Origin of the sequence: Sivoneniella epilithica UHCC 1019 (genome assembly GCF_040830845.1) — a bacterium.
GTDB lineage: Bacteria > Cyanobacteriota > Cyanobacteriia > Leptolyngbyales > Leptolyngbyaceae > ULC077BIN1.
Genome location: NZ_JBFPDP010000019.1, coordinates 1 through 90765 on the forward strand (window position 1 = coordinate 1; position 90765 = coordinate 90765).

The 90765-nt window shown below is 48.7% G+C and carries 87 protein-coding genes, 1 tRNA gene and 1 pseudogene; 49 read left to right on the top strand and 40 right to left on the bottom strand.

The genetic code is table 11. From position 1 onward, the window contains the following. Positions 1-151: 151 nt before the first annotated feature. From AB3R30_RS13185 to AB3R30_RS13240, 12 genes are all read right to left on the bottom strand, one after another. On the bottom strand, positions 152-901 hold the full coding sequence (locus tag AB3R30_RS13185) for a DevA family ABC transporter ATP-binding protein (protein ID WP_458649655.1): 750 nt from the start codon (positions 899-901) through the stop codon (positions 152-154). A gap of 58 nt (positions 902-959) precedes the next feature. Further along, positions 960-2126, bottom strand: coding sequence for an ABC transporter permease DevC (gene devC, locus AB3R30_RS13190; RefSeq protein WP_458649656.1), 1167 nt, complete (start codon positions 2124-2126; stop codon positions 960-962). Positions 2127-2161: 35 nt separating this feature from the next. Then, entirely contained in the window at positions 2162-2797 is a 636-nt protein-coding gene (locus tag AB3R30_RS13195) for a CatB-related O-acetyltransferase (RefSeq protein ID WP_458649657.1), read from the bottom strand. Between the two features lie 10 nt (positions 2798-2807). Further along, positions 2808-3152, bottom strand: coding sequence for a DUF2834 domain-containing protein (locus AB3R30_RS13200; RefSeq protein WP_458649658.1), 345 nt, complete (start codon positions 3150-3152; stop codon positions 2808-2810). A gap of 30 nt (positions 3153-3182) precedes the next feature. Further along, the gene (locus AB3R30_RS13205) at positions 3183-3806 is read right to left on the bottom strand and encodes a GNAT family N-acetyltransferase (protein ID WP_458649659.1); all 624 of its coding nucleotides are present in this window, start codon (positions 3804-3806) and stop codon (positions 3183-3185) included. A gap of 26 nt (positions 3807-3832) precedes the next feature. Then, the gene (locus AB3R30_RS13210; protein ID WP_458649660.1) at positions 3833-5008 is read right to left on the bottom strand and encodes an ABC exporter membrane fusion protein; all 1176 of its coding nucleotides are present in this window, start codon (positions 5006-5008) and stop codon (positions 3833-3835) included. Between the two features lie 200 nt (positions 5009-5208). Then, positions 5209-5805 (bottom strand): TetR/AcrR family transcriptional regulator, encoded by a 597-nt coding sequence (locus AB3R30_RS13215; protein WP_458649661.1) that lies wholly within the window; start codon positions 5803-5805, stop codon positions 5209-5211. A 132-nt stretch (positions 5806-5937) separates the two neighbouring features. After that, on the bottom strand, positions 5938-8004 hold the full coding sequence (locus AB3R30_RS13220) for an FAD-dependent oxidoreductase (RefSeq protein WP_458649662.1): 2067 nt from the start codon (positions 8002-8004) through the stop codon (positions 5938-5940). A 45-nt stretch (positions 8005-8049) separates the two neighbouring features. Further along, a complete protein-coding gene (locus AB3R30_RS13225; RefSeq protein ID WP_458649663.1) occupies positions 8050-9150 on the bottom strand; it encodes a phosphotransacetylase family protein in 1101 nt (366 codons plus the stop codon). Positions 9151-9374: 224 nt separating this feature from the next. Beyond that, a complete protein-coding gene (locus AB3R30_RS13230; RefSeq protein WP_458649664.1) occupies positions 9375-10364 on the bottom strand; it encodes a glycosyltransferase family 2 protein in 990 nt (329 codons plus the stop codon). Between the two features lie 188 nt (positions 10365-10552). After that, a complete protein-coding gene (locus tag AB3R30_RS13235) occupies positions 10553-11875 on the bottom strand; it encodes a pentapeptide repeat-containing protein (RefSeq protein ID WP_458649665.1) in 1323 nt (440 codons plus the stop codon). A 69-nt stretch (positions 11876-11944) separates the two neighbouring features. Beyond that, complete coding sequence (locus AB3R30_RS13240; RefSeq protein WP_458649666.1) at positions 11945-12937, bottom strand: ribose-phosphate pyrophosphokinase; 993 nt, start codon at positions 12935-12937, stop codon at positions 11945-11947. 316 nt (positions 12938-13253) lie between these two features. Between AB3R30_RS13240 and AB3R30_RS13245 the strand changes: the two genes are divergently transcribed. From AB3R30_RS13245 to bioD, 3 genes are all read left to right on the top strand, one after another. Beyond that, the gene (locus AB3R30_RS13245; RefSeq protein WP_458649667.1) at positions 13254-13715 is read left to right on the top strand and encodes a GatB/YqeY domain-containing protein; all 462 of its coding nucleotides are present in this window, start codon (positions 13254-13256) and stop codon (positions 13713-13715) included. A gap of 138 nt (positions 13716-13853) precedes the next feature. Next, entirely contained in the window at positions 13854-15851 is a 1998-nt protein-coding gene (locus AB3R30_RS13250; protein WP_458649668.1) for a protein kinase domain-containing protein, read from the top strand. An 11-nt stretch (positions 15852-15862) separates the two neighbouring features. Then, on the top strand, positions 15863-16570 hold the full coding sequence (gene bioD, locus AB3R30_RS13255) for a dethiobiotin synthase (RefSeq protein ID WP_458649669.1): 708 nt from the start codon (positions 15863-15865) through the stop codon (positions 16568-16570). Positions 16571-16589: 19 nt separating this feature from the next. On the opposite strand, the gene AB3R30_RS13260 is transcribed toward bioD, so the two are convergent. Then, positions 16590-17141 carry a phycobiliprotein lyase gene (locus AB3R30_RS13260; RefSeq protein ID WP_458649670.1) on the bottom strand — a complete coding sequence of 184 codons (552 nt, stop codon included), beginning with the start codon at positions 17139-17141 and terminating at the stop codon, positions 16590-16592. 333 nt (positions 17142-17474) lie between these two features. On the opposite strand from AB3R30_RS13260, the gene AB3R30_RS13265 reads away from it, so the two are divergent. From AB3R30_RS13265 to ruvC, 3 genes are all read left to right on the top strand, one after another. Then, positions 17475-19301 (top strand): PAS domain-containing sensor histidine kinase, encoded by a 1827-nt coding sequence (locus tag AB3R30_RS13265; RefSeq protein ID WP_458649671.1) that lies wholly within the window; start codon positions 17475-17477, stop codon positions 19299-19301. A gap of 194 nt (positions 19302-19495) precedes the next feature. Then, on the top strand, positions 19496-20095 hold the full coding sequence (locus AB3R30_RS13270) for a retropepsin-like aspartic protease family protein (protein WP_458649672.1): 600 nt from the start codon (positions 19496-19498) through the stop codon (positions 20093-20095). Position 20096: 1 nt separating this feature from the next. Continuing rightward, positions 20097-20594 (top strand): crossover junction endodeoxyribonuclease RuvC, encoded by a 498-nt coding sequence (ruvC, locus tag AB3R30_RS13275; protein WP_458649673.1) that lies wholly within the window; start codon positions 20097-20099, stop codon positions 20592-20594. Positions 20595-20620: 26 nt separating this feature from the next. Here ruvC and AB3R30_RS13280 read toward each other — a convergent pair whose 3' ends face one another. Further along, entirely contained in the window at positions 20621-21568 is a 948-nt protein-coding gene (locus tag AB3R30_RS13280) for a response regulator (RefSeq protein WP_458649674.1), read from the bottom strand. A 236-nt stretch (positions 21569-21804) separates the two neighbouring features. Continuing rightward, positions 21805-22071, bottom strand: coding sequence for a hypothetical protein (locus AB3R30_RS13285; RefSeq protein WP_458649675.1), 267 nt, complete (start codon positions 22069-22071; stop codon positions 21805-21807). Positions 22072-22621: 550 nt separating this feature from the next. On the opposite strand from AB3R30_RS13285, the gene AB3R30_RS13290 reads away from it, so the two are divergent. From AB3R30_RS13290 to AB3R30_RS13305, 4 genes are all read left to right on the top strand, one after another. Further along, a complete protein-coding gene (locus AB3R30_RS13290) occupies positions 22622-24421 on the top strand; it encodes an RNA polymerase sigma factor (protein WP_458649676.1) in 1800 nt (599 codons plus the stop codon). A 10-nt stretch (positions 24422-24431) separates the two neighbouring features. Beyond that, positions 24432-25643, top strand: a complete 1212-nt coding sequence (locus AB3R30_RS13295; RefSeq protein ID WP_458649677.1) for a DUF1822 family protein — start codon at positions 24432-24434, stop codon at positions 25641-25643. 187 nt (positions 25644-25830) lie between these two features. After that, positions 25831-28884: a caspase family protein gene (locus AB3R30_RS13300; RefSeq protein ID WP_458649678.1), complete on the top strand. Its 3054-nt coding sequence runs from the start codon at positions 25831-25833 to the stop codon at positions 28882-28884. Next, entirely contained in the window at positions 28853-29836 is a 984-nt protein-coding gene (locus AB3R30_RS13305) for a hypothetical protein (protein ID WP_458649679.1), read from the top strand. Before AB3R30_RS13300 ends, AB3R30_RS13305 begins: the two co-directional genes overlap by 32 nt. Before the next feature lie 28 nt (positions 29837-29864). On the opposite strand, the gene AB3R30_RS13310 is transcribed toward AB3R30_RS13305, so the two are convergent. Further along, positions 29865-31112, bottom strand: a complete 1248-nt coding sequence (locus AB3R30_RS13310) for a WD40 repeat domain-containing protein (protein WP_458649680.1) — start codon at positions 31110-31112, stop codon at positions 29865-29867. A gap of 268 nt (positions 31113-31380) precedes the next feature. Between AB3R30_RS13310 and AB3R30_RS13315 the strand changes: the two genes are divergently transcribed. Continuing rightward, positions 31381-31962 (top strand): glycine-rich domain-containing protein, encoded by a 582-nt coding sequence (locus AB3R30_RS13315; protein WP_458649681.1) that lies wholly within the window; start codon positions 31381-31383, stop codon positions 31960-31962. A 155-nt stretch (positions 31963-32117) separates the two neighbouring features. Here the strand turns inward: AB3R30_RS13315 and AB3R30_RS13320 are convergent, their stop codons facing one another. Further along, positions 32118-34562 (bottom strand): NB-ARC domain-containing protein, encoded by a 2445-nt coding sequence (locus tag AB3R30_RS13320; protein WP_458649682.1) that lies wholly within the window; start codon positions 34560-34562, stop codon positions 32118-32120. A 150-nt stretch (positions 34563-34712) separates the two neighbouring features. Here AB3R30_RS13320 and AB3R30_RS13325 point away from each other — a divergent pair, with 150 nt between their 5' ends. The 5 genes from AB3R30_RS13325 (at position 34713) to AB3R30_RS13345 (ending at position 37710) form a co-directional block, all read left to right on the top strand. Next, entirely contained in the window at positions 34713-34940 is a 228-nt protein-coding gene (locus AB3R30_RS13325; protein ID WP_458649683.1) for a hypothetical protein, read from the top strand. A 248-nt stretch (positions 34941-35188) separates the two neighbouring features. Further along, positions 35189-35353: a hypothetical protein gene (locus AB3R30_RS13330; protein ID WP_458649684.1), complete on the top strand. Its 165-nt coding sequence runs from the start codon at positions 35189-35191 to the stop codon at positions 35351-35353. 252 nt (positions 35354-35605) lie between these two features. Beyond that, on the top strand, positions 35606-35773 hold the full coding sequence (locus AB3R30_RS13335; protein ID WP_458649685.1) for a hypothetical protein: 168 nt from the start codon (positions 35606-35608) through the stop codon (positions 35771-35773). 50 nt (positions 35774-35823) lie between these two features. Further along, positions 35824-36123 carry a hypothetical protein gene (locus AB3R30_RS13340; protein ID WP_458649686.1) on the top strand — a complete coding sequence of 100 codons (300 nt, stop codon included), beginning with the start codon at positions 35824-35826 and terminating at the stop codon, positions 36121-36123. A 129-nt stretch (positions 36124-36252) separates the two neighbouring features. Then, complete coding sequence (locus AB3R30_RS13345) at positions 36253-37710, top strand: DUF3370 domain-containing protein (protein ID WP_458649687.1); 1458 nt, start codon at positions 36253-36255, stop codon at positions 37708-37710. Between the two features lie 379 nt (positions 37711-38089). On the opposite strand, the gene moeB is transcribed toward AB3R30_RS13345, so the two are convergent. The 8 genes from moeB to AB3R30_RS13385 all read right to left on the bottom strand — a co-directional run bounded on the left by moeB (position 38090) and on the right by AB3R30_RS13385 (position 44773). Further along, positions 38090-39262, bottom strand: coding sequence for a molybdopterin-synthase adenylyltransferase MoeB (moeB, locus tag AB3R30_RS13350; protein WP_458649688.1), 1173 nt, complete (start codon positions 39260-39262; stop codon positions 38090-38092). Between the two features lie 60 nt (positions 39263-39322). Beyond that, positions 39323-39808 (bottom strand): M67 family metallopeptidase, encoded by a 486-nt coding sequence (locus tag AB3R30_RS13355; RefSeq protein ID WP_458649689.1) that lies wholly within the window; start codon positions 39806-39808, stop codon positions 39323-39325. Beyond that, positions 39805-40533 carry an ABC transporter ATP-binding protein gene (locus tag AB3R30_RS13360; protein ID WP_458649690.1) on the bottom strand — a complete coding sequence of 243 codons (729 nt, stop codon included), beginning with the start codon at positions 40531-40533 and terminating at the stop codon, positions 39805-39807. The genes AB3R30_RS13355 and AB3R30_RS13360 overlap by 4 nt, the downstream gene beginning before the upstream one ends. A gap of 249 nt (positions 40534-40782) precedes the next feature. Beyond that, positions 40783-41010 (bottom strand): indolepyruvate ferredoxin oxidoreductase subunit alpha, encoded by a 228-nt coding sequence (locus tag AB3R30_RS13365; RefSeq protein WP_458649738.1) that lies wholly within the window; start codon positions 41008-41010, stop codon positions 40783-40785. Between the two features lie 264 nt (positions 41011-41274). Further along, on the bottom strand, positions 41275-42507 hold the full coding sequence (locus tag AB3R30_RS13370; RefSeq protein ID WP_458649691.1) for an ATP phosphoribosyltransferase regulatory subunit: 1233 nt from the start codon (positions 42505-42507) through the stop codon (positions 41275-41277). After that, positions 42508-43464, bottom strand: coding sequence for a J domain-containing protein (locus AB3R30_RS13375; protein ID WP_458649692.1), 957 nt, complete (start codon positions 43462-43464; stop codon positions 42508-42510). Positions 43465-43525: 61 nt separating this feature from the next. Beyond that, entirely contained in the window at positions 43526-44374 is an 849-nt protein-coding gene (locus tag AB3R30_RS13380) for an inositol monophosphatase family protein (protein WP_458649693.1), read from the bottom strand. 33 nt (positions 44375-44407) lie between these two features. Beyond that, positions 44408-44773 carry a 2Fe-2S iron-sulfur cluster-binding protein gene (locus tag AB3R30_RS13385; protein WP_458649694.1) on the bottom strand — a complete coding sequence of 122 codons (366 nt, stop codon included), beginning with the start codon at positions 44771-44773 and terminating at the stop codon, positions 44408-44410. A gap of 80 nt (positions 44774-44853) precedes the next feature. On the opposite strand from AB3R30_RS13385, the gene AB3R30_RS13390 reads away from it, so the two are divergent. After that, a tRNA-Ser gene (locus AB3R30_RS13390) sits at positions 44854-44940 on the top strand. A 93-nt stretch (positions 44941-45033) separates the two neighbouring features. Here AB3R30_RS13390 and AB3R30_RS13395 read toward each other — a convergent pair. After that, a complete protein-coding gene (locus AB3R30_RS13395) occupies positions 45034-45207 on the bottom strand; it encodes a hypothetical protein (RefSeq protein ID WP_458649695.1) in 174 nt (57 codons plus the stop codon). Between AB3R30_RS13395 and AB3R30_RS13400 the strand changes: the two genes are divergently transcribed. The 3 genes from AB3R30_RS13400 to AB3R30_RS13410 are packed head-to-tail and all read left to right on the top strand — an operon-like array spanning position 45194 to position 45813. Continuing rightward, positions 45194-45529, top strand: a complete 336-nt coding sequence (locus tag AB3R30_RS13400; protein WP_458649696.1) for a DUF433 domain-containing protein — start codon at positions 45194-45196, stop codon at positions 45527-45529. The genes AB3R30_RS13395 and AB3R30_RS13400 overlap by 14 nt on opposite strands. Then, on the top strand, positions 45498-45659 hold the full coding sequence (locus AB3R30_RS13405; RefSeq protein ID WP_458649697.1) for a DUF5615 family PIN-like protein: 162 nt from the start codon (positions 45498-45500) through the stop codon (positions 45657-45659). The genes AB3R30_RS13400 and AB3R30_RS13405 overlap by 32 nt, the downstream gene beginning before the upstream one ends. Further along, on the top strand, positions 45637-45813 hold the full coding sequence (locus AB3R30_RS13410) for a hypothetical protein (RefSeq protein ID WP_458649698.1): 177 nt from the start codon (positions 45637-45639) through the stop codon (positions 45811-45813). The genes AB3R30_RS13405 and AB3R30_RS13410 overlap by 23 nt, the downstream gene beginning before the upstream one ends. 16 nt (positions 45814-45829) lie before the next feature. Here the strand turns inward: AB3R30_RS13410 and AB3R30_RS13415 are convergent, their stop codons facing one another. Next, positions 45830-45997: a hypothetical protein gene (locus AB3R30_RS13415; RefSeq protein ID WP_458649699.1), complete on the bottom strand. Its 168-nt coding sequence runs from the start codon at positions 45995-45997 to the stop codon at positions 45830-45832. Positions 45998-46065: 68 nt separating this feature from the next. Between AB3R30_RS13415 and AB3R30_RS13420 the strand changes: the two genes are divergently transcribed. The 3 genes from AB3R30_RS13420 (at position 46066) to AB3R30_RS13430 (ending at position 47184) form a co-directional block, all read left to right on the top strand. Continuing rightward, positions 46066-46383: a DUF6883 domain-containing protein gene (locus AB3R30_RS13420; RefSeq protein ID WP_458649700.1), complete on the top strand. Its 318-nt coding sequence runs from the start codon at positions 46066-46068 to the stop codon at positions 46381-46383. A 9-nt stretch (positions 46384-46392) separates the two neighbouring features. After that, positions 46393-46617 (top strand): DUF4926 domain-containing protein, encoded by a 225-nt coding sequence (locus AB3R30_RS13425; protein ID WP_458649701.1) that lies wholly within the window; start codon positions 46393-46395, stop codon positions 46615-46617. A gap of 174 nt (positions 46618-46791) precedes the next feature. Then, entirely contained in the window at positions 46792-47184 is a 393-nt protein-coding gene (locus tag AB3R30_RS13430) for a hypothetical protein (protein ID WP_458649702.1), read from the top strand. 66 nt (positions 47185-47250) lie between these two features. On the opposite strand, the gene AB3R30_RS13435 is transcribed toward AB3R30_RS13430, so the two are convergent. Continuing rightward, positions 47251-47625, bottom strand: coding sequence for a hypothetical protein (locus tag AB3R30_RS13435; protein ID WP_458649703.1), 375 nt, complete (start codon positions 47623-47625; stop codon positions 47251-47253). A 291-nt stretch (positions 47626-47916) separates the two neighbouring features. On the opposite strand from AB3R30_RS13435, the gene acnB reads away from it, so the two are divergent. Continuing rightward, positions 47917-50508 carry a bifunctional aconitate hydratase 2/2-methylisocitrate dehydratase gene (gene acnB / locus AB3R30_RS13440; protein WP_458649704.1) on the top strand — a complete coding sequence of 864 codons (2592 nt, stop codon included), beginning with the start codon at positions 47917-47919 and terminating at the stop codon, positions 50506-50508. A 95-nt stretch (positions 50509-50603) separates the two neighbouring features. Here acnB and AB3R30_RS13445 read toward each other — a convergent pair whose 3' ends face one another. Then, positions 50604-53099, bottom strand: a complete 2496-nt coding sequence (locus AB3R30_RS13445; protein WP_458649705.1) for an HAD-IC family P-type ATPase — start codon at positions 53097-53099, stop codon at positions 50604-50606. 257 nt (positions 53100-53356) lie between these two features. On the opposite strand from AB3R30_RS13445, the gene AB3R30_RS13450 reads away from it, so the two are divergent. The 3 genes from AB3R30_RS13450 (at position 53357) to AB3R30_RS13460 (ending at position 54900) form a co-directional block, all read left to right on the top strand. Next, positions 53357-53527, top strand: a complete 171-nt coding sequence (locus AB3R30_RS13450) for a hypothetical protein (protein WP_458649706.1) — start codon at positions 53357-53359, stop codon at positions 53525-53527. 3 nt (positions 53528-53530) lie between these two features. Further along, positions 53531-53686, top strand: coding sequence for an IS110 family transposase (locus AB3R30_RS13455; RefSeq protein ID WP_458649707.1), 156 nt, complete (start codon positions 53531-53533; stop codon positions 53684-53686). A gap of 182 nt (positions 53687-53868) precedes the next feature. Then, positions 53869-54900 (top strand): YihY/virulence factor BrkB family protein, encoded by a 1032-nt coding sequence (locus AB3R30_RS13460; protein WP_458649708.1) that lies wholly within the window; start codon positions 53869-53871, stop codon positions 54898-54900. 112 nt (positions 54901-55012) lie between these two features. On the opposite strand, the gene AB3R30_RS13465 is transcribed toward AB3R30_RS13460, so the two are convergent. Continuing rightward, the gene (locus AB3R30_RS13465) at positions 55013-55207 is read right to left on the bottom strand and encodes a hypothetical protein (protein WP_458649709.1); all 195 of its coding nucleotides are present in this window, start codon (positions 55205-55207) and stop codon (positions 55013-55015) included. A 224-nt stretch (positions 55208-55431) separates the two neighbouring features. Between AB3R30_RS13465 and AB3R30_RS13470 the strand changes: the two genes are divergently transcribed. After that, the gene (locus tag AB3R30_RS13470) at positions 55432-56022 is read left to right on the top strand and encodes an SRPBCC family protein (RefSeq protein WP_458649710.1); all 591 of its coding nucleotides are present in this window, start codon (positions 55432-55434) and stop codon (positions 56020-56022) included. Positions 56023-56044: 22 nt separating this feature from the next. Here the strand turns inward: AB3R30_RS13470 and AB3R30_RS13475 are convergent, their stop codons facing one another. Continuing rightward, positions 56045-59779 carry a PAS domain S-box protein gene (locus tag AB3R30_RS13475; RefSeq protein WP_458649711.1) on the bottom strand — a complete coding sequence of 1245 codons (3735 nt, stop codon included), beginning with the start codon at positions 59777-59779 and terminating at the stop codon, positions 56045-56047. A gap of 307 nt (positions 59780-60086) precedes the next feature. Next, positions 60087-62708, bottom strand: coding sequence for a CHAT domain-containing protein (locus tag AB3R30_RS13480; RefSeq protein WP_458649712.1), 2622 nt, complete (start codon positions 62706-62708; stop codon positions 60087-60089). A gap of 96 nt (positions 62709-62804) precedes the next feature. Here AB3R30_RS13480 and AB3R30_RS13485 point away from each other — a divergent pair, with 96 nt between their 5' ends. Beyond that, entirely contained in the window at positions 62805-63725 is a 921-nt protein-coding gene (locus AB3R30_RS13485; protein ID WP_458649713.1) for an Rpn family recombination-promoting nuclease/putative transposase, read from the top strand. 65 nt (positions 63726-63790) lie between these two features. On the opposite strand, the gene gor is transcribed toward AB3R30_RS13485, so the two are convergent. The 6 genes from gor to AB3R30_RS13515 all read right to left on the bottom strand — a co-directional run bounded on the left by gor (position 63791) and on the right by AB3R30_RS13515 (position 71065). Next, positions 63791-65140: a glutathione-disulfide reductase gene (gene gor, locus AB3R30_RS13490; RefSeq protein ID WP_458649714.1), complete on the bottom strand. Its 1350-nt coding sequence runs from the start codon at positions 65138-65140 to the stop codon at positions 63791-63793. A 297-nt stretch (positions 65141-65437) separates the two neighbouring features. Next, positions 65438-65980 carry a redoxin family protein gene (locus AB3R30_RS13495; protein WP_458649715.1) on the bottom strand — a complete coding sequence of 181 codons (543 nt, stop codon included), beginning with the start codon at positions 65978-65980 and terminating at the stop codon, positions 65438-65440. A gap of 74 nt (positions 65981-66054) precedes the next feature. Continuing rightward, the gene (locus tag AB3R30_RS13500) at positions 66055-66939 is read right to left on the bottom strand and encodes a DUF928 domain-containing protein (protein ID WP_458649716.1); all 885 of its coding nucleotides are present in this window, start codon (positions 66937-66939) and stop codon (positions 66055-66057) included. Positions 66940-66981: 42 nt separating this feature from the next. Further along, positions 66982-69456: a CHASE2 domain-containing protein gene (locus AB3R30_RS13505; protein WP_458649717.1), complete on the bottom strand. Its 2475-nt coding sequence runs from the start codon at positions 69454-69456 to the stop codon at positions 66982-66984. 46 nt (positions 69457-69502) lie between these two features. Then, positions 69503-70414, bottom strand: a complete 912-nt coding sequence (locus AB3R30_RS13510) for a DUF1822 family protein (RefSeq protein ID WP_458649718.1) — start codon at positions 70412-70414, stop codon at positions 69503-69505. Positions 70415-70438: 24 nt separating this feature from the next. Further along, positions 70439-71065 carry a sigma-70 family RNA polymerase sigma factor gene (locus AB3R30_RS13515; RefSeq protein ID WP_458649719.1) on the bottom strand — a complete coding sequence of 209 codons (627 nt, stop codon included), beginning with the start codon at positions 71063-71065 and terminating at the stop codon, positions 70439-70441. A gap of 289 nt (positions 71066-71354) precedes the next feature. Here AB3R30_RS13515 and aspS point away from each other — a divergent pair, with 289 nt between their 5' ends. The 6 genes from aspS to AB3R30_RS13545 all read left to right on the top strand — a co-directional run bounded on the left by aspS (position 71355) and on the right by AB3R30_RS13545 (position 75430). After that, on the top strand, positions 71355-73145 hold the full coding sequence (aspS, locus tag AB3R30_RS13520; RefSeq protein WP_458649720.1) for an aspartate--tRNA ligase: 1791 nt from the start codon (positions 71355-71357) through the stop codon (positions 73143-73145). A 57-nt stretch (positions 73146-73202) separates the two neighbouring features. Beyond that, complete coding sequence (locus AB3R30_RS13525) at positions 73203-73415, top strand: ribbon-helix-helix domain-containing protein (protein ID WP_458649721.1); 213 nt, start codon at positions 73203-73205, stop codon at positions 73413-73415. Further along, positions 73412-73678, top strand: a complete 267-nt coding sequence (locus AB3R30_RS13530) for a PIN domain-containing protein (protein WP_458649722.1) — start codon at positions 73412-73414, stop codon at positions 73676-73678. The genes AB3R30_RS13525 and AB3R30_RS13530 overlap by 4 nt, the downstream gene beginning before the upstream one ends. Then, the gene (locus AB3R30_RS13535) at positions 73654-73800 is read left to right on the top strand and encodes a PIN domain-containing protein (protein WP_458649740.1); all 147 of its coding nucleotides are present in this window, start codon (positions 73654-73656) and stop codon (positions 73798-73800) included. Before AB3R30_RS13530 ends, AB3R30_RS13535 begins: the two co-directional genes overlap by 25 nt. Before the next feature lie 203 nt (positions 73801-74003). After that, complete coding sequence (locus AB3R30_RS13540) at positions 74004-74309, top strand: hypothetical protein (RefSeq protein ID WP_458649723.1); 306 nt, start codon at positions 74004-74006, stop codon at positions 74307-74309. Positions 74310-74368: 59 nt separating this feature from the next. After that, entirely contained in the window at positions 74369-75430 is a 1062-nt protein-coding gene (locus tag AB3R30_RS13545) for a transaldolase family protein (protein ID WP_458649724.1), read from the top strand. Positions 75431-75437: 7 nt separating this feature from the next. On the opposite strand, the gene AB3R30_RS13550 is transcribed toward AB3R30_RS13545, so the two are convergent. Next, positions 75438-79070 carry a WD40 domain-containing protein gene (locus AB3R30_RS13550; protein WP_458649725.1) on the bottom strand — a complete coding sequence of 1211 codons (3633 nt, stop codon included), beginning with the start codon at positions 79068-79070 and terminating at the stop codon, positions 75438-75440. A 297-nt stretch (positions 79071-79367) separates the two neighbouring features. Between AB3R30_RS13550 and AB3R30_RS13555 the strand changes: the two genes are divergently transcribed. The 9 genes from AB3R30_RS13555 to AB3R30_RS13595 all read left to right on the top strand — a co-directional run bounded on the left by AB3R30_RS13555 (position 79368) and on the right by AB3R30_RS13595 (position 85367). Beyond that, a complete protein-coding gene (locus AB3R30_RS13555) occupies positions 79368-79877 on the top strand; it encodes a cupin domain-containing protein (RefSeq protein WP_458649726.1) in 510 nt (169 codons plus the stop codon). Between the two features lie 107 nt (positions 79878-79984). Then, positions 79985-80437 carry a VOC family protein gene (locus AB3R30_RS13560; RefSeq protein ID WP_458649727.1) on the top strand — a complete coding sequence of 151 codons (453 nt, stop codon included), beginning with the start codon at positions 79985-79987 and terminating at the stop codon, positions 80435-80437. An 81-nt stretch (positions 80438-80518) separates the two neighbouring features. Further along, positions 80519-81232 (top strand): SDR family oxidoreductase, encoded by a 714-nt coding sequence (locus AB3R30_RS13565; RefSeq protein ID WP_458649728.1) that lies wholly within the window; start codon positions 80519-80521, stop codon positions 81230-81232. A 117-nt stretch (positions 81233-81349) separates the two neighbouring features. Continuing rightward, entirely contained in the window at positions 81350-82273 is a 924-nt protein-coding gene (locus AB3R30_RS13570; protein WP_458649729.1) for an alpha/beta fold hydrolase, read from the top strand. Positions 82274-82304: 31 nt separating this feature from the next. Beyond that, on the top strand, positions 82305-83159 hold the full coding sequence (locus AB3R30_RS13575) for an oxidoreductase (RefSeq protein WP_458649730.1): 855 nt from the start codon (positions 82305-82307) through the stop codon (positions 83157-83159). A 48-nt stretch (positions 83160-83207) separates the two neighbouring features. Next, positions 83208-83918 (top strand): SDR family NAD(P)-dependent oxidoreductase, encoded by a 711-nt coding sequence (locus AB3R30_RS13580; protein ID WP_458649731.1) that lies wholly within the window; start codon positions 83208-83210, stop codon positions 83916-83918. A gap of 33 nt (positions 83919-83951) precedes the next feature. After that, a complete protein-coding gene (locus AB3R30_RS13585; RefSeq protein WP_458649732.1) occupies positions 83952-84278 on the top strand; it encodes an NIPSNAP family protein in 327 nt (108 codons plus the stop codon). A 138-nt stretch (positions 84279-84416) separates the two neighbouring features. Beyond that, entirely contained in the window at positions 84417-85097 is a 681-nt protein-coding gene (locus AB3R30_RS13590; protein WP_458649733.1) for a VOC family protein, read from the top strand. A 93-nt stretch (positions 85098-85190) separates the two neighbouring features. After that, the gene (locus tag AB3R30_RS13595; RefSeq protein ID WP_458649734.1) at positions 85191-85367 is read left to right on the top strand and encodes a hypothetical protein; all 177 of its coding nucleotides are present in this window, start codon (positions 85191-85193) and stop codon (positions 85365-85367) included. On the opposite strand, the gene AB3R30_RS13600 is transcribed toward AB3R30_RS13595, so the two are convergent. Next, entirely contained in the window at positions 85357-85551 is a 195-nt protein-coding gene (locus AB3R30_RS13600; RefSeq protein ID WP_458649741.1) for a hypothetical protein, read from the bottom strand. The two genes, AB3R30_RS13595 and AB3R30_RS13600, sit on opposite strands and share 11 nt — an antisense overlap. Here AB3R30_RS13600 and AB3R30_RS13605 point away from each other — a divergent pair. From AB3R30_RS13605 to AB3R30_RS13625, 5 genes and pseudogenes are all read left to right on the top strand, one after another. Next, a pseudogene (locus AB3R30_RS13605) lies at positions 85550-85789 on the top strand (thioredoxin domain-containing protein); the annotation flags it as partial. The gene AB3R30_RS13600 and the pseudogene AB3R30_RS13605 overlap by 2 nt on opposite strands. An 18-nt stretch (positions 85790-85807) precedes the next feature. Next, positions 85808-86419 (top strand): hypothetical protein, encoded by a 612-nt coding sequence (locus AB3R30_RS13610; protein WP_458649739.1) that lies wholly within the window; start codon positions 85808-85810, stop codon positions 86417-86419. Positions 86420-86614: 195 nt separating this feature from the next. Beyond that, entirely contained in the window at positions 86615-87667 is a 1053-nt protein-coding gene (locus tag AB3R30_RS13615; RefSeq protein WP_458649735.1) for an alpha/beta fold hydrolase, read from the top strand. 53 nt (positions 87668-87720) lie between these two features. After that, a complete protein-coding gene (locus tag AB3R30_RS13620) occupies positions 87721-89100 on the top strand; it encodes an epoxide hydrolase family protein (RefSeq protein ID WP_458649736.1) in 1380 nt (459 codons plus the stop codon). A gap of 200 nt (positions 89101-89300) precedes the next feature. Next, complete coding sequence (locus tag AB3R30_RS13625; RefSeq protein ID WP_458649737.1) at positions 89301-90677, top strand: dihydrolipoyl dehydrogenase family protein; 1377 nt, start codon at positions 89301-89303, stop codon at positions 90675-90677. The last annotated feature ends 88 nt before the right edge of the window (positions 90678-90765 follow it).

The window sequence follows — 90765 nt, forward strand, 5'->3', positions numbered from 1 at the left end:
GGCAATTTACGACTCAAGATGCCCGCATCAAACTCAAGCGTCTCTATCCATCAATTCTTTCTTGACAGACTACTAGCACTAACTTATACTGTTATCAGCCATAAATGTAAAGTAGCTACGCGATCGCGCCCATCACAATACTTCACCAACATCAATGCATTTTTGCAATGTCAACGCCATTGTTAACTAGGCGACCATCTTCCATGTATACAATGCGATCGGCAACATCTAGAATTCGGTTGTCGTGGGTGACGATTAAGATGGTGCAGTGTTGTTCTTTTGCGAGTGTCTGCATCATTTCTACGACATCGCGACCTGATTTTTTATCGAGTGCCGCAGTGGGTTCGTCGGCAAGCACAATTTTGGGGCGACTAACCAGGGCACGGGCGATCGCGACTCGTTGTTTTTGTCCACCTGATAGATTTTCTGAATAGTAATTTAAGCGATCACCTAAACCAACGTGTTCTAAAATCTCAGTCGATTGTTTATCTAAATCTTGAGTTGAAATTTCGTCGTGTAATTCTAATGACATTCGTACATTCTGCTTTGCAGTCAAAAAAGTCATTAAGTTGTGTGCCTGAAAAATATAGCCAATGTTGCGACGAATCTTCAGCAGTTTTTGCTTCCCTGCTCCCACAATTTCTTGATCCAAAATCTTAAGGCTGCCTTCTTGTGCAGATCGCAATCCGCCCATCAGTGTTAAAAGGGTTGTTTTACCGGAGCCAGAGGGACCCGTCATGATCACAATTTCGCCCGGTGCAATCTCTAAATTTACATCAAACAACACCTGTTTATGCAAATTATTTTCACCAAAGTAGTGGTTCAGATTGGTCACTGAGATCACAGATTGGGAGCCAGTCTGTGGGTTGTTGGACGTAGAATCTAGCGAGAGTGTTTGCATGATGATCACAAAAAGCTCAAGGATGAATAACCCAAAACTCAAAACTCAAAACTCAAAACTAAAAGATGTCCGCTGGGTCGGCTGATTGCAGCTTTCGCATGGCGATGACTCCAGAGCCGACGCACATGACGACGGTGAGAATGAATACGTTGGTGGCACGTTCAATAGTCATGGCGATCGGTAGCATGGTGGCACCTTGAGCGAGAGCATATAGCCCGGTGGAAAGAATTGCGCCAGGGAAAAAGCCCAGAACCGCCAGTAGTAATGCTTCCTGAATTAAGATGCCAACAAAGTAGAAGTTGCCATAGCCCATTGCTTTTAGCGTCGCGTATTCTGGCAGATGATCAGACACGTCGGAATAGAGAATTTGATAGACAATCACCACGCCAACGATGAAGCCCACAATGGTTCCCAATCCAAAAATGAAGCCGATCGGGGTGGCATTTGCCCAGTAGTCTTTTTCGCGAGTGGCAAATTCTGGCAGCGTCATCACCAAAACATCATTAGGCAAACTGGCTTTGAGAGCGGCTTGCACCTGTTTGATATCGGCGGTCGGCTTGAGCTTGATCAAGCCCACATCAATGTCTTCAGGTTGGCGATCGCGGAAAATTCGTAAAAATGTAGAATCGCTAGTGATGACGTTGCCATCGGCTGAAAAGGATGCCCCTAGGGTGAATACGCCTGTCACGCGCACGAGATTGTCGTTCACCTCAGTTTGTAGGGGTGAGGTGGTTTTGAGTAGGGTGGCGATGTCGCCAAATTCGGGTCGTCCAGCTTGATCAAACAACACTTGATTGAGTTGTTGCAGGTCACTGAGATGTTGATTAACTTCTGGTAGCTTGAACGCTTGGGAAGCAGGATCGGTGCCAAAAACGAGAATGGGGCGGGATGTGCGGGTGGTTGGGTTGCGCCACTGGGCGATCGCAATATACAGCCAACTAATAGAATCCACACCGTCCACTGCCGCCGCTTGTAGCAATCGTTCCCGTGAAAACGTTTTGGTAGAAAACAAGGTTTCAAACTGAGGATTGACGATGAATAGGTCTGATTGCAAAGTTTGATAGGGCACCGCAGCCGAATCAAACAAGGCATCTTTAAAGCCGAGTTGCACAAACATGAGAATGTCGGCAAAGGCGATTCCGGCGATCGCCACCAGCAGCCGCGTTTTCTCACGGGTCACCTGAAACCAGGCAAGCGGCGTTTTACGAAAGAGTTTAGGCAGCATAAGAGTCATGAAGTGATAAGAAATTCAAGGCATTTTCACGTTGCATGGCAGAGCGCCTGCACATTGCCACCCATAATGAGCGAGAGATTGCGCGTGATTTTTCCGATCTCCCAATTCCACCACTGAAGCGCTAGCAGTTGGGCGATTTCTGCCTCCGTAAAACGTTGCTTAATGGGCTGAGCCGGATTGCCACCCGCGATCGCATAGGCAGGAATATCTTTCACAACCACCGATCGCGCCGCAATCACGGCACCATCGCCAATCGTGACTCCCGGCATAATCAAGGAATCATAGCCCAGCCACACATCATTGCCGATGATTGTATCGCCGCGACTTGGCAGATTCATCAGGGTTGCCATTTCGCCTTCCCAGCCTTGCCCAAAAATAGGAAACGGATAAGTCGAAATGCCATCTAGTTTATGGTTAGCACCGCCCATGATGAACTGAACGCGGGTCGCGATCGCACAAAACTTACCAATAATCAGGCGATCGTTGCCATAGTTGTACAGCACATTGCGCTCAAACCCTTCTGGGTCAATTGGATCGTCATAGTAAGAGTAGTCACCAACGATGATGTTGGGCGACTTGATGAACGGTTTGATAAAGCAAACCCGACGTTGATCTGCCATCGGATAAGGACGGTTGGGATCGGGTCCATAAGGGTTTGTCATATAGCTACTTTTAGCTCTCCATAGAAAATTTTTGATCCGCCACTTGTTCAAGTTTGCGTTGACGCATTAACAGAAATAATGGAAAGCCTAAAGAAAGACCCACGGCTAGGTTGCAAACCACATAGACCCATAAATTTGTCATTTTGAGACGTGAGCCTTCCCAATACAGAAACACCCAAAAAACAATGGATGAAATCAGTAAATCCATTGCAAAAAAAGCAGAAATTCGGTTCGCAAATAGTTGCTCAAAAAACAACTGTAAATTCAAACTATGCTCAGTCAGAAATGGAATAAATTGAGAGTAAGGTAAGACAAAACCTAACAAACAAAGCAATAGATAAATGTTTTGCAGCATAAGAGAATCTCGATAGAAGTAATTAAAAAACTACTGTTGCGGCTTGCGCTGCATCAACCAATAAGGCGGAGCAGATTCAAAGTCAACAGTGTGGACAGTTTCAAACCCATACTTTTGATAGAAACGCACTCCGCGTTCCGTTGAGGTTTCCACATAGCACGGTAATTTCTCTAAATCTGCCTGGTGCAAAATTGGTTCAATCAGTAACCCGCCAATGCCCTTTCCTTGACTCTCTGGTGCCACACCCAACATAAATAAATACCAGTGAGGCTGGGGCACATCAGATTGATGCAGTTTCTCAATCTTGTTAAACGCAGACAAAAACTGTAAAGTCTTGCGCCATGACAGCTTGAAGGGTAAGGCGTAAAAGCCAAGCTGCAAGAGTCTCAAGTCATTTAGGGGATATTTTCCGGGTGGAATCCACATGGAAATGCCTTGAAGATCAGCCGTCGTGTAGATGTGATCATAGGTCTGGCTATAGCGCAGTAGGATTTTGATGAACCATTGCAAGGTTTTAAAGAGAGCAGGATCTTGTTCAGACCAAAAATACCGAAACACTGGGTCGGAATAGAAAGAATGAGCTAATACATCGATCGCTGCCTTAAACTGCGATCGATCCAGTTTCACAACCGTTGTATTGAGGGAAATAGCCATAAAATCCTCTCCAAAAAATGATCATTTCAAAGGGCGATCGCGGTTTGCACTTGTAAATTTGTTAATCCGGCAACACGCTTGCTGCTGGCTGGATAGAGGCGAATTTTGACTTCCACGACGCGGCGATCGAGGTTTTCGCCCGGTTCTGCACTAAACACATTTTGGCGGCTCACCTGTAGCCCAATTTCAGAAACGGTGCCTGTAACCTTTCCGGAAAAACCTTGTCCAGTAATCGTTGCAGCTTGTCCTAAACGGATTTTGTCGATATCGGTTTGATAAATTTCTGCAATCGCCACCATATCGTCGGTTTGTGCCAGATCAACAATGCCATCACTGCTCAATTTTTCGCCCGGTCGTGTATGAATTTTGAGGATTTGTCCGGTAATGGGGGCGCGGATGTAAGCTTGCTGCAATTCTGCCTCCGCTTTATTGGCTGCCGCGATCGCCATATCTACTTCTGTTCGTGCTTTTTGTACATCCACGGGTCGCACTTCCGCAATTTTATCCAGGGTTGCCCGTGCTTCTTGAATTTGCGCCCGCAGTGAATCTGCCTTCAGGTTTTGGATTGACTGCGCTTCTCTCAGTTGCGCTTTCGCCGTGTCAAATGTCAATCGTTTTTGGTCAAAATTGGAGGACGAAATTGCCCCATCTGTTGCTAGGGATTGGTAGCGATCGTACTCTGCACGGGCATTTTCTAGTTCCGACTGGCGACGAGAAATGGTTGCTTGTTGAGTAGCTAGTTCACCTTGAAGTTCCGCCTGAAGCCGTAGGATCTGCTGTTTTTGGGCAGCAATCTCACCGCTCTTGGCTCCGGCTTGCACTTGGGCTAGCTGCGCTTGAGCATTACGAATTTTTTCTTGGGCTTCTTGCAGTGCGGGTTGCAGGCGATCGCGAGAATCGAGAATAGCAATCACCTGTCCCGCTTGAATCCGCGCCCCCTGCTTGACCAATAGTTCTGTGACGCGATCGCCATCAAGCGCCTGCGGAGCGGACAATTTCAGTACCTCTGTGCGAGGTTCCAATCGCCCTAATGCCGTCACTTTCGTGGGCTTGGGAACGGATGTGGTCGGCTGGGTAGGAGGAGCCGCTCGACCAAATTGGGACACGCTGTAAAAAACAGTTGTACCTGCTAGTGCTGTTGCCGCGATCGCCAGACCCATCATCCAACGGTTAGATGGTTTTGAAAACAGTTGCAAGCTCATTGTGAACCTCGTTCATCCAGGTGAAAAGGGCAAGATATTTATACCGAACGCTCGATATATTAACTACTTTGCGATTCGCTTTTTTGTGGCTTAATGGTCTAGGTCGATTTATATCGAACAGTTGTTATATTTTATGTTTCTTAGCGTACACGGGTTTATTGATAGAGAAGTCATCCGATCGGGTGAATCTGCTGAGCACGTTATAATTTTTCAGTTTCTAAGAAAGACGGCTCATATTTCTCCAAATAAGCGACTAACATTTTGAGCAGCAGTTGTAGATGGGTGGAAAAGTTAGCAGCATTACAACCATAGATTTGGCTCACACAAATGCCATCCACAAACGTGAAAACAAACTGAGCAACCTGCGGATCGTGGATGCCTAAAATTTCAGAAATTTTGGGCTGGATGCGCTCACAAACTCGTTCTAAAACATTAGGCTGATTGCTATCCTGACGAATTTGCTGATAGTAATCTGTGAAGATCAACAGTTGCTTAAAAAAATAGTCCTGTTTGCGTTCTACAAACTCAAAGCCTCGTTTGATGCGATCGCTCGTTGTTTTAGCAGTTGCCATTTCACTAGAAACTTGCAGCATGTCTCGCTGGATCATTTCCTCAACCAACTGCTCAAAAATAGCTTCCTTGCTGGGAAAGTAATGGTATAAGGTTCCTGTAGAAACGCCCAAACCCGCCGCAATCTGCCGCATCGTGATTGTGGAATATCCTTTTTCAGCGAACAAGTCGAAGCATTGATCCAAGAGCGCTTGGCGATACTGGTTGTGGTCAACAATTTTTGGCATGATTGCCTCATTATATAACAAGCGTTCGATATTATGCTCGTAGTCGTGTGCTATGTATTTTCATGAGATATTTTCATGAGAGCGTTTCCCTAATGGAGTTAACCCATGCTTAAGTATTTCACCTCAGACATATCACCATGATTTCCAGTCGTCCCAATCCAAATTAAAAATAGAGGTATTTGGAAAAGCAGTTGGATTGCTGCTTGCCTCAAGCCGCGATCGCAGTTTTTCTAACAGTGGCTCTCGTTTTGGTAAATCATCCACTAGCTGGTAAGGGAACACTCCTTCCCGCAAGGCAAAATCGGCGGTCATTCCGGCAGCGGCTCCCACCGACCACTCAAACGGATGCACTCGGTAAGCAGCAGCAGCGATCGTGCTGTTCGCAATACTTTTTCCGCTGACAATCAAATTATCGATTTTTTGGGGAACCATGGCACGCAAGGCAACTTGACCGGGATAGGCAGGCCCATGAGCTTGACGAACACCAGGACGCTCTTCGTTTCCGGGCTTTTCGGGCGGTGCTTCTGCCATACACGGGTGAAAATCCATGGCATATTGAGCGATGCCAACCGAATCGGGATAGATCGTCGATCGCGTCCGTCGGGGAATTTGATCGGGGTCTATGCCATCGGGCAACTTCAAAAACTCCAGTCCTGATAGAGATTTACGCAACTTGCGATACATATCTGGCGGAAGGTTTTGGCGGTAATGTGCCTCATCGCCGTAGTCGGTTTGAGAGACATCAATTTCGTGCATGGCAAACCCGTTTGGATAGGTGAAAGTAGGGCGACCCAGAATGCGACGGGCTTCGCGAATATACGGATATTTAGACAGTCCATGCGCCGTGCCCATGGGTGCCTTTAGCCCGGTGACATACCGATGATTGGGGGCGGGTTGCTTCACGCCATCCCCTAATTGCGAATCGGTGGTGCCTGCCACGAGCCAATGATAATAAGCGATCGCGTTTTCCTCGCCGCGCCGCAGAGTTTCCGTTCTCAATCCGCCCATCCAGCCATTTGGACTCAATTCTCCGCGCTGCTGCAACTGTTCGCGGCTATAAATCAAATTATCTTGCTCTGTTCCCGGACGGTAATCATTGCCCCACGTCCAGTTCTGCATAGACAGATCTCCGGGCAACACTGCGGCTACTCCAAATCGAGTGGCTTTGGGGCGCTTTTGAAAATCGGGACTCCAAATCCGGCGATAGGTGAAAACCGCATCAATGCCGACGTTATTTGAGTTTTCGTAGCTGAAGTAAGGCGCATATTGCGAGTAGAAAGTTGGCTCTGGCTGGGGTTGTGGGGTTGCGGTACGCTCCATCACAAACGTGTAAGTGAAACCCTGAGTGCAATAAGCATCGTTGTTTTGGACGGGGGAAGAGGGATTAATGTGAGACACCGGATCTAGCCCAAGGCGATAGGGCACATCCGCAAGGGCAACAATTTCGCCAGTTTCGGTGGCTTCGAGGATGTACCAAGGGGTGGGGGGAATGGAAGAGGTAGAGGGCGTGGAGGCAGTAGAAGGGATGAAGCGAATGGGCTGCTTTTTCAGTCGGGCTGAGTTTTCGGGGCGGTAAATGTCTTCGATTAGGAGCGAAAGCGGTTCGGTGTTGAGCGGCGCAGTGTTGGGAGCGGGGGAATGTTGGAGGGCGATCGCGCTGCTGATCTGCCGCCCATCGGGGCTATAGTCCAACGCTTTGATCACGGTGTTTGGAAACCATTTGAGCGTCCCTTTGCCTTTTTTGGCGGCATCTTGCAGCATTGCCGACAGAATTTGGTGTCCATCGCTGGGCAAAAAACAGGCGACGCTGACCCAGCAATTGCCAGCACTGAGACTGCCATACTTTTTGACGAGGCGATCGCGAAATTCATTGTAGCCGCGTGGAAAAAAGCGCTGCTCTCGCATCCGCTTCGCTTCATCCAACGCCGAAGTGCCCTGAGAGGAAACTTGTCCGCCCACCCAATCGGTAATATCGGTGAGGCAAACTGTGCGCCCCGCCAGCAAACTTTCATAGGCGGCAGCAGTGCCAGCAAAGCCAGCCCCCACGATCAACAGTTCACAGTCAACTATTTGCTCTGACGCTTGCTGAGGCGATCGCCCCTGTGCCTGCACATCCACCGATTGCCCAGTAACAAAAACAGCAGCCAGGGCATTCAATAAAGCGCGCTGCCAAAAGCGGCACGAGACAGCAAAATCCACTACTCTACACTCCATACTTCGGACTTCCCCGCCCATAAGCATCGCTTAGCCGACCGGGGTGGGTAATTCTAATTCTAGATCTGCCATCAGGCGATCGAAATCGAAGCATTCAGACATCATCTGGTAGAGACATTTGATTTTAATCGGGTCGTGAATCCGGACTTGCCCGATCGCCCGATCCACAATTTCCACAGTAGCCAGCGTATCTAAATCCACAGATAAAATCGGAATTTCCAGATCTTCAGCACGACTAAGCACATCAGGATGGGGACGCATTTGTCCGGTTAAAACTAAACATTGGGTCGAAGTTTCTAGGGCGGCAAGCTGAATATCGGTGCGATCGCCCCCGGTAATCACTGCCATATTGCGCCCTTTACGAAGATAGCGCAGCGCTGAATTGACATTCATGGCACCGATTGCCAAGCTTTCTACCATCAAATCCAGGCGATCGCGACGACACAGCACCTCTGCCTGCAATTGTTCTACCAAATCGCCAACACTCACACTCCGCAGCAACTCATTTCGGGGCATTAATCCAAACACGCGAATATTACGATCTTCTAAATAAGGCTTAACAGTCGTCTGCACTTCCTCAAGCCGATCTTTGGGAATATCGTTGATGAACACACCCAACAAGCGATCGCCCAACCGCCGCTTTGCAGAAATCAGCGCCCCCACAATCAGCAGCGAATGAAACCGTGCCACCAGCAGCACCCCTGCATCCACAACCTCAGCCACTTGCTGCAAGGATAGATCAAACAGACTGCCCTCTTCCAAGTTAGAAGGACCTTCTAGCACCATCAGATCAGCCCCCTGCGTCTGCAAATATTGGGTCAGCATTGTAGGATAGTTGATGGTATTTTCACCTCGAATTCGCTTTTGCAGCGTAGAATCGATCAGTGGCAATACGGTAGGCAACACGCGACTGGAGGCTAATCCGAGGGTTTGTGCCACAAACTGCACATCCGCTTCAATCGGTTCGCCAGACATGTCATCAGGCGACGTGTAAAACGTGCCCAGAGGCTTGCCATAGGCAATATCTAAACCTCGTTCTTGCAACTGATGAGCAATGCCCAAAGCGGTTGCTGATTTGCCGCTGTAGGCTTCGGTTGAACCGATCAATAGATACTTAGACTTTGTGGGCACGCCTCTACTCCTGGTTTTAAACTCTAGCGAATACTGAAAAACTTCTGTCCACTCATTGTACGGCAACCGTTTGTCTGTCATATTGCTTAACAGGGTTCCCTGACTAGAGGAATCAGTTAATCAGTTGTAGAGAAAGGGTAAAGTTTTGAGTTTTGAGTTTTGAGTGTGGAGTGCGAAAACGATCGCCCCTTCTACCATTCCTTTTTTAAATCATTCTCCTGCTTTCATCGGTCTTTGATCACTTCTTGCCGATTTGAGTAGGTTCGAGTTGAATGCAACGCTTTGAATCCAGCAATTTCCGACAGAGTATAAAGCGGACGATTTTTTACTTCTTCGTAAATTCGTCCAATGTATTCGCCGAGGATACCGATGCTGAAAAGCTGCACGGCTCCCAGAAAAAAGACGGCAGCAGCAACGATCGCGTGTCCTGTGATCGGCGACGCTGGATGAAATAACCGCCAATAAATGACGACAAATGCCATAGTCAACGCCATCACGGCTGAGAAGAAACCCAGATAGGTAGAAAGGCGCAAGGGCACTGTGGAGAAAGAGACTAGCCCATTCGTGGCGAGGGCGAGCGATTTGCGAAAGGTGTATTTTACGGTGCCAGCATAGCGGGGATCTCGTTCAAATAATACGGCAGTTTGACGGAATCCAATCCACGATCGCAGCCCTCGAATATACCGATTGCGCTCTGGCATTGCGTTTAGCACATCGACAGCTTGGCGATCGAGCAGACAAAAATCGCCCGTTTCAGTCGGAATATCCACATCTGCCAATTGTTTGAGAATCCGATAAAAGCCGTAGGCAGTCAGTCGCTTAAACCAACTTTCCCGATGGCGCTGGGTGCGTTGGGCATAGACCACGTCAAATCCTTGTTTCCACTGCTCAACCATGCTGGGAATCAGTTCCGGAGGATCTTGCAAATCTGCATCTAGGATCACCACGACCTGCCCACGAGAAAAATTCAGTCCAGCGGTAACAGCAGTTTGATGTCCAAAGTTACGAGCAAGACTGATGTAGCAAACACGCGGATCTTGATCATGGAGGTCGCGCATGATGGCTAAAGAGCGATCGCGACTGCCATCATTGATCAAAATTAGCTCAACCGTTCCATCCATTTGCTCCATCACCGCTTGGAGGCGACGATAAAGCTCTGGCAGCGTTTCCTCTTCGTTATAAATCGGGACAATAAAAGAATATTTACAGGACATGAACATCAAAAATAGATAGATGATTAAAAAGAGTTTTGATGATTCGATTAAAGGTGCTTTCCAGCAACCAAAGCACTTGTAAGGCTCGTGAATTAAATCACCTGTGTCTTTGGGGCAAGATGTGTAGCAAGCTCTCCTATTGAGCATTTGCCATTCGCCATTCACCATTCGCCATTCACATTCACCACTTACCTGCCTAACTTGTTCGGAATCCCCTCACATCCACCTGGAATCGTGCCTCGTGTTTTAGAGCCACCCCAAGCACAGCAATAATAGCGCTGCTCTTCAGATAGCTGCATCGCATCCGTAAAGTCTGCGTTTTCAATTACGGCTCCCGTATGTTTTCCCGTTCGATAATTAGGGGGTTCTAAACGGCTGCGAGGGCTGGCATCTTCAGCTTTGCCATAGAAAAAACGAGTGCCGTTGAGATCGGCTCCACGCAGTTTGGCATCGCAGAGAATTGTGCGGCAGAGATTAGTTTTGACTAAATCACAAAAGCTGAGATCACCTCGAATTAGGTTTGCCTCGCTCAAATCTGTCCACCGCAGATCGGTTGCGGCTAAATTTGCGCCTGCCAACATTACGCCCAGGTCAATTACCCGAATGCCGTTAAGCAAATCTTCTTGATAGCCGCCCGATCCATCCAAAATAGCGCGACCCAAACGCCGATCGCGCCGTAGGGGAGTCAGCAACCGCGCCCGACTGAGAAAGCGAATGATTTTGGCTTTGCCACCTGCATCCACACTGCTGAGAATGGCAGCCGTTCGTCCTGCGGCGATCGCTCGTTCTTGGGGCCAATCTTCTAGCAAGCCTTCCTCATCTAGCACCAATTCTGAAACGCCTTGAAAATAGCTATCAATGGTTTGCTGTTGTGTAATTAAATTTTGCTGAATTGTTAAATCCCGCGAGATGATGTACTGCCGCCATGCAATATAAACGGCGAGAATGGCGATCAAAATCTGCCCGATCGCGCCTAACACTTCACCCATGGCACCCACTGCATCCCAGCCGATCGCCGCGAGGGATGCGCCCAAACGGTTAAAAAAACCACTCAATTTGAGCAACCCTAAGAGCGCAATGCTGCCAAAGACACTGCCCAACAAAATCGCGCGTTCTTGTTCAGGGATGAACTCTAGAAACAGACGGCGCAATGGATTCCAGAGAATTTGCAGAGAAATCGCCAGAGCTACTAATGAGCCAGATAGCCCAATCCAAACATTATCCACGAGCAGACCGACCATCATGATGGCGATCGCTAAAAACAAAATCAGAATTTTTGGAGTTTGATTGCCGCTATCAGAAGAGTTAGAGGAAGGGAAGGAGCGATCGTCGGTTCGCTTTGTGCCATTGCCCCCATCGCGACTGAATCCATTCCCAGTCACTTTTGATTCTGTTGACCTTAAGTTGTCTTCATGAGTTACCAGCGAACTATTCTGAGCCAAATGGAGATCAGGGGACGATTCAGATTGAGGAGCAGTATCGGAATGAGGCAGATTGGGATCAAGGGTCATGTCTAGCGTCGCATCAACGACTGAACATTTGCCCTATACTACCTCAGTCACTCAGATTAGGCGCTCAAATCAGCGGAACATGCTGCTCACGGAACTATCTTCATGAATTCGCCAAATCGCTTCTCCCAGCAAATTGGCAACCGATAAAACAGTCAGTTGCGAAAAGCAATGCTCTTCCGCAATAGGAATGGTGTTAGTGACAATCACTTCCTCCAAAATTCCGCTTGATAAACGCTCGATCGCCGGAGGAGACAGCACTGCATGAGTCGCACAAGCATAGACCTGACGCGCCCCTTCTTTTCTCAGCAACCGTGCCCCTTCTGTAATCGTGCCAGCCGTATCAATCATGTCATCGACCAAGACGGCTGTTTTGCCACGCACATCGCCAATCACATTCATCACTTCAGCCACATTGTGCGCTTGGCGGCGCTTATCAATAATTGCCAGTGGAGCATCCCCCAGCTTTTTGGCAAAAGCCCGTGCCCGTGCCACACCGCCCACATCCGGCGAAACCACCACAATATCTGATAGCTGCTTGCTATGCAGGTAGTCCAGCAGCACGGGAGAGCCATAGACGTGATCCATCGGAATATCAAAATATCCTTGAATCTGAGCCGAATGCAGATCCATTGCCAAAATACGGCTAGCTCCGGCTTTGGTAATCAAGTTGGCAACGAGTTTGGCAGTAATAGATTCTCGCCCAGCGGTTTTGCGATCGGCTCTCGCATAGCCATAATAGGGAATCACTGCGGTAATCTGCCGCGCAGAGGCACGTCGGCACGCATCAATCATGGTCAATAATTCCATCAGGTGATCGTTAACCGGGCGGCAAGTTGGCTGTAGCAGATAAACATCGCAGCCCCGAATCGATTCCTGGATTTGAATATACAGTTCGCCATCTGCAAACTGTTTTCGTACCATGGGTCCTAAATCGATCCCAAGATACCGTGAAACTTCATGGGAGAGTTCCATATTCGCCGAACCAGACAGCAATCTCAGGCGATTGTTGTCATTAAAAGACGGCAAAGTGAGTTGGGGAGTCGGCAATACGGAATGAATCACAGCGTACCCTTGAACGCAACCATGGAAATCTTATCACTCACTTTTGTATCCATCTCCAGCAGTTTTTCGGAGAGGTATTGCTAAATTGAGACGATCGCGTCATGCAACTGCTTAAATTAGGCAACTGCTTAAATTATGGTAATTGTTGAGCGATCGCTCATAACACTTTGTGATTTTAGCTTGAAGTGTGATTTTAGCTTGAAGTTTAATAAAGTAGTGTACTGACCTACAGTAATTTGTGCAGCCATCACTGCGGATACAATCGTTTTGCGATCGCAATCATCGAAAAAGGCACCACGCAATGGGGTTAAAAGCAATGGGTTTAAAAGAGCGCATCAGCGACGATATCAAACTAGCCATGAAAGCCCAAGACAAAATCCGGCTAGAAACCGTTCGCAATATCAAAAAAGTGATTTTGGAAAAAGAGTCAGCCATTCGCCCATCGGGGCAAGAAAGCCTGACCGAAGAGCAAGAAATCGAAATTGTGGTGCAGCTTGCCAAACAGCGCCGCGACTCGATCGCCCAATATCAGCAAGCAGGGCGCACCGACCTCGCCAACCAAGAAACTCAGGAATTGACCATTTTGGAAGAGTATCTACCGAAACAACTCTCCGACGACGAAATTAGCCAAATAATTGAGACGATTATTTCCCAAACTGGGGCAACCTCCACCCAAGAGATGGGAAAAGTCATAGGAACCGCCATGCAGCAACTCAAAGGGAAAGCTGACGGCAAAAAAGTCCAAGAAATGGTGAAAGCTAAGCTAGGAGGAGAGTAGTTTTTAATTTTGAATTCTTAATTTTGAATTAAAGGCTTAGAACTCAAAACTCAAAACTCAAAACTCAAAACTCAAAACTCAAAACCTTCCTCCGCCTCCACACTTTCGTCTCTCGTAACTCGTAATTCATCCCCTCCTATGCGCCCCTCTCTGCCCGTTGGAACTATCTTGCAAAATCGTTACCGCGTTCTCAGCATTCTGGGTCAAGGCGGGTTTGGTCGCACCTACTTAGCAGAAGATCAGGGGCGATTTAACGAACGTTGCGCCCTCAAAGAACTGACTCCTGCCCAAGGAGGCGACTATGCGCTGGACAAATCTAAGGAATTATTTCAGCGAGAAGCTCAAATTTTGTATCAGATTCAGCATCCTCAAATTCCTCAATTTCGAGCGACGTTTGAGCAAGATCAACGCTTATTCCTAGTGCAAGATTATGTGGAAGGGCAAACCTATCGAGCGTTGCTAGATCAGCGGAAAGCCCAAGGAATTGCTTTTTCTGAAGGGGAAGCGCTCCAATTTATGCGGCAGTTGTTGCCAGTGATGGCGCATATTCACAGCAAAGGGATTGTTCATCGCGATATTGCCCCTGATAATGTGATTTTGCGGCAGCAAGATAGCAAACCAGTTCTGATTGATTTTGGCGTGGTGAAAGAACTGGCAACCCGCTTTCAAACCATGACTACGGGCATTGTGCAAGCGACAACGGTGGGAAAACCGGGCTATGCCCCGATCGAGCAAATGCAAACGGGCAAGGCGTATCCTAGTAGCGATCTCTATTCGCTGGCGGTCACGGCGGTTGTGTTGCTCACGGGCAGAGAGCCACAAGAGTTGTTTGATGATTCCACAATGACCTGGTATTGGCAGCGCTGGGTGACGGTGAATCCGGGGTTTGCTCAGGTGCTAAATCGGATGCTGAGCTATCGTCCGGGCGATCGCTACCAATCGGTCAGCGAAGTCGTTCAGGCATTACAGACCGCATTCAATCCAGCGGCTCCAGTTCAACCGCCCTCGGTGCCCAGATCTGTGCCGCCCCCGCCCCCGCCTCCTGCAACGCCAGCCTATCCCGCTGAAACCCCTATTTTCACTCAGCCTCAACCTCAGCCAGCCCAGTCTTACATGCAGACAGTGGCAGTGGGGCAGCGCCAACCCCCAGAAGCGATTCCAGAAACCCCGCGATCGCAGCCCATCATCGAAGAACCCCGTAGCTCTTTATGGGATGATCCCCTAGCGATTATTGCCCTAGGCATTGGGCTAGTCGTGCTAACGGGTTTAGGCTCTTGGCTGATTATGCAAACACTTCTCAGTAGTCAAAATTCATCAAACACTCTCCCTCCGCCCATCGTCACCCCAACGATTACCCCCACACCTACGCCCACTGTTACGCCAATACCTAGCCCTACGCCGACTCCAACCCCTACGCCCACGCCACCCCCTCCCGATCCGGTGAACTATACCAAACGGCTCACCATCGATCCCGATACCAGCGTGACGCAGCGAGGCGTGTTGAGGAGCAACGAAACCATGACTTACATTGTTTCTGGCTCCCAAAACCAAACCCTAGAAACCGCCATCAGCGGGGATGGTGTGTTGATGACCATTATTGGTCCCGATGGCAGACCTGTGGACAGTCGCGCCCAGCGAGTATCTTATTGGCAAGGTTCATTGCCCTTTAATGGGGATTACTTTATTGAACTCAGCCCTGTGAAAGGCATAAACAATGGTCGATATGACTTAGATGTTACTCTCAGAAGTGCATCCCGACCCAGCCCCGTCCCGACTCCAACCCCAAGCCCGACTGATCCCCCATCACCACCCCCCGAACCTAAAATTAATGAAATTCCAGTCGAGTTTCCACCGGGCGATACGTCGCAATCGTTTAGCGATCGCATTAAACGCAATGTCACCAACCGCTATGTTATATCCGCGCCTCAAAATACAGTATTGACCGCCCAAATGTATGGAGGAACAACTCTTCGAGTGTATAACTCCGCAGGTCAAGTTCTTAGTTCTAATGGAGCCACTTATTGGCAAGCAATCATTGATTACGATGGACAATACCGACCAGGAGTCTATCGCATCGATTCATTAGGAGCGAGAGGAACCGATTACACGTTAGATTTAAGCCTTGTGAACCGCTAAAGGAGCGAACAGTGAACGCTTTACTCGTGGCTGGAACGGATACAGACGCAGGAAAAACTGTTGTTATGAGTGCCCTTGCTGCCTACTGGCAGACCTATTGGTCAAAGCAACGGCTAGGAATTTTGAAGCCGATTCAGTCTGGGATAGGCGACTGCGAACTCTATAGCCAACTGTTTGGGCTAGACCCGGCAGACGTGACTCCGGTTCGATTTGAGGCTCCCTTGGCTCCACCGATCGCCGCTGAACGGGAAGGCAGCAAGGTCGCAATAGAACAGGCATGGCAAGCGTTTGAGCAATTACGCCAAAGTCGGGATTTTGTTTTAGTCGAAGGGTTAGGTGGGCTGGGTTCTCCGGTGACTCGCGAAACTACCGTTGCAGATTTGGCATGGGATTGGCGATTGCCAACGGTGCTGGTGGTGCCAGTAAGGTTGGGGGCGATCGGGCAAGCGGTTGCCAATGTCGCGTTAGCCCGTCAATCAAAAATTCACCTAAAAGGCATTATTTTGAACTGCGCCCATCCTCAAGCTCAGCAGGAAATTGCTGATTTTGCTCCAGTCAAATTAATTGAATCATTGACCACGATTCCCGTGTTGGGAACTTTGCCCCATATCTCCGACTTGATGAGTATTGCCCAGTTAGCTAAAGCCGCCTCTCAGCTTGACTTAGAGCGCCTATTTCCGGGCAATCTTTGGAGATTTTCTGAGCCAGTGGCAGGATAACCCGTGGCAGGCTCAAAAGTTATGCTTTGGGGGGTGCAGTTTCTGCTGGCTTGGAAACACCCATGCGAATCTCTGAGCAAAATGAAGCGAGACTAAATCCGCTCGATCGCTTCAAAACACTAGTGCGTAAGCGCAAGTTGGGGCTAGCAAACCATAACCGCTCTTCGGCATATAGGGTTTTATCTTCAGTAATCAGGGTGACTGCATCATCATCGCCCACCACATAGCGCCCTAAACTAGGTGTTTTTCCAGCAGCGCCCGATTCGCTCAATAGCTGTCCCTGATTTGGATTTTCAGGATCGGCTACAGGCACCAGCAGGGTTGATCCCGCATATTTTTTCCCACCTGGTTCCATCGTTCCGTTCCACTTAGCTCGTGCGCCACACAGCGCTAATGCAGGATCAATGCGGCACTGCTGACAAAGCTTCACAACTGCTGGATCTGCCAGATCAACCATTTCAATAACCAGGTCAGACTTGCCTGCTTCTGATGGCTTGAAATCAAGATGATGGCTGGTTCGCTGAGAAAACCACTTACCACTGCTTAGTTCAAAAAATTCGACTATATTCATCGCTTATAACAATCCCGCAATCTGCATCCTCAGTCCCCTCATTATTGCAAGTTTCTGGAACACTGACTCTGGAACCCTAACATTGACTAGAAATAGAAGACTAGAGGGCGTTAGTGATTCTCGTCCTTTGGGCAATCTAAACCGGGGCGCTCACTTGAAATAGGATTGCGTACAGACTGAGCAACTATGATTGATGACCCACGATAAGTAGAAAGCTGTTTTGGATTTCTAGCTAACTAGGGATGATGCAAGTTTAGAGCGAGACACGTAACGTTCTTGATCATAAAACTTCCATCAAGATTAGGCTTGAGGGGCAATCAAGGGAGAACATTAATGGCGGTGATGGATGATGAGATGCGAATTCGAGCGTTAGAGCAGGAAAATTTGGCTCTTCGCCAGCAGGTAGCGCAGGCTGAAGAATCACGATCGCAGCTAAAAAGCTTAATTGCCAAACGCACAGCAGCATTGGAACAACAGATTTGCGATCGCCAACAATCAGAAGAAGCATTGCGTCATTCTCAACAAAAACTCTCGTTGCTCTTTCAACAAACGCCCTTAGCCATCATTGAATGGAATGCAAATCGAGAAGTGCAGGAATGGAACCCGGCTGCCGAACGGATTTTTGGGTATCAACGACAAGAAGCGATCGGTCGTCCCTTTGGCTTTTTATTGCCAGACCTAATCAGAGACGAAGTGAACCAAATTTTGGCTGGAATGAATCAGCCTCAATCCTCTCATCATACGATTAACGAAAACCTAACTAAGGACGGTAAAACGATTATTTGTGAGTGGTATAACGTGCCACTGATTGCCTCAAATGGTCAAATTGTTGGCTCTGCCTCCTTAGCTCTAGATGTTTCCGAACGCAAACAGACAGAAGCCAAACTTCAAGAACGAGAAGCATTCCTTCGCACTATTTTTGATGGCGTGCAGCAGGAAATTTTTGTGGTGAACGTAACGGACACTGGAGACTTGCGGTTTGGCGGTTGGAACTGGTATTCCGAAAAACTGATTGGAATGACCAGTGCCGATGCGGTCGGCAAAACGCCAGAAGATGTGTTTGGGATTGAGCTAGGACCCCAAGTGCGTCAACAGTTTTCACAATGTTTAACCCTGCAAAGCAAAGTCACCTATGAAGAACATTTAACGCTTGAGAATGAATCTGTATGGCTATTAACCACCCTTAACCCACAGTTTGATGAATCGGGTAGGCTGTATCGAATTGTGGGAACCTCGCTGGATATTGGCGATCGCAAACGGGCTGAAGCATTACTTCATGAAAAAAATCGCGACTTAGAGCAAACCTTAGCCGAGTTACAGCACACCCAAACTCAACTGATTCAGAGTGAAAAAATGTCCAGTTTAGGACAACTCGTTGCAGGCGTTGCCCACGAAATTAATAACCCAGTTAATTTTATTCACGGCAATCTGAGTCATGCCCACGACTATACCCAAGACCTGATTGGCTTAGTGGAGTTGTATCAAATTCATGTGCCTAATCCCCCTGCGATTATTCAAACCACCACGAATACTATTGATCTAGACTTTTTGAAAGAAGATTTGCCCAAAGTGCTTAGTTCAATGCGAGTGGGTTCAGAGCGAATTCGGGAAATTGTGCGATCGCTACGAACCTTCTCTCGTTTAGATGAAGCAGAATTCAAAGCGGTAGATATCCATGAAGGCATTGATAGCACACTGATGATTTTGCAAAGCCGACTCAAAGCAAAATCTGATAGTCCTAGCATTCAAATCCTGAAAGAGTACGGCACATTGCCGCTAGTAGATTGCTACCCAGGTCAGCTTAACCAAGTGTTAATGAATATTCTCAGCAATGCCATTGATGCGCTAGAAGAGGCAAGATCAAAATCAGCTACTTTTTCGCCCCTAATCACGATTTGTACCCGTGTCCTGCCTATCAACCGCATTGCCATTGAAATTGCGGATAATGGAGCGGGAATGAATGAGCAAGTGCGATCGCGCTTATTTGATCCATTTTTCACCACCAAAACAGTGGGCAAAGGCACGGGATTAGGGCTTTCCATTAGCTATCAAATTGTGGCAGAAAAACACAAAGGTCGGCTCACTTGTCACTCTGCAACCGGGCAAGGAGCCAAATTTATTATTGAGATTCCCATTCATCAAACCAGCAGCAAGGGATAATCAAAGTCGATCGCCGTTCCTCAAAAGCAGAATCGATCCAACCGCTTGTCCAATCCTGCACAATAGAACTAATACCAAAGAACTAATACCAAGTTGAAATTGGAATGCGACAGATGATTTTTTGAAAACAGCAATGCTTTTAGTGTCTTGAAACTCAAAACTCAAAACTGTATCATCCCGTAGGAGCGCGATCGGTGAAACATCATTTAGTTGGGTCAACCGCAATTCATCAAACGTTAGCGAAGCTTTCCACAAGAATCCCCCTGGGAATCGCTACCCTTCTCTGGTTAATACCCACTGCAACCAGCCAGCTAGCCGTCTCTGCCCAAGACGAAGCTTGCTACATGGTCAACGCTGCGGGACGGCGCATTAACCTTGGCAAGCTCTGTGGTGCGGGCAACGCCAAGCCCAGTTCTAGTTCTACCAAAGGACTATACTCGGTGCCGATCAAACGTCGGGATGGAGGAACCCCGGTGATTGATGTGACTTTTAATGGCAATCAGAAATTTGAAATGCTGCTCGATACTGGAGCTAGCGGGACTTTGATTACTCGCTCTATGGCACGCGCCTTGCAAATTCCAATTGTTGGAGCGGGGCAGTTTACCATGGCGGATGGTAGAACGATTCTGATGCCCTTAGGTCGGCTGAGTTCTATTTCAATTCAAGGGGCGCGAGTGAATAATGTGAATGTCGCGATCGCCAATGATGCTGCTGATGGCTTATTGGGGCACGACTTTTTGGGTAACTACGACATCACAATTAAGCGTGATGTTATAGAGTTCTACCCTCGATAGTATGGAACAACGCATTTTAGGACTCGATCCAGGATTGGCAATCTTAGGCTTTGGTGCGATCCAGTGTTCGACTCCCGATGTGAGTAACCCTTGTGCCCTTGAGCAGGTGACCCCATTGGATTTTGGCGTGATTCAAACTCCTGCCGGAACCGATATGGGCGATCGCCTTCAGATGATCTATGAAGATTTACATACCGTATTAAATCAGGTGAAACCCGATCTAATCTCCCTTGAAAAACTGTTCTTTTATCGCATGGGAAACACGATCGCCATCGCTCAAGCCCGTGGGGTAATCATGCTGGTTCTCGCCCAGCACAAAATGCCCTTAGTCGAATTTACCCCGGCTCAGATTAAGCAAGCCCTCACTGGATATGGCAACGCAGAAAAATATCAGGTGCAAGAAGCCGTTGCTCGTGAACTGAATTTAGACAAGATCCCCAAGCCAGACGATGCAGCCGATGCCCTTGCTGTTGCCCTTACCGCTTGGTATCAACATTGAAATGTAAAAACTTGGAAGATTTAGTTTTAATCATCATGCCTACACGCCAATGCCAGTGCTACCTGCTGCGCGGATAGGTGTAATAAGACCAGTTCGTCTTCTCGTAAGGTACAGGGTTGTTTCCATTGCACCGAGAGTACGGCGTTAACTGTGTTGCGGTAGACGGCTGGAACAATCAGATGAGCCTGAATGCCAGAAGCGGCGTAATGTTCCATGGCTGCTAGATTGCTATCGGCGGGAATATTGAGGGCAACTTGCATCTTTTGGCTCGCGATCGCCTCTTTTGTCAACCCATCTTTGTCTAGCCAATTTTCTAAGCGATCGCCCTCTGCGGTATAGATGCCGCTCAGGGTCGTTAATGCGCCATTCTCCACCCGTTGCAAAATGCAGCCATCGGCATGAAAGGTTTTGCCAAAAGCATCGGCAATTGGAGACAAGCAAGAGTCTAGATCGGCAGAATCTTGGGCAGTGCGAACAATCGCTGAAAGTAAAGCGGTTTGGGCTTGCGATCTCTGCAACTCTTCCGTGCGCTGCTTCAATAGCTCGTAGGTTTCCGCCGCCCGCTGCACCACTGCTTTCAACTCATCCGGATTCCAAGGCTTGGTAATATACTTATAAACCTGCCCAGAGTTGATTGCTTCCACTAAATCTTCAACATCGGTAAAGCCCGTTAAAATAATCCGCATGGTATCGGGAAACTGGGGCACCGTGCGGCTTAAGAATTCAGTCCCTTTCATTTCAGGCATTCGCTGATCCGAAATAATCACGGCAACCTCGCCTTCCGTTGCCAGCACTTGAAGCGCATGAATGCCACTTTCTGCCTTCAGTACAGTAAAGTCTCGCCGAAAAGTTCTATAGAGCAAGTCCAAGTTGTCTGGCTCATCATCAACCACCAGCATTTTTGCCTTCTTCGGTCGCTCTACGCTCATTAGCTGGCGACTAATCGTATCTAGCTCAGGAATGGTATACGTCATAGGTCTAACAATTCTCCAGCAAAACCAAAAGAAAGCGTTCACCAAGGGGGCAAATGAAGCATAGTCTTAGTCTTACCAAATTGCATCCGTTTATAACGCAAGTGCAAACGAAATCTAAAAAGTTATGGCAACGGATGAATAGATTAGGACGCAAATATCCTTGAAAAATGAGGAATAACGGACGTTCATTTTGATTTTTCCTCGTACTGCTCTAATGAAGTAGGAGAGGGTACTTTTTAAGGATGCACTTTGGCAGATTGAGTCGAGACGACCAGTTGAGCATCATAAGCTGAAAAATCATAGACTGGCTGATGAGCCATTTGGGTTAAATAGCCCATGTAATTGCTCATCAAAAAATAAACCCCAACCAGAGCGGCAGCAGAAAACGCAACGAGGGTTCCTGCCAGCATTAGTGAAAATTCTTGGCGATCGAGGGCTTCCTGCATCAAATGCAAAGACCAGGCAACGAGCGCGATCGCAATAACAAGAAGAATGATTAGCATATGTTACACATCTTAACATACGCTCAGGAAAGTGGACAGGCGATTCGTGAAACGTCAGCGAAGCTTTCTACAGGAATTCTTACGGCAATAGTCCGGACACTTTTGCACCGAACCGCCCACCCTGCTCTCCCGCTCACTTCCCAAGATACAAGGGTGAGGGGGTTGGGCTGGCTGGCTGACACAAAATATCGGGTGAGGGGCAAATCCGCGTACTCTGGGGATTACCACATCAACCAGAAGTAATTATGGAATCAACCCCTCGTTTACTCGTTTATATGATGCGCTGCGGCAGTTACTCGGTCAACAGTGCCGCTGGCAAGACCAACGCCATGTGTATCCTTGGTTTGGATGGTCGTCGGGCTGATGAGAAAATGTGTCAGTCAGCCAGGGGGGTTGGGATAGTTGCACATCGCGTAACCTCGGTAAATTCAACTTTATCGACGGTAGGGTGCGCCTCTGCATACTCTGCAAGTTTTAAACAAAGAGATATAAGGGAATAATAGAGTTAGACCCCGGCTCATTTTTAGTAAGCACCCGATTACTTAGCCTCATGAATACCAGCAGGGATCACATCATCACAGAGTTTTCAACCTTTTGCACGATCGCCCCAGCCACAGATTCCGCTTTCGCGTGGAAACACGATTTGGGCAATAAAAAGTTCATGAGTCAGCTTACTCTAGAGGCTCCGTCAGTGAACCCAGACTGTTGGGCACGCTACTTTTTATTAATTCTTCAGCAGCAAAAAAGGTCTGTCATGGAATCTGAGTTTTCCCAAAAGGAATGCGTAGACCAAATGGCGATCGCAGTCACGAATTTAGTCACGCAGGCAGCCCAACAGAATCAAAATTTAGCAAATTTACATGACTATCTCTCCTCTCAAAATATTCATCATCTTGCTCAAAAATTGTTTGATCATCAAGCTGCGATCGTCAAGCAACTCTTGATTGCCCATCTCCAACGTCCAAGCGGCTTCTCAGCCTATCAGCAGCATCGAAGGTTGCCAATAAACATGAGAAAGCAATTTTCTCTAATAGATTGCTTGCAGGAATCCAACCAAATCATTAGTGATCCGCTGCATTGTTTAAAGAACTTTGATTTAACTCGTTCCAATATCACTTTGAAGACTTACGTTGAGAAGAAACTTCGCCAACAATTGACTAACATTATTTGTGTCAAACTAGGCACACCTAGAAATTTTTCGGATTGGGGACTGCTTCGTCATACTCCTAAAAAGCAGCTATTAGAGGCATTACAATTTCATGGATTATCTGAACTTCAGATAATGCAGCACCGCTTAATTTGGCATTCTTTTCAAGAAATATATACTGCAAAAGCAGAAGGGCACAGCCCATTACCACCCCCTAGCCAAGCTCAACTGATGGGCATTCGAGATCGTTACAAGCAACGATGTCCTGACTTTCAACTCACGCCAGAGATAACTGAGCCACAGGTGAGTAGTGATTTACAAACCTGTATTCAAGCCATCCGACAGTATCAAAATCGAACCAATGCTATATCACCCTTTGATGAGGCTTGGCACCAAAATCAAGATACGAACAGCGAAACAAATGACCCACTGGAAAGGGAAGAATTTGATGCGAGTTTGAATGAAGAAATTTTATTTGAAGTAGACAAAGAAGATATAGAAAAGGATATAGGCTCAGACCCGTTAGAAAATCTGATAGACGCAAGTGACGCAACCAAATTGGCTGATGTCGGTAGGATAACCCAAAGCACCGTTGTAGTGATCTTTCTTGGCTTAGAGCGGGTTGCCCAAACCGCGCTTCGATTAAATCATGGTTTAGATTTTAATCAAGCTGAAATTGTGCAAATTTTAGGAGAACCCTGGAAGTCGCTGCCTCAATATCAGCGATCGCGCCAATTCAATCGTTGGAAAAAAACTTTTCTAGATCAGCTAATTTCTGCTGTTCGAGCCGCTTATCCAGAAGTTTTTCCAAAACACCAACCCCATGACGATCGCATCCAGGCAATTGAGCAATATTTGAAATGGTATCTCCATCAGTATTGTACCCAGTTCTTTCATCCGCCCTTACAGGTTCACTATGCTGCACTCGATCTCCGGGATAGAGAATCTCTTGTCCTCCGCTATTTCCATCAAATGGATGAGGCTGCGATCGCTCAAAAACTAAATCTTCAATCCGCACAGGCGGTAGTCGAACACCTTCATCGCATGATGAAACACTTGAGTAATACCCTCAAAGAGTGGACTCAAACCACTCTAGAAGTTGATCTTAACCTGTGCCAATCGACCCCAGGAAAATTATCCTTGTTTATTGAAACCTGGTTCATGAATTCAATGAAATATAAATCTCAAAGTCCAACAGAGTAAGGAGAGGACGATGTTAACACTGGACGACATGATAACGCTTTATCCTGATCAACTTTGGTTGGAGATTCCGCCAAAAATTTGTCAAACTGCTCGTCAAACGGTCAACGCTCAAGCCTATAGCAACCCCCTAGCCGTTGAACGCGCCTATCAAAACATCATTTGCCAAACAGTGGTTGCCAACTGGCTGCGCGAAGATCCCGATCTTCCCTCACCGATTTCCTGGTTATCTCCGCAGGAACAATCTGAAATCTGGGAGTTTGTCAATGGGTCGATCCTGTTGCTAAATACCACTCGATTGGCACTCATTCCCAGCGATGTCATCAACCTAGATGAACTGATCGTAGAACAGGAATGGGTCGATATTCCGGACTGGGCATCTCATTATTACCTGGCAGTTCAGTTGAATTTGCAGGATGGCTGGCTACGAGTTTCAGGCTATACCACCCATAACAAACTGAAGCAGCAGAGCAGTTATGATGCAATGGATCGCACCTACAACCTGGATCAATCTGAATTGATTGAAGATTTGACTGTCTTGTGGGTTGCGCGGGAAACATCCCGCTGGTTCCCAACGGTAGCCCCTGTATCAGTTCTCTCTTCCACTCAGGCAGAGACTCTCATTTCCCCACTGAGTCAATCTCGATCAACTTCTCCTCGCCTGAATCTTCCTCCAGAGCAATGGATCGCGCTGATTGCAACCCCCGCTTGGCGGGAAACTTTATATCATCATAGAACTGCCACCACTCATCTAGGACAGTGGTTTCAAAATCTAATCGAACCGGGCTGGCAAGCAATCCGCGACTTTGCAGTGCTGCAATCTCAATTTCCTACCTATGCTTTGGCAAGGGGGATGACATCCCAGGAAAAAAGAATTGATAGGGGCGACTATCAACTTGCAGTGATGGTGATTTGTGAAGACTTTGAATCCAATCTTGATCTAGAAAATACTGCTCAATCGTTGGTGGAAGTTGGGTTTATGGTGGGTGTGCAAGTTGTGCAGTCAGACTTCGATCGCTCCCAGGTTCATTTACCCATTGATATAAATGTGGAATTGGCGTTTCCAGATGAAGTCGGACAGATTGAGACAATTACAGAGCGTTTAACTTCTGATACCCCAAACCTTGCGGTGTGGTTTCCCAAGTTAATTGTTCAATCTCAAGAGGTCGTGAGGCTAATGCTAATAGAGGGAGATTGGCAATTTGTTCATAACTTCACTCTTTAACAAAGATATTTAACAAAAATACTTACAAAGCAGAACAAATTTTATTAAGTAAAATCACGTAAAAACGTGTTACCCTATTAGCTAATTAATATTTTCCCTGTTTAATATTATTTCTGTTCGTTGAGCCTAGTTCAAGGCGTTTCGATCATTCCTGTCCTGAGTGAGAAAAGTTTGGGAACGATAACCGATGTCGCTTGATCCTTTGCACCAGTTGAAACGAGGAGGGGCGAAGCTAAGGGTACTGTTGGTAGGAGTCAACCGCTATCACGATCGCAACTTGGCTTCGCTGAGCTACTCTGTAGCCGATTGTGTGGGAATTGAAGAGGCTCTTAGAAAAGTAACCACTCAATTTCCACATTGCCAGATTGACACACTGTACGGCGTTTCTGATTCCTCAGTGAATGTCCAAGCATTTTGCGATCGCCTTGATCAACTATTGGCAGGCACCGTACCCAAAGATACGATCTTATTTTATTTCGCGGGGCACGGCGTTTTAGACTCTACCTCCAAAGAGCTTTATCTATGCTTAAGTGAAACTTGCTTAACCCATCTATCAGAAACCGCAATCTCGATGAAGAGAGTGCTGAATCGCTTCTCTGAGGTAACGGCGGGTAAACAGGTCGTTATTCTAGATGCTTGCCACAGTGGAGGTGCTTTTCACAGTAGGGGCGCGATCGCTTTGGAGAACCATGCAACTTCATCGGATTCATCTGCTGAATTTGACCCCGACTTTACGCCTTCACTGCGGGAAGCGTTGCAGGATTATACAAACCAGGGGTACAAGCAAAGCAAGCATTTTCACGCTTTAATGTCTTGTGATGCAGGGCAACAATCCTATGAAATGCCAAATCGACAAAATGGCATTTTTAGTTACTACCTAATTCAAGGCATTCGGGGCGAGGCGGCAGACGAACAAGGGCGGATTCAAGTCGATCGCCTCTCGGAATATGTGGGAGATCACACAACTGCCTATTTTCGAGAACGGCAAATTCCAGAGAGTCGTTCCCAAACGCCAGTTCATCTGAAGGGGGCTTCCCAAAAAGTTATCCTGGGGTTTGTGGAACCGCAAAAAGCATCTGGGCGCTTAGAATCGACTGGATCGGGAAGTACTCTCCTATTTCGACTGGATCAATATCGTCATGCGGTTGGAGAAGCATTTGAACAAGCCTATCCCCTGAGCGAAGAAACCTGGCATCTTTTAAAGAAATTTGCTGACGATCTTTATTTGCCTGAAGAGGAGTGCCAACGAATTGACTCAGAAATTGAACAACAGGTTGAGCGAACTCTAGCTGTTTATCAACAACGAGCCACTCAGCGCTTGCATGGCTCCTACCCTCATGAGGCTGATCCTTTCATAGAACTACGCAAGGAAATGGGTCTAAAGCCAGAAATTTTAAAGTCCTATGAAGAGCAGGCAAAACAGACCTTTCACCAGCATGAGAAACAGTACCGCGATGCATTTTTAGCAGCGTTATATGAGGGAGGGGCGATCAGTTCAGATACCCGTCAACAGTTGCAAAGCTTACAACAGGAATGTGGCTTTGCTCCAGCGGTCATTATTCAATTTGAAACCCAGGAAACCCGCGAATTTGACCGTTGCAAAGCGGAGTATCAACGGTTATTTTTTGAAGCGATTCATGATAATCGAGTAGATCAACAAGCCCTTGCACAAGAGCAAAAGCGGTTAGGCTTGGGTAATACTGTCGTTGAGCAGATTGAAGCAGATATTACCCAACTGTTTGAGACGAAAAAATTAGAGTATCGAGGTCGATTTGCTGGCTCTATTCGAGGCGCGACTCATCCGGATCTTTCTCCATTAAAAGCGCTACAAAAGAATCTTGTCCTAAGTGATGCCCTAGTAGAAATTATTGAAGCAGAGGAAATTCAGCGATTAGACCGCGATCGCAAAAAGTATCGTGAGAAGTTGAAAAGTTGTCTACATCAACAAGTTGATTTTAATGTAGAGGAGTATCATCGTCGCCAACAAATAGAGGAATCGATTGATTTAGCAGATGTCATCTTAGATTTGCTCGATCAGTCTGCAATCGAAGAATTTGAGCAGGATTGCCAAACCTATCGGCGCGATTTTTCGCAAAAAATTAGACAAGAAGACCCGCTCCGTCCGCAAGCAAAGCGACAATTGCAGCAGTTGCAAGAATCTTTAAGCTTTTCTGTGCTCGATCGCACGGTCTCCAATCCTGTGATTGAGCGGTTACAGCAGCAGGAGCAACACCAATGTCATCAAGATAAGCAGGTTTATTTACAGGATTACACTCAAGCGTTACGAACCCAAACACCTATCCATTCCGACGATCAAGCTCGACTAAACGCTCGGCAACAGCAATTTGAATTAAGCGATCAAATCATTGCTCAACTCATTTCAGAAGTTGAGCAAACATTTGAGAATGATCAAAAACACTATTGTCAAGAATTTGATTGGAAGTTACGAAATCAGTCTTCCTTGGAGACCGAGTTTGTACAACAACTTCAACAGAAACATAACCTCAGTAATGTCATTACTCAACCCTTGAATGCAAAATTGATAGCTGACTTTGAGCGAGATCAAAAGCAATATCATGCGCTTCTCGTCCGCGAACTTAATCAAAAATCTTCTTTAACATCAGTTGCCCGTCAACAATTGCGAAAACTTCAAACTGAGCGAAAACTGGGTGACGTGGTTTGCCAAGCGATCGAAGCTCAGGTGATAGCCCGATTAGATGACGAGCGCGGACGACGGAATACTTATGGACAACTATTTGACCGAATTATTCGCCAATTTAATGGACTCAATGACTTTGTTTTAGAGGATCATGATCGCGCTGATTTAGAACAACATCGGTGCGATTTTAAGCTAACTTCCCAAGAAGTAGTTGAGATTGAGGCTCAAATGCTTCAACAGTATCAAGGTGACATTCAGCAGTATCAAACTGTGCTGAAGCAAGCTTCCTACCCGCTAACAGATGAGGCGATCGAGATTTTAGAATCGAGTCGTGTGAACCTCAATCTTAGCTCTCAGATAGCCTACAGGCTTGAGCAACAGTGTTTGAGCGAGAAATTGAGGCAGTATGAATACGCCTTTTCAAAAACGGTCATTCGCCACTATCCAATCGGCAACAAGGAACAAAAACAGTTACGTCAATTACAGCAAAAGCTTGGTTTAGGGGACGAACTTATTCTGCCAATTCATCAAAAGGTGCAGGCTTATGTGGATGAAATCAACAAAATTCTCGAAACTGAATGAGCAATTGCAGCAGGATGTTCTAACCCAATTAGAGCCTGTTCAGCAAAAGCTCGAACTATCGGATGAGGTCGCAACTGCCCTGATTCATCATCGGATTGTTGCCAACCAATCGGCTCAAGCAAAAATATCTCCCCAACTTATCACCCCATCTATTTTGCTAAAGCGTGTGGTTGACAGTCTTCCTCAAATCGATAGTCTCCCTCAAATCTCCACTTATCTACCTGCCATTTCTCAGAAAACTGCTGGACTGGTACTTGGAGTAGTAGGCGTGGGCGCGATCGCGATCGCCATTTCAATGATTCCTCAGAAAACGCAAACACCCATAAAATTTGAAGCATCTTTTAGCACACTCAAGATGCAACCGTTGGAGAAAAGCACCTATTCTTTTCTGATTGATGAAATGCTTCAAAAGCACTTCCAGCAGATGGATCAAAAATATTTGCAGACATTTGATGATAAAGCCATCAATCAGCTTCGGCTCAATACCCGCAACGTTATACCAAACACCTTGCCGAAAGATGACCCCATCATCCAAATGATCAGCCAAAAAATTGAAGCCAAGGTGAAAAGTCATCGGGATGAGTGGAATCGGAATGAGAAGCATCTAGCTCAGGCAAAGCAGTTGCAAAACCAGAGAACATTTGCAACGCTCACCGAGGCTGAAGGTGAATTGAAAAAAATCAAGCTGTTGGGTAAAACGGTGACAAAAGGAAGCCCTTATTGGAACAAGAAAATTCAGCCCGAAAAAGTCGCGATCGTCAGTATCAGAGCAGCACTAAATACCCCTCGCTCTTCTAGCAATTCTCAACCCTCAACTCCATCCTCAAATGATGTACCCTCCTCATATCCACAACCTTCATATCCACAACCTTCATATCCACAACCTTCATATCCACAACCTTCATATCCATCCCCGCAATCTGACCCGCCACCCCCTGCCCCAGTTCCTTAAACCGTCAATGGATACAATTTGCGAGTAATTACCGACTTGGATAAATAAATGTACGGAATGACTTATCTATGCTGCCAGTTACGAAAGCTCTTCCATCAGGTCGAAATACAATAGCTGTAACCTCTCCATCATTTTTCTCAAATACATTAATTTCCTGACCCGTTTGCAACTGCCATAACTTTACTTTTCTATCTCTTCCTCCAGTAAGCAGGATTTTTCCACTGGGACTCGATGCAATTATCCTCACTTGTCCACCGTGTCTCAAGGGTGGAAGAGGCTCAAGGGTTGAAAGTGACCATCGGCGAACAGATCCTTCTACGGGATCTGCTGCTGCAAACATAGTGCCATCCGCAGTAAAGGTAATTGAGGAAGTAGAAAAATTTGAATTATCTAAGGTGCAGAGGTATTGACCAGTTTTTGCATTCCAGAAATTTATGTAATAGGTACTTTCCTGCTCTTTAGTAACCGGTTGTGTTGTACTCAAAATTGCCCTACCTGCCGCCGCCAGCACTTTTCCATTTGGGCTAAAGGCAACAGCATCGATGCGCTGCTTTTCGCTGGTGCCAGTCGCTATTGGATAGCGGCTAATTTCTTGAATTTGTTGACGAACAGGTTGCAACTGACCCGTACTGCGAATATCCCACAGCCTCATGCTCCGTCCTTTGGGTCTTCCAATTCCCGCAGCCACTACTTGACCAGTGGAACTAACGGTAATTGAACGAGGTTCAAATATCACTTCTCGATTAGTCGATTTCTTTAAACTTGTTTGTGACCATTCTCTACGATTCCATACCGATACCCCACCATTACTTTCCCCTGTAACCAAGAACAATCCATTAGGACTAAATGCCAATGTGTTTATCGGGCTTTCACTTATATACATTCGTTTTCTTGCACGCCTCCTAGTCTCTAATCCAGACCATATCCTGACGCTGCCTCTCGTACTAGGTTGCTTTCTATCGACATATTTTGCACCTGTTGCCAATAATCTACCATCTGGGCTGAAGGCAAGCGATGTGATTGTTTCTTCCTTCACGTTTTTTTCAAGGATATCATCTTGTCTGGTAGTAATTTTTTCGTTCCACTCCTTGATTGCTTCCCAGTCGGGGTCGGGGGGGAGGTTAGCGGCGCGCCCAGCATCGATCGCTGGGCAAGACCGGGTTGCTTGAGAGGGCTGGGGAATTTGAGAGTGGAGGGGTTGAGGGCGCAGAGACGCAGCCGTCAGACTGGTCGCAATAGCTGTAAGGAAAACGAAGAGAAGGTTAGGGTAGCGCATGGGTAGAGATAGAGATACACCAAATTGAACGTCGTGGAAATGAGCAATGCTTTTTAATTTACTTAGAGGATACCCAAAAGGCGATGGGATGGAACAAGCAAAGAAATCAGAAAAATTTTGAGGAAATTTTGAGCGATCGCCTGCATGGATCAGAAAACCCGAACCAAAGAGTTTAGGTCAGCATCCAAGCCCTTTGAAAGAGGGGACGCAAACTCACCCAAGTTTGCAAGGTGCGACCTCGATCCATTAACGTTCAGGAAATCTATCTATGTCTTCTGAAAAGCAACTGTCTTCCCTACTAGCTCAATTGACCGATGTTCTGCGCTCCGCTCCTGCCAGTGCTGCAACGCGAATGTTTCTGATCAAGCTCATGCAACTCGATCTAGGCGCGATCGCTCACACCTTATATCATAAAAAGAAATGGCAATGGCAAAAAATTCTACAAGCTATTGTTAAGTATCTCGCATTTTTGCTGTTGATCTATCTGTACCCCGATCAAAAGTTGGTGCCTTGTGAGGAAATCGATGCAGTTTGGCATTGCCATATTTTGGACACCTTGAAGTATACAGAAGACTGCCAGAACTTATTTGGCTACTATGTGCATCATTTCCCCTACTTAGGTGAGCGAGGCGAGGAAGATGAACACGACCTCCAACGGTCTTTTGCCGAAACGGAACGATTATTCTCCCAGGCACTAACCATGATGAAGGACACTACTCAACAGGCTCAAGCAGATCAATCCTGCCCACCCAAAGCTAGTGGTTGTTGCCTACGACAAAGCAATATGAAGCTTGTGCGCCCCGGCACGGCTCTCACCTTAGAAATGCTGAAGGATGATTCGGTTGGTTAAGACATTCACAGAACTGTAGATTGAAGGGGACATACGATCGTGTGTCCCTCTTGACTTTGCAAAAAATATCCTAAAGGATTGAGTTCGACTCCGCCCAGTCCGCTTAAATATTACTGTTGAGCGGAGTCAAAACACGATTCTATAAAGGATCATTGTTAAGTGAGTAGTTGCTCAATTTGTTGGGCATCGTGATGCATCCGCAATTGATTAAAGGTTGCTTTAGCCTGTTCTACCCATTGCTGCATCAATTCCAAGTTGCCGCGTTCTTTTTCTAATAGAGCAAACGATCGCTGACAGTAGGCAATGCAGCGTTGATCACTGTTTTGTCGAGAAACTGCCAGTCCAGCGGTTAATAATGCTTCTGCTTCAGCAAATTTCTGTTGCTTCATGGCAACCACTGCCAACCAGGATTGAATATAGGTGATTGCCCGCTGCCAGGAGATAATCTCAGCCTGCTCTAATGCCTGGTGATATAAAGAATCAGCCTTGGTGTAGTCACCCGTTTCCAAACAAATCTGTGCTTGATAATAGGTGAGCTTGATCTGAATTTGCTGGCGTGAGGATGAGGTGATTTGTGCATGAATCGTGTTTAGTTCATCGGCTGCCTGTATGAGCCACTGGCTAGCTGGCTCGAACTGTTGTTGTTGAATGTGGTAAAGCGCCAGATGCACTAATAGCTCAACTCGAACCTCTGGTGTCGATGTCAGGGGCAAGTTTAACCCTCGCTGGCAAAGAGCGATCGCGGTCGGCAAGTGTTCTGGTTGATTCATCAAAACCAATGTTCGCACTTTATCGAATAATAAGGTTGTCAGGGTTATCCAATCCTGGTGATATTCAGCCGCTTGAATCAACCAATCAAGCCAGAGAATCCGTTCTTGCCAATAGCCGTAGGTGTGGGTGTAACTTTTCAAATACGTCCACAGTTGTCGCATCGGTTCATAGCGTCCCTGTTCCATGCAATAGTCCACAACATCTCGGAGTGAATCCCATTCTTCGGTTAGGGGTTGATAGTCGTGCCATTCTTGCCAATCTCTGCTGCCATGGGTTTCTGTGAATCGGGCGAGCCAATTTACCCAACGATCGCGTAATTGCTGCGCCAGGGTGGTGTTGGCAGCTAAATCAGCCAAAACATAGCCACGGGTTAAGGGCAGCATTGCATACCGTCCAGTACTCTCTTGAATTAGAGATAATTGTCGCAGTGTAGCAAGGCTGATGGTGAGTTGATTGACATCCGATGCTTGGACAATAGACGCGATCGCCTCAAGTCGAGCAGGAGTAGCAAACAACGAGATCGTCAACAATACTTGATGGCTCAACTGTCCTCGCAGGGGTGCAATTGAACTTTCAAAGCAGTAGCGAGACATTTGTTCCATTGGTATAGCATCAGTCAAAACATGATTTAACGGATAACCAAAGGCAAGTTGACCAATGGTATAGATAATAGCGGTGGGTAATCCTCCCGTTTGTTGATAGATTTGTTGATGAGTACATTGCATGGCTTCGGAATGAACTTGAATCTGTTTTTCTTGAATGTGTTGTTGAATGAGGGTCAAGCTTTCAGGCTCAGACAACGGTGTGAGCAGAATCATTGCATTCAATAGCTCTTGCACACGGCTGGTAATGATTACTTTAACGGACAGGGGCAACTCCCACAAAAAAGTTCGCACATTGTTTACATCGTCAATCGTTTCCAAATTATCAATCAGAAGTAGCGTTGATTGATTTCCCAATTTGTAATAGATCAGTTCCTGTTGCTGCTCTAGAGTTCCGTGGAGCGCTTCCGAACAGTCTAGAGTATTGGCGATCGCGCGAACAATATCTTGTAAGGTGCGATCGCGGCGTTGTTTTGGCAAGATGCCACTGGGTAGCAGTAGTTCTGTTTTAGCGGATGTAAAAATAATTGCGGCAAAAGTTGGGACTGAGTTGTGATCTGAATGCAAACAGCGATGGGCAACTTCCAACATCAATGATGTTTTCCCCACACCACCCAGTCCGCAAATACTAATCCGATAAGTACCAGAATCAGGCTGAAGTAATTTCAACAGGTATTCTAGCTCTGCCTGTCTGCCTATAAAGGTAGAGTAGGTGCCTGCTGGAAGATTGTGAAGAATCGGTGGTAATGGTGCAGGGGTCCTTTTTTCCTCAACCGATTGATCCGGTTCCTGCTGTTCGGCAATCTGTTTCCACTCCAATGCTAAAACTTGGCAGTACGCTTTGAAGGCAGTTGCCTTAATTCGATCGGGTTGAGCCGCTGCAAATCGTTTCCAGGTGCCGTAGGAAATGCCTTTTGCTAATAACTCACCTGTCTCAATTTGTTGCTCGATTCGCTCAATTAATGAGCCACTCTTAATTCGCAAAATGTTCTGTCTAATTTGAAGAGCAGACTTTGAACTACGGTTGAGTAGGGTGTCCAATTTTGATAGCCAGCGGGGATCATCATCATCCCAATGATTGCGTTGTTGATGTTGCCGCAAAATCCACTTACTGGCTGCTTGTAAGGGGCTATCTTCATTCTCATCAATTTTCCATCCCCGTTGCGTCCTGGCTTCGTGAATTTTTTCCTGTCCCTGCTTTGATGCTCGTAGCGATCGCTCCAGCATAACACCCCGGTTAGATGAATCATTTTGGATTTGTCAAGATCAGTTGCGATCAGTGATTGCGTGATCGGAAATGACCCTGACTTCTTTCCATATTTCTAGCATTCTACAGTCAGCAATCTTTATACAACTGCAATTACATAGGTGGACTCAATGCTAAATAGCAATCAGGGACGCTTTTTTCAACTGATTTGTCAATTCCTGAAGTACTTCTTTTTGGCAGTAGTCGGGTTTACGGTTGCGTCCATTCTTTCTCATGTTCTGCTCGGCTCGTTACTCTCCAGCTTTTTGTTGAGTTGCATTCCCCTATTCGGACGAATTGCCGTCATCATCAGTTGCCTGCTCGCGATCACCATCATTTTTGAATCAATCCGTTATTAGGAAGACAAGAGGCAGAGATGCAGATTGATCTACCTCAACCTTGTCTAAGTGTCTAGAAAAAGAGGCGATCGTCCTTTCCCTAGATCGTCTTCCTCCCTACTGCTTTTGTAAAACTTCATGAAGTTACGTCTGGCTTGCGTAAATTTCGCAGGTGGCAACCGAGAAGCCAGTGGAAGACGAAATTAAAGACGCGATCGACTTAAACGTAAACCAACTAACTATTCCATCTACCCAGGAGAGCAACCATCATGGCTACGAATAACTCATTTCAAGCAATCAACGCATCTGTTGATGATATTTCGACCGAGAGTTTGCTGAATGAAGGACTTGATTTGCCCATTTCCACTGAGGCTAAAAGTACTACACCGTTTTCATGGAAAGGATTACAGGACGAATCGACAATTTCTCGGTAACGATCGCGTAATTGCTGCGCTAGGGTGGTGTTGGCAGCTACATCAACTATTAGTCTATCCGATGGTTTGACGATGAATTAACTGGTGATAGAGCAGGGAAGTGGAATCAATTCCAGCAGTACTTGGGTTAAGATTCTGGGCGACGATTCTATTTTGATGTCACTCAAAGGACTACAAGCCGGCACCTTAACCGCAAGCTCATTCTCGCCTGCTTCCTCAACCTATCAACTCCCCTAACGCCCCTATACCGCCATGCAATCTGACCAGATTTTAGAGCGCTATCGAGCCTTTTTCTCAAATCTGAACACGATCGCCCCAGAACCAGATATTAACGGTGAATCTCTGGCACGATGGGCAGCAGTTTTGCATCCTATCGCGCCTAGCGATCCACTGGATATCGCGAAGATCTGCCGCTGCTGACAGCCATCAACCAATATTACCGATCGCAGATTCGTTATCGACATCATTTTTTGCTGGGCTATCATGATGCAGAAAATACCTCTCAAACCGTTTCTGAAGCCGCGATCGCTCAGCGTAATCCTATTCCTACTGGTGCAGCAGCGTTACTTCCAGGCTACACAAAGTCTCTATTTTCGTTTGTGTCACAGCATCAAGGCACCCATTATTTTTCAGTAGGGGATTCGGGGTTTTTGGTAGCACTCTCCGCGATCGATGCATTAGAGAAACTTAAAACCGACGCTGAACAGGCGATCGCTCAGGCTCAACCATTCATTTCAATCGTCACGGACAATTTTTACTATGGAGAGTAGAGTTTCGCGCCATCCTTTATACGAGTCCTTTAAAAGTTCCTTCCACAGGTCGAGATCGATAAAGTTTATGGAACTTCTCACATTGCGGATGATTCTATACAAGGACACTGGTACATTCACAGGTAGAGTATGCAATTCTCGCATTGGGTGATATTTGGAATCAGTTCGATCAGCAGCACCGTTGCAGGTTGTATAATTGCGGCAAATTTATCACAATCTCTATCAACGCCCACGCCAAACCCGCCTTCCAGTGCGACTCCTAGCCCTACCGCCAAACCGAGTATTCGTGACATTTTCCAACCTGGAGAAGTTCGCCCTCTGCCAGGGCAACTCGATCGCGTTCCTCTCATCAATAGCAACAGCCCAGAGTGGATCAAACAATCGGGTATTCTGCTCTCGACTTTTCCACCGGAGAAAAAAGCAACCCCTGCGGCACATCTCAACTATCCGATAAATGGTGAATTCAATCTATTTGCTCATCACTTCACCCACGATCCCAAAGATCGCCAAACCCTCTATATCGGAGTTCTAGTTCACAACCCTGGCACAAAACCCGTGGCGATCGCAATTCCTGCTGCCGCCAGCTATCGCCTTGAGCCGGATGCACCCTTTCAGTCCAAACCACCCCTACTAGACAATCCGAACGGTCAAGTTTTTTCTGGTCCCGGCATTCGGGCAGTGGACACTGTATTGCGAGGTCAGCGCACCCGTGAGTTTCCCGCTCAAATTGTGGTCAAGCCGGGACATTATCAACTTTTGATGAATGGCGATGTGATCACTAAAGGATTAACCAAACCTGTCAATGGTCGATCAACCTTGATCAGGCTGAAAAGTAATGCACCCATTTACGTCGCAACTCTCGCAATGTTTGCGCCAAAAAACTCGAATAGCAAAGAGCGTGCCCCCACCCTACAGGAATGGCAGAATCTCCTAACACAAGGTAAATTTGCGACTCCACGCGATAAGATTCCCACGCCTCCGGATGGCAAAGGGTCCTTGATTTATGGTCGGGTGGCAGGAGTTCAAGTTGGAAGCACTTGGCGTGCCAGACTCACCGATCCAGGGCAGACTAAACTCACGATTCCGAACGTAGGACAAAGTATCTCCTATGGATTGAGTACACTACGGAGCGGACGTTTGGGTACGGGGCAAATCCAATCTGCAAAGCTGCTGGTGCGCTATCCTGATACTGCTTACGAATCCCACGGTAACTATGCTACCTACTATGATTTAACTTTGCCTTTAACCAATTCAACCGTACAACCTCAAACGATCGCACTCAAACTCTCCAGTCCGATCAAACAAGATCAATTAGTGCAAGGGAGATTGCGCTTTCGTCAGCCGCCCCAGACCTTCCCATTTTTTCGGGGCACTATACGATTACGCTATCTAGATGAGCAACAGCAACAGCAAACACGCTATCTGCATCTTTGGCATCGCATTGGGCAATGGGTTGATCCATTAGTCAAATTCAATTTAAAACCCGGAGAAACTCGCTCAGTACAGGTGGATTTTTACTATCCACCCGATGCCACCCCGCCGCAAGTGCTTTCAATCACGACAGAACAAATCAGTTCTTTAAACTAGCTCCACTCGCAGTCGCGATCGCACAGGCTCCTCTCGCCCAACCCCATTCTTCGGTTCCAACCGACTAACGTTAGTGGCGAAACCTGTACCGGTTGTCCCGCTCGCGTCCAGGTAAGGGATCTGCAATTCAATAAAATACCAGTCGGGTTGGGCTGATTGTAATATCCCACTTGGGCAAAGTTTGAGAACGTTGCCAAAACAGCAGGTAGAATTCTTCTAGTTCTGCAAGCGGAACCTTGATTCTCTTCTCATAGCAAGTATCGAGCAGATGAATGATCGGAGCAACACCCTTCCAAGTAACGAATGACTAAGCTATGATGCCTACTCCTAATTATCTCTGCCCTTTACGAAAAGGCACTACCCGAATTTTTCCTTCTCTTTAATATTCGGGAACCGATGGATCGATTTCCCGACTCCAAGCAGTGATACCTCCCTTAACATTGATCCCGTCGATGCCAGACTGCTTGAGGATACCCAGTGCCTTCGCCGATCGCCCACCCAGTTTGCAATGAGCAATCAGCTTGTGTCCATTGAGCGCTTCTTTGACTTGTTGTACGCCAGTGCCGTTTTCAATATCGGGAAGTGGGATCAACACCGCACCTGGAATTCGGGCAATTTCATACTCATTCGGATTACGAACATCAATCAGCACAAAATCATCTGCGCCGCTGTCGAGCAGTTGTTTCAACTCGGTCACGGTCATTTCCTGGAGTGCAGACTGCTGCTCTGCTTCTGCTGCCTTAGCTTGCGGAATGCCACAGAACATTTCGTAGTCGATCAGCTTTTCAATCACGGGGCGTACTGGATTCGGGCGCAGTTTTAACTCACGGAAGGTCATATCCAGCGCATTATAGAGCAACAGCCGACCATTCAACGTAGTGCCCTTGCCCAAAATAATCTTGACTGTTTCCGTGGCTTGAATCACCCCAATGATCCCTGGCAGAATGCCTAACACTCCGCCTTCGGCACAAGAGGGAACTAATCCAGGTGGGGGTGGTTCGGGGTAGAGATCGCGATAGTTGGGTCCACCTTCGTAATTAAAGACGGTCGCCTGTCCTTCAAACCGATAGATGGAGCCGTAAACATTGGGTTTATTCAGCAGCACACAGGCATCGTTGACCAGATAGCGCGTGGGAAAGTTGTCCGTGCCGTCTACTACGATGTCGTAGGGTTCCATGATTTGCAGTGCATTTTCGGCGCTCAGTCGCGTTTCATAGAGATCGATCGCGCAGTAGGGATTGATTTCTAAAATGCGATCTTTGGCAGACTGAATTTTGGGTTTCCCGACCCACGACGTGCCGTGGATCACTTGACGTTGCAGATTAGAGCGATCGACCACATCAAAATCCACCAGCCCAATTCGCCCAACGCCAGCAGCGGCAAGATAGAGCAATAGGGGAGAACCTAAGCCGCCGCTACCAATGCACAAAACGCTGGCAGCTTTGAGGCGCTTTTGTCCTTCTAGACCCACTTCGGGCAAAATCAAGTGGCGCGAATAGCGCTCATATTCTTCTTTGTCTAACTGGATGTCGTCCAGGTTTGGATTTAGCATGGCGTTGATAGGGAATAGGGGACAGGGAATAGGGAATAGGAGTTAGGGAAAGAGTACGAGTTAAGAGGAAATGGTTTCTAGTAGGACTAGGGATTCTGGTTGAAATTGGTGATTTACATCTAGATTCCAACTATAGAACTCTCTGGCTTTTCCCTGCTGAACGGAAATAATACTGTAGGAATAGTGTTGCCATGCAAGGCGACGATCGCACTCTGAGGGCACGGCTGGACAGTCGGGATGGGAGTGATAGATTCCAATAATATCTAAATTGCGGCACCGTGCAACTTGCATTGCCTGAAGCATTTCTTCAGGGGCGATCGCGTAGCGGCGAGTTTTGGAAGAGGATTCATCTTGCAGGTCGTCGGCTATTTGCTGATCCCAGCGATTCTCAACGGGGTAGATCGCGGTCACAACGCGAATTGGGGTATCTGGGAAATCGCCCTCCTGAACTTTGCCCAGCATTAACCCGCAACATTCATCCGGGTAGGTGCGTTCGGCATAAGCATTCATCGCCTGAATATGATCGGCACTTAAACTCAACGTCATCGTTTAGTCGCTCCCAAATACAATTCGCCCACCTTGGGATCGTTGAGCAGATCAATGCCACGTCCTTCAAAGCGATCGCGCCCTGCTTCCAGCACATAGCCCCGGTCTGCCATTTCCAAAGCTTTCCGGGCGTTTTGCTCCACTAGGGCGATCGCGGTTCCCGTCCGATTAATTTCGCGAATTTGTTCAAACACACTGTCCACTAACAAAGGTGACAACGCCGCAGAGGGTTCATCAAGTAGCAGCAATTTGGGCTTTAGCATTAACGCTCTGCCCATTGCCAGCATTTGCCGTTCGCCGCCTGATAACGTTCCAGCCCGTTGGTGGCGGCGCTCTGCCAGTTTAGGAAAGCGTGTGAAAATCTCATCTTTGAGCGATTGAATCGGCTGATCTAGCACAAAAGCACCCATTTCTAGGTTTTCTTCCACCGTGAGCGAGCGAAACACATTGGAAATTTGCGGCACATAACACATCCCTTGCTGGACAATTTCGTCTGACTTCAAGCCCACAAGATTTTTGCCAGCAAACACCATGCTGCCCAAGCGAGGAGTCAACAAGCCAAAAATCGTTTTTGCCAGAGTCGATTTTCCGGCTCCATTGGGACCAATCACCGCCACCAGTTCCCCTGGATAGATCCGAAAATTTACGCCCTGTAAAATGTCTAAATCTTTGACATATCCGGCATAGACGTTTTCAACTTCGAGTAGGGGATCAGAATCGGGCATGGCAAGAAATAGAAGAGAGTTTTGAATTTTGAGTTCTTAGTTTTGAGTTAAATGTAAAGAAGGGGGGAGTCAAGAGGGGGAGAGTTTTGAATTTTGAGTTCTTAGTTTTGAGTTAAATGTAAAGAAGGGGAGAGTTTTAAATTTTGTTAGCGTTAGCGGCGCTTTGCGCTTCTTAGTTTTGAGTTAAATCCAAATGCGATTTGCTTCCAAGCTCATTCAAAATTCAAAACTCAAAACTCAAAACTTTTACTATTGGGGTGTTTTTTGCAGGTCGGGGCGCTCTTCTGGAACAATCGCGCCTTCCACCGGGCACACTTGCAGACAAATTCCGCAGTCGATGCAGGTAGAAAAATCGATCCAATACCAATCCATTCCTCTCAGGTTTTTGCTAGAACCTGGATGGATACAGGCAACGGGGCAAGCATCGACGCAATCCGCTACGCCTTCACAGGTTTCAGTCACAATTGAATGGGGCACAGGGAGTTCTCCAGAAAGGGCGAGTGATGAAATGGCGAGTGGCGAATGATGGAATGGCGAGTGGCGAATGATGGAATGGCGAGTGGCGAATGATGGAATGGCGAATGGCAAATGATGGAATGGCGAGTGGCAAATGATGGAATGGCGAATGGCAAATGATGGAATGGCGAGTGGCGATGGAATGGCGGGTGGCGAGTGGCGAGTGTTCCGATAAATCAATGTTGTTCTTGTATTTCGTACTTTGTCATTCGCACTTCGTCATTCCTACTTCGTCATTCTTTCAATCTTGGTGGTGCCGTCGGGGGAAATCCAGGCGATCGCGGCAATGCGGCGGTGCTGGGCATAATCATGAATTTCGGCAGGAGTGCGTCCGCCTAAATCCAGTTCAACTCTTACTGTATCTGACGTGGTGCGGAGTTGTTGGGCATGGGCGATCGCGGCAGTGTAGGCTTGGGGGTTTGCTGGAACTACAAGCCAATCGCTGGTGGAAATGTGCTGAGGAATCTGGTTGGTCAGGGCGATCGCCTGATATAGTTGTTCAATTTGTAAGGCAAAGCCAATTCCTGGGGCGGTTTCGCCTTGGGGATGATATAACCCCAGCAGTTGGTCGTAGCGTCCTCCTTGTCCCAATACTTGCCGACCATTGGGCGTATCGCTAACCACCTCAAACACAATGCCGGTGTAGTAATCCAGGGTTTGGATTAAGCTGAGGTCGAGGACGAGGGAGTGGCGAGTGGCGAGTGGCGAGTGGGAAATGTTTTGCAGTAGGTCGATCAGGGATTTGAGATTATCTAGGGCGGTTTGCTGAGTTGAGTTGAGATCTAAACTGGAAATTTTTTGAAAGACTTCAGCAGGAGTGCCGCGTAGATCGAGCAAGAGTAAGGCGCGATCGCGGAGTTCCTGACTCATCGGTAAGGTTTCTAGGGCAAGGCGATCGAGGGTGGCGATCGCCTGTCGCACGGTGGCTTGGATTGTGGCTGGAAACACGGACAGCAGCGATCGGGTTAATCCCGCTTCACCTAACACAATTGACCACTGATCTAAGCCAAGGCTTTGCAAACAGTCCATCAACAGCAGCAACGTTTCCGCATCCGCTAGCAATCCGCCGCTACCCAACAGTTCTACGCCTGCCTGGTAAAACTCCTGCTGGCGCGTATGGCTGGTTTCTTGAGCGCGCCGAAAGATGTTGGCATTGTAGTAAAGCCTGAGCGGGTAGGTTGCTTCTGCCATGCGCGTTACGACCGTTCGGGCGATCGAAGCGGTCAACTCAGGGCGTAACCCCAACTCTTCCTCATCTAGTCCCTGTAGCTGCAACACGGTCGATCGCTGAATAGCGCCCCCTGCCATCAAGGTATCCAAGCGCTCTAGGGTTGAGGTGATAATGCGATGATAACCCCACTGGTGAAATGCTTGCTGTAAGCGCTCTTCAATCCAACGCTTTTGGGCAACATCTAAGGGGAGCAAATCTCTGGCTCCAGTCGGCGGTTGATAGACCATTTATTTCTTTTTCCCAAATAAACCAAATAAACCGCCACCTGCCTTGTCGTCGGGTTTATTCTTTTTAGAGTTCGGCTGTTGGGTCGGTTTTTTGGGGGCTGCTGAAGTACCCGTTGCTTTTTCTAGTTTTTGTTTCCCTTCTAGCGCGATCGCATTGGTTGGATCAAACTCCAGCGCCTTATTAAAGTGAATTTTTGCCATAGTTCCCTGACCTTGCTTGAGATGAACCGCTCCGAGTAACGCATGACAATCGCCATTTCTAGGTTCAAGCTGGAGTGCATCTCGCAGTTCCAAAACCGCTTTGGCATAATTGTTTTTTGCCATATAGCCTTCTGCCCGACGGTAATATTGATCGGCAACCGACTCTGGGCGCGCCGCTTGGGGTTGATGAGTTGCGGCGGGTCTAGTAGACGATTGCGAGGAATCGGGTAGATTGCTGCCTGTATAAATCGTTCGTGATGCTTCACCCTTGCTAAATCCACCCTGGCTTTCTTTCCGCATCAAATAAACCATATTGAGTTCGCTGATTTGACCCGTAATGTCTAGCGCTTGCTCTAATTGTTCATACTGCTTATCGGCAAGCCCTTTCAACGAAGCGCGATAAAAATGCTCAGGATTGCTGGCATTGGCAATCTCTTTACCCAGATTGCCCAACTCCCAATTTCCTTTCCGAGCCGCTTGTTGTCCTTTTAGGTTCAACACAATGCCATATTCGGTGCGGTCTTTTTCTTGAGAAAGCTTTTCCCAGGCAGGATTCACAAGCTTTGACAAAAATTCGCTTGCCAGTTTTTTGTTTGCTTCCCCTTCTAAGGCACCGCTGTCAGGATGCAGCTTACGAGCCACTTTAAGATAGCGTTTCCGAATGGTTTGCACATCCGCATCAATTGGCACCCCTAGTATGGCGTGATGGTCTACAAAATCTAACAGAAACAACCCTCGCTCAAATTGAAAAGACATGGTGTACTGCTTGCCTGCCGTGGAATTTTCTCTAGTGTAATCTGACCGCTCAAGGTCTGCGCTAAGGTAAGCCAACAAACTTGGTGGAATCTGCCCAAGTTTCTAACGGAGGAACCCGGTGCAGTGCTTGGCTAAGACTCGCGTGAATGGCTCCATTGGTTGCTAAAATGCGTCCAGAATTTATCTGTAAAGGGGATTGGTCGTAAGCTGTGACGTTGCCGCCCGCTTCTTGGAGCAGAATTACCCCGGCGGTCATGTCCCAAGGAGCCAAGCCCCGCTCCCAATAGCCATCTAATCGACCGCAGGCGACATAGGCTAAATCCATGGCAGCCGATCCGCTGCGCCGGACTCCATGGGTGAGATGGGTGAGATAGCAAAATTCAGCATAGTTATTATCGGTGGTTTGGCAGCGATCGTAGGCAAAGCCCGTCACAAGTAGACTTTTACTCAACTCAGCCGTTTTGGAGACGTGAATGGGGCGGCGGTTGCAGGTGGCTCCTTGACCCATCGCCGCCCGAAATAACTCTTGCCGAAACGGGTCAAAAATAGTTCCAACAATCGGTACTCCATTGAGCATCAGACCAATCGAAACAGCAGAGACGGGATAGGAATGGGCATAATTGGTGGTGCCATCCAGTGGATCGATCGCCCACAGAAACTCACTCTTCTGGTTTCCCAGTTGCCCCGATTCTTCAGCCAAAATGTTGTGATCGGGCACATGGCGCTGAAGGATCTGCAAAACAGCCGCTTCTGCTTCGCGATCAGCGATCGTCACGAGATCTCCAGAACGACCCTTTTCTTCCACACTTTCCAGTTTGTCCCAGTGCTGCTGCAAAATTGCACCTGCGGCTAGGGCAGCTTCGGTGGCAATGTCCAGAAAGATTTGAAGTTGACTAGGTGAAACAGTCATAGACAATTGGAGCAAGGTATGAAAAGCAAAACACTATTCTTCATCCAGGGGAAGCCCACGTTTGACTTTACCCTTGCCAAAGTATCGCCCAAATTGCAACTCATACACTTCATCTTCGTCTTGAGTTTCTACTTGGAGATCCGATCGGGGATAGCTAACACAAAGCAACGCATAGCCCTGACTCTGCAAATCGGGCGATAGTCCCATGGCTTCGGGCTGATAAAGTTCGCCAGAAATGACCCGCACGGCGCAGGTGGTACAGGCTCCATTGCGACAAGCAAAAGGTAGGGGGACTCCTTGATTTTCCGCCGTTTGCAGGATATAGCGGTCTTCAGGAATTTGAACCGTGTGCAGCGTATTGGTGCGGCGATCGCGAATTTGAATGGTGTGAAGAGGCATGAATTCAGTCTTTGTTACCAAAATGACACTTGTTTTGCTAATATAGTTCTCTCACGGCTGTTTACACAGCACAACCTTTTGGAGAGATGGCCGAGTGGTTGAAGGCGCAGCACTGGAAATGCTGTTTAGGGGTAACTTTAACGAGGGTTCGAATCCCTCTCTCTCCGTTCTCAAACTTTACAGGACTGCCAGTTGTTTTCTCAGGTTTCGCAGCATCTTGCTGGTCCCTTCCTGAAACGCCTGTTGCACTAATTGGGGAATCATTTCTGCGATCGCCCAATCACCAACGATGAAAAAGCGATCGTGCCTTTACGTTTCAATAGGCGTGGAGCGATCGCGCTTGTTGGACACAATTTATAGTGATAGGCGATCAGTGCTAGGATTGGCGGGAATGTAAACAGATTCGGTGGACACCTGTTTATGGATAGCATCATTTCTGAACATATCGAAATGACTCCTGGCATTTGTGATGGCAAGCCTCGAATTGCGGGACATCGAATTCGAGTGCAAGACATTGTTGTTTGGCACGAACGGATGGGTCTTTCTCCAGATGAAATAGTTCTGCACTATCCCGCTATTACGTTAGCGGATGTGTATGCGGCACTGACTTATTATCATGATCATGTGAGTGAGATTCGGCAGCAGATTCAAGCAGATGAAGCCTTTGCAATAGAAATGCAACGGCAAACTTCCTCACAGTTTCAGCAGAAGTTGAGGAGTTTTAATGCCGGAAACGATTCGGTTTCATCTGGATGAGAATATTAGTCTTGCTGTAGCAAATGGTCTACGACGGCGCAGAATTGATGTTACGACTACTCCAGATGAAGGGTTGATCACGGTTGCGGATGAAGTTCAATTAGCCTTTGCTCGATCGCAAGGGTGCTGATTTTCTCCGGCTTCATCAAGCAGGTGCAAACCATGTAGGGATTATTTACTGCATCCAGGGAAGCCGTTCGATTGGCGAAATCATTCGAGGTTTGGTGCTGATTTGGGAGCTAGTTGAACCTACGGATATGGTTGGCTGTGTAGAGTTTATTTGATTAGGCGATCGCCCCTCTACTTGATTATTGAAAGCGCGATCGCCCAATCACCAATGATGGAACAGCGATCGCGTTTTTGCGTTTCAGCGTTTTTGCGTTTCAATAGGTGTAGAGCGATCGCTGCTAATGATAGCCAATCAAGGTGCGATCGCAGAGCGTCTTTACAAAAGAATCGCCCAATCACCAACTTCGTCTGACTGACAAAGACAATCTGTGGTTCTGTTACGCTTGGAATAATCTCTCTAATGTTCTATGGCAAAGCTTGATCAAAATGCTGTGATTGCAAAAGCAAAGCTGACGGAGTATCTATTGGTTCAGTTGGCTAAAGATGATAAGTCACAGTTTTTAGCTCAAGCTGGCTATACGATCAATAATTGGAGACAGCTTGAGCGAGATTTGAGAGAGCAGATTCTTTCACTGGACGCAATACCAACAAGGCAAACTCAATATGGACAGAAGTATGCAATTACTGGAGATTTGAGTAGTCCTAATGGAATTACGATTCGAGTTAAAACGATCTGGATTGATACAGGTGCAGTAACTCAGTTTGTGACGTTGTTTCCGGCATAGGAGGTTAGCATGAAATTTCAACTTTTTTCTCAAGTTGCTTTACGTGAAGATATTCCTGAACTGAATTTGATGAAGGGAAGTATTGGAACGATCGTAGAATGCTATTCAGCTTCAGACAAACAGGAAAATGGGTACAGTTTGGAAGGCTTGATTCCTCAAGATACAGTTGAGGTTTCTGAGTCTCAAATTGAGGCAATTACATCCTCTGTTTCACCAGTTCACACAGCAAGGTAAACCGCTATCGCACTTCAGTAGATAACGGAGTTAGCGCGTCGCTGCTGCGAATGACAGGCAATTAAAGTGCGATCGCCCAATTGCTAACAATGAAAAAGCGATCGCTTTTGCGCGTAAACGTTGATTGATGGTTGAAATCGGAAACTCTAAAACAGAACATTCCCGGTCAACCCAATGAAAAAACTTTTGTGGCTACTGCCTGCCCTACTGCTATCGGCTACGCCTGCTCATGCCGATGAGTGTGGTGGTAGACAAAACTTTATGGTCATGCCCAATGGCAAGTGCATAAGCTTGGATTATTTAAGCGTTTTAGCGGCTAGTCGAGACTTGAACAGCCGCACGAATACGCAATACCAACAACAGTTTGACGCAAACTTAGAGCTTGAAACCAACTCCTACAACCGACAAACTGAGACAAAGGAAGCGCGCGATCGCAGGTTAAATAACTTAGCGGCGGCGGCTACATCCCGCAGTAATGTTAACAACACCGTGCAAGGAATTGAAGACACGCTATACCCGTTGCAGGTAAAAGCTTTAGGCATTGTGAGAGAAGGGTTTAGGCGGTAATTAAGGTTTTAATTTTGAACGCGATCGCCCTGGCTCATGCTGGGGCTTTTTTGTGGGCGATCGCGTTCAGAATGGCAGCAATATTTCATAGCTCGATAAATACCAAAGAGCTATGCCACCTTTGAATTCTTCCAGTTCAATCATCAACCCTTTTCCTAAATGCTTATTAACCCTAGACGCTCTAAACTTTCCCTCATCTTTCCAGCCCACTAAATCACTACAAGCAGAACATTTACATTCTTGATATTCAAACTGCTTCTGCTCCCAGCTTTTGCCAGTATTGGTTTGGAGCCATTTATTGAACTCTTTGCGCGGATCAACACTTAACCTTGCTTTTGCTAACTTTTTTTCTGTCTCTTTACGAATCTGCTCCTCTTGCTCAAGAAACACTAATAACTCGCTGTACAAACGAGCTAAATTATTGGTTGAATCGTTACCCATATGTTTCTTGATACATTATTGAGACTGGAGGATATCCTCTTCGTCATAATGCCCCGATTCTGAAAATTATCACTCTTGTTCTTCTACCGCAGATTTCTTCAAGGACAGTGCCTTTGGTAGACAGCATTGTGGAACGGCGCAGACTCTCTTTACAATAGAGATAGCAGGCTATTCGTATCAATCCCAACTGCACGGGCGATCGCCCAGCGGTACGCTTAACAGTTAATGTAATTTTGTGCGGATGGCATTGGTGTAAATCACCATTCGCGGTCACTTCTTCAGAGATTTTCTATGCTTGAATCCTATCGTAATCATGTTGCCGATCGCGCTGCTTTGGGCATTCCACCTTTGCCGTTGAGCGCTCAACAAATGTCTGAACTGGGTGAATTATTGAAAAATCCGCCCGTGGGTGAGGAAGTCTTTTTGTGGGAACTGCTGCGCGATCGCGTTCCGCCCGGTGTGGATCAAGCGGCTTATGTGAAAGCGGGGTTTTTGACGGCGATCGCTAAAAGTGAGATTACCAGTCCGCTCGTTTCTCCCAAAGCCGCCGTAGAACTGTTGGGAACGATGATGGGGGGCTACAACGTCCATGCCCTGATTGACTTGCTCCAGTCATCTGATGAGAAGCTCGCATCCACTGCGGTTGCCGCCCTCAGCAAAACTATGCTCGTTTACGATGCCTTCCACGACATCCAAGAACTGGCAGCTAGCGGCAACGCCAACGCTAAACAGGTGATGGACTCTTGGGCAAACGCTGACTGGTTCACTAGCCGCCCCAAACTGCCAGAATCCATTACCGTCACCGTGTTCAAAGTTCCGGGCGAAACCAACACCGACGATCTTTCCCCTGCCCCCCACGCCACCAGCCGTCCTGATATTCCGCTTCATGCTCTAGTCATGCTAGAAACGCGCCAGCCCGGTTCCCTCGAAACCATTGCGGAACTGAAGCAAAAAGGACACCCCGTCGCCTATGTAGGCGATGTAGTTGGCACCGGTTCTTCCCGCAAATCTGCCATTAACTCTGTCCTCTGGCATATCGGTAACGATATTCCTTGCGTTCCCAACAAGCGCACCGGCGGCTACATCCTCGGCAGTAAAATTGCGCCCATTTTCTTCAATACGGCGGAAGATTCTGGTGCCTTGCCGATCGAGTGCGATGTCACCCAGCTAGAAACGGGCGATGTGATTACGATCTATCCCTATCAAGGCAAAATCACCAGTGCGTCTGGCGAGGTTCTCTCCACCTTTACTCTCAAGCCCGATACAATTTTGGATGAAGTGCAAGCAGGCGGACGGATTCCCCTCCTGATTGGACGCACTCTCACGGACAAAACCCGCGCTGTTTTAGGTTTGCCGCCTAGCCCCGTGTTTGCCCGTCCAACCCTGCCTACTGATACAGGTAAAGGGTTTACTCTGGCGCAAAAAATGGTCGGTAAAGCCTGCGGTCTTCCCGGTGTACGTCCCGGCACCTATGGCGAACCACTAATGACCACCGTGGGTTCGCAAGACACGACTGGACCCATGACCCGCGATGAGCTAAAAGAGTTGGCGTGTCTGGGTTTCGGGGCTGATTTGGTGATGCAAAGCTTTTGCCACACGGCTGCCTATCCTAAACCTGTGGATATCAAAACTCACCATGATTTGCCCGACTTTATGCACGAACGCGGTGGCGTTGCCCTGCGACCGGGCGATGGTATTATTCATTCCTGGCTGAACCGGATGTTGCTGCCGGATACCGTGGGCACGGGCGGCGATTCCCATACCCGCTTTCCCCTAGGGATTTCCTTCCCAGCGGGTTCTGGTTTGGTGGCATTCGCGGCGGCATTAGGTGTGATGCCGCTCGATATGCCAGAATCGGTGTTGGTGCGGTTTAAGGGCACTCTGCAACCGGGCGTAACGCTGCGAGATGTGGTAAATGCGATTCCCTATGCCGCGATGCAGCGAGGTTTGCTAACAACGACCAAAGAAAACAAGCAGAATGTGTTCTCTGGGCGAATTATGGAAATGGAAGGATTGCCCGATCTGAAGTTAGAGCAGGCGTTTGAACTAACGGATGCGACGGCGGAGCGATCGTGTGCGGGTTCCACCATTAAGCTGAGCGTGGAAACGGTGGCAGAGTATTTGCGATCGAACGTGGCGCTACTCAAAAACATGGTGGCAAGAGGATACGGCGATGCTAGAACGATTCTGCGGCGAGTGGCTCAAATGGAAAACTGGCTAGCGAATCCCAGTTTGATGGAGGCTGATCCCGATGCGGAATATGCCGAAATCATTGAGGTAGATCTGGATCAAATCAAGCAGCCGATCGTCGCGGCTCCCAATGATCCTGACAACATCAAGTTGATGACCGAGTGTGCGGGTGATCCAATTCACGAAGTCTTTATCGGTTCTTGCATGACGAATATCGGGCATTATCGCGCTGCTGCAAAGGTGCTGGAAGGTGCGGGAACGGTGAAAGTGCGTCTGTGGATTTGTCCGCCAACTCGGATGGATGAACAGCAATTGCGAGAGGAAGGCTACTACGGTATTTTCGCGGCTTCCGGGGCGCGAACCGAAATGCCAGGATGTTCGCTTTGTATGGGCAACCAGGCGCGAGTTGCCGACAATACAACGGTGTTTTCCACGTCAACGCGCAACTTCAACAACCGCATGGGCAAGGGCGCTCAGGTGTATCTTGGTTCTGCGGAACTGGCGGCAGTGTGTGCGCTGTTGGGCAAGATTCCCACGGTGGAAGAGTATCTGGAAATTGTGACGAAGAAGATCGATCCGTTTGCGGCAGATCTCTATCGCTATCTCAACTTCAATGAAATTGTTGGCTTTGAAGATGAAGGGCGAGTGCTGGCGAAGGAAGAAGAGGAGAAACTAATGGCAGCGGCTGGCTAGAACGCGGTCGAGTGACTCTTGATAAGGGGGTGATAAGGGGCGCGATCGCGCCCTTTCATCTGACAATGCGATCGCCAGATAACACTGATACAGGCTTAAAACGGGCTGATTTTGATGCCAAGAAAGCGATCGAGGAGTCGATTTCTCCAGATAAATCGCACAACCAACGCCCAGATTAAGGCAACTAATCCAATCCCTAAATAGTGAATCAAATCAAGCGGATAGAGTTCAAAAAAGTTTCGCAAAACTGGAACTGCCAAAATCAATAGATAAATCAATAAAACCAGACCTGCGAGAACCAGATGGCGGCGATCGCGACTCAGCGGCTCCCCTCCAACCCACGTGGGAGTCGGCGGCTTAAGAAATGGCAACAGGAATAATCCGCCAAATACTTGCATCGTGATCATGGCGGTTTCTGCCACCCGTTGCGCTCTGGCGATCGCCTCAAACGTGATTCGGCGACCCAGTTCCTCAAACGGGATTTGACCGCTGAGCCAATCCAGAACAGGGGTAATATTTTGCGCCAGAAAGTAGAGATAGACGAGGATGCTTGCGAGAGAAAGAGTGAGCGTTGCGGGGATAACAAAATGCAGAAACGAGTTGCCCTCAATGCCTCTAGGCTTGTCTGGTTTTGCCCATAAGGTAACAAAGAACGGCGGAATTCCCACGGTGAGAAAAGTGACGATCGTACCTGTTTTAATCCCAAATGGAAACGACAGCGTAATCATACCAATCGCAACGATCGCCAGAATAAACGAAAAAATCCGCACCATAAACAACTTGCTGATATCGGCAACCCCGTTACGAATCCGTTGCCCTTCGAGAAAGATTTTGGGCAGCGACCCAAAGGCATCGTTGAGTAACACAATATCGGCAACGCCACGAGTTGCCTGACTGCCGCTTTCCATAGCAATGCCCACATTCGCCTGTTTGAGTGACAGCACATCATTCACGCCATCGCCCATCATCGCGACATAATGATTACGCGACTGAAGGCTTCTAACAAGATGAGCTTTTTGTTCCGGTGTAATCCGCCCAAAAATCGTGCTTTCTACAGCAGTTTGAGTGAATACCGCCTCATCCATGTCAGCCAACTCCTGACCCGATACGGCAATAATGTCATCGCTCAGTCCAGCCTGCTTTGCCAACGCTGCAACGGTCGCCGGATTATCACCTGAAATCACTTTGATCTGAATCCCTGCTTGCTGAAACTCTGCCAGGGTTTGACGAGCATCTCGGCGTAATTCATCGCCAAATAGCAGAATCCCCAAGGGCTGAAGATTGTCAGGCAACAGAGGATTGCCTGCCGTGTCTTGATGCGTTGCGACGGTAGGACTATGGGCAAATAACAGCACACGCAACCCTTGATCTGCACCCGCTCGAATGGTAGTTTTCAAGTTTGCTGCAAGCGGTATGACGGTGCTAAGAATCTCTGGGGCACCAAGAATATACAGACCCGGCTCAGACTCAAAGGCGATCGCGCTCCACTTATGAGCCGATCCAAAAGGAACTTCAGTCTTCAAAGCTCGCGGTTCTCTAGGGAGTGCAGTAGCGATCGCGTCATTAGTTTTATTACTGGTGGTGGCACTGGCAGCATAATCGCCCAAAAGAGTATCTAGCTTGGCGCGATCGATATCAATCGGATAAACTGTTTGCAATTCAATGCGATTTGCCGTTAATGTGCCCGTTTTATCTAGGCATATGACATCGACATTGCTAATCGATTCTACGGCATTCGCCTGTTGTACCAAGGCACTTTGTTGAGCAATTCGCACCGCCCCAAACGTATAGGCAAGGGTGATCATCAAATACAATCCGCTGGGCACCAGACCGACAATCACCGCAATGTTTTGAATGCCTGTGGTGATGGAGGTTACGCCCAAGGTGATTCGGAGTGCGGTAATCAAGCCTAGAACGATCGCCACGCCCAACAACAGGCGAATAATCATGTTGATGCGATGTTGTAACGGAGTCAGCACTTTCCGAAACTTGCGGGCTTCTGCCGTCATTTTGCTGGCTAAACTATCGGCACCCACCTTTTCGGCTTCATAGTACGCGCTGCCACTGACGCAAAAGCTACCGGAAAAAACCGGATCGCCTGCCTGCTTTGCAATCAAGTCCGATTCGCCCGTTAGCAGAGATTCATCTACTTTGATTTCACCTTCACCGACGATAGAGCCATCCACGACAATCTGATCGCCTGGGTTGACCAGCAGCACATCGCCCAGCACGATCTGACTTGGATCAATGTCTCGTTGTTGACCTTCACGAATGACACTGGCTTTAGGGCGCGTCAGTAAAGCGATTTTGTCGAGTTTCTGTTTGGCGCGAATCTCTTGAATCACGTTGACTACGACATTGAGCAAGATGACAAAGGCAAGCACCATCACATCACTGACCAGCCCCAGCGCAATCAGAACCAAGCTAAGGAAAAAGTAGACCCCGTTGATAAAGGTGAACAAGTTGTCGCGAAAAATATCCCAGTAGGTGCGACTGGTTTGCACCGGAATATCATTTCCTTTGCCTGCCGATCGCCGACTTGCCACTTCGCGATCGCTTAATCCTTGAAGCCGACTTGGGGTAGATTGCATGATTTCCAATCAAACGTGTGAACACAGACACTCATTTTGCGACGCGACGCGACGCGCGACTTTTTCCAAAAGCCCTCACCCTTGTATCTTGAGAACTGAGCGGTAGACCGATCTCACCCCAGTTAAGCAAACCAAGATTGAGTCTAGGTCGCCGCTCACTCATCTATCAGAAACTCGAAAAATCGCCAGGGACTTTGAACCCGTATCAGACAAGGTTAAGTGATAGATGGCATCCTAATCAAATCAGGAGCATGACGATGGTAACAGTTATTACTGATATTACTGAGGCGCAATGGGTCGGGATAGATGTCAGCCAAGCCTGGTTAGATATCGTGCTACGTCCGGTGGGAACTTACTGGCGCTTAAGCAACCAAGAGACAGGATGGTCAGAGATAGTCACTCACCTGCCCAGCTTTAGTGTGAAGTGAATCGTGCTGGAGTCAATCGGAGGCATGGAACGCGGCATTGTCCAGGTCTTGCAACAGCAAGAACTCCCCATAGCAGTGATCAATCCCAAACGGGCACGGGACGTTGCCAAAGCGTCTGGTCGTCTTGCCAAAACTGATCGCATTGATGCGGCGTGTTAACCCATTTTGCCCAGGGAATGAGTCCGGTGCCAAAACCGCTGGCTTCTGAAGCACAGGCAGATATTGAAACTCATACTGGCACAATCGCCATCCCTAAATTTTAGTTCTCAGGTATTTCTAGATCAGTCAAACTAGGGGGTAATCCCTTTAATTTAGATGGGTGCCATGTGTTCCGTTTCAGAATGACTCGCCAATTCCTACGCTTTTTTAAGTACCTCAATCTAGCCACCTTGAAAGAGGTCATTGTTTGCACCGGGAAACAACGCCTGCCCGGATTAGCCGCAGAAATTGCTTATAGTGCGGCGTTGGCAATGTTTCCGGCAACATTGGCATTGCTGACCGCGATCGGGTTGGTTGCGTCTTCTCAGGCAGCCTTTGGAGAAATGGCAAAACAGCTAAGCTGGATTGCTCCAGGAGAAGTGCTAGAGGTGATTCAACGGTTTATTCAAGAAGTGAGTCCGGGTAGCAGCCGCAGTTTGCTATCAATCAGCTTTTTGGGCGCGTTGTGGGCAGCATCGGGAGCAGTGAACTCCACCATGAACGCGCTCGATCGCATTCACCAAGTTCCATTGCGGCAACTGCGCCCTTTTTGGAAGGCAAAGCTGGTTTCGATTATTTTGACAGTAGGAACAATTTTGCTGTTGGTTGCTGCGTCTACAGTGGTTTTTGTCAGCGATGTGATTATTAAAATTGTGGTAGCCCAGAGCGACCAGTTGGTAGAAGCAGTGGCAAAACGCCCTAGTTTTATGGAGCCTCAGTTACTCCGGGCATGGCAACGCTTGAGTATGCCATTGGCGCTGAGTATGGTGGCGATCGCCTTTGCCTTTATCTATCGATTTGGACCAAGCCGTTGGCATAAAAACACCCCAATTTTGCCAGGAGCCTTTTTAGCAACCCTGGCATGGGCGGTTTGCTCCAAATTGTTTAGCCTTTACGTGACCAACTTTGGCAACTACAACCGCATTTATGGAGCCGTTGGAGCCGTGATTGTGGTGCTGCTTTGGTTGCAATTAGGCGCATTAACCCTGTTGATTGGGGCGCAACTCAATTTCACCGTTGGCAGAGCAATGCATCAAAAGCCCAACTCCCCGAATAAAACGCGCCCCAATAAGTATCCGATCCATCGTGAGCTATCGAATCGCGCTCAATACCGCCAGCAGCATCGAGGCAATAATCAAACTCCAAAGAATCCACCCCGGCATAAAGCCCAGTAGCGTCAACCCTCGCAAAATCCAGAGCGCCAGCGTTAGCGCTGCCACACTTAAAAATACTAGAGTCGTTGTTTTGAAGCGTCTTGTCATCAGAATCACCTGTGATGGAATTGAGTTAGGGCTTGAGGCTCCGCAACCCACCTAAAATGCCACCGCCGATCGCAAACAAGGTCATTGCCCAAGCTAAATAATCAGGAATTTGGGTTACCCATCCTAAACCCTTCAGCACAACCAATATTGACAGCATCACCAGCGAGATGCCAAGAATATAAAGCCCAATAGTAATAAAAAGACTGAAAAACTTATCCACAGCAAACTTTACACTTCCAAGAATTAACTTTAAGGATTTAACAGTGTCGGACAACTACGTCCCCATTTGTGAAATTTTCATATCCTTCAGCAGTATCACGCAACATACTTTCACAAAATAGGAGTAACCTCTGAGAAAGAACAGTTTATTAAAAGCACTTGATTGATTAAAGCTCACATAATTTATCTTTGGCTTTGACCTTAGTTGGAGAGTTCAGAATCCATATGGTTGTTTCAACTGCACCAAACTTCAATTGCGATCGCACTCTTGCCGTAGCGGTTTCTCACCAGCCTAACTCAGCAGCGCTCATCCGGGGAGAGGTTTTACTTGAAACTCGTGCCCACACCGCTTGGGGAGCCTCAGTTACGGCTCAGATATATTTGCCCATTTCCCGTAAATCGGCTTGGCAACACCTGATTGATTATCCGCAGTGGGTACGATATTTTCCAGATGTCAAAAACAGCTATCCACTAACCGATGATGTGCGAAGCTCTAGTAACACCGACCAGATCCAGTACAAACGGCTTTATCAAACTGCTGGCAAAAACTTTCTATTTTTATCAGCCCAAGTCGAAATTTATCTTAAGGTAGTCGAAACATTTCAGCAACAGATCCAATTTCAGCTTGAATCAGGCAGTTTTCATGACTTTTTAGCTGAATTAACCCTCCAGGACTTTGCAAACGGCACCCTGTTAACCTATTTCGTTCAAGCAACTCCCCTCATTCCCGTTCCCAGTCTATTCATTCAGCAGGCAATCCAGTATGACCTGCCCACCAATATGAAAATAATGCGTCAAGCGCTTTGCAGTGCTTAAAGATTAGGAGTGGACTGATCGGCTAACTACTGCCACCGACGGCAATATCGATGACGGCAATATCGAGCCATTTAGTTCGGTGGAAACCGGGTTTCTCGCCTTTTTTCACCTGGCTTGTGGTGCCGTTTACGGTTGCTAGCATAGTTTCAAGCTGGACTAGCTCGGTAATATCGATCGCAGAACCAATCACACCCTGCACCTGATTGTCGGCATCAATCAATGGATGAAGATTGACTTGATGCCAGCGCAATTTTCCTTGTGCGGTAGAAATCGCTTTCGGTGAAATAATCTGGGATTGGCGAGTTTGCATCACTTCTTGATCGATCGCCCGGAAGTTTTCAACTTGGGCACTCGCCGAATTAAAGTCCACATCTCTTTTGCCCACAATCGCGGCGATCGTGGTGTCATAAATATCCGCAAAGGCTTGATTCACCATAAGATACCGCCCCTCGCGATCTTTCACAAAAATGGCAGAAGGCACCGCATCAATTACTTGGCGTAAACACAACTCTTGAGCTTGGAGTGCGGCTTCAACCTGTTTCCGCTCACTGATATCCATGACAATGCCGTGCCATGCTGTATCTCCATTGGTTCGCTGCTCCGGGCGAGAGGTGCCCTGAAGCCATTTCAGCTTGCCCGATGGAGTAATAACGCGCCACTCGTGTTTAAACAAAGTCAGAGTTTCAGCGCTATGGGCAACTGCGGCTTGGTAGGCAGCCACATCTTCAGGATGAATACAGCGAAATAGAAGAGCGGCATCGTTCAGGATAGCCGATGCGGGCAGTTCATGAATCGCTTCGATCGCCGCACTCATGTATTCAAACCAGACGCGCCCATCCAACGACTGCACCACCGTATAAATATTGCCTGGAATGGTGGCGGATAGTTGCTCAAACCGAGCTTCAATTTCTTTACGGGCGGTTATATCCAGGCTGGTGCCCACCATGCGAACCACTTGTCCGATTTCGTTAAAAATAGGCTTGCCGCGATTTTCGGCATGGCAGATTGAACCATCGGGGCGGAGAAACCGCAGATCAATTTTGTAGGCGGTTCCTGCGGCGATCGCGGTTTGAAAAACTTGCCTGAAGCGATCGCGATCCTCAGAATGAATCATCTGCCCCACAATCTGTTCAAAGGAGAGCGCTGATTGACTGGGAGCAATACCAAACATATGGAACAATTCTTCGCTCAACAAAACCTGATTCGTTGCAACTTCTAGCTCCCAACTGCCAATATGAGCAATCCGTTGGGCTTCACGCAGGCTGGCTTCCTGTTGGCGCAAACTGGCTTCAATCTGTTTGCGATCGCTGATATCAATGGCAGCCGCCGTCACGCTCCAGCAGTTTTTTACGTCATCTCGGCGAAACGTCACTTGGTCGGCAATCCATCGCAGGGAGCCATTTTTGTGATAGAAACGATACTCTGTTGTCACGGTTTCCGCTTGAGTGGGAGGAATCACACCTACGGGTTTGTGGCGATCGTCGGGATGCACTCGCGAAAACCAGAGGCGAGTGTCTGCAAATAACTCCTCTGGCAAATATCCAAAGACCCGTTCATTATTGGGCGAAAAATAATCATATTCAATGTGACCATCGGCATAGAGGTCATAGCTACAAATAGCAATGGTTGCCGTATCAAGCACCTGGTTTAGCTTGGCTTCTGATTGTTGCAGGGCAAGCTCTAACTGTTTGCGATCGGTGATATCCACAGCGGCAATGGTGGCAAGCCAGTAGCTATCCGTTTCATCGCGCCGAAAGGTCATATAGTCCACAATCCAGCGCCAGCAACCATCCTTACGACAAAAGCGGTACTCGGCGCTAAAATAGCGGGTTTCTGGGATGCGGCTGTAGGTTAGAAATAGTTTATCGTAGTCATCGGGATGCACCCGTGAGAGCCAGAGGTCGGAATCTGCCATTATTTCAGCAGGCGAAAAGCCAAACATGGTTTCATGGCTGGGTGAAAAGTATTCATATTGGCAGCGATCGCTAGGGTAAATCTTAAAACAGCAAATCGCCGCCTCGGAGCTATTGAGAATGTCGCTTAGTTTGGCTTCCGACTTTTTCAACGCAACTTCTAAGCGTTTGCGATCGGTGATATCTTTACCAACGGAAAGCAAGCAGCGCTGCCCATCCAGTTCGACCAATTCACAGGATGCCAGCAAAAATATCTGCTTGCCAGAGCTAGTCACCCACTCAATTTCCATCCCCTGAAGCCTGCCAGACTCGTTTAAGGTTTGCATCGCTTGCTGTTGTTCTTCAAACGATGCCACCCAAGTTCCCAAATGATCCAGTGAGTGCCCAATAATGTCCTCTCTGGAATATTCCAGCAGGTTAACAAAGCTATCGTTAACTTCTAAATATTTTCCTTCTGGAAAACTTCTCAGGCTAATGGGGTCTGGAGATGCCCGAAAAATTTTGGCAAATCGCTCTTCCGATTCCTGTAAAGCATCTTTCACCTCTTCAAATGACTCTTGTAAATAGGCGGTCATTTGGTTGAAGGTGTATGCCAAAATTTCTAGCTCGGCGATCGGGCTGTTTTCATCAACCGGGTTTTCTAGGCGGTCTAATGCGAGATCTTGGCTGGCTTGGCTAAGCTGAGAAATAGGTTTCGTAATCCAGTAGGTGGTGACTAATCCTAGGGCAAGAGAGCCAGCCAAAGCCGCAATCATTAGATGAATGGTGACCTGATTGCTGCGGCTAATGTCTGCAATAAAATCGGCTTCGGGCACGACGACGACAATGAGCCAATCCAAGCCGGCTTTGTCTTGATAGGGCACGACTCGCACAAAATTTCGCTGGTGATCTTCCACAAAGCTCAAATTTTTGGGTTCGGCGATCGCCTTCAGATCCCGAAACTCATCCTTCAAATACTCTGCCGTTGCTTGGGTGAGAAAATTTTGACTACGGGTAGCAGGCAACCGAAAGCTTTTCTGTTGGTCAGAGTTTTGTTGATGTGGCTTTAATCGGAATGGGGTTTCTGAGGTAGAAGTCGCAACAAGTTCGCCCGATCTCTCCACCAAAAACGCCTGCCCACCCCGAGAAATGTCTAATTTCTGTAAAAATCTGCTGATTTCTTCCAGATGCAGTTCTGACACTAATACGCCCTTAAATTTACCGGTTGGCTCAAACAGGGGAGATGCAAAAGAAATCGCCACTCTAGAATTAAACTGATATTGAAAAATAGGACTCCACACCGATTTACCTGCTTGTTTCGCCGCCGTATATCCAGGGCGCAGGCGAGGATCATACTTGGGGATGGTCTTTAACAGACTTTTGATTGTGCCGTAATCGTTCAGTAAATAGATGCGACGCAAGCCGCGATCGCCTTGCGTCAGGGTGGATAAATAAGAACGACCATTCGACAGATTGGCAACGCTAATCAATTCCCGTGCTTCGTTCGCATAGTAAATCGTCGTTACCGATTCTAAAAAGCGCTTTTGTCCCCAAAACTGTCGCTGGACTTGCTCAAAATTCTTTAGATTTAGCACTCCTGCTTCAACGGCATCCAGGTTGATTTTATTGATCGATTGCGGCGTTTCTAAATAAGTCCGGATGCGTTCTTGAATGCGATCGCCCACCTGACTGGTTAACTGAGTTGCAAAGCTGTTTATCGCCACTTGTCCATTGCGAAATGACAAATAGCCCGTTAGCCCTACAGCACCTACCACTTGCAGCACAAAGGGCAAAATCAGCACGAGTCGGAGTGGAATACCATGGATGCGAGGCGGAAACTGAGGTTTAAGAGCAGATTTTTCCACAGAAACACCTAAAATTTATGGAAGCGGTGCATTGAATCGATCGGGAAACACTCTTGATGATGCCTAAAACGTTTTAGCGATCATGACTCTAGCTTTGATGAGTGAAACCCACAATTTGCTCTGCTCAAGGGTTTTAACAGTTTTTGACCTTTATCCTAAAAGCTCTACTTAACATACCCCAGTCTAAGTAGAAATTCATAGTGCTATAAGCAAAAGCTAGTTTTTGGGCGATCGCAATCAGCGTTAATTTTTCTCCCAAATGATTTGCAGAGGTTGGTAAACGGGCGATCGCCGAACTGAACAGACACTACAGCCAATTGCCAACTAAGACATAGGGTGCCCAAAAGAAAGGATGGCGGAATTCGGGGCGTTGCAGCAGTTGAAGCTGGGATTGGCGTAGGGCTTCGGCTTTGGTGGTGCCCGATCGCGCTAATTCCTGATAGAAATCGACCATCAGCGAAGAGGTGGATTGGTCATCCACTGCCCACAGTGTGGCTAAAGTGCTTCGGGCACCCGATCGCACTGCCACGCCTGCCAATCCTAAAGCGGCTCGGCGATCGCCCTCGGCAGTTTGGCAAGCACTCAACACCAGCAGTTCAATGGGAGTTTGGGTTTCTTGCGCTCTGGCTTGCAGCAGTTCGCCCAACTGTTTCACGTCGATTCGGCGATCGTAGGTGAGGATAAAGGTTTTGTCGGCATTGGAGCTAAATTGTCCATGGGTTGCCAGATGAATCACCCGAAACGGCGAACCGCTCACCTGCGCTTGAAAGGTATCTGTGGTAAAAGTTTGGTTGAACAATACCTGGGTGGGCACTTCGGCAGTAATCCGCTGAATTTCAGTTTCCACACCAGGAAGTGCAGAAAAGCCCTGCCGCTCTTCGCTCAGTCCACCCACTAGCACCTTTAGCTGTTGGCGTTGCAGCGGACGCGGATCAAGCAGTTGCAAGCCAGGAGTCAACGCCACGCTATATTTTTCAATCAGATATTGACGACCATCATACAAGGCTGCCATCGGTAAGCTTTTGATCGAACCATCTAACACAAATGCCAGAGTTTTGATATCGCTTGCGGCTAAATCTGCCTCCGCCGGACGGATGAGCAGGTCATAAAGTTTGCTAGCGATCGCCAATCGTTCCCGAGAAGACGAGGTGCGCCGCAGCGATCGTCGCATTTGGTCAATTAAAGTCTCCAGATTTTTCTGAGAGATTTCGGTCGCGTAATGGCGTAGCGGCTGCTTGGGAATCGACAGCACCACCTCTAAACGGTTGGGCAAGATGATTGGATAGACCACTGCACTTTTAGGATCGACTTGATCCACTTGGGCTGGGCGACCTGTGAGACAGGCTTCTTTAAAAAAGTTGTCCAGTTCTGCCAGTTGCAATGACTCAATTACTTCTCGCGCTTTTCGGAGATTGTCTTGGTTTGCGGGCTGTCCATTCGTGGGTTCCAACAGCAAGGCGACAAACTCGCGATAGACTGGCTCAACGCTTTCGCGAAACGAAAACTGGATATCGGGACTGCTAGCAACTAAGTCATTCCGAATCGAGTTGAGAGTGGTAACGGCTTGACTGTAGGCAGCGATCGCCTGTTCCTGCTGCCCCTGTTCCTGCAAAACGCGCCCAAGCTGCCACTGCCAACGATAGGCAACATCTGGTGCATTCACAGCTTGCGCCAAAATCAACGCTTGCTCAGTCAGTTTTTGGGCTTCCGTCCGCTGTTGGCTGCGCTCATAGAGTTCTCCCAAATAACCCAACGCATAGGATTCTGCCCGCTGATCCCCAATTTGCTTGGCATCGTTGACTGCGGTTGCTAATAGTTGAGCTTCTTTTGTTAAGGAAAATGGCTGATCTGTTCCAAGCCCTTTGATCAAACTTTGAACAAAATTCACCCGTGCATAGATTGTCGTGCGGCTAGGTGGCAGCGTTGCCAGTTGGGGACGAATTTCGGCTGCTAAAGATTGCACTCGTTGAAGTTGATTCAGGTCTGTCAGCAACCGCAGTTGATTAAGTTGCGCCTGCACCGTGGTTGTAGAGTTGCTAGAATTACTGGCGGCTTGCTGATAGTATTGCAGGGCAGTTTCGGAATCTTGACGAGCGCGGGCAGTGTTGCCCAAACTCAGTAGTGCGAGAGTAACATCGGAGGCTGATTCTAACCGCTGGGCGATCGCCAAACTTTGTTGCAGCACTTTTTCGGCTGCTGCCAATTCACCCGCCAAGCGTAATGCATCGCCATAGTTGACTAAGCCAGCCGCTTTGAGTAGCGAATCGGGCTGAGTGGTCAGAGTTTGATTGACTTGCTCCAAAGTCGATTTGGCACGGGGATACAGTCCTAATGCCCTCAATGCTTGACTTTGATTAATCTGGCTGCGAATCATGCCGCTGGGTTCCTTGGCGCGCTGATACGCGGTTGTTGCCGCTTGCCAGGAAAGCAGCGCGGGTTCTGCCTGCCCTTGTGCGAGTTGCAGACTGCCTCGAATATTAAACGCTTGTGCCAGTAAAACAGGGGCTTCAGTAGCGCTTGCTTTCGCTTGTTCGTTGCTCAATAGCCTAATGCCATCGGCGATCGCCTGGTTGCCTCCAGTCCACTGTCCTAACTGCTGATACGCCAGTGCTAGATTGCTCAACACGACTGCCTGATTGAGGCGATCGCCCCGACTAGCAAACACCTGAGCCGCTGGCAGCCAAGCGCCCACTGCTGCGGTATACTGCCCCGACTGATAATACGCTTTGCCTGCCTGCACTGCCTTTAAGGGATCAGCCGTAGCAATAGTGATCTGATTAGGACTAGGCGATGTGATGGTAGCGATCGCCCCACTTTGAGAAGACGCAGCACTCACGTTGGCACTCACGAGCAAAATTCCCAGCACCACACACAGGCTGAGACGAAAAACTCGCCGCATTGCAGGACTCAACTGAACAGAGACAGTCATAGGAACTTTCAAACACTGGCAGAATAAGCTGATGTCATTATCGCCTGCATTTTCACCATCGTCGAGAACGACCACCACAAAACCCTACAGAAATTATTGGATGATGCTGTCCTGCTGAAAAACGCTGCCAATGATACGATTAGCAAGATTTCACCCAAAGCCTGCATGTCGTTTGATAATGTTTGCAAACTCTTGTCCGAGAAGTATCCTGACCGTTTTGCCAGTTGGGTTTTAGGCACTCCACACTCCCTAGTAGAAGTCCTCAAAACCGAGTTAAGCATTGAGCCAATTCGAGCAGATTACGTCACTCTCTTACAACTGCAAGGACAAATCCTACATCTAGAGTTTCAGACTCGGTGGGACTCAAACCCGCCCCTACCACTGCGAATGCTCGATTATTGGGTGCGGCTCTATCGGCTTTATCGATTGCCGATCGCTCAAGTAGTGGTGCTATTGCTGCCGCCACCCGAAGAGACTGTGATTGAGACAGCTTTTGTGATGGGCGCCACTCGTCATGACTATCGAGTGATCCGCTTGTGGGAGGAAGACGCGACCGTGTTGCTCAATGACCCAGCCCTCCTCCCTTTGGCAACCTTGGCAGCAACCAGTGGCACAGAACCGCTATTAGAAGCAGTGGCGCAACGAGTCAACCAGCTAGACGATAGCCGCCGTCAAGAAGTCTTAGACTACGCCAAAATTCTAGCTGGGTTAAAATTTGAGAAAGACCTGATTCGGCAACTATTTCGGGAGGGCATGATGCGTGACTCTGTGATTGTGCAAGAAATTTTGGAAGAGGGTAGGCAAGAGGGTAGGCAAGAGGGTAGGCAAGAGGGTAGACAAGAGACAGGACGATCGCTGATTTTGCGGTTGTTGACTCGACGAGTGGGTGACCTGCCGGAAACTTGGCGATCGCGGATTAGCACTCTTTCGTTAGAGCAACTCGAAAATCTGGGTGACGCATTGTTAGATTTTGAGGCGATCGCCGATTTAGAAGCTTGGTTTAGAGCTTCAGAGTAGTCTTCTGTCGTTGACAATTTGAGATTAACTAGAGCGCCCAGCCAATCGTCAAACCAATCGTCAAACTACCGCATGGTGACAAATTCTTCGGCAGAACTGGGATGAATGCCAACGGTGGCATCAAAGTTAGCTTTAGTGGCTCCCATTTTCAGGGCGATCGCCACTCCTTGAATAATTTCTGCGGCATGATCGCCGACCATATGAGCGCCCAGCACCTTATCGGTTTTTTCGTCCACAATCAGCTTCATTAAGGTCTTTTCATCCTTGCCTGCCAGGGTGTAATACATCGGGCGAAACTTCGAGCGATAGACTTTAATTGAGTCACCATACTGTTCACGAGCTTCGGCTTCTGTCAAGCCAACGGTTGCGGCTTCGGGGGAAGTAAACACAGCGGTAGGAATATTTTCATAGGTCATAAAGCGCGACTTGCCGCCAAATACGGTATCTGCGAAGGCGCGACCTTCGTTGATGGCAACGGGAGTTAAGTTGATGTTATTGGTGCAGTCACCGAGAGCAAAAATATGGTTTTCTGCCGTGTGGCTATATTGATCAACCGCGATCGCGCCATCATGTAGTTTCACCCCTGTATTTTCCAATCCTAAGTTGTGCAAATTGGGTTTTCGTCCCACGGCTGCCAAACTCACAGCATCCGCATAAACGGTTTCGGCGGTGTCTCCTTTGCCTACTGAAATTGCAACACCATTGTCAGTTTTTTCAATTGCAATCAGTTGTGCATCGGTATATAACTGAATGCCATGGTTGATCATTCCCTGTTGAATTTCAGTTCTAATGTCATCATCAAAGCCGCGCAAAATCTTATCACCGCGAATGATTTGAATGACTTCAGTTCCAAGTCCATTTAAGATGCAAGCAAACTCGCAGCCAATATATCCACCGCCTAAAATAACGAGTTTTTTAGGTTGTTCTTTTAGATTGAAAATATCGTCCGAGACGATCGCGTGTTCAATGCCTAAAATATTAGGTCGATGCGGTTTGCCACCCACTGCAATCAAAATTTTGTCCGCAGTAATTTGTTGCTCGCCGATCGCGATCGTGTGAGAAGCGACAAAGCTAGCATGTCCATGAAACAGTTCTACTTTGGAATTATCTAACATCCGCTGATAAATTCCGTTGAGGCGCGTCACCTCATCGTTCACCGCCGTGATCATGGTGTCCCAATTAAGAGAACTTTTCACCTCACTCCAGCCATATCCTTTTGCTTCTTCAAACACGTGTGGAAAGTGAGCAGCATACACCATCAATTTTTTTGGGACACAACCCCGATTCACACAGGTGCCACCCAAGCGATCGTATTCAGCAATGCCAACCTTTGCGCCATATTCGGCTGCCCGTCGAGCCGTGGCAATTCCACCAGAACCCGCCCCAATCACAAATAGGTCAAAGTCGTAGCTCATAGTTCCCTCGAAATGGATTGGTCATAGGGGTGTTTCGTAAAACGCCCCTACAGAATTTACAAAATAGCTCTGTTATAAGGTAACGCTAGCGCGAGGTTATAGAGTAACGCTATGCGATGTGCAACCTTCCTGAAACAACGCAAACACTCCCCACCCTGCGGGAAGCAAGCTATATCCTAGCCCTCTCCCGCAGGAGAGGGAATAAGAGATCTCTTGAAAGCCCCTCTCCTGCGGGAGAGGGGTTTGGGGTGAGGGTTCTTAGTTGCACATCGCGGAACGCTACGCGATCGCAAACTCTTATACAGGAACTTGAGCGCTCTTCAAATAGTTCATCATCGTATCGGCATCAGACACTTCAAACGGGTCGATCGGGCAGTTATCGCCAAAATCTGGCTCAACAAACATCTTTTCAATCACGCCATCATTCACCAGCATGGAATAGCGCCAAGAACGCATCCCAAACCCTAGATTTGATTTATCAACCAGCATCCCCATTTTGCGGGTAAATTCGCCATTGCCGTCGGGCAGCAAGAAAACATGCTCAGCGCCCATGTTTTTGCCCCATTGAAACATGACAAACGCATCATTTACAGAAATACAAATAATGCTATCAATACCCTGCGCCTGAAACTCGTCATAAAGTTCTTCATAGCGGGGCAAATGACTGGTAGAACAGGTGGGCGTAAACGCACCCGGCAACGAGAACACAATAACTCGCTTGCCCCCAAAGATGTCCTGAGTTGTCGTGTCTTGCCAGCGGTAGGGATTGGAACCCTCAACCGACTCATCGCGAACACGGGTTTTGAATACAACAGTGGGAACTCGTTCGATCGCCGCCATACTGACCTCTTTATTTTAAATGCCTGGTTAATAGATTAAAGCCGAACTCCTACTTTGGGTAGATTGACAAACTACTAATTTGCAAATGGCTGGTCTACAATCTCTTCCGGTTTAAACTCTTCGGATGAACCCGACAGCACCATGCTGTTTAACAAGCTTTGCCAATCGCTTTTTAAGCTAGGGTCAGCAAAGTCTTTTTGGCGAAGTTCTGCCACAGTGGTTAGGGCATCATGCCAAATGCCGTTTTCTGCATAGATCACCGCTTTTTGGATGCCTGTGGCAGTGATAGCCGTGTCAAGATTGTCCCGCACAATCACGCCCTCAACCTGCATTTTGTCGCTTGCATTAGGGCTAGAGGCACAGTTCAGAGTCAATGCCCAACGATAGCGTTTGCCAATGTCCAGGGCTTTGGCTGAGGAAGGAATGCGAACTGCCATGATGCCGGGTTTATTTGGCAACTGGACTGGGATGGAGGGAATGACGATCGCAAACGACTTGCCATCATCCTCTACTACAGTCAAATTCGCCGGGATCGCTTGTTTTTGGGTGTAGGGCATATAAAACCATAGGGTGGGATGCGCGGCGGTGGTATAGCCCCACACATTCGTTTTGGGGCGTTGACCCGGTCGCGCCTCTTCTTCAAATTGAACCAATGCTGTCAGGGGGGGTGTGGCTTTGGGACAAAGACTGGGTGCAGCCTTGTTTTCGGTGCTGCGGGAAGATCCAGTCCGAACCCGCCCCCCTGCTGCCCGTCCTTGAAGGTTGCGCCGCACCGATTGCAAACTGCCCCCTCGCCGAGCCAACTGCATCGGAGCCGATCGCCCCTGAGCTAGCACCGATGACGCTGAAGCGGCGGGTAGCTGGATTGATTCTGTTGCCTGGATTGCAAGGCTGCTAACTAGCGCGATCGCAATACCAAAACTCCATCCTCTCAAATTGCCGGGTTGAATGCCTTTCATGATGCTTCTCCTAATTAAATTTAAATCTGCTTCCGATCATCGTCACGATTTATTCGAGTAGCGGCTGAGTCCTAAAAACACTCCTCCGCCTCCCAGCCATAGCCCTAGAACAGACGGAACCAGGGGTAGCCAGCCCGCCCAAATAATCAAACCGCCCACGCAGGCAGCATAAAGAATTCCGGTGGTCACTCCCAGCCCTAAAAACATCTGGAATACCATCGTCCTGTGAGATCCATTGCGGAGACAGACTCCCCACGCCACGAGTCCACCTAGAGCAGACCAGCCGACAATCCAGCCCCAATCGCCCCAAGGTGACCATGCCCACAGGAGCGGTCGCCCATCCAGCATCGCGCTCAGCAGTTGACTCAGCATGTGAGCATGAATGAAGACTCCAGGAGTGCGATCGTGAAAGGTATTGCCATAGGGTGTTTTGTGATAATCTTCCTTTTCGCGTGCAGTTGCGCCGATTAGCACCACTTTGTCTCGAATCAGGTGATCCAACTCTTGGGGCGAAGGGGGATTTTCTGGGGAAAGAAACCAACTCAGGGATTTTTGCGGGGCAATATCCCGTAAATTGTTGCCAGCGCGGTAGTTCAGCAAAATCTGGCTGCCTATGCCATCCAAGTCTTGTCCTTGATAGCCACCCAGTCGTGCTGGCAATGAAGGAAAAATGACTTCCTTCGCAGGATGGGGCAAGGCAGCGTAGCCATGGGGAACTGAGATCAAGTCTTTTGGGGGTTGCTGTAACCGAATTTTGAAGGTTTCGTTTTCATCCGGCGGAAAAAATCCCGTTTCAGCCCCATCTAAGTCATTTTCTAGATACTTTAGGACTAATTCGACGCTAAAGGCAGTGGAAACCTGACAGTAAGATTGTTGCTGAGCCTTAGCGTTTGTGCCGAGCAAATGGCGACGAATCACTTCACCTCCAGCCACATCAACTACAAAATCGCTAAATCCAACCCGATGGCTGTTGAGCGGAATGTCAGGTTGGGGCGCACGACCGTAGGGACTGACTTTGTCGTCGCCTACTTTGCAAACGCTGAATAGGGTTTCTTCGGTGCGAAATTTGGCAGCTAGGTCAGGCAGTGGAGTGCGATCGCGGTTTATATCTAGCCCGATCGCGCGCGGTTTATACTTCAACAACACATTGAGCAACTTCGCTAGGTTGCGGTCTGAAATGGAGGTGCCTTTCAGGTCTTCTGTGCGCTTTTGTTGTTGCAGGTCTTCATCGTCGATCGCCACCACTAGCAAGCGCGAGTCGGGCGGTTCAGGAGGGCGCAGCCGCATCAGGTGATCAAAGGCGAGAAATTCGAGGGGCTGTAATAATCCCAAAAATCGCACGGTTCCGACCAAAGCGGCGGCGGTGAAACTGGTGAGTGTGGCGATCGCCACACTGCGACGAACAGGCATCAACGTTGGCGCGAACGCTGGAACGGGTTCTGGTGCCAAAAAGTCTTGCCACAGGGGAGGGGAAACCGTAGGGTTTTGGCAAATCAGCGGCAGCCAAGTCGCACAGGGATAATCGTTTTCCATGCCCTGCAAACGCTCTCTCGCCGCTCGTACTGCCAGATAAAGGGATGTGCCCTGAGTGTATTCATTCAGGAAATAGGCTAGAAACTCTTGGGCGACCAAATCGGGCACCGGTTCCCGCATGACGATAATTTGGGGAATGTTGAGTTCTGCCAGTTCCCGCGCAATCTCTAAGCCATCACAGGAGTTGAAAATAGCAAGCTGTAAACCATTGGCAACCGATTTTTGTAGGGCATATTTGAGTTCGCCCATGGTCAAGCTGTCGGTTTTGTTATGAAAAATCCGCCCTTTGCCATCTTGACTGGTGCTGTGTCCGGCAAAAAAGAGAATATCCCAGGGTGTGTTCCAAAGCTGATCGGTCAAGGTTTTGCGATCGGGGGCAATCAGCCGCTCAATATCGGTTTGAGGCAGGCGATCGAGCAGCCCTTGATCCACATCAGTATCAATCCCCTCGCTGTTGCCCATGATTGAGAGGATACTCACGCGGGATTTTGGCAAAACCTGCCGCTGCGGGGGTTTTTCTAAATTGAGCGCACTGATGGCAATTTCGGCATGAGGGTAGCCTTCTAGAAATTCCAACAAATTCCAGGGCAGGGCGCGCATCTGGCTGTCTTCGGTTTGGATCAGAACCCGAATCTCGTCGTCAGGCGATAGCTGCTGGAGCCATTTCTCTCGAACACTGCGATAGTCTTCCGCTAGGAACCAGGTATTGAGCCGTACCCGGAGCATTTTCGAGGCGTTGTGGCAGTCATCTAACACGGATACGTTGGGCTTTTGCCCTTTCTTAGCGATAATCCGATAGCGCGACTTCAGCCGCCCGTAGCTTTCTTTCCAGCGGCTATAGTACAAGGGCATTTCAGGCAAGGGTGGCAGTTTTCCCAGGGTGGTGCTGGAGGGACGTTGATTCTCTTCCCCGATTTCCTGCATGACGGTAAAGCCTTGCTCAAAATTGCCGTCGATAATTTTTAGAACGACTAACTTAGCCATAAGCAAGGATGAGGAGCAAGGGGCGAGGGGGTAAGGGATAGCCGGATTAAATTACAAAGTCTTGGGTGATATAGACTTCGTTGAGGGTGATTTGGACGCTGAAGCGATCGCCGGAAATACATCCAACCTGCCACTCTAAAAAATCTTCGGTGCCTGTGGCAGTGGTTTCTAATTCCACTTCACCGACTTCATTGAGGACGGAAAACCGGGTGCCTACGGGTAGAAAACCATCAATCGGCGGGTGCAGTTGGAGGCAAATATCTGTTGATTCATCCGCTATAGGACGCGCATCTACTGCCAATACAGCCGCTACGCCATTGAGGTCAATCCGTTTGGCGGGGGCTTGTGCCCCTAGACGACCCCGAAAAGCGATCGCGGGGCTGAGTTGAGCCGGATTCAAAAGGGCTTCTAGGGTTTGCCAACTTTCGTCGATCGCGCCTTGCATCCATTGGCTAAGGTTGGCTACAAAACTGGGTTGGGGATGGCGCAACTCTGCCAGATGATCGAGTAATTCTTCGGGCGATCGCAACTGGTTGAGGGGCAATTCTTCGGTAGCAGCTTTAGGCACAAATCCTAAAAGTTGCGCCGATGATGATGCTTCATCTAGTTCGACTACTACATAACCAATGCGATCGCTCCAGGTTTCGGGCGGCACTGAGCAAAGGGTCTGATTCGGCAACACGGGGCGACATTCCAACTGCCCCAGACCAGTTACCTGCAAATCTGCCACATCCGCACCTAAACGCAGCACCCGATTCCAGCTATCGCTTGCCGTTAGACGGGTGGGAATCTCCATCAGTTGCAGATAGTCTTCTACCACCAACACCGCCAAGGTATTCAGCCGAACCTGTTCTGCTTTCTGAGGATTGGGCTGCTGATTAGCAAACTCTTGTGCTGTTTGACGGGTGGCTTGAGTAATGGGTAAAGGTAAAGCAAATTCATAGATTGATTGAGTCATTTTGGTTTCTCCAAGGCAGAATCTTTAATTACTATCGATATATCCCTCGGATTCACCAAAGTTACGCAAGCGGGGCACACATTGTCGTTGATAAAAGCTGGCAAGGGCTGAAACGCAGACTCCATATTCAGCCGCTAGGTCTTTCCACTTGGTTTCCGAGAGCCGACGCAAAATCAACATCTGAGCGTTCACTTCTGGATGCCCTTTAATGTGTAGGCTTTTCAATTCGCCCGTTGGGTCTGTCTTTGCCCAAGCTTCCACAATTTCCAACAATGGCTCTGCTTCAGGCTTAGCGGGGACAGTCTCAATAATATTGATGGTTTCGCCATCCCGCTCTATTTGGGAAGGAAATCGCTTGATTTTGTCGTTTTGCGTGGCATCCCTAAAGTCTTTCAGGCGAAATTTCAGATAAGCATTTAACCAGACCGGCACACTACCCAATTCAGGATCGTATTTGCCACAGACGTACTTGCAAAAATAAACCCAGGTTTGCTGCACGGCATCTTGATAGTAGAAAACGCTTTCCCGCCACAGTTTGGGCGATACCAGCCGAATCACCCGCGTTAGATTGCGCTGTCGGGGCGGACTTCCCGGCGGGTGTTTGCAGGCTTCGATGACCAACTCGCGGAGTTGCTGATCTAGTTCGCTCATGCTGGTTTGATCACGCATAAAGATGGAAGGGATAGCGTTATTATCTTATCGTTCTATTTTCAGTCGCCGTTATTGTTTTGCCAACGTTCACGTTTATTTTGGCGTGATCTTCATAGAAGAGGTGACGCGATTCTCTATAGAAAGAGGCTACGCGATCGCCCCAGATTCTACAACTAAGCACCCCTATCAGGCATAATGAGACTTGCTTTATCGCTCAGGTAACTCGGCAAACTGCAATGCCATGCTTGGGCGTTAGGCTAAACTTTATCTAAACTCACGTTCAACAGCCATGCGAACCCATTACTGCGGTCAACTCCGCGCCGAACATATTGGAGAGACAGTCACCCTTTGCGGTTGGGTGGATCGTCGCCGCGATCATGGGGGCGTGATTTTTATTGACTTGCGCGATCGCGAGGGCATTATCCAAATTGTCAGCGATCCCGTTCGCACACCTGCGTCTTATAACCAGGCAGGCGATTTGCGAAATGAGGACGTGGTGCAAATTATGGGGCGGGTGACTCAACGCCCGGAAGATTCACTCAATCCTAAGTTGGGCACGGGTGAAGTTGAAATCTATGCCGATGAGATTCTGGTTCTCAATGCTGTTCGGAAGCCGCTGCCGTTTCAGATCTCCAGCGCGGAAAGCGAGACTGTACGAGAAGAACTGCGCTTGAAGTATCGCTATTTGGATATTCGGCGGGAGCGGATGAGCCGAAATCTGCGGCTGCGGCATGAGGTGATCAAAACCCTGCGCCGCTACCTGGAAGATGAGCAGGGTTTTATGGAAGTGGAAACGCCGATTCTGACCAAATCTACGCCGGAAGGAGCGCGAGATTATTTGGTGCCGTCGCGGGTGAACCCGAATGAGTGGTATGCATTGCCCCAGTCGCCGCAGTTGTTTAAGCAGTTGTTGATGGTGGCAGGCTGCGATCGCTACTATCAAATCGCCCGCTGCTTCCGTGATGAGGATCTAAGAGCCGATCGCCAGCCCGAATTCACCCAGCTAGACATGGAAATGAGCTTCCTGGATCAGGAAGAATTGCTGGCACTAAATGAAAAGCTGATGGCGCATTTATTTGAAGTGATCAAAGGCATTGATTTACCACTGCCCTTGCCGCGTCTCACCTATGCCGAAGCGATGGATCGCTATGGCTGCGACAAGCCCGATACCCGCTATGGGCTAGAACTGGTGGATGTGTCGGATGTGGTCACAGGCTGCGGCTTCAAAGTGTTTGCAGATGCGGTGTCTAAGGGCGGCATTGTCAAAATTTTGCCAATTCCTGGCGGCAATGATGCGATCTCGAATGTGCGAATTAAACCGGGCGGCGATCTATTTAAAGAAGCCGAAACCGCTGGAGCTAGGGGGCTTGCCTATATCCGCGTCCGTGATGGCGAAATCGACACGATCGGCGCGATTAAAGACAACCTCAGCGAAGCGCAGAAGCAGGAAATCCTCACCCGCACGGGCGCACAGTCGGGACACTTGCTGCTGTTTGCGGCTGGAGATACGGCAACGGTGAACAAAACCCTCGATCGCCTGCGTCAAGCGATCGCCCGTGAGCAAAACCTGATCGATCCTGGCAAAATCAACCTGCTCTGGATCACTGACTTTCCCATGTTTGAATGGAATGCCGACGAAAAACGGCTGGAGGCATTGCACCATCCCTTCACTGCCCCCTTCCCGGAAGATTTGCACGACCTCAAAACTGCCCGTGCCCAAGCCTACGATATCGTTTTCAATGGCTTTGAAGTCGGCGGCGGCAGTTTGCGGATCTATCAACCCGACGTGCAGCAGCAGGTATTTGACACCATCGGACTCTCGACAGAAGAAGCCCACGAAAAGTTTGGCTTTTTGCTAGAAGCGTTTGAATATGGCGCACCTCCCCACGGTGGTATTGCCTACGGAGTCGATCGCCTAGTCATGTTGCTGGCAGGGGAAGACTCCATCCGCGATGTCATCAGCTTCCCAAAAACCCAGCAAGCCCGCTGCCTGCTGACCACCGCACCCTCCACCGTGGATGACAAGCAACTCAAGGAACTCCACGTCGCCTCCACGTACAAACCTAAAAAAGAAGGATGAACCAATTCCTATTCCTGGACAAGATATATTTTGGACATAGAGCAAAGGCATGACTATATGGAAGACACTCTGACCATCACGCTGACTCCGGAACTCAAAGCCATCCTTGACAACCTCACTCATACCGAAGGCATTTCTCCAGAGACACTGGTTCAAAATGCTATTGCAGACTATCTGTTCATTCGTCAATTTCGGGCATTGCGTTCGCAATTAATGCAAAAGACAAAGGCTGACTATACGGATGAGGATATTTTCGAGATGGTTTCATGAATTTGGTGCTAGATACCAACGTTCTCATTGCTGCCTTTATCGGTAAAGGATTTTGTCATACCCTTGTAGAGCAGTGCTTGCGAGTGCATTCTGCTATCACCTCAGAGTTTATTCTTAACGAGTTGAGAGAAAAGCTAACAAAGAAATTCAAATTTTCTAATGAAGATGCTGCCGCCGTTGAAGCTCTCTTACGATCCAGGATGCAGGTTGTTGAACCCATCCCCTTAGCACGTAACGTGTGTCGAGTCCTAATGATGACATGATTCTGGCAACAGCCTTTACAGGCGAGGCTGTTTGCATTATTACAGGTGATAAAGATCTGCTAACTCTAAAAAAGTTTGGCGAAATCGATATTTTGTCCCCTTCAGAATTTGAGGCTTATTGAGCAGGCGTTTGGCGCTGACTTGGAATAATAATTTCTCTAATTGAGTAATAGAGATATTTGGCAACCCAAAAAAGAGCCAACTTAACAAGGATTGTGTACCCTACGATCGCTTGATGCAGAGGTGCTTTTAGATCTGAGAGAGGCGATCGCCGAAGTTAAAATTAAAGAGGCACAGTTGAAACGAGGTCAAAGAGCAACCGGAATTGATCGAGACAGTGGATCGCCAGGTGATGCTGATGTTCGATCCGGCTCCAGCGGCGCAAGCGGCTGTTCCTCGTCGTACCACAATTGATATAGCTCCCTTTCGGCGGCAGGTGAGGCACATTTTGCAAGAAAGCATTGCGATCGCTGCTTGCTATCAGAATTTAGGTGAACGTCTTGACAGTCTCATTGGCTATATAGCATGGCTCATTCCGACAAGAAGGCTAGATTTAGGGATATTTGTAACTTCACATTACCTGACAGCGAAATTGAGACTTAACTGGCGGATCTTGAGTGGTGAAATTTGAAGTAGTTTCGCAGACTGGGTAGTTGGACGTTTGAATTTCGATCGTGAAGGTTATTTGTGATGAACCTGTTGCAATTACTTCATCAATATGGACAATCAGTTTGGCTTGATGGATTTGAGCGCGGCTGGATTAGTCGTGGTGAGTTACAACGCTACATTGAGGAGGATGGTTTAACGGGAGTACGATCGAACTTTCAAAGCTTGCAAACGGCAATTGAAAGACAGGAGTACGATCGCGACTTCAGTACACTGGCGCAGCAAGGGATGAGCCGGACTGCTCGATCGGATTACGACTACTTAATTGTGCGAGATCTGCAACTAGCGGCTGACTTGCTGAAACAGACGCATGTGCAAACTCAAGGACACGATGGTTATATTCAGGTTGATCTTCCACTCGATGCATTGTTTGAGGTTGAAACAGCGATCGCAGAAGCCCAAAAAATCTGGCAATCGGTTGGGTGGAGCAATTTGATGCTCAGAATACCTGCCACTCAATTGATGTTGCCAGCTATTGAACAACTGATTATCGATCGCATTAATGTGAATGCAACGTTAGTGTTTTCTCCAAATGTATATGAGCAGATATTTGATGGTTATCTGAGGGGACTGGAGAGATTGATGCAGCAAGGAGAACTGGTGAGCGATGTTGTTTGCTTTACCAGTTTTTCCATTGGTCGATTGGATGCAATGATTGATCCGCTCATTGCCAACTTAGAATCATCTTTCAGCCTGATGCAAGCTAGGATTCTATACCAGCACCATCGAAACCTCTGTCAAAGTGACCGCTGGCGATCACTCCCTAAAGGGGCAAAGTCACCACGCTTGGTGTGGGATTGCACAGATATTCCGCCTGAATCCGCATGGCGTTATCTTCAGACGTTAGCGGTTCCTGAAACAGTGATGATGCTATCGCCATCAATACTGGAAATGTATCGAGAGGTTTCTCTGCTACCTACCAGTTTGATTGATGCTAGAACTGCTGAACAGAGCTTGATCAGGGAGTCGCAAATGGAAATTTCTTTGAATCAGTTAGTTGAACAATTTGTGAATGAGGAAATAACGAGATCGCTCAACGCTTTTCATCAATTGTTAGACGCGATCGAACACAAGAGAATTCGCTGAAATTGCCTTAATGTTCAACTGCTCCTAATGTTTTCAGTGTGGCTTTTTGAGCGGCTGTCAACCCAGTTGTGCTTTGAATATTCATGCCTTCATAGAGGCGATCGATCGTTAGTGTGCTGATACAACGTCCTGTCTTCACATCCCATAGTTTTATTGTGCGATCGTCACTACCACTAAATAAAATTTGACCGTCAGAGCTAAAGATGACTGACCGAACCCAACTGGTGTGTTCGCCCAATGTTTGCAGGCAGTGTCCCGTTTGCAAATCCCACAAGCGGATGGTTTGGTCATCACTGCCACTTGCTAAGATTCGACCATCAGGGCTAACGGCAAGTGTCCACACAAATCCTGTGTGTCCCCGCAAAGCACGCAAGCCCGCTCCAGTTTGGAGATCCCACAAATGGATAGTTTGGTCAAGACTGCCGCTTGCCAATCGTTGACCACTGGGATCAAATGCCAAGGCGAACACGGCTCCCGTATGCCCCTGCAAGATCCTCAGGCACGCTCCGGTTTGCACGTCCCAGAGCCGCACGGTGTGATCGTAACTACTGCTTACCAACCATTGACCGCTAGGATCAAAGGCGATCGCTCGGACACCGCTCTCATGACCACGTAACACCTGCAAACAGTGATGCGTTTGCACATCCCACAGTCGCACAGTGCGATCGAAACTACTGCTTGCCAAAATCTGCCCCCCTGGACTGAATAAAACTGTCCACACGGCCGCGTTGTGCGCTGACCAGCGATCGAGGTGCCCGGTTTGAATATTCCACAAAGCGATCGAACCATCATGCCGATTGATTGCCAGAGTTTGACCATCCGGACTAAAGCTTAAATTGGTTAAGGATGAAATCCAACGGGTTGGGCTAGAAAACGTTTTGTGGGGGTGAAGTTGTGGCTTGCTATCCAACTGCAAACGCCACAACTGGATCGTTTCATCCTGACGACTACTGGCAAGAATTTGATTATCCGGACTGAGACTCAGGGATTGAATTCCACCCGTGTAGCCGCGCAACGTTTTGAGGCTTTGACCACTCTGCAAATGCCACAATCGAACCGTATTGTCTTGACCTGCACTCGCCAATAATTGACTGTCGGCGCTGATGGCAAGCCCGTAAACATCATGCGCATGACCCTTGAGTACATGGATGGATTGCCCGTCTGGAACGCTCCAAAGGCGCAGCGTACTATCGCGACCGGTACTGGCTAACACACGACCATCTGGGCTAAAGGCGATGTCCCAAACCCAATCGGTATGCCCATGCAGCAACTTAACACTGGAATTTATGAAACTGGGATTTGACGAACTGGGTTTGGAGTGAAGCTGCCCATTCCAGAGGCGAATGGAGCCATCGTGACTGCTACTTGCCAGCCGTTGACCGTCAGGGCTGTACCGTACACAACGAACTCCGCTGGTATGCTCCTGTAAGACACTTAGGCAGTTTCCATTGCTCACATCCCAGATCCGAATGGTTGTATCGTTACTGCTACTGGCTAAGGTTTGCTGATCGGGTGCGAAGTGGACAGAATAAACACTCTGGGTGTGTCCTTGCAAGATACGGAGACACTGCCCCTGCAAATTCCATAAGCGCACCGTTTGATCTTCACTGCTGCTGGCTAACTGCTGACCATCGCCACTAAAACTCACTGACCAAACACAACCTGTATGGTCTGTTAGCACCTGCAAGCATCGTCCACTCTCGACATCCCACACGCGCACTGACCGATCAGTACCGCTGCTGGCTAACGTTTTACCATCGGGACTAAAGCCAACCGACCAGACCCAGCCTGTATGACCTTCAAAAGTGGCTAAGAGTTGGGTTGTCGTGATGCTCCAGAGATAAATGTTGCCACTAGAATCGCCGACTACGATTGCTTGACCGTCTGGACTAAAACCGATCGACATGGCAACACTGTGCGCCTCTGAAAAGATAGATTTCGCCAAGTCAGCATTCTGAAAATTGACCCCGGCTAAATCGATCTGTCTTAAGTCAGCTTGTTGCACTACAAGTCCAGAAAAGTCAGAGCCACGCAAATCGACTTGAAGCTGCACCAACAGGTTAATCAAGTTGCCTGCCACGTATCCTGGTTTCTTCCCCTGCTGCCTCAATAAGTGCCTTGCCTGCGTCTCGATCGCCGCTACATTGCTAAAGCGAGACAGAAGCTGCTCTATCACAGGTTGCATAATTAAGCGTATCTGAACCTCTCGAATGTAATCTTTTGCTTGTACTCGCAATAAGGAATGCGTTTGCCAAACGTTCAACTGCTGCGTCTCAAATTCGATGCAAATTTGCTGTACGAATTGCTCCATAACATATTCCATTACCACGGGCTGCAAGAAGAATAACCCGTCGTTTTTTTCAATTAGAGATCGCCGGAGCAGCGAGTTGATCAAATTAGGTACACTTTGTTGAGCAGCAGGATCAACCACATTCTCTCGAATCTCTGCGATCGAAACTGGCTCTCGCAGAATTGCAAACCAGAACAATATTTTCTGTTCTGCTTCACAGAGGCGATCAAACTGGCGATCCAGCAAATCGCGGATATCTTCAAATACAGAAATTCCCTGACTAAGATAGGTCAACACGTCTGGAACGCTGCCGTTAAACAAATCCTGAGTGGCGGCTGCCACCAGTTTCAACGCTAGCGGATTGCCACCGTAATGATGGATCAAGGTTTCCCATTCGCCTTCTGAACCTGTGAACGCTCCTTTTTGCCGAAAGATAGCGCGTCCGTCATCAGGTGATAATCCACTTAAGAGCAGCGATCGCACTAGCACCTGCCCGCCTTCCATCAGTGCCACGTCGCGTGGTTTTTCCCGACTGGTCAGCAACAAACAACTGAGGTGGGACGTTTCGCCAATGGTTCTGAGCACCTGTCCATATCCTTCGTAGCCCGATCGCCATTGTCCTGCCTGTTCACGCTGCAAAATGATTTCAGCATTATCCAGAATCAATAAACACCGACGTGATCGCAGATATTGCATTAGTTTGGAAAGCTGCTGATCAAGCGTGGCGGGAATGATGGGATCGTCCCCAAACAGCGGCATCAGAAACGTCAGCAGACTCGACAGGAGTTCTTCTAGCGGGGGTGCGTTGGCAAGCGATCGCCACACGACGATCTCAAATTCTGCTTGCATTTGAAGGGCAACTTTGACGGCGATCGTGCTTTTGCCAATGCCGCCAATTCCCAACACCCCGACTACACGACAGCGATCAGATGTAACCCACTGCCACAGTTGCACCAATTCTGCCTCACGCCCATAAAAAATCGAGGCATCGACCGCTGTATCCCAGTCTTGCTGAGAGTTTGCTCGTCGAGTTTCCAACGCTTCATTCGCTGAAACTGAGGAGGTAAGATCTGCCTGCGTTAATTCCAGCCCAAATGCCCGAAAAAGGTACTCCAATGACTGGCGATCGACCCCCTGTTCGCGCTTAAAAAGGCGGGAAAGGGTATTGAGGGAAAGTCCAGTGCGATCGCTCAAATCTTCCTGGGTGAAGTGCTTTCCCCAGGTTTCATCCGATTCCGCTTGCTGTTTTGCCGCCTGAAACTTTTGCCATCCCTGAGGCGATAGGATAACTCCTCGAACTCTCCCAGAAGCAGATCTCCCCCGTCCAGATTTTGATGGGTTGGAATCCATAGATTAGCAAGTGGGGTAAAGGACAGAGCAAGTCTTTCCTCAGAATACCGGGCATTTTTTCGGTCACACCTTAGCGGAGAGTTTCGGTAACGCCGCCCAATCGGCAAATAGCTCTATCTTCACCTGAAGCATATCAGCTTTAACGGTTTCTGGCTCACTTCTTGCTGCTTGCTTCCATGCAGAACGATTAAGTCGCGTTTTAACTCAAAGAACTTGAGTGGTGTGCATGGGGCGCAAGTTGAAGAATGAAGTGAAGCCAAGGTGAGCATCTAGCTCATCAACCTAACGAAGAACAAGATGAGCACTGAATTCAGTCAAAGCAAAGTTGCAATTGTCAGCCGGGGCGAGAATCTAGATTGGTTCGATACAATGCTGGGCGAGCAGATGGCTGTCCGCGTACACAGCAAAGATGTCGGCGGGGCTTTCACAATTATTGAAGCGCGCGTTCCACCGTTCATCGGACCGCCACTCCACTATCACGAAGATAGGGAGGAGATCTTTGAAGTCCTTGAAGGCAGATTTCGGTTTCACTGCGCGGGTGAAGAGTTTGAGGTCGCGCCCGGAACATCGGTTGTGGTGCCCCGCAACAGCGTACATGGATGGGTGAATCTCGGACCGGGAGTGGCTCGGTTGCTCTTCACCTTCATGCCCGGTGGAATCGACGAATTCTTCCCCAAAATTGGTCAAACGCCGCCTGAAGACTGGACAGATCTTGGGCATCGGTATGACACTGCGATCGTTGGAGCACCCCTGTCTGTTCAGGCTCCTAGCGCTGCTGTCGTTTACCCTCCAAACCAGAACTATTAATAAGTTGCGTTTTTACTCAATGAACTTGAGTGGTTTAGGTGGAGCGATCGCTCAAGAATGAAACACAACCGATGGGCAACAAGCTCACTAACCTAACGGAGAACAAAATGAACAGTCAAACTATGAAACTTGAGGTTTTGGTATTGCCCGTCTCGGATGTCGATCGATCCAAGGGCTTCTATGAGAAGTTGGGGTGGCGGCTAGATGCCGATTTCGTTACCAGTGAAGACTTCCGAGTAGTGCAGTTAACCCCTCCTGGTTCGGAGTGTTCGATCATCATTGGCACTGGAGTTACGTCAGCCGTGCCGGGTTCAGTTCAGGGTCTACATCTTATTGTTTATGACATTGAGACAGCCCGCGCCGAACTTGTCGATCGCGGCATCGAGGTGAGTGAAGTGTTTCACGACGTGGGGGGAATATTTCACCACGCCGGAACCGAGGGACGAATAAGTGGACCCGATCCGAAACGTCGTGACTATAGCTCGTTTGCCTCGTTCAGTGATCCGGACGGCAATGATTGGTTGCTTCAAGAGGTGAAGACTCGTGCTCCTGGACGGTAACAAAATTCGGACGCTGATGCCGAAAGCAGCATAATCCATGCCGTTTGCAAGTCGTGGTCAATTATTTAGAGGTAACTGAAGATGAAAACTCAAGATTCCGTAATCTTTATTTCTGGCGCTAGTCGCGGCTTAGGCTTGGCATTCGCGCACGAGGCACTTGAGCGCGGGGCTAAAAAAGTCTATGCCGGGGTGCGTAATCCGACTGAAGCCGAAACGCCAGGTATCGTGCAGGTCAAACTCGATGTGACCGATCCTGCCTCGATCGCTACGGCGGTGACACAGTGCGGCGATACTACTGTGCTGGTCAACAACGCGGGGATTGCTCGGCTCACCAGCAGTACCCTAGATCCAACCCTGATCGATGTCGCGCGCGAAGTCTTCGAGACGAATTACTATGGCATGATTCTGGTCAGTCAGGCATTCGCTCCAATTCTTGCCAAGAATGGGGGTGGAGCGGTCATCAATGTTTTGTCGGATGCCACTTGGTTTGCGCGTCCGATGCTGGCAGCGTATTCCGCCTCGAAGTCAGCGGCGTGGAGCTTTACCAATGCCTTACGCATCGATCTGCGGCACCAGAAGACATTAGTACTCGGTCTGCATGTCGGCTTCATGGATACTGACATGACCCAAGGCTTCGAGATGAAGAAGCTCGATCCACGGCAGGTTGCCGAAGCCGCGCTGATTGGCATTGAGGACAACAAGGAAGAGGTACTGGCTGACGACTTCACCAGGGAAGTCAAGCGAAGCTTTTGCAATGATCAGTCGATGTATTTGAATCCGCCAGAAATCGGCTGAACGCCGTTCGTTCATAAGCGGAGGTCGTCCTTGGGTAGGAATTAGAAGATGAAGCCATTACCAGTAATGTACGCACTGATTGTCAACGATGTTTAAACTGTGCTGGCAAAGGACAACATGCAAAGAAAAACATTCAAAACGTCCGATGGTGTCCAATTAAGCTACATCAGCGCAGGTAGCGGACAACCGATCGTGATGCTTCACGGTTGGTCGCAATCGGCAGAACAATTCAAATATCAAATTCCTGCTTTTGCCGAACATTATCAGGTAATCGCGATCGATCTGCGAGGACATGGTGAGTCCGAAAAAGTACCGTTCGGTTATCGAATCTCTCGCTTGGCTCAAGATGTCCAGGAACTGATCATCGCTCTGCAACTCGAAAAGCCACACCTATTGGGTCACTCAATGGGATGTTCCCTGATCTGGAGCTATCTCGACTTATTTGGATTAGATGAAATTGATCAATTGGTGTTGGTTGATCAATCTCCGTTGGTTGTCTCACAATCGTATTGGAATGCTCAAGAAATAGCAGAGTCCGGAGCAGTATTTGCGGCTGAACAACTCAACACAATCGTACACACTTTAGAACACGGCAACGCTGAAGAACTGACTCGAAACATCCTGGTTTCAATGGTCACGCCAGCTATGCCAAAAGAACAGTTTGAGTGGATTGTGGAGTGCAATCTTCTCTGTCCACAAGCGATCGCGGCAACACTGCTATACAACCATGCTCATATGGACTGGCGTGATCAAATTGTCAGAATTCGCAAGCCAACGCTGATTATTAGCGGCAGGAAAAGTATCATTCCCTGGCGATCGCAGGCTTGGATCAATCAAAACATTCCTAACTCCGAGTTGGAAATCTTTGAAGCGGATGAAGGCGGCGGACATTTCATGTTTATCGAGAATCCACAAAAGTTTAATCAACGAGTTTTACAGTTTCTATCGCGTTGGCGTAGCCTCTCCTTTGGAGAATCGCTTGAAACGAACCAGGAAAGGCAGACAGCAGGGCTGGACACCCTAATTAGAACAGGACATTAACGTCAAACTACACCTAAAACCAACACAGACAATGAAAACACAGAAAGTATGGTTCATTACCGGAGCCTCCAGAGGCTTTGGGTTAGAAATTACCAGAGCCGCCCTAGCAGTGGGTGATCAGGTCGTGGCAACAGTTCGCAGTCAGCCCACACAACTTGCCGCAGTCCTGGATAATCACCCAGATCTGTACGTGGTGCAGATGGATGTCATCCAGGAAGACCAGGTACAAGCAGCGGTCAAGCAGGGCATTGCCCGTTTCGGTCGGGTTGATGTCTTGGTCAATAATGCCGGGTATGGCATAGTTACGGCGATCGAAGAAGCCACGGATGCCGAAGTTCGTAAACAGTACGACACCAACGTGTTTGGTTTACTCAACGTGACTCGTGCCGTGTTGCCGTACCTGCGCCAGCAAAAGTCTGGACGAATTATCAATATCTCATCTTTGTTTGGCTACGATGCGGTTCCGGGTTGGGGCTTGTATGGGTCTACTAAGTTTGCGGTCGAAGGGATCTCGAAAGGGCTAGCGATCGAACTGGCACCGCTCGGTATCCATGTCACAGTAGTGGCTCCCGGTCTTTTTACGACCGACTTCCTCAGCACTGAATCCTATGCTGCTGGTAAAACCATTATCAATGATTACCAGGCAACGGTAGGACCGATGCGGAGCGGAGCCGATGCGTTACACGGGAATCAGCCCGGTGATCCGAAAAAGTTTGCTCAGGTGATTGTTCAACTCGCCAATACAGACCGTCCGCCGCTGCATCTGCCTGTTGGGAAGGATGCAGTCGCCATGTACCAGAACAATGCCGCAAAAATGGCAGAGGACATCGAAGCGTGGCTAACCGTCGCGACCAGCACCGACCATGCCCACCGCATAGTGGCTTAGTCCATCGCATGATCTGCACATTCACATGATTTCCACAGGAGTTTTACTATGAACACTGAACAGAAAGTCGCTGTGATTACCGGCGCATCACAGGGTATCGGCGCGGCTCTGGTCAAAGCGTACCGCGATCGCAACTATCGAGTGATTGCCATCTCACGCTCAATTCAGCCATCGGATGATGATGATGTCGTGACAGTGTCTGGCGACATTGCGGATCGAAAAACTGCCGAGCGGGCGATCGCTGAAGGCGTAACCCGCTTCGGGCGCATCGACACACTGATTAACAACGCTGGTATTTTCATCGCCAAGCCATTTACCGAGTACACCCAGGATGACTACGAAGTGTACCTGGGCACCAATATCGCTGGTTTCTTTCACATGACACAACTCGCGATCGCTGAGATGCAGAAGCAGGGCAGCGGTCATATTGTGCAAATCTCAACGAGCCTGGTTGACAACCCAATTGCGGGCGTACCCTCTGTACTCGCATCGCTGACCAAGGGTGGACTGAATGCCGCAACCAAATCACTGGCGATCGAGTATGCCAGACGTGGTATCCGGGTGAACGCGGTGGCGCTGGGTAACATCAAGTCGCCAATGCATCCAGTCGAAACCCATGCCCAGCTTGATGCCATGCACCCGCTCGGTCATATAGGCGAGATCTTCGATGTTGTCGATGCAATCCTCTACCTTGAGTCTGCCAACTTCGTGACGGGCGAAATCCTTCATGTCGATGGTGGACAGAGTGCGGGGCACTAACCCCTGACCCCTTATACACAAAGGAACACAGGCATGATCTACGAATTACGCATTTATCACGCCATGCCCGGACGATTACCCGCCCTGATTTCCCGCTTCCAGAACCACACGTTACAAATTTGGGAGAAACATGGCATCCGCCAAGCCGGGTTTTGGACAACGTTAATCGGCGAGAGCAATCAGCGGCTCACCTACCTGCTTGCCTGGGGGAGCATGGCTGAGCGTGAGGAGCGGTGGAGCGCATTTCTCGCCGACCCTGAATGGATTGCGATTAGTACCGAAACTGCGAAGGACGGGCAACTCGTGCAGAACATTAGCAACGAGTTCCTGGCACCAACCGCCTTTTCCTCGGTGAAATGAGCGGTGGAGAGTCCAGAAGAACACCCATCTGAGTCGCGTGTTAACTCAAAGAACTTGAGTGGTGTACACTGAGCGATCGCAGAACAATGAAACGTAACCGAAGTAGATATTCAACTCACGAATCTAAAGGAGAACAAGATGAGTAGCAATCCCGTAAACAGTCCCAACATGAAACTCGAAGTCGTAGTGTTCAACGTTGTCGATGTTGATCGCACGAAGGCATTCTACGAGAATCTCGGCTGGCGACTCGACCTCGACATCGCGGAGGACAGTTACCGCAACGTGCATGTGACACCACCTAACTCGGATGCCTCAATCATCTTCGGTAAGGGAGTTACTCCGAACAATCCTGGCGCAGTGCAAAACCTAGTCCTCGCTGTGGACAACCTTGATGCTGCCCGCAAAGACTTGAGCGATCGCGGTGTCAATGTGAGCGAGATCTTCCACTACGCTGGCGGTCCCTTTAACAATGCTGTAGAGAACCCGCGCGTCAGCGGGCGCGACCCAGAAGGTCGTTCCTACTTCTCCTTTGCCTCGTTCGAGGACCCGGACGGGAACCTCTGGCTGCTCCAGGAAATCACAACGCGGTTTCCTGGTCGCCTGTGGAACTCTCCACGAACAGACGTTGCAACTCTTGCAACCCTTCTCCGCGAGACGGCAGAGCACCACGACCACTATGAGAAGACTCACGCCAAGCATCACTGGTGGGACTGGTACGCACCCTATTTGAGTGCGCGTCAAAATGGCAGCAGTCCAGAAGAGGCAGCAGCAGCAGCAAACCGTTATATGGAAGAGGTTTTTCCGGTTCTTTCCAGATGATGCGGTCAAAATGGTCGGGTTCTGGGCGACCTCTTTCTTGCTGAATTGAGCGATAGGGCGAACATAGAACTCAAACCTGTCACTCGCCCCACCATGTCCATTGCGACTACACAGCTCGGTCAATTCGGTTCTGCGATCGCCCAATCGAGCCAAATGAAACCAGAGGGGATCGCCACGACTCTGAGGTTTTCTCAGTCCACCGTATCTATCTGTACGCAACTACAGGGAGCCAGCATGTGTCAATTAATCCTAATCGCCGCTACTTTTTAACAACCATGCTTAAAACCATTGCTGCCACCCAGCTTAGCATGATCGACTGCACCACATACCACACTACATCGGCAACGGCTGAGTTACTGATTGAAGGCGAACTGCCTTCTCTGGTCGGCGCGATCGCGTGGCTCAATTCACAGCCATTAACGGTTGACGAACTGCGCGGGAAAGTCGTACTCATCAACTTCTGCACGTATACCTGCATCAATTGGTTACGCCAACTCCCGTATGTTCGTGCATGGGCTGAGAAGTATAGAGATCAAGGACTCGTCGTAATTGGTATACATACGCCGGAGTTTGAATTCGAGCAGAATATCGATAATATTCGCCACGCTTTGACGGAAATGAGAATTGACTATCCGATCGCCGTGGATAACGATTATGCGGTGTGGCAGGCTTTCGGAAATCATTACTGGCCAGCCCTTTATTTTATCGACATGCAAGGACGTATTCGTCATCATCAATTCGGTGAGGGCGAGTACGAGCGATCGGAACGGGTCATTCAACAACTCCTGTCTGAGTCCGGAACGGATCGTGTCGGTCAGGAAATGGTCGAAGTCGAGGCTCACGGTTTTGAGGCTGCCGCCGATTGGAACAGCCTAAAATCGCCGGAAAACTATCTCGGCTACGAAAGAACGGAGAATTTCGCATCTTCCAGTAGCGCGGTGATAAACAAGCCTCATTTGTATACCATCCCAGCGCAATTGAACCGTAATCAATGGGCACTTTCGGGCGATTGGACGATCGCCAGACAAGCCATTGCCCTGAACCAGTCCAATGGGCGGGTTGCGTGCCGCTTCCACGCCCGCGACCTTCATCTTGTTATGGGTCCAGCCGAGCGAGGAACGTCCGTGCGGTTTCGCATGTTCATAGACGGGCAGCCAGCAGTCACAGTTCGCGGACTTGATGTTGATGAGCAAGGCGAAGGCACGGTTACTGAACAGCGGTTATATCAACTGGTTCGACAGCCTCAGCCTATCAGCGATCGCCAGTTTGAGATCGAGTTTCTGGATGCTGGGGTGGAAGCTTTCGCGTTCACGTTCGGTTGATCACGCAAACAGATACACCTCCGCAACAAGCGACAAGAAGGTAAATGATATGACAATGAAATCTATACAGGGCAGCCTAATTCTCGTGACTGGAGCAGCAGGTGATATCGGTGCGATCGGTCGCCACCTCACCGCCATGCTGCTCGATAAGCGGAGTTAAAGCAAGTTGAGTTAAATCCAATTGGAGAAAGATCAATGCCCGAAAAAATCAACCGTCAGCGTCGCCACTTTTTGGGCATTGCAGCCATGACCATTGCGACTACACAGCTCGGTCGATTTGGTTCTGCCAAAGCCCAATCGAGCCAAACAAAACCAATCGCTCCGTCCATGATGAAGTTGGGGACAACCCCATCATTCGGCTCACTAAAGCAGATCGATGCTGGTGTCCTGAAGGTTGGATATGCTGAGGTTGGTTCCGCAAACGGTCGTCCGGTCATCCTCTTGCATGGATGGCCCTACGACATTCATAGCTATATCGATGTTGCCCCGTTGTTAGCGGCGGCGGGGTACCGGGTAATCATCCCGTATCTGCGCGGTTATGGGATGACGCGCTTTCTTTCAAGTGAGACGTTCCGGAATGGGCAACAGACGGCGATCGCAGTCGATATTATTGCGTTAATGGATGGTCTCAGGATCGAGAAGGCGATACTCGGCGGGTTTGATTGGGGAGCACGAACAGCCAACATCATTGCGGCACTCTATCCCGAACGTTGCAAGGCACTCGTTTCCGTGAGCGGTTATTTAATTGGCAACCCTGAAATCAACAGGATGCCGCTGCCGCCGCAGGCTGAACTGGAATGGTGGTATCAATTTTATTTTGCGACGGAGCGGGGGCACGCGGGCTACGACCAATACCGACATGATTTCAACAAGCTCATCTGGAAGCTTGCTTCACCACAATGGCAGTTCGATGACACGACATTCGATCGCAGCGCAACGTCCTTCGACAATCCGGATCACGTCGCTATCGTCATCCACAACTACCGTTGGCGGCTCGGACTGTCTGAAGGCGAACCACAGTACGACGATCTTGAGAAGCGTCTTGCCGAAGCTCCAGTAATCACCGTGCCCACCATCACGCTTGAAGGTGACGCTAACGGCGCGCCACACCCAGACGCTAGTACCTACGCCAGGAAATTTTCGGGCAGATACGCACACCGGGTCATCAACGGTGGTATTGGGCACAACCTACCTCAGGAAGCACCCCAGGAGTTTGCAGAGGCAATCCTCGAAGTTGACAGTTACTAATCGTATTGGGTCTAAGTTGTGAAACGGACAATTTGCAGCAATGAGGAAACACCATGACCAATTTGAAAAAAGTACATTACCCAACCAAAGTCCATACCGTAATCGCCGTCCTCCTCTCACGACTCCTTGTCGCGCTCTTTGTGGCAACAGTGTTTCTAGCACCGCTCACCCGCGTACTGGCGCAGCAACCTGCTCAGACCAGCACCCAAACCCAAGTCACGGACAGGGCGATCGCGACTGAAGACAATGCCATCCGCCCCTTCAGCGTCCACGTCCCGCAAGCGGCGATCGATGATCTCCGCAGACGCATCGCAGCAACCCGTTGGTCTGACAAGGAGACGGTCGCTGATCAGTCGCAGGGTGTGCAACTGGCGACAATGCAGGATCTTGTCCGTTACTGGGGAACAGAGTACGACTGGCGGAAAGCTGAGGCGAAGTTGAATGCCTTGCCGCAGTTTGTAACGAACATCGACGGACTGGACATTCACTTTATCCACATCCGTTCCAAACATCCGAACGCGTTGCCGTTGATCATCACGCACGGATGGCCCGGATCAGTATTTGAACAGCTCAAGATCATCGATCCACTGATCGACCCGACTGCATATGGAGGGCGTGCGGAGGATGCCTTTGATCTGGTCATCCCGTCAATTCCTGGCTTCGGCTTCTCCGGGAAGCCAACGAGCACTGGTTGGAACCCCGATCGCATCGCGCGAACCTGGGCGGATCTGATGAAGCGCCTCGGCTACACTCGCTACGTTGCTCAGGGCGGCGATTGGGGGTCCCCCATCTCCAGTGCGATGGCGCGTCAGGCACCCGCAGGATTACTCGGTATCCACATCAACTTACCGGCGACAGTACCACCCGACGTGGCTGCGGTGCTTGCCAGTGGCGGACCCGCGCCAGCGGAACTCTCCGAGCAGGAACGCGCGGCGTTCGACTCACTCGATACGTTAAATAAGCAGAAACGGGCCTACGCTGCGGTGATGGGCACGCGACCGCAGACGGTCGGGTACGGACTGACGGACTCGCCGATCGGACTTGCGGCGTGGATGCTCGGTCATCCCGGCTTCGCGCAGTGGACGGACAGAGGTGGCAATTCCGAAAAGTCCCCGACGAAAGACGAGGTGCTGGACAATATCACACTGTACTGGCTGACAAACAGCGCGGTCTCCTCAGCTCGCCTGTACTGGGAGAACGGCAGCACCAGCATCTTGAACGCGATCGCGCAGAAGACCAGCGAAATCTCGCTCCCGGTGTCCATCACGGTATTTCCGGGGGAGAACTATCGTGCTCCAGAAACGTGGACCCGGCGCGCCTATCGCAACCTGATCTACTTCCACGAGGTTGATAAGGGTGGTCACTTTGCGGCGTGGGAACAGCCGCAGATCTTCTCTGAGGAGATCCGCGCGGCGTTTAGGTCACTGCGTTAGATCAATAACTCATGAGTGCATCTCGTCATTGGGGGAGAACGGAAAGACAACGCAGAGAGCCAGAACATGAATGAAAATTCCCACATCTCCATCTCGCCGCGTCAGTCTTATCTCCCGACTATCGGATACGCCCTATCTTTAGTACAGGCGGCGAGAACATTCGTGCAATGCAATTGTTCACTTTATCAACAGAGGTAACTATGGAGACAGCAGATGTCATAGTGATTGGCAGCGGTCAGGGTGGAGTTCCACTCGCGGCTGACTTTGCCAAAGCAGGTAAGAGCGTCGTTCTCTTTGAGCGTGATGCGTTGGGCGGCAGTTGCATCAACTATGGTTGCACACCTTCTAAAGCCTTCTTAGCCGCTGCTCATGCCGCAGGTCGCGCTCGACAAGCTGTAAAGCTGGGCGTATATGCACAGGTTGAGGTCGATTTTCCCGCAGTGATGAAGCGGGTGCGTAGTATTCGCAGCCAGTTTAACCAGGGTACTAAGCGACGACTAGAGAGTGCAGGAGTTAAAGTCGTCTGCGCTGAAGCGGCGTTCACCGGAGAGCGAACTGTGAGCGGAGGCGGTGTGACGGTGCAGGCTCCGATCGTCGTCATCAATACAGGGACATCCTCCAGCATTCCTGACATTTCCGGTTTAGCTGGAACGCCGTATCTGACCAACCGAAATTTCTTTGATTTACAGCAACTTCCGCCCCGGTTGCTCGTGGTCGGCGGTGGCTATATTGCCTTGGAGTTAGGGCAGGGAATGGCGCGGTTGGGGAGCCAAACCGAATTGATTGTGCGGGGCGATCGCCTGCTGGCTCAAGAAGAATCCGATGTCAGTGCTGTGCTTTTGGATGCCATTGCACAAGACGAAATTGGACTGCATTTCAACGCGACGGTTCAACAGGTTGCTCATATCAACGGGGCGTTTACCCTAACGCTGAACAATGGCGAAGTACTGGATGGAGAAGCATTGCTGATTGCGACTGGACGTAAACCGAATACTGGGGCATTAGATGCTCCGGTGATAGGCGTTGAATTAGATGCACAGGGGTTTATTAAAATCGACGATCAATTTCAAACGACTTGCCCTGGAATTTATGCGATCGGAGATGTTGCCAAGCAGCCTGCGTTTACCCATGTTTCTTGGGAAGACTATCGCCGCTTGAAAGCGATTCTGTGTGGTGAACAGCGAACCCGCAACGATCGCGTGTTAGGCTATGCCGTCTATACAGAACCACAAGTAGGTCGAGTGGGCATGACGCTAGAGCAGGCTCAGAAACAGGGCATTGCTGCCCGCGAAGTCACCCTGCCGATGGCTCACATCGCCCGCAGCATTGAATGGGGGCACGATCTGGGGTTCTACCGCATGGTCATCAACACCCAGACGAATTTGATTTTAGGAGCAACGCTGGTTGGATACGAAACGGCTGAACTCGTGCATGTCTTTTTATCACTCATGGAAGCGAAAGCCACGTGGCAGGTACTCGAACAATCGGTTCACATTCACCCAACTTACGGTGAGGCATTACCCAGTCTCGCAAGGCTTCTCGTTGGAGATGATATGCCAACCTGTCCCAATGTGTAAGAAAGGAGCAAGGGAGCATCTCAAAGTGGTAAAAACAATCAAAATTCGAGTTGACCATTGAGATAAGCACAGCGCACAGACAAAACTT

Bases quoted from the DNA above. Each gene is read 5' to 3' on its own strand.
- AB3R30_RS13515 (WP_458649719.1), bottom strand. From the start codon at position 71,065: ATGAGCGAACTAGATCAGCAACTCCGCGAGTTGGTCATCGAAGCCTGC.
- AB3R30_RS13505 (WP_458649717.1), bottom strand. From the start codon at position 69,456: ATGGCTAAGTTAGTCGTTCTAAAAATTATCGACGGCAATTTTGAGCAA.
- AB3R30_RS13565 (WP_458649728.1), top strand. From the start codon at position 80,519: ATGAAAACTCAAGATTCCGTAATCTTTATTTCTGGCGCTAGTCGCGGC.
- AB3R30_RS13620 (WP_458649736.1), top strand. From the start codon at position 87,721: ATGACCAATTTGAAAAAAGTACATTACCCAACCAAAGTCCATACCGTA.
- AB3R30_RS13615 (WP_458649735.1), top strand. From the start codon at position 86,615: ATGCCCGAAAAAATCAACCGTCAGCGTCGCCACTTTTTGGGCATTGCA.
- AB3R30_RS13625 (WP_458649737.1), top strand. From the start codon at position 89,301: ATGGAGACAGCAGATGTCATAGTGATTGGCAGCGGTCAGGGTGGAGTT.
- AB3R30_RS13355 (WP_458649689.1), bottom strand. From the start codon at position 39,808: ATGACGTTGAGTTTAAGTGCCGATCATATTCAGGCGATGAATGCTTAT.
- AB3R30_RS13325 (WP_458649683.1), top strand. From the start codon at position 34,713: ATGCTAAATAGCAATCAGGGACGCTTTTTTCAACTGATTTGTCAATTC.
- AB3R30_RS13335 (WP_458649685.1), top strand. From the start codon at position 35,606: ATGCAATCTGACCAGATTTTAGAGCGCTATCGAGCCTTTTTCTCAAAT.
- aspS (WP_458649720.1), top strand. From the start codon at position 71,355: ATGCGAACCCATTACTGCGGTCAACTCCGCGCCGAACATATTGGAGAG.
- AB3R30_RS13385 (WP_458649694.1), bottom strand. From the start codon at position 44,773: ATGCCTCTTCACACCATTCAAATTCGCGATCGCCGCACCAATACGCTG.
- AB3R30_RS13420 (WP_458649700.1), top strand. From the start codon at position 46,066: ATGGCAAAGCTTGATCAAAATGCTGTGATTGCAAAAGCAAAGCTGACG.
- AB3R30_RS13400 (WP_458649696.1), top strand. From the start codon at position 45,194: ATGGATAGCATCATTTCTGAACATATCGAAATGACTCCTGGCATTTGT.
- AB3R30_RS13200 (WP_458649658.1), bottom strand. From the start codon at position 3,152: ATGCTGCAAAACATTTATCTATTGCTTTGTTTGTTAGGTTTTGTCTTA.
- AB3R30_RS13345 (WP_458649687.1), top strand. From the start codon at position 36,253: ATGCAATTCTCGCATTGGGTGATATTTGGAATCAGTTCGATCAGCAGC.
- AB3R30_RS13320 (WP_458649682.1), bottom strand. From the start codon at position 34,562: ATGCTGGAGCGATCGCTACGAGCATCAAAGCAGGGACAGGAAAAAATT.
- AB3R30_RS13570 (WP_458649729.1), top strand. From the start codon at position 81,350: ATGCAAAGAAAAACATTCAAAACGTCCGATGGTGTCCAATTAAGCTAC.
- AB3R30_RS13510 (WP_458649718.1), bottom strand. From the start codon at position 70,414: ATGACTCAATCAATCTATGAATTTGCTTTACCTTTACCCATTACTCAA.
- moeB (WP_458649688.1), bottom strand. From the start codon at position 39,262: ATGCTAAATCCAAACCTGGACGACATCCAGTTAGACAAAGAAGAATAT.
- AB3R30_RS13610 (WP_458649739.1), top strand. From the start codon at position 85,808: ATGCAAGGACGTATTCGTCATCATCAATTCGGTGAGGGCGAGTACGAG.
- AB3R30_RS13530 (WP_458649722.1), top strand. From the start codon at position 73,412: ATGAATTTGGTGCTAGATACCAACGTTCTCATTGCTGCCTTTATCGGT.
- AB3R30_RS13215 (WP_458649661.1), bottom strand. From the start codon at position 5,805: ATGCCAAAAATTGTTGACCACAACCAGTATCGCCAAGCGCTCTTGGAT.
- AB3R30_RS13575 (WP_458649730.1), top strand. From the start codon at position 82,305: ATGAAAACACAGAAAGTATGGTTCATTACCGGAGCCTCCAGAGGCTTT.
- AB3R30_RS13290 (WP_458649676.1), top strand. From the start codon at position 22,622: ATGAATACCAGCAGGGATCACATCATCACAGAGTTTTCAACCTTTTGC.
- AB3R30_RS13590 (WP_458649733.1), top strand. From the start codon at position 84,417: ATGAGTAGCAATCCCGTAAACAGTCCCAACATGAAACTCGAAGTCGTA.
- AB3R30_RS13310 (WP_458649680.1), bottom strand. From the start codon at position 31,112: ATGCGCTACCCTAACCTTCTCTTCGTTTTCCTTACAGCTATTGCGACC.
- AB3R30_RS13435 (WP_458649703.1), bottom strand. From the start codon at position 47,625: ATGGGTAACGATTCAACCAATAATTTAGCTCGTTTGTACAGCGAGTTA.
- AB3R30_RS13450 (WP_458649706.1), top strand. From the start codon at position 53,357: ATGGTAACAGTTATTACTGATATTACTGAGGCGCAATGGGTCGGGATA.
- AB3R30_RS13395 (WP_458649695.1), bottom strand. From the start codon at position 45,207: ATGATGCTATCCATAAACAGGTGTCCACCGAATCTGTTTACATTCCCG.
- AB3R30_RS13550 (WP_458649725.1), bottom strand. From the start codon at position 79,070: ATGGATTCCAACCCATCAAAATCTGGACGGGGGAGATCTGCTTCTGGG.
- AB3R30_RS13230 (WP_458649664.1), bottom strand. From the start codon at position 10,364: ATGTCCTGTAAATATTCTTTTATTGTCCCGATTTATAACGAAGAGGAA.
- AB3R30_RS13445 (WP_458649705.1), bottom strand. From the start codon at position 53,099: ATGCAATCTACCCCAAGTCGGCTTCAAGGATTAAGCGATCGCGAAGTG.
- AB3R30_RS13495 (WP_458649715.1), bottom strand. From the start codon at position 65,980: ATGGCGGCGATCGAACGAGTTCCCACTGTTGTATTCAAAACCCGTGTT.
- AB3R30_RS13315 (WP_458649681.1), top strand. From the start codon at position 31,381: ATGTCTTCTGAAAAGCAACTGTCTTCCCTACTAGCTCAATTGACCGAT.
- AB3R30_RS13405 (WP_458649697.1), top strand. From the start codon at position 45,498: ATGCCGGAAACGATTCGGTTTCATCTGGATGAGAATATTAGTCTTGCT.
- AB3R30_RS13260 (WP_458649670.1), bottom strand. From the start codon at position 17,141: ATGAATATAGTCGAATTTTTTGAACTAAGCAGTGGTAAGTGGTTTTCT.
- AB3R30_RS13280 (WP_458649674.1), bottom strand. From the start codon at position 21,568: ATGACGTATACCATTCCTGAGCTAGATACGATTAGTCGCCAGCTAATG.
- AB3R30_RS13360 (WP_458649690.1), bottom strand. From the start codon at position 40,533: ATGCCCGATTCTGATCCCCTACTCGAAGTTGAAAACGTCTATGCCGGA.
- AB3R30_RS13600 (WP_458649741.1), bottom strand. From the start codon at position 85,551: ATGAGTACGACTTTCCCGCGCAGTTCGTCAACCGTTAATGGCTGTGAA.
- AB3R30_RS13555 (WP_458649726.1), top strand. From the start codon at position 79,368: ATGAGCACTGAATTCAGTCAAAGCAAAGTTGCAATTGTCAGCCGGGGC.
- ruvC (WP_458649673.1), top strand. From the start codon at position 20,097: ATGGAACAACGCATTTTAGGACTCGATCCAGGATTGGCAATCTTAGGC.
- AB3R30_RS13195 (WP_458649657.1), bottom strand. From the start codon at position 2,797: ATGACAAACCCTTATGGACCCGATCCCAACCGTCCTTATCCGATGGCA.
- AB3R30_RS13580 (WP_458649731.1), top strand. From the start codon at position 83,208: ATGAACACTGAACAGAAAGTCGCTGTGATTACCGGCGCATCACAGGGT.
- AB3R30_RS13285 (WP_458649675.1), bottom strand. From the start codon at position 22,071: ATGCTAATCATTCTTCTTGTTATTGCGATCGCGCTCGTTGCCTGGTCT.
- AB3R30_RS13235 (WP_458649665.1), bottom strand. From the start codon at position 11,875: ATGACCCTTGATCCCAATCTGCCTCATTCCGATACTGCTCCTCAATCT.
- AB3R30_RS13460 (WP_458649708.1), top strand. From the start codon at position 53,869: ATGACTCGCCAATTCCTACGCTTTTTTAAGTACCTCAATCTAGCCACC.
- AB3R30_RS13470 (WP_458649710.1), top strand. From the start codon at position 55,432: ATGGTTGTTTCAACTGCACCAAACTTCAATTGCGATCGCACTCTTGCC.
- AB3R30_RS13380 (WP_458649693.1), bottom strand. From the start codon at position 44,374: ATGACTGTTTCACCTAGTCAACTTCAAATCTTTCTGGACATTGCCACC.
- AB3R30_RS13430 (WP_458649702.1), top strand. From the start codon at position 46,792: ATGAAAAAACTTTTGTGGCTACTGCCTGCCCTACTGCTATCGGCTACG.
- AB3R30_RS13480 (WP_458649712.1), bottom strand. From the start codon at position 62,708: ATGACTGTCTCTGTTCAGTTGAGTCCTGCAATGCGGCGAGTTTTTCGT.
- AB3R30_RS13210 (WP_458649660.1), bottom strand. From the start codon at position 5,008: ATGAGCTTGCAACTGTTTTCAAAACCATCTAACCGTTGGATGATGGGT.
- AB3R30_RS13595 (WP_458649734.1), top strand. From the start codon at position 85,191: ATGTCCATTGCGACTACACAGCTCGGTCAATTCGGTTCTGCGATCGCC.
- gor (WP_458649714.1), bottom strand. From the start codon at position 65,140: ATGAGCTACGACTTTGACCTATTTGTGATTGGGGCGGGTTCTGGTGGA.
- AB3R30_RS13500 (WP_458649716.1), bottom strand. From the start codon at position 66,939: ATGAAAGGCATTCAACCCGGCAATTTGAGAGGATGGAGTTTTGGTATT.
- devC (WP_458649656.1), bottom strand. From the start codon at position 2,126: ATGCTGCCTAAACTCTTTCGTAAAACGCCGCTTGCCTGGTTTCAGGTG.
- AB3R30_RS13185 (WP_458649655.1), bottom strand. From the start codon at position 901: ATGCAAACACTCTCGCTAGATTCTACGTCCAACAACCCACAGACTGGC.
- AB3R30_RS13250 (WP_458649668.1), top strand. From the start codon at position 13,854: ATGCGCCCCTCTCTGCCCGTTGGAACTATCTTGCAAAATCGTTACCGC.
- AB3R30_RS13375 (WP_458649692.1), bottom strand. From the start codon at position 43,464: ATGTCTTTTCAATTTGAGCGAGGGTTGTTTCTGTTAGATTTTGTAGAC.
- AB3R30_RS13560 (WP_458649727.1), top strand. From the start codon at position 79,985: ATGAACAGTCAAACTATGAAACTTGAGGTTTTGGTATTGCCCGTCTCG.
- AB3R30_RS13265 (WP_458649671.1), top strand. From the start codon at position 17,475: ATGGCGGTGATGGATGATGAGATGCGAATTCGAGCGTTAGAGCAGGAA.
- AB3R30_RS13370 (WP_458649691.1), bottom strand. From the start codon at position 42,507: ATGGTCTATCAACCGCCGACTGGAGCCAGAGATTTGCTCCCCTTAGAT.
- acnB (WP_458649704.1), top strand. From the start codon at position 47,917: ATGCTTGAATCCTATCGTAATCATGTTGCCGATCGCGCTGCTTTGGGC.
- AB3R30_RS13425 (WP_458649701.1), top strand. From the start codon at position 46,393: ATGAAATTTCAACTTTTTTCTCAAGTTGCTTTACGTGAAGATATTCCT.
- AB3R30_RS13545 (WP_458649724.1), top strand. From the start codon at position 74,369: ATGAACCTGTTGCAATTACTTCATCAATATGGACAATCAGTTTGGCTT.
- AB3R30_RS13525 (WP_458649721.1), top strand. From the start codon at position 73,203: ATGGAAGACACTCTGACCATCACGCTGACTCCGGAACTCAAAGCCATC.
- AB3R30_RS13205 (WP_458649659.1), bottom strand. From the start codon at position 3,806: ATGGCTATTTCCCTCAATACAACGGTTGTGAAACTGGATCGATCGCAG.
- AB3R30_RS13585 (WP_458649732.1), top strand. From the start codon at position 83,952: ATGATCTACGAATTACGCATTTATCACGCCATGCCCGGACGATTACCC.
- AB3R30_RS13245 (WP_458649667.1), top strand. From the start codon at position 13,254: ATGGGTTTAAAAGAGCGCATCAGCGACGATATCAAACTAGCCATGAAA.
- AB3R30_RS13295 (WP_458649677.1), top strand. From the start codon at position 24,432: ATGTTAACACTGGACGACATGATAACGCTTTATCCTGATCAACTTTGG.
- AB3R30_RS13300 (WP_458649678.1), top strand. From the start codon at position 25,831: ATGTCGCTTGATCCTTTGCACCAGTTGAAACGAGGAGGGGCGAAGCTA.
- AB3R30_RS13330 (WP_458649684.1), top strand. From the start codon at position 35,189: ATGGCTACGAATAACTCATTTCAAGCAATCAACGCATCTGTTGATGAT.
- AB3R30_RS13305 (WP_458649679.1), top strand. From the start codon at position 28,853: ATGAAATCAACAAAATTCTCGAAACTGAATGAGCAATTGCAGCAGGAT.